This window comes from Halorubrum shenae (genome assembly GCF_051194165.1).
Taxonomy (GTDB): domain Archaea; phylum Halobacteriota; class Halobacteria; order Halobacteriales; family Haloferacaceae; genus Halorubrum.
Genome location: NZ_JBLZNI010000005.1, coordinates 1 through 110183, shown reverse-complemented (window position 1 = coordinate 110183; position 110183 = coordinate 1). Strand labels below are relative to the sequence as shown.

At 67.1% G+C, this 110183-nt stretch carries 113 protein-coding genes, 2 tRNA genes and 1 pseudogene (1 of these 116 running past the window's edge); 63 read left to right on the top strand and 53 right to left on the bottom strand.

Going from position 1 to position 110183, the window contains the following annotated elements:
* Positions 1-566: the 3' portion of a queuosine precursor transporter gene (locus ACNS88_RS08150; RefSeq protein ID WP_435095608.1), read on the top strand. 154 nt of this gene lie to the left of the window's left edge; 566 of the gene's 720 nt are visible here — the last part of the coding sequence; the start codon falls outside the window, past its left edge; its stop codon occupies positions 564-566.
* A gap of 110 nt (positions 567-676) precedes the next feature.
* On the top strand, positions 677-1408 hold the full coding sequence (locus ACNS88_RS08145; protein ID WP_435095605.1) for a DUF5781 family protein: 732 nt from the start codon (positions 677-679) through the stop codon (positions 1406-1408).
* A 130-nt stretch (positions 1409-1538) separates the two neighbouring features.
* Here the strand turns inward: ACNS88_RS08145 and ACNS88_RS08140 are convergent, their stop codons facing one another.
* Positions 1539-2936: a hemolysin family protein gene (locus ACNS88_RS08140; protein ID WP_435095602.1), complete on the bottom strand. Its 1398-nt coding sequence runs from the start codon at positions 2934-2936 to the stop codon at positions 1539-1541.
* 129 nt (positions 2937-3065) lie between these two features.
* Between ACNS88_RS08140 and ACNS88_RS08135 the strand changes: the two genes are divergently transcribed.
* From ACNS88_RS08135 to ACNS88_RS08125, 3 genes are all read left to right on the top strand, one after another.
* The gene (locus ACNS88_RS08135) at positions 3066-3326 is read left to right on the top strand and encodes a glutathione S-transferase N-terminal domain-containing protein (protein ID WP_435095599.1); all 261 of its coding nucleotides are present in this window, start codon (positions 3066-3068) and stop codon (positions 3324-3326) included.
* A gap of 1 nt (position 3327) precedes the next feature.
* Entirely contained in the window at positions 3328-3837 is a 510-nt protein-coding gene (locus ACNS88_RS08130; RefSeq protein ID WP_435095596.1) for a redoxin domain-containing protein, read from the top strand.
* Positions 3838-3902: 65 nt separating this feature from the next.
* Positions 3903-4502 (top strand): L-threonylcarbamoyladenylate synthase, encoded by a 600-nt coding sequence (locus tag ACNS88_RS08125; protein ID WP_435095593.1) that lies wholly within the window; start codon positions 3903-3905, stop codon positions 4500-4502.
* A gap of 34 nt (positions 4503-4536) precedes the next feature.
* Here the strand turns inward: ACNS88_RS08125 and ACNS88_RS08120 are convergent, their stop codons facing one another.
* Entirely contained in the window at positions 4537-4803 is a 267-nt protein-coding gene (locus tag ACNS88_RS08120; protein WP_435095590.1) for an HAH_0734 family protein, read from the bottom strand.
* Between the two features lie 190 nt (positions 4804-4993).
* On the opposite strand from ACNS88_RS08120, the gene ACNS88_RS08115 reads away from it, so the two are divergent.
* Positions 4994-5947, top strand: coding sequence for an AAA family ATPase (locus ACNS88_RS08115; RefSeq protein ID WP_435095587.1), 954 nt, complete (start codon positions 4994-4996; stop codon positions 5945-5947).
* Positions 5948-5970: 23 nt separating this feature from the next.
* On the opposite strand, the gene ACNS88_RS08110 is transcribed toward ACNS88_RS08115, so the two are convergent.
* From ACNS88_RS08110 to ACNS88_RS08085, 6 genes are all read right to left on the bottom strand, one after another.
* Positions 5971-6720, bottom strand: a complete 750-nt coding sequence (locus ACNS88_RS08110; protein WP_435095584.1) for a DUF7519 family protein — start codon at positions 6718-6720, stop codon at positions 5971-5973.
* Entirely contained in the window at positions 6717-8120 is a 1404-nt protein-coding gene (locus ACNS88_RS08105; protein ID WP_435095581.1) for a DUF58 domain-containing protein, read from the bottom strand. Before ACNS88_RS08105 ends, ACNS88_RS08110 begins: the two co-directional genes overlap by 4 nt.
* Positions 8121-8209: 89 nt before the next feature.
* A complete protein-coding gene (locus ACNS88_RS08100) occupies positions 8210-9001 on the bottom strand; it encodes a DUF7269 family protein (RefSeq protein ID WP_435095578.1) in 792 nt (263 codons plus the stop codon).
* On the bottom strand, positions 8998-9684 hold the full coding sequence (locus ACNS88_RS08095; protein ID WP_435095575.1) for a DUF4129 domain-containing protein: 687 nt from the start codon (positions 9682-9684) through the stop codon (positions 8998-9000). Before ACNS88_RS08095 ends, ACNS88_RS08100 begins: the two co-directional genes overlap by 4 nt.
* Before the next feature lie 535 nt (positions 9685-10219).
* The gene (locus ACNS88_RS08090) at positions 10220-12040 is read right to left on the bottom strand and encodes a ribosome biogenesis/translation initiation ATPase RLI (protein WP_435095572.1); all 1821 of its coding nucleotides are present in this window, start codon (positions 12038-12040) and stop codon (positions 10220-10222) included.
* Between the two features lies 1 nt (position 12041).
* Positions 12042-12350 carry an EMC6-like membrane protein gene (locus ACNS88_RS08085; RefSeq protein ID WP_435095569.1) on the bottom strand — a complete coding sequence of 103 codons (309 nt, stop codon included), beginning with the start codon at positions 12348-12350 and terminating at the stop codon, positions 12042-12044.
* A gap of 326 nt (positions 12351-12676) precedes the next feature.
* On the opposite strand from ACNS88_RS08085, the gene ACNS88_RS08080 reads away from it, so the two are divergent.
* The gene (locus ACNS88_RS08080; protein ID WP_435095566.1) at positions 12677-12958 is read left to right on the top strand and encodes an ArsR family transcriptional regulator; all 282 of its coding nucleotides are present in this window, start codon (positions 12677-12679) and stop codon (positions 12956-12958) included.
* Positions 12959-12979: 21 nt separating this feature from the next.
* On the opposite strand, the gene ACNS88_RS08075 is transcribed toward ACNS88_RS08080, so the two are convergent.
* Complete coding sequence (locus ACNS88_RS08075; RefSeq protein ID WP_435095933.1) at positions 12980-13258, bottom strand: DUF7536 family protein; 279 nt, start codon at positions 13256-13258, stop codon at positions 12980-12982.
* 196 nt (positions 13259-13454) lie between these two features.
* Here ACNS88_RS08075 and ACNS88_RS08070 point away from each other — a divergent pair, with 196 nt between their 5' ends.
* Entirely contained in the window at positions 13455-14429 is a 975-nt protein-coding gene (locus ACNS88_RS08070; protein ID WP_435095563.1) for a C-terminal binding protein, read from the top strand.
* A 21-nt stretch (positions 14430-14450) separates the two neighbouring features.
* On the opposite strand, the gene ACNS88_RS08065 is transcribed toward ACNS88_RS08070, so the two are convergent.
* Positions 14451-15245, bottom strand: coding sequence for a DUF6663 family protein (locus tag ACNS88_RS08065; protein WP_435095560.1), 795 nt, complete (start codon positions 15243-15245; stop codon positions 14451-14453).
* 123 nt (positions 15246-15368) lie between these two features.
* Here ACNS88_RS08065 and ACNS88_RS08060 point away from each other — a divergent pair, with 123 nt between their 5' ends.
* A complete protein-coding gene (locus ACNS88_RS08060) occupies positions 15369-15992 on the top strand; it encodes a methyltransferase domain-containing protein (protein WP_435095557.1) in 624 nt (207 codons plus the stop codon).
* Here ACNS88_RS08060 and ACNS88_RS08055 read toward each other — a convergent pair.
* Positions 15961-16593: a type IV pilin N-terminal domain-containing protein gene (locus tag ACNS88_RS08055; protein ID WP_435095554.1), complete on the bottom strand. Its 633-nt coding sequence runs from the start codon at positions 16591-16593 to the stop codon at positions 15961-15963. The genes ACNS88_RS08060 and ACNS88_RS08055 overlap by 32 nt on opposite strands.
* 50 nt (positions 16594-16643) lie before the next feature.
* The gene (locus tag ACNS88_RS08050) at positions 16644-17990 is read right to left on the bottom strand and encodes an Ig-like domain-containing protein (protein ID WP_435095551.1); all 1347 of its coding nucleotides are present in this window, start codon (positions 17988-17990) and stop codon (positions 16644-16646) included.
* Positions 17991-18159: 169 nt separating this feature from the next.
* Here ACNS88_RS08050 and ACNS88_RS08045 point away from each other — a divergent pair, with 169 nt between their 5' ends.
* The 9 genes from ACNS88_RS08045 to ACNS88_RS08005 all read left to right on the top strand — a co-directional run bounded on the left by ACNS88_RS08045 (position 18160) and on the right by ACNS88_RS08005 (position 28477).
* Positions 18160-19467 (top strand): helix-turn-helix transcriptional regulator, encoded by a 1308-nt coding sequence (locus ACNS88_RS08045; protein WP_435095548.1) that lies wholly within the window; start codon positions 18160-18162, stop codon positions 19465-19467.
* 96 nt (positions 19468-19563) lie between these two features.
* Positions 19564-20352 carry an electron transfer flavoprotein subunit beta/FixA family protein gene (locus tag ACNS88_RS08040; RefSeq protein ID WP_435095545.1) on the top strand — a complete coding sequence of 263 codons (789 nt, stop codon included), beginning with the start codon at positions 19564-19566 and terminating at the stop codon, positions 20350-20352.
* On the top strand, positions 20352-21299 hold the full coding sequence (locus ACNS88_RS08035) for an electron transfer flavoprotein subunit alpha/FixB family protein (RefSeq protein ID WP_435095542.1): 948 nt from the start codon (positions 20352-20354) through the stop codon (positions 21297-21299). Before ACNS88_RS08040 ends, ACNS88_RS08035 begins: the two co-directional genes overlap by 1 nt.
* 53 nt (positions 21300-21352) lie before the next feature.
* Positions 21353-21487 carry a hypothetical protein gene (locus ACNS88_RS08030; protein WP_435095539.1) on the top strand — a complete coding sequence of 45 codons (135 nt, stop codon included), beginning with the start codon at positions 21353-21355 and terminating at the stop codon, positions 21485-21487.
* 53 nt (positions 21488-21540) lie between these two features.
* Positions 21541-21795 carry a hypothetical protein gene (locus ACNS88_RS08025; RefSeq protein WP_435095536.1) on the top strand — a complete coding sequence of 85 codons (255 nt, stop codon included), beginning with the start codon at positions 21541-21543 and terminating at the stop codon, positions 21793-21795.
* A 105-nt stretch (positions 21796-21900) separates the two neighbouring features.
* Positions 21901-26142 carry an LAGLIDADG family homing endonuclease gene (locus ACNS88_RS08020; RefSeq protein WP_435095533.1) on the top strand — a complete coding sequence of 1414 codons (4242 nt, stop codon included), beginning with the start codon at positions 21901-21903 and terminating at the stop codon, positions 26140-26142.
* 183 nt (positions 26143-26325) lie between these two features.
* Positions 26326-26844, top strand: a complete 519-nt coding sequence (locus tag ACNS88_RS08015) for a metallophosphoesterase (protein ID WP_435095530.1) — start codon at positions 26326-26328, stop codon at positions 26842-26844.
* Between the two features lie 327 nt (positions 26845-27171).
* On the top strand, positions 27172-27300 hold the full coding sequence (locus ACNS88_RS08010; RefSeq protein WP_435095527.1) for a DUF7859 family protein: 129 nt from the start codon (positions 27172-27174) through the stop codon (positions 27298-27300).
* Between the two features lies 1 nt (position 27301).
* Positions 27302-28477: an inorganic phosphate transporter gene (locus tag ACNS88_RS08005; protein ID WP_435095524.1), complete on the top strand. Its 1176-nt coding sequence runs from the start codon at positions 27302-27304 to the stop codon at positions 28475-28477.
* Positions 28478-28867: 390 nt separating this feature from the next.
* Here ACNS88_RS08005 and ygfZ read toward each other — a convergent pair whose 3' ends face one another.
* The 3 genes from ygfZ to ACNS88_RS07990 all read right to left on the bottom strand — a co-directional run bounded on the left by ygfZ (position 28868) and on the right by ACNS88_RS07990 (position 31008).
* The gene (gene ygfZ, locus ACNS88_RS08000) at positions 28868-30028 is read right to left on the bottom strand and encodes a CAF17-like 4Fe-4S cluster assembly/insertion protein YgfZ (RefSeq protein ID WP_435095521.1); all 1161 of its coding nucleotides are present in this window, start codon (positions 30026-30028) and stop codon (positions 28868-28870) included.
* Between the two features lie 89 nt (positions 30029-30117).
* Complete coding sequence (locus ACNS88_RS07995; RefSeq protein ID WP_435095518.1) at positions 30118-30417, bottom strand: DUF6432 family protein; 300 nt, start codon at positions 30415-30417, stop codon at positions 30118-30120.
* Positions 30418-30486: 69 nt separating this feature from the next.
* Entirely contained in the window at positions 30487-31008 is a 522-nt protein-coding gene (locus ACNS88_RS07990; protein WP_435095515.1) for an archaemetzincin family Zn-dependent metalloprotease, read from the bottom strand.
* Between the two features lie 39 nt (positions 31009-31047).
* On the opposite strand from ACNS88_RS07990, the gene ACNS88_RS07985 reads away from it, so the two are divergent.
* Both ACNS88_RS07985 and ACNS88_RS07980 read left to right on the top strand, forming a co-directional pair.
* Positions 31048-31548, top strand: a complete 501-nt coding sequence (locus ACNS88_RS07985; RefSeq protein WP_435095512.1) for a UPF0146 family protein — start codon at positions 31048-31050, stop codon at positions 31546-31548.
* A gap of 72 nt (positions 31549-31620) precedes the next feature.
* Entirely contained in the window at positions 31621-32484 is an 864-nt protein-coding gene (locus ACNS88_RS07980) for a TIGR01548 family HAD-type hydrolase (protein WP_435095509.1), read from the top strand.
* A gap of 4 nt (positions 32485-32488) precedes the next feature.
* Here the strand turns inward: ACNS88_RS07980 and ACNS88_RS07975 are convergent.
* The 3 genes from ACNS88_RS07975 to ACNS88_RS07965 all read right to left on the bottom strand — a co-directional run bounded on the left by ACNS88_RS07975 (position 32489) and on the right by ACNS88_RS07965 (position 33204).
* A tRNA-Ile gene (locus tag ACNS88_RS07975) sits at positions 32489-32563 on the bottom strand.
* 33 nt (positions 32564-32596) lie between these two features.
* Entirely contained in the window at positions 32597-33073 is a 477-nt protein-coding gene (locus tag ACNS88_RS07970) for a group I intron-associated PD-(D/E)XK endonuclease (RefSeq protein ID WP_435095506.1), read from the bottom strand.
* A 58-nt stretch (positions 33074-33131) separates the two neighbouring features.
* Positions 33132-33204, bottom strand: a tRNA-Asn gene (locus tag ACNS88_RS07965).
* Positions 33205-33377: 173 nt separating this feature from the next.
* Between ACNS88_RS07965 and cca the strand changes: the two genes are divergently transcribed.
* A complete protein-coding gene (gene cca / locus ACNS88_RS07960; RefSeq protein ID WP_435095503.1) occupies positions 33378-34766 on the top strand; it encodes a CCA tRNA nucleotidyltransferase in 1389 nt (462 codons plus the stop codon).
* Between the two features lie 37 nt (positions 34767-34803).
* Here the strand turns inward: cca and ACNS88_RS07955 are convergent, their stop codons facing one another.
* From ACNS88_RS07955 to ACNS88_RS07940, 4 genes are read right to left on the bottom strand one after another with little or no spacing between them, the layout of a single operon-like run.
* Positions 34804-35139, bottom strand: a complete 336-nt coding sequence (locus ACNS88_RS07955; protein WP_435095500.1) for a hypothetical protein — start codon at positions 35137-35139, stop codon at positions 34804-34806.
* A 52-nt stretch (positions 35140-35191) separates the two neighbouring features.
* Positions 35192-35548 (bottom strand): fluoride efflux transporter FluC, encoded by a 357-nt coding sequence (locus ACNS88_RS07950; protein ID WP_435095497.1) that lies wholly within the window; start codon positions 35546-35548, stop codon positions 35192-35194.
* Positions 35545-35892: a fluoride efflux transporter FluC gene (locus ACNS88_RS07945; RefSeq protein ID WP_435095494.1), complete on the bottom strand. Its 348-nt coding sequence runs from the start codon at positions 35890-35892 to the stop codon at positions 35545-35547. Before ACNS88_RS07945 ends, ACNS88_RS07950 begins: the two co-directional genes overlap by 4 nt.
* 19 nt (positions 35893-35911) lie before the next feature.
* The gene (locus ACNS88_RS07940; protein ID WP_435095491.1) at positions 35912-37066 is read right to left on the bottom strand and encodes an ATP-binding protein; all 1155 of its coding nucleotides are present in this window, start codon (positions 37064-37066) and stop codon (positions 35912-35914) included.
* 106 nt (positions 37067-37172) lie between these two features.
* Between ACNS88_RS07940 and ACNS88_RS07935 the strand changes: the two genes are divergently transcribed.
* Entirely contained in the window at positions 37173-37649 is a 477-nt protein-coding gene (locus ACNS88_RS07935; RefSeq protein WP_435095488.1) for a DUF7382 domain-containing protein, read from the top strand.
* 45 nt (positions 37650-37694) lie between these two features.
* Here the strand turns inward: ACNS88_RS07935 and ACNS88_RS07930 are convergent, their stop codons facing one another.
* From ACNS88_RS07930 to ACNS88_RS07905, 6 genes are all read right to left on the bottom strand, one after another.
* Positions 37695-38498 carry a protein-L-isoaspartate O-methyltransferase family protein gene (locus ACNS88_RS07930; protein WP_435095485.1) on the bottom strand — a complete coding sequence of 268 codons (804 nt, stop codon included), beginning with the start codon at positions 38496-38498 and terminating at the stop codon, positions 37695-37697.
* A 70-nt stretch (positions 38499-38568) separates the two neighbouring features.
* Positions 38569-39219, bottom strand: coding sequence for a protein-L-isoaspartate(D-aspartate) O-methyltransferase (locus tag ACNS88_RS07925; RefSeq protein ID WP_435095482.1), 651 nt, complete (start codon positions 39217-39219; stop codon positions 38569-38571).
* A gap of 75 nt (positions 39220-39294) precedes the next feature.
* Positions 39295-39708 (bottom strand): archaeal heat shock protein Hsp14, encoded by a 414-nt coding sequence (hsp14, locus tag ACNS88_RS07920; RefSeq protein WP_435095479.1) that lies wholly within the window; start codon positions 39706-39708, stop codon positions 39295-39297.
* 84 nt (positions 39709-39792) lie between these two features.
* Positions 39793-40329, bottom strand: a complete 537-nt coding sequence (locus tag ACNS88_RS07915; RefSeq protein ID WP_435095476.1) for an Hsp20/alpha crystallin family protein — start codon at positions 40327-40329, stop codon at positions 39793-39795.
* A 96-nt stretch (positions 40330-40425) separates the two neighbouring features.
* Positions 40426-41934 carry a stage II sporulation protein M gene (locus ACNS88_RS07910; protein ID WP_435095473.1) on the bottom strand — a complete coding sequence of 503 codons (1509 nt, stop codon included), beginning with the start codon at positions 41932-41934 and terminating at the stop codon, positions 40426-40428.
* Positions 41935-41983: 49 nt separating this feature from the next.
* The gene (locus ACNS88_RS07905) at positions 41984-43411 is read right to left on the bottom strand and encodes an MATE family efflux transporter (RefSeq protein ID WP_435095470.1); all 1428 of its coding nucleotides are present in this window, start codon (positions 43409-43411) and stop codon (positions 41984-41986) included.
* Positions 43412-43555: 144 nt separating this feature from the next.
* On the opposite strand from ACNS88_RS07905, the gene ACNS88_RS07900 reads away from it, so the two are divergent.
* A complete protein-coding gene (locus tag ACNS88_RS07900) occupies positions 43556-43999 on the top strand; it encodes a gamma-glutamylcyclotransferase family protein (RefSeq protein ID WP_435095930.1) in 444 nt (147 codons plus the stop codon).
* 263 nt (positions 44000-44262) lie between these two features.
* Positions 44263-45474 carry a threonine ammonia-lyase gene (gene ilvA / locus ACNS88_RS07895; protein ID WP_435095467.1) on the top strand — a complete coding sequence of 404 codons (1212 nt, stop codon included), beginning with the start codon at positions 44263-44265 and terminating at the stop codon, positions 45472-45474.
* A 401-nt stretch (positions 45475-45875) separates the two neighbouring features.
* Here ilvA and ACNS88_RS07890 read toward each other — a convergent pair whose 3' ends face one another.
* From ACNS88_RS07890 to ACNS88_RS07880, 3 genes are all read right to left on the bottom strand, one after another.
* Positions 45876-46013, bottom strand: coding sequence for a DUF7560 family zinc ribbon protein (locus ACNS88_RS07890; RefSeq protein ID WP_435095464.1), 138 nt, complete (start codon positions 46011-46013; stop codon positions 45876-45878).
* A gap of 99 nt (positions 46014-46112) precedes the next feature.
* Positions 46113-46868 carry an ABC transporter permease gene (locus ACNS88_RS07885; protein ID WP_435095461.1) on the bottom strand — a complete coding sequence of 252 codons (756 nt, stop codon included), beginning with the start codon at positions 46866-46868 and terminating at the stop codon, positions 46113-46115.
* Positions 46865-47947, bottom strand: coding sequence for an ABC transporter ATP-binding protein (locus ACNS88_RS07880; protein ID WP_435095458.1), 1083 nt, complete (start codon positions 47945-47947; stop codon positions 46865-46867). The genes ACNS88_RS07885 and ACNS88_RS07880 overlap by 4 nt, the downstream gene beginning before the upstream one ends.
* 144 nt (positions 47948-48091) lie before the next feature.
* Between ACNS88_RS07880 and folP the strand changes: the two genes are divergently transcribed.
* The 9 genes and pseudogenes from folP to ACNS88_RS07835 all read left to right on the top strand — a co-directional run bounded on the left by folP (position 48092) and on the right by ACNS88_RS07835 (position 57070).
* The gene (gene folP / locus ACNS88_RS07875; protein WP_435095455.1) at positions 48092-50725 is read left to right on the top strand and encodes a dihydropteroate synthase; all 2634 of its coding nucleotides are present in this window, start codon (positions 48092-48094) and stop codon (positions 50723-50725) included.
* A gap of 36 nt (positions 50726-50761) precedes the next feature.
* Entirely contained in the window at positions 50762-52198 is a 1437-nt protein-coding gene (locus ACNS88_RS07870; protein ID WP_435095452.1) for a DHH family phosphoesterase, read from the top strand.
* Between the two features lie 141 nt (positions 52199-52339).
* A complete protein-coding gene (locus ACNS88_RS07865) occupies positions 52340-53410 on the top strand; it encodes an NAD(P)/FAD-dependent oxidoreductase (protein ID WP_435095449.1) in 1071 nt (356 codons plus the stop codon).
* A gap of 310 nt (positions 53411-53720) precedes the next feature.
* Positions 53721-55023, top strand: a pseudogene (locus ACNS88_RS07860) (RNA-guided endonuclease InsQ/TnpB family protein).
* A gap of 90 nt (positions 55024-55113) precedes the next feature.
* Positions 55114-55221, top strand: a complete 108-nt coding sequence (locus ACNS88_RS07855) for a multicopper oxidase domain-containing protein (RefSeq protein ID WP_435095446.1) — start codon at positions 55114-55116, stop codon at positions 55219-55221.
* A gap of 229 nt (positions 55222-55450) precedes the next feature.
* A complete protein-coding gene (locus ACNS88_RS07850) occupies positions 55451-55783 on the top strand; it encodes a hypothetical protein (protein ID WP_435095443.1) in 333 nt (110 codons plus the stop codon).
* Positions 55784-55841: 58 nt separating this feature from the next.
* Positions 55842-56192: an SHOCT domain-containing protein gene (locus tag ACNS88_RS07845; protein WP_435095440.1), complete on the top strand. Its 351-nt coding sequence runs from the start codon at positions 55842-55844 to the stop codon at positions 56190-56192.
* 89 nt (positions 56193-56281) lie between these two features.
* On the top strand, positions 56282-56698 hold the full coding sequence (locus tag ACNS88_RS07840; protein WP_435095437.1) for a DUF302 domain-containing protein: 417 nt from the start codon (positions 56282-56284) through the stop codon (positions 56696-56698).
* A gap of 6 nt (positions 56699-56704) precedes the next feature.
* The gene (locus tag ACNS88_RS07835) at positions 56705-57070 is read left to right on the top strand and encodes an SHOCT domain-containing protein (RefSeq protein WP_435095434.1); all 366 of its coding nucleotides are present in this window, start codon (positions 56705-56707) and stop codon (positions 57068-57070) included.
* 369 nt (positions 57071-57439) lie between these two features.
* Here the strand turns inward: ACNS88_RS07835 and ACNS88_RS07830 are convergent, their stop codons facing one another.
* The 3 genes from ACNS88_RS07830 to ACNS88_RS07820 form a co-directional block, all read right to left on the bottom strand.
* A complete protein-coding gene (locus tag ACNS88_RS07830) occupies positions 57440-57907 on the bottom strand; it encodes a pyridoxamine 5'-phosphate oxidase family protein (protein WP_435095431.1) in 468 nt (155 codons plus the stop codon).
* A gap of 162 nt (positions 57908-58069) precedes the next feature.
* Positions 58070-58225: a DUF7560 family zinc ribbon protein gene (locus tag ACNS88_RS07825; RefSeq protein ID WP_435095428.1), complete on the bottom strand. Its 156-nt coding sequence runs from the start codon at positions 58223-58225 to the stop codon at positions 58070-58072.
* A 114-nt stretch (positions 58226-58339) separates the two neighbouring features.
* Complete coding sequence (locus tag ACNS88_RS07820) at positions 58340-58975, bottom strand: helix-turn-helix domain-containing protein (RefSeq protein ID WP_435095425.1); 636 nt, start codon at positions 58973-58975, stop codon at positions 58340-58342.
* A gap of 150 nt (positions 58976-59125) precedes the next feature.
* Here ACNS88_RS07820 and ACNS88_RS07815 point away from each other — a divergent pair, with 150 nt between their 5' ends.
* The 5 genes from ACNS88_RS07815 to ACNS88_RS07795 all read left to right on the top strand — a co-directional run bounded on the left by ACNS88_RS07815 (position 59126) and on the right by ACNS88_RS07795 (position 65863).
* Positions 59126-59515 (top strand): winged helix-turn-helix domain-containing protein, encoded by a 390-nt coding sequence (locus ACNS88_RS07815; protein WP_435095422.1) that lies wholly within the window; start codon positions 59126-59128, stop codon positions 59513-59515.
* Between the two features lie 97 nt (positions 59516-59612).
* Entirely contained in the window at positions 59613-61376 is a 1764-nt protein-coding gene (locus ACNS88_RS07810) for a PAS domain-containing sensor histidine kinase (RefSeq protein WP_435095419.1), read from the top strand.
* Positions 61377-61598: 222 nt separating this feature from the next.
* Positions 61599-63713: an acetate--CoA ligase family protein gene (locus ACNS88_RS07805; protein WP_435095416.1), complete on the top strand. Its 2115-nt coding sequence runs from the start codon at positions 61599-61601 to the stop codon at positions 63711-63713.
* On the top strand, positions 63710-64771 hold the full coding sequence (locus ACNS88_RS07800) for a phosphotransacetylase family protein (RefSeq protein WP_435095413.1): 1062 nt from the start codon (positions 63710-63712) through the stop codon (positions 64769-64771). The genes ACNS88_RS07805 and ACNS88_RS07800 overlap by 4 nt, the downstream gene beginning before the upstream one ends.
* Positions 64772-64870: 99 nt before the next feature.
* Positions 64871-65863 (top strand): cell division protein CdpA domain-containing protein, encoded by a 993-nt coding sequence (locus tag ACNS88_RS07795; protein WP_435095410.1) that lies wholly within the window; start codon positions 64871-64873, stop codon positions 65861-65863.
* Positions 65864-65894: 31 nt separating this feature from the next.
* On the opposite strand, the gene ACNS88_RS07790 is transcribed toward ACNS88_RS07795, so the two are convergent.
* A complete protein-coding gene (locus ACNS88_RS07790; protein ID WP_435095407.1) occupies positions 65895-67004 on the bottom strand; it encodes a DUF373 family protein in 1110 nt (369 codons plus the stop codon).
* A gap of 93 nt (positions 67005-67097) precedes the next feature.
* The gene (locus tag ACNS88_RS07785; RefSeq protein WP_435095404.1) at positions 67098-67811 is read right to left on the bottom strand and encodes a DUF6517 family protein; all 714 of its coding nucleotides are present in this window, start codon (positions 67809-67811) and stop codon (positions 67098-67100) included.
* Positions 67812-67964: 153 nt separating this feature from the next.
* Here ACNS88_RS07785 and ACNS88_RS07780 point away from each other — a divergent pair, with 153 nt between their 5' ends.
* Entirely contained in the window at positions 67965-68963 is a 999-nt protein-coding gene (locus ACNS88_RS07780; RefSeq protein ID WP_435095401.1) for a radical SAM protein, read from the top strand.
* Between the two features lie 34 nt (positions 68964-68997).
* The gene (locus ACNS88_RS07775; RefSeq protein ID WP_435095398.1) at positions 68998-69294 is read left to right on the top strand and encodes a PRC-barrel domain-containing protein; all 297 of its coding nucleotides are present in this window, start codon (positions 68998-69000) and stop codon (positions 69292-69294) included.
* Between the two features lie 448 nt (positions 69295-69742).
* On the opposite strand, the gene ACNS88_RS07770 is transcribed toward ACNS88_RS07775, so the two are convergent.
* The 3 genes from ACNS88_RS07770 to ACNS88_RS07760 all read right to left on the bottom strand — a co-directional run bounded on the left by ACNS88_RS07770 (position 69743) and on the right by ACNS88_RS07760 (position 72484).
* Positions 69743-70003 (bottom strand): preprotein translocase subunit TatA, encoded by a 261-nt coding sequence (locus tag ACNS88_RS07770; protein ID WP_435095395.1) that lies wholly within the window; start codon positions 70001-70003, stop codon positions 69743-69745.
* Positions 70004-70072: 69 nt separating this feature from the next.
* Positions 70073-71398 carry an Nre C-terminal domain-containing protein gene (locus tag ACNS88_RS07765; RefSeq protein ID WP_435095392.1) on the bottom strand — a complete coding sequence of 442 codons (1326 nt, stop codon included), beginning with the start codon at positions 71396-71398 and terminating at the stop codon, positions 70073-70075.
* 84 nt (positions 71399-71482) lie between these two features.
* Positions 71483-72484, bottom strand: coding sequence for a transcription initiation factor IIB (locus ACNS88_RS07760; RefSeq protein WP_435095389.1), 1002 nt, complete (start codon positions 72482-72484; stop codon positions 71483-71485).
* Between the two features lie 210 nt (positions 72485-72694).
* Between ACNS88_RS07760 and rnhA the strand changes: the two genes are divergently transcribed.
* Together rnhA and ACNS88_RS07750 are read left to right on the top strand one after the other, a co-directional pair.
* Positions 72695-73291: a ribonuclease HI gene (gene rnhA, locus ACNS88_RS07755; protein WP_435095386.1), complete on the top strand. Its 597-nt coding sequence runs from the start codon at positions 72695-72697 to the stop codon at positions 73289-73291.
* Positions 73278-73970: a DUF7108 domain-containing protein gene (locus ACNS88_RS07750; protein WP_435095383.1), complete on the top strand. Its 693-nt coding sequence runs from the start codon at positions 73278-73280 to the stop codon at positions 73968-73970. The genes rnhA and ACNS88_RS07750 overlap by 14 nt, the downstream gene beginning before the upstream one ends.
* Before the next feature lie 107 nt (positions 73971-74077).
* Here the strand turns inward: ACNS88_RS07750 and ACNS88_RS07745 are convergent, their stop codons facing one another.
* Positions 74078-74437, bottom strand: a complete 360-nt coding sequence (locus tag ACNS88_RS07745; protein WP_435095380.1) for a PadR family transcriptional regulator — start codon at positions 74435-74437, stop codon at positions 74078-74080.
* A 438-nt stretch (positions 74438-74875) separates the two neighbouring features.
* Here ACNS88_RS07745 and ACNS88_RS07740 point away from each other — a divergent pair, with 438 nt between their 5' ends.
* The gene (locus ACNS88_RS07740; RefSeq protein ID WP_435095377.1) at positions 74876-75409 is read left to right on the top strand and encodes an inorganic diphosphatase; all 534 of its coding nucleotides are present in this window, start codon (positions 74876-74878) and stop codon (positions 75407-75409) included.
* A 133-nt stretch (positions 75410-75542) separates the two neighbouring features.
* On the top strand, positions 75543-75668 hold the full coding sequence (locus ACNS88_RS07735) for a hypothetical protein (RefSeq protein ID WP_435095374.1): 126 nt from the start codon (positions 75543-75545) through the stop codon (positions 75666-75668).
* A gap of 5 nt (positions 75669-75673) precedes the next feature.
* Here ACNS88_RS07735 and ACNS88_RS07730 read toward each other — a convergent pair whose 3' ends face one another.
* On the bottom strand, positions 75674-76471 hold the full coding sequence (locus ACNS88_RS07730; protein WP_435095371.1) for a helix-turn-helix transcriptional regulator: 798 nt from the start codon (positions 76469-76471) through the stop codon (positions 75674-75676).
* 94 nt (positions 76472-76565) lie between these two features.
* The gene (locus ACNS88_RS07725; RefSeq protein WP_435095368.1) at positions 76566-76814 is read right to left on the bottom strand and encodes a hypothetical protein; all 249 of its coding nucleotides are present in this window, start codon (positions 76812-76814) and stop codon (positions 76566-76568) included.
* A 208-nt stretch (positions 76815-77022) separates the two neighbouring features.
* Here ACNS88_RS07725 and ACNS88_RS07720 point away from each other — a divergent pair, with 208 nt between their 5' ends.
* Positions 77023-77154 (top strand): DUF7503 family protein, encoded by a 132-nt coding sequence (locus ACNS88_RS07720; RefSeq protein ID WP_435095365.1) that lies wholly within the window; start codon positions 77023-77025, stop codon positions 77152-77154.
* Here the strand turns inward: ACNS88_RS07720 and ACNS88_RS07715 are convergent.
* Positions 77151-79307, bottom strand: a complete 2157-nt coding sequence (locus ACNS88_RS07715; protein WP_435095362.1) for a caspase family protein — start codon at positions 79305-79307, stop codon at positions 77151-77153. The two genes, ACNS88_RS07720 and ACNS88_RS07715, sit on opposite strands and share 4 nt — an antisense overlap.
* Before the next feature lie 156 nt (positions 79308-79463).
* Between ACNS88_RS07715 and ACNS88_RS07710 the strand changes: the two genes are divergently transcribed.
* The 3 genes from ACNS88_RS07710 (at position 79464) to ACNS88_RS07700 (ending at position 82643) form a co-directional block, all read left to right on the top strand.
* Positions 79464-80420: a succinylglutamate desuccinylase/aspartoacylase family protein gene (locus ACNS88_RS07710; RefSeq protein ID WP_435095359.1), complete on the top strand. Its 957-nt coding sequence runs from the start codon at positions 79464-79466 to the stop codon at positions 80418-80420.
* Positions 80420-81649: a pyridoxal-phosphate dependent enzyme gene (locus ACNS88_RS07705; RefSeq protein ID WP_435095356.1), complete on the top strand. Its 1230-nt coding sequence runs from the start codon at positions 80420-80422 to the stop codon at positions 81647-81649. The genes ACNS88_RS07710 and ACNS88_RS07705 overlap by 1 nt, the downstream gene beginning before the upstream one ends.
* 64 nt (positions 81650-81713) lie before the next feature.
* Positions 81714-82643, top strand: coding sequence for a ketopantoate reductase family protein (locus tag ACNS88_RS07700; RefSeq protein WP_435095353.1), 930 nt, complete (start codon positions 81714-81716; stop codon positions 82641-82643).
* 48 nt (positions 82644-82691) lie between these two features.
* On the opposite strand, the gene ACNS88_RS07695 is transcribed toward ACNS88_RS07700, so the two are convergent.
* Positions 82692-82913 (bottom strand): DUF7556 family protein, encoded by a 222-nt coding sequence (locus ACNS88_RS07695; RefSeq protein WP_435095350.1) that lies wholly within the window; start codon positions 82911-82913, stop codon positions 82692-82694.
* Between the two features lie 281 nt (positions 82914-83194).
* Between ACNS88_RS07695 and ACNS88_RS07690 the strand changes: the two genes are divergently transcribed.
* From ACNS88_RS07690 to ACNS88_RS07680, 3 genes are read left to right on the top strand one after another with little or no spacing between them, the layout of a single operon-like run.
* Positions 83195-84043, top strand: a complete 849-nt coding sequence (locus ACNS88_RS07690) for a CBS domain-containing protein (protein WP_435095347.1) — start codon at positions 83195-83197, stop codon at positions 84041-84043.
* Positions 84044-85840, top strand: a complete 1797-nt coding sequence (gene glyS / locus ACNS88_RS07685; protein WP_435095344.1) for a glycine--tRNA ligase — start codon at positions 84044-84046, stop codon at positions 85838-85840. It abuts the gene before it with no gap.
* 3 nt (positions 85841-85843) lie between these two features.
* Positions 85844-86461, top strand: coding sequence for a dolichol kinase (locus ACNS88_RS07680; RefSeq protein WP_435095341.1), 618 nt, complete (start codon positions 85844-85846; stop codon positions 86459-86461).
* A gap of 550 nt (positions 86462-87011) precedes the next feature.
* On the opposite strand, the gene ACNS88_RS07675 is transcribed toward ACNS88_RS07680, so the two are convergent.
* From ACNS88_RS07675 to ACNS88_RS07660, 4 genes are all read right to left on the bottom strand, one after another.
* Positions 87012-89942: a DEAD/DEAH box helicase gene (locus ACNS88_RS07675; RefSeq protein WP_435095338.1), complete on the bottom strand. Its 2931-nt coding sequence runs from the start codon at positions 89940-89942 to the stop codon at positions 87012-87014.
* A gap of 106 nt (positions 89943-90048) precedes the next feature.
* On the bottom strand, positions 90049-92688 hold the full coding sequence (locus ACNS88_RS07670) for a PAS domain-containing protein (protein WP_435095335.1): 2640 nt from the start codon (positions 92686-92688) through the stop codon (positions 90049-90051).
* A gap of 170 nt (positions 92689-92858) precedes the next feature.
* A complete protein-coding gene (gene leuS, locus ACNS88_RS07665; RefSeq protein ID WP_435095332.1) occupies positions 92859-95531 on the bottom strand; it encodes a leucine--tRNA ligase in 2673 nt (890 codons plus the stop codon).
* 123 nt (positions 95532-95654) lie between these two features.
* Positions 95655-97886, bottom strand: coding sequence for a hypothetical protein (locus ACNS88_RS07660; protein ID WP_435095329.1), 2232 nt, complete (start codon positions 97884-97886; stop codon positions 95655-95657).
* Between the two features lie 162 nt (positions 97887-98048).
* On the opposite strand from ACNS88_RS07660, the gene ACNS88_RS07655 reads away from it, so the two are divergent.
* Positions 98049-98477, top strand: coding sequence for a hypothetical protein (locus ACNS88_RS07655; protein ID WP_435095327.1), 429 nt, complete (start codon positions 98049-98051; stop codon positions 98475-98477).
* Positions 98478-98481: 4 nt separating this feature from the next.
* Here the strand turns inward: ACNS88_RS07655 and hisE are convergent, their stop codons facing one another.
* From hisE to ACNS88_RS07640, 3 genes are all read right to left on the bottom strand, one after another.
* Positions 98482-98823 carry a phosphoribosyl-ATP diphosphatase gene (hisE, locus tag ACNS88_RS07650; RefSeq protein ID WP_435095324.1) on the bottom strand — a complete coding sequence of 114 codons (342 nt, stop codon included), beginning with the start codon at positions 98821-98823 and terminating at the stop codon, positions 98482-98484.
* On the bottom strand, positions 98820-99413 hold the full coding sequence (gene pdxT / locus ACNS88_RS07645; protein ID WP_435095321.1) for a pyridoxal 5'-phosphate synthase glutaminase subunit PdxT: 594 nt from the start codon (positions 99411-99413) through the stop codon (positions 98820-98822). The genes hisE and pdxT overlap by 4 nt, the downstream gene beginning before the upstream one ends.
* 105 nt (positions 99414-99518) lie before the next feature.
* Positions 99519-99683 carry a preprotein translocase subunit Sec61beta gene (locus ACNS88_RS07640; protein WP_435095318.1) on the bottom strand — a complete coding sequence of 55 codons (165 nt, stop codon included), beginning with the start codon at positions 99681-99683 and terminating at the stop codon, positions 99519-99521.
* Positions 99684-99846: 163 nt separating this feature from the next.
* Here ACNS88_RS07640 and ACNS88_RS07635 point away from each other — a divergent pair, with 163 nt between their 5' ends.
* Together ACNS88_RS07635 and ACNS88_RS07630 are read left to right on the top strand one after the other, a co-directional pair.
* A complete protein-coding gene (locus ACNS88_RS07635) occupies positions 99847-100116 on the top strand; it encodes a thioredoxin family protein (RefSeq protein ID WP_435095315.1) in 270 nt (89 codons plus the stop codon).
* Positions 100117-100223: 107 nt separating this feature from the next.
* A complete protein-coding gene (locus ACNS88_RS07630; RefSeq protein ID WP_008848891.1) occupies positions 100224-100373 on the top strand; it encodes a 50S ribosomal protein L40e in 150 nt (49 codons plus the stop codon).
* A gap of 328 nt (positions 100374-100701) precedes the next feature.
* Here the strand turns inward: ACNS88_RS07630 and ACNS88_RS07625 are convergent, their stop codons facing one another.
* A complete protein-coding gene (locus ACNS88_RS07625; RefSeq protein ID WP_435095310.1) occupies positions 100702-101343 on the bottom strand; it encodes an MBL fold metallo-hydrolase in 642 nt (213 codons plus the stop codon).
* 139 nt (positions 101344-101482) lie between these two features.
* Here ACNS88_RS07625 and ACNS88_RS07620 point away from each other — a divergent pair, with 139 nt between their 5' ends.
* The 3 genes from ACNS88_RS07620 (at position 101483) to ACNS88_RS07610 (ending at position 103847) form a co-directional block, all read left to right on the top strand.
* Positions 101483-101665, top strand: coding sequence for a DUF5786 family protein (locus ACNS88_RS07620; RefSeq protein WP_435095307.1), 183 nt, complete (start codon positions 101483-101485; stop codon positions 101663-101665).
* Positions 101666-101668: 3 nt separating this feature from the next.
* Positions 101669-102256 (top strand): endonuclease dU, encoded by a 588-nt coding sequence (locus ACNS88_RS07615; RefSeq protein WP_435095304.1) that lies wholly within the window; start codon positions 101669-101671, stop codon positions 102254-102256.
* Between the two features lie 64 nt (positions 102257-102320).
* Positions 102321-103847, top strand: coding sequence for a glycerate kinase type-2 family protein (locus tag ACNS88_RS07610; protein ID WP_435095301.1), 1527 nt, complete (start codon positions 102321-102323; stop codon positions 103845-103847).
* Here ACNS88_RS07610 and ACNS88_RS07605 read toward each other — a convergent pair.
* Positions 103833-105086, bottom strand: coding sequence for an MgtC/SapB family protein (locus ACNS88_RS07605; RefSeq protein WP_435095298.1), 1254 nt, complete (start codon positions 105084-105086; stop codon positions 103833-103835). The two genes, ACNS88_RS07610 and ACNS88_RS07605, sit on opposite strands and share 15 nt — an antisense overlap.
* Positions 105087-105227: 141 nt before the next feature.
* Here ACNS88_RS07605 and ACNS88_RS07600 point away from each other — a divergent pair, with 141 nt between their 5' ends.
* The 6 genes from ACNS88_RS07600 to ACNS88_RS07575 form a co-directional block, all read left to right on the top strand.
* A complete protein-coding gene (locus ACNS88_RS07600) occupies positions 105228-105842 on the top strand; it encodes a uracil-DNA glycosylase (RefSeq protein ID WP_435095295.1) in 615 nt (204 codons plus the stop codon).
* A gap of 102 nt (positions 105843-105944) precedes the next feature.
* Positions 105945-107114 carry a phosphate/phosphite/phosphonate ABC transporter substrate-binding protein gene (locus ACNS88_RS07595; protein ID WP_435095292.1) on the top strand — a complete coding sequence of 390 codons (1170 nt, stop codon included), beginning with the start codon at positions 105945-105947 and terminating at the stop codon, positions 107112-107114.
* 27 nt (positions 107115-107141) lie between these two features.
* On the top strand, positions 107142-107927 hold the full coding sequence (locus ACNS88_RS07590; RefSeq protein ID WP_435095289.1) for a phosphonate ABC transporter ATP-binding protein: 786 nt from the start codon (positions 107142-107144) through the stop codon (positions 107925-107927).
* A 22-nt stretch (positions 107928-107949) separates the two neighbouring features.
* Positions 107950-109047, top strand: coding sequence for a phosphonate ABC transporter, permease protein PhnE (gene phnE / locus ACNS88_RS07585; RefSeq protein ID WP_435095286.1), 1098 nt, complete (start codon positions 107950-107952; stop codon positions 109045-109047).
* Positions 109048-109150: 103 nt separating this feature from the next.
* Complete coding sequence (hisH, locus tag ACNS88_RS07580; protein WP_435095283.1) at positions 109151-109810, top strand: imidazole glycerol phosphate synthase subunit HisH; 660 nt, start codon at positions 109151-109153, stop codon at positions 109808-109810.
* A 169-nt stretch (positions 109811-109979) separates the two neighbouring features.
* A partial coding sequence (locus ACNS88_RS07575; RefSeq protein WP_496923271.1) for a transposase occupies positions 109980-110183 on the top strand: 204 nt, incomplete at its 3' end.

The following is a 110183-nucleotide window of genomic DNA, read 5'->3' as shown; positions in this document are numbered from 1 at the left end:
TCGCGCTCCCGGTGGTCGGCCCCGAGATCGTCCTGCCGGGCGCCGCGCTCGCCTACGCGCTCACGTTCCTCGCGTCCGACTGCTACGCCGAACTCTACGGCCGCCGCGCCACGCAGGTGGTCGTCAACGTCGCCTTCCTCGCGAACTTCCTCGTGCTCGCGCTCGTCTGGTCCACCCTCGCCGCGCCCGGGATCGACCCCGAGACCGCCGCTGCCTTCGACACGGCCCTCGGCCCCGCGGCCAACATTGTCGCCGGGAGCCTGCTCGCGTACGTCGTAAGCCAGAACTGGGACGTGTTCGTCTTCCACGCGATCCGCGACCGCACCGGCCGCGACAAGCTGTGGCTGCGCAACCTCGCGTCGACCGCCAGCAGTCAGGCCATCGACACCGCGATCTTCGTCGGCGTCGCCTTCTCCGTCGCACCGACTCTACTCGGCGTCGGGACCCCGCTTCCGGGGAGCGTCCTCCTCGCGCTCGGGCTCGGTCAGTACCTCCTCAAGCTCGCGATCGCCGTCCTCGACACCCCGATCGTCTACCTCGTCGTCGGCGCGGTCCGCAACGAGTGAAGGAGCCGGCCCGTTCCGGCTCCGCAACCCGTCGCAACGAAGCAATTCGTCCCCGCCGGTCCGCGACGGGCGCAAGAGACTTACCCGACGCGCCCGTGTGAACTGTACGCATGGATCTCCGCGTGCAGGGGGATGTCCCCCCCGACCCGTTTCTCGGTGCCGCCGACCTATTCGAGACCGAGTGTTCCCTCGCCGACCCCGTCCACGTAAAGGTGCGCGAGGACCCCGACGAGCGGACGTGGGCCGGCCACTACGACGGCTACCACGTCCTCAACGTCTCGAAGCGCGCCGCCACCAGCGCGATGGCCCGCGAGCTGGCCGTTCACGAGCTCTCGCACATGGCCCGCTACGAGGAGGGCCACGCCTCCCACGTCCAGTCCACCGAAGAGGCGCTGTACCTCGGACTCTCCGGCGAGCAGGTGGAACGGCGGAAGCTCGCGCACTGCTACCAGATCGCGAACCACATGAAGGACATCTACGCCGACGACATCACACTCTCCGTCGCGCCCGCGACCAAGCTCCTCGGGTTCCTCGAATCGACGCTCGCGGCCGCCGTCGCCGACCGTCCCGGGGTCTCGCGGGACGGCTCCCCACCGGTCACGGGCGGTGCCGACCCGGAGATCACCGCCGTCAACGCCGCGTTCGCACTCGCTCTGATCGAGCGCCACGACATCGCCGGCCCGGACCACCGCATCTACGACCTCGCGCGCGCGGCCGGCAGCGACACCGACGCCGTCGACATCGACGCGTTCAAGCAGCGGTTCCTCGCGCTCGGGCCCGACCCCTCCGAGAGCGACTACCGGAAGGCGCTCGTCGCGGCCGCTCGCGCGTACGCGATCTGAAAAAGCGAAACAGTGAGCGGATAGTCGATTCGGCGACGACGCCTGTAGAGAAGCGAGACGGCGGTCAGCGACGACTGCTCGACGGATTCTTCGGAAAAGCTCCCCGCACGCCCGCAGATCGCCACCGCTGTTACTCGGCGTCGTTCGGGGTGACACCTGTTTCGGAGCCCGACTCCGGCGCGTCGGCGACGTGGCCCGAGCCGTCCGACTCTTCTGTGCCGTCAAGCACGGTGACCCGCGCGGACATGATCCGGGTGTTGTCCACGCGCTCGATCCGGATCCGGATCTCGTCGAACTCGATCTCCTCGCCCTCCTCGACGAGGCGGCCGGCGCGGTTGAACACGAAGCCGGCGAGCGTCTCAAACTCCTCGCCCTCGGGGAGATCGATCCCGAGCATCTCGTTGACCTCGTCGATGTTCACCTCGCCCCTGACGACGGCGACGTTCTCCTCGAGGAACTCCACCGGGGCCTCCTCGTCGCCTTCCAGGATCTCGCCGACGATCTCCTCGACCATGTCCTCTAAGGTGATGATCCCCTCCGTGGTTCCGAACTCGTCGATGACGGTAACCATCTGGAGGCGGTTGTCCTGCATCTCCGCGAGCAGTTCGTCGGCGTTCTTCGACTCGGGGACGTGCAGCGTCGGCTTCACGACGCGCTCCAGTGAGGGCTCTCCCTCGGAATAGCGCAGCTCGCGCACCAGATCGCGAACGTTCACCACGCCGATGATGTTGTCGAGGTTCCCCTCGTAGACGGGGACGCGCTCGTGGTCGGCCTGGATGCACGTCTCGATCGCCTCCTCGACCGAGGACTCCTTCGCGACCGCGGTGACGTCGAGACGGGGCGTCATCACCTCCTTGGCGATGGTGTTGTTGAAGCGGAAGATGCGGTCGAGCATCTCTCGTTCCTCCTCTTCGATGACGCCCTCGCGCTCGCCCGTCTCGATGATGTCCTGAATCTCGTCGCGGGTGACGTACGTCGACTCGATGGCGGCCGAGCCGCCGATGATGCTGTTGACGCCCTTGACGATGTAGTCGAACAGGACCACGAGCGGGTACAGCGCGTATTCCGAGGCCTTCAGCGGGCGCGCGATCCGGAGCGCCCACGATTCGGTGTTCTCGACGGCGTACGACTTCGGCGCGCTCTCGCCGAAGATCAACACGAGCGTCGTGATACCGAACGTAGTCGCCAGCACGGACTGCCCCCGCGAGAGGTAGATCGCGAACAGCGCGGTCGCGATGGAGGTCATCGCCACGTTGGCGATGTTGTTGCCGACGAGGATCGTCACCAACAGGCGATGAGGGTTCTGTTTCATGTCGTGGATCGTCTCTGCCCCCGGTACGCCCTCGTCGACAAGGCTGTCGACGCGGTGTTGCGGTAGCGAGAACATCGCGATCTCCGACGACGAGAAGAACGCCGACAGCCCAACCAAAAAGAGGATCGCAGCGACGCCGAGAGCGGTCACGACGCCGTCGCCGGGGATCGGTATCTGGAGGAGATCGGCCACCGGCACGCTAGACGACAAGCCCATATTCATTTGTGTTCCGTCGCCCCGCGATTAAAGCGTTCCCTTCGGATACCCGGAGCGGAGTTCGCAGCGACGCGTGCTCGGAGTCCCGCCGTCGACACGATTACCCGTCTCGCCGGCGAACAGCGAGGTATGAGCGAATCACCGATCACCCTGTATCGACTGCAGGCGTGCCCCTTCTGTGAGCGGGTCGTCCGCACCCTGAACGAACTGGATCTGGAGTACCGATCGCGGTACGTCGAGCCGATGCACTCCGAGCGCAACGTCGTCAAGCGCGTCTCCGGCGCGCGCAGCGTCCCCGCCATCGTCGACCCCGAGACGGGCGTGACGATGTCCGAGAGCGCGAACATCGTGGAGTACCTGCAGGGAACCTACGACGAGGGAGGGGCCTGAGATGGTCGACTTCGACGTCGTCTCTCTGCCCGAGACGGACCACGTTGCCGAGGGCGACACGGCGCCCGACTTCACCCGGCCGCTCGTCGACGACGAGTACTGGGAGGACCGCGCGCTGAGCGAGGTCGTCGACGGGCCGACGCTCCTGTTGTTCCACCCGATGGACGGCGCCTTCCAGGGGACGTACCTATACAACACCGTCGACGACCACGGCTGGGCCGACGACCTCGACGTGCTCGGGCTCTCCATCTCCACGCCGTACGCCCACAAGCGCCTGCTCGCCGAGCGCGCGGACGGCGTCCGGATCTTCTCTGACCCCGGCGCGGGCGTGATCGAGGAGTACGGCCTCGCACACGACATCGACGGCATGGCCGGGATCACCGAGTCCCGACCGGCCGTCTTCCTCCTCGACGCCGACCGCACCGTCGAGTTCGCGTGGGTCGCGAGCGAACACCCCGAGTTCCCCGACACCGAAGCGATCGACGACGCGGTCGACCGGCTCGTCGACTGACCGCGGAAGGTTTCCTCGGCCCCCCACTCGGTATCCTTTTTCACGACCGCCACGAACACGTTCCTGTGACGAACGACAGCGACACCCTCCGACGAGCGGCCGAGGCGGTCGCGGACGGCGACGTGGTGGTCTACCCGACGGAGACGGTGTACGGGCTCGGCGGCGACGCGCTCGATCCCGTCGCCGTCGAACGGGTGTTCGATTTAAAAGGCAGAGAGCGCTCGAACCCGCTCTCGCTCGGCGTGTCGAGCGTCGACGCCGCGCTCCGGCACACCCAGCCGACCGAGTTCGCAGTCTCGTTCGCCCGAGCGTTCCTCCCCGGGCCCGTGACCGTCGTCGTCGAGCGCAGCGACACGGTCCCGGACGCGCTCACCGCCGGACGGGACCGGGTCGGGATCCGCGTACCCGACCATACGGTCGCCCGCGACCTGCTCCGGGAAACCGGGCCGCTCACCGCGACCAGCGCGAACGTCTCCGGGCGCGGAAGCGTCACGCGCCCCGACGATCTCGACGACCGGATCCGCGAGGGGGTCGCCGTCGTGATCGACGACGGCGAGACGCCGGGCACCGAGAGCACGGTTGTCGACCCAGAGACGAGGACGATCCATCGCCGCGGCGCGATGGCCGGTGCGATCGAGGCGTGGCTGGACGACCCGCCGGTGTAGAAACGGAGTCGAAAACGCAGAAAGTACGGCGCTGCTAGACCGACAGCTCGCCCTTCGCTTTGATCACGTCGAGGTCCTCGGCGTCGACCGTGTCGACGTCGAGCCAGTGCGGAACGTACTCGCGTCTGTCGTAGGCATCGCGCTCGTCTTCGGTGCCGACGGTACACCAGAGCTGGGGCTCGTCCGGGCCGTGCCAGCCGCCCTGTACGTTGATTCCGAAACACACCAGCTCTTCGCCCTCGTACTCGATCACCGCGTCCCGCCGGATCTCGGGGTCGCCGCGAATGATGAGGTGTTGCATATTCTCTCGTTTGCGGGTTCCGTGCTTAATCGCTTCGGTACGGCGGATCGACCGCCTCGAAAACCGATGAGACCGCTTGGGAGAATCCACGTGGGACGACACCACACGCTCGACCGAACCAGCGGGTTACGCTGACCAAACCCACGTTTATCGGGGCTATAACCAACGGGCCGATGCTCATCCGATCGGTATGGACCCTGCGACTGTGCAGCGACGAAGTGACGAAATCCTCGATGGGATCGCCGCGGCCGTGGTCACCGAGCGGTCGACGCTGAAGACGGTTCTCATCGGGTTGCTCTCCGACGGCCACGTCCTGCTCGAAGACGTTCCGGGAACCGGAAAGACGCTCACGGCTCGGTCGTTCGCGGACGCGGTCGACATCTCCTTTTCGCGCATTCAGTTCACCCCCGACCTGCTGCCGTCTGACGTCATTGGCTCGAACATCTTCGACGAGAAAACCCGGAACTTCGAGTTCCAGCCCGGGCCGGTGTTCGCGAACATCGTGCTCGCAGACGAGATCAACCGGGCCCCGCCGAAGACCCAGGCGGCGCTCCTGGAGGCGATGGAGGAAGGGCAGGTCACCGTCGACGGCGAGACGCATCCGCTTCCCGACCCGTTCGTCGTCATCGCCACGCAGAATCCCGTCGAGATGGACGGGACCTTCGAGCTCCCGGCTGCCCAGAAGGACCGATTCATCGTCAAGACCAGCCTCGGCTACCCCGACCGAGCCGGCGAGCTCGAACTGATCGACCGCCGCGCAGGTCGCACGGCCTCTTCGCCATCGGTCCGGACGGTCTGCTCACTCGACACGCTCACGCAGCTCCGACGCGTTCCGGAGTCGGTCCGCGTAGAGAACGACGTTCGGCAGTATCTCGTCGACGTCGCCCGCGCGACGCGAACGGACGAGCGCGTGAACACGGGCGTGTCGCCGCGGGGTATCCAGCGGTTCTTCGAGGTCGTGCGAACTCACGCCGCGCTTATGGGTCGGACCTACGCGACGCCGGACGACGTGAAGGCGATGGCACCGCCCGTGTTGTCCCACCGGATAGTGGTGACTCCCGACGCGCGCGTTTCTGGCGTCTCAACGACGGAGATCGTCGACGACATCCTCTCGAAGATGCCGGTGCCGCAGCTGCGCGCCTGAGTGCCACGACCGACGAACGTGGGCTACCGGTTGGATCCGAGGACCAGAATCACGCTGCCGACGACGAGCGCGACGAGCGCGCCGAACGGGAGGCCGTCGATGCCGAGACGGACCACTCCGAGCACGACCGCGATGGCACCCACGCCGACGCTCGCGGTGACCCCCACGTGAGCGAGTTCGGCCCGAACGGTCCTCGCGCCGCGCTGAACGCCGATCTGCCCGCCGACGGATACCGCGTTCTCGGCCGCGTCCCATGCGAGGATCGTCGCGAGCGTCGCGAGCAGGAGCGCGGTGGTTCCCACCCCCTGTGTCACCCCCGTCACGAGCACGCCGAGGAACACGAAGCCGGTACCGACGTCTATCAGGGCCCGGCTCCACTGGAACCGAACCGGCGTAAGCGCCGCTGAGAGCGTCCACAGACCCACGATCCCGGGGATAAACTCGATCCGGTGGGTGACCTGTGAGGGCTGCGTGGCCGCCTGTCCCACCGCGACGAGAACGACGAGACCCCCACCGATCGCGACCAGCGCACCCAGAGCCCCGAGGGCCGTCCCGCCGCGACGAACGAGTCGTCCGCCGATCCCGAAGGCGAGGACGCCGACGACGGCCAGCCGAAGGATCTCCCGCTGGAGGGTCGTGTCGGCGACGAGCGCCACGGCGACGCCGCCGGCAGCAAGGGCAACGACGCTGCTCGCGACCGCCGGTCGGCGAACGAACCGAGCGGTTGTCCCGTCAGGCACCGTCGTCGACCGCATCTTATCGGGCGCCGTCATCGGCCCCTCCCCTCGATGACCGTCATCGCTGCACCCAGCGGTTGGGTGGGTGTCCAGTCGACGACGGGAATACCCGCGTTCCGTAGCACGCTCAGCCGATGCGACCGCTCCATTCGGGCGAGCCGCCCGCCCGTGGTCTCCGTCGTGGTGACGTCCGGACTGACGACCGTAACGGCGGTTCCACCGCTCTCGAGCCGTTGGGCGATGCGGGAAGCCTCGTCGTCACACAGCGGCGTGATCAACACGACCTGTGTGTTCGCCCCGAACTCGGCCCGAATTCTGGACAGCTGGGTGTCGACCGGTACGGCCCCGTCGGCACCCGGGCCATCGCCGTTCGGGCCGTCACCAGTGGCAAGTCGGGACGGGGCTGCCCCGCCCTCACGGTCGGCCGTGCGCGCCGTTTCCGGGGGATCCAGCATGAAGGCCGGATCCGTCGCCAGCCGCCGGCGGAATCGGCTGACGTGATCACGGCCGCTCCGGGCCGGAAGCACGCAGACGCGCCGTCCGAACCCGGCTAGGCCGACCCGGTGGTTCGCGTCGAACAGGGCGTCGCCGATGCGGTCGGCGGCGTCGACGGCGAGCGCGACCGCGTGGGGGTCGTTCGTATCCGCGGCCCGATACGACGCCGGTCGTGCGTCCACGCACACCATCACCTCTGCGAGCCGTTCGGTGCGGAAGGTCAATGAGGTGAGTTCGCCCGTCCGCGCGTATCGCCGCCAGTCGATTCGGTTCGCGGGGTCCCCGCGCTGATACTTCTCGACAGAGTGGAACTCGATCCCCTCGCCCCCGTCGTCAGTGACCAGCGGACCCGGATGGTGACCGTTCTGTGCGCGCAGCGGGACGGTCGGGACCTCTCCTGCACAGTCGAAGGAACTCGCCGCGGTGAGTGAGCGTTCGACTTCAACCGACCCGCTTGCGTCGCGGCAGAGCACAGTCGTCGGCTGGAACACGTGGCGACCGGGGCGCGCCCGGAGCTCGTAGCGTATCGTCACCTCGCCACCCGGGAGCAACGCCGTCGCACACCGCGGCGATCCGTCCGAAACCGAGAGCATCGGTGGGGTTCCGTCGACGATCCGGACGTCTGCGAGCACCCCGTCCCCCTCGTTCGTGATCGTCGTCCGCACGGACACCTGCTCCTCGTCCGCCGGCGACGCCGGATCTATTTCCCGTCGGATGGACATATCGGGGTCGGGAATCGCGGTGAGACGCGGATAGGCGGCGTACGCGCCGGCGAGAGCGCCGACCAGCAACAGCGAGGGTCGTTTCGCGAGGACGCCGATCGCCACCGCGAGAAGCGCGACAGCGGCGATCCCCCGCCAGCGACCGGTCGACCGAACTGATGACGGCCGGTTCGTATCGGACGCTGGTTCGGCTGTGACCCCGCCGTCGGTTCTAGCCACAGAGCCCCGTTGGGGTCTCCCGTCGACCGCGGTCCGTTCGGGAGGCCCCGAACTATCGAGCCAGTGACGGAGCGTGGCGATACCGGGCGTCACTGGACCGCCTCCCGCGTTGTCGACCGCCCGTCCGAGTGGTGGTCCGAGGCTCGGTCGGTGTCCTCAGCTACGTCCTCGCCCCCGGCCCGATCACTATCCCGGGCCACCGATCTCTCACCGGTCGTCTTCGCCAGGATGGCGTCAACGGTTCGGTCGGCCGGATCGCCGCTGCGGGTACCGCCCAGGACGCCGCGTCCCGACGCGGAAAGGTAGGATGCGGCGACAGGGTCGCTCGTCCAAGTGCCATCGTCGACGCGACGTCCGGCGTCGGTCCGCGAACAACTCTCCGCGCGCATCGTCGCCCGGAGTGCCGCCTCCCGGAGCCGATGGCGACGGTCGGTTGCCGACTGAGTGGAGAGGAACCGACTCAGTCGCCCACCGCCGGTGCGGTCGAACGACGCACCGGGATACGTCGCCGTCAGGACGCCCTCGACGGCCGGCGGTGTCGCCTCACTGACGCCGCGGACACGCCGCGCCGCGACGAGGAGCAACGCGAGCCCGACCGCCAGAAGGCCGAGCACTGCCAGCACCACGTAGTCGCTCCCGAGGGCTTCGATCGCCGCGTCGATTCGGAGCACGCCCTCCGTCTCCGGATCGAAGGCGACGAGCAGTCCGACACCGAGCGTCGCGACCCCCACCAGGAGAAGGAGGGCGCGGGCCACCCGACCGAGGCGGGCGAGCAGCCCCCCGGCGCCGACTCGGTGTGTATCCGCATCGTTCGGGTCGGTCGAGTCGCTCGCGTCGGTCGCGACGGTCGCGGGATCGCGAGCAGCGGTTCGGTCGGTCATTTCACACCGCCCTCCAGCGCGCGGAGCCCTTCGCGAGCCCGGTCGACCTCCGTGTCGACCGAACATCCGCCGTAGTGCACATGCTCGAACGCGGAGACGATCGACTCGACGGCGTCGCGATCGACGCCTCGAACGCGAGCGAGCGCCCGGCACTCGTCCGGGGTCGTCGTCTCTGGCCGATCCGGATTCAGCCGGCGTACCACCTCCACCCAGGCCCGATCCACGTCGTGTTCGGGGCTCGCCCCGGGCCAGTGTCCAGCCGCCGATCGCGGTTTGGTGGCAGACGTCGTTCGGGAGTCGCGCCCGAAGAAGTCGGCCAGAACGTCCCGGTACCGATACGCCAGCGCAGCCGCCGTCAGAACCGCCACAATCGGGAGGAGGAGACGGAAAAGTTGACTCAACAACGCGATCAGGCGGTCGAAGAGCGAGGGTTCGTCGACCGCGGAGCCCGCGCCGTCGACGGAACCGCTAGCGGACCCACCGTCGCCCTCCCCGCCGCCGCTCTCGATGGACTCCTGAATCGCGGACGCGTCATCCTCACCTATCGGCAGGCTGTCCCAGTCCGGGTTTATCTCGTCGTCCGGATCGGTCGTCAGGCTTGTCTCCAGCGTTGTTGACGCGACGCTCAACGACGTGAGCGCCAACAGTGCTATCAGCGCCGACAGAAGTTGTGACCGATTCATAAAGCGAGAGACGACGTGACGGACTGACAGCTGCTACTCGGCGACGACTCGATGAGGACCAACTGCATTCACGGACGGGAGACGCTAGTGGGGCTTTAGTATACAGACCGTAACGACCGCGAGACACTTACGGAAGTTCGAGGAGAAAGCCTCGCGCTTCAGCGCGGGGATGAGTCCGACAAACTCCACGCCAACCACGTTTGACGTTCAGACGGGTATTTTACGTGAGTGGTCGTCGTACTAACAGGTAACCGAGGCGGCCCGTCCGCCCACCTAATTGGACAATATCGGGATTGCTCGATTCCACGCAGAAAGCATCCCTTTCTGCGTTTGGATTTCGGGATGCAAGCAGTAAAAGTATCTCTGAATCCCATGCCGGGATAGGAGTAACGGCTGGTTGGCACAGCCAGTAGCCGCCTTTCGAGGCCGCTACAAACCGTAACCATCCCAACCCAGCGGTACGGTGCCGTGGGAATCCTCGCGCTTCAGCGCGGGGAGGATGTCAACTAACGGCTGCGAGGCATTCGCCGAACGACTAGCCGGAGTAGTAGTACTCGCCGTCGCGCTTCTGTGAGCTGTCGAGCTGCGATCCCGGCTTGTTGATGCGGGGACGACCCGTCCGCTCGTCGCGTCGGAACGTGATGTCGAGGTCGGCGAGGAACTCGTTCATCCCGTCGCGCATCTCCTGGGCCGGCGTGGCATGCCCGCGCTCGGCCGGTTCGCCGTCGAACACCATCAGGCGGTCGGCCAGCAGATCGATCATGTAGATGTCGTGATCGATCACCATCACGGTCGCGTCGTGGTTCTCCGCGTACCGGCGGATGGCCGTCGTCGCGCGCACCCGCTGTTCCACGTCGAGGTGGGCAGAGGGCTCGTCGAGGAGGTACAGGTCCGCGTCCTCGGAGAGACACGCAGCGATGGCGACCCGCTGGCGCTCCCCGCCCGACAGGTCCGTGAGGTTCTGCTCCATCACGCGGTCGAGCTGGAGCGGCTGGGCGACCTCCGTGTTCCAGTAGGAGCTGCCGAACTCGTCGGTGATCGACGCGAGGAACGCGTCGACGCGCATCGGCTGGTCGATGTCGATGTACTGCGGCTTGTACGCGATGTCGAGCGCGAAGTCGAGCGTACCCTCGTCCGGCTCCAGCGAGCCCGCGAACAGCTTCGCGAGCGTCGACTTCCCGATCCCGTTCGGCCCGACGATGCCGAGCACCTCGGAGCGGTTGATCGCGCCGCCCTCGACGTGCAGCTCGAACTCGCCCTCGCCGTACGACTTCGAGAGGTCGGGGTACTCGATCAGCGTCTCGCTGCGCGAGGCGACCCGCGGAGCGTGCTCCTCGAAGGTGATCGCGGACGGCCGGATCCGCATGTTTTCGTTGTTGAGGTATCCCTTCAGGTACTCGTTGATCCCGTTGCGGACCGACTTGGGGTCGGTGATGACCCCGTACGCGCCCGGCTCCCCGTACGCGACGTGGAGCGTGTCGGCGAGGAGATCGAGGATGGCGAGGTCGTGCTCGACGACGAGCATCGACCGGTCCGCGGAATCGTCGTCCGCCAGCTCGCGGATGAGCCGGGCGACGACCATCCGCTGCCCGATGTCGAGGTACGGCGTGATCTCGTCGAGGAAGTAGAAGTCTGCGTCGCGGGCCAGACACGCCGCGATGGCGACGCGCTGGAGTTCGCCGCCGGAGATGGAGTCGATCGGCTGGTCCATCACCGGCGCGATGTTGAGCCGATCGATGAGGGAGTCAAGCGCACCTCGTTCGTCGGTGCGCTCCAACAGCTCGCGGGTGTTCCCGTCAAACTGGTTCGGGATCTGGTCGACGTACTGCGGCTTGCGCGCGACCGTCACGTCGCCCTCCTTCAGCGATTTGAGGTAGTTCTGGAGCCCCGTCCCGCGGAACCGGTCGAGGACGCGGTCCCAGTCGCCCTCCGACTCGTGGTCACCGAGGTTCGGGACCATCTCGCCGGCAAGCCCGTGGACCGCCGTCGACTTTCCGATCCCGTTCGGCCCGAGGATGCCGGTGACGTTGCCCGGCTCCGGGGTCGGGAGCCCGTACAGTGAGAAGGCGTTGTCACCGTAGCGGTGGACCGGCTCCTCCTCGAGTTCGGAGGGGAGGTTGATGATCTCGATCGCGTCGAACGGGCACTTCTCGACGCAGATCCCGCAGGTCTCGCCGAGACAGATCTCCTCGGAGATGTGGATCTGGTCCGGATCGCCCTCGACCGCGTCCTCGCCGCGCTTCGTGATACACTCTTTGCCCGTCCGGTTGGGCGGACAGTACTTCATGCACTCGTAGTTACACCGGTCCGGTTGGCACCGGTCGAGGTCGACGACGGCGATACTGTCGTCGGCCATCTCAGATCACCAGTTCGACGCCGGACGTCGCAAGCACGGTGTAGCTGATGAACCACAGCGTGAACGTCAGAAACGCCACGTAGAGGTTGTCCTTAGCGCCGAAGTCGCTCACGCCAATCACCTTGTACAGCGGGTACTGGGCGAGCACGAACGCGCCCATCACCAGCACGATGGTGGTGCTGGCGGCGTCAACCGGATCCGTCCCGACATACGCGGCCGAGGTAACGCCGGCGGCGATCCCCGCGAGACAGCAGATCGTCGTGACGACCACGCTTCGGGTATGGCCCGATATCCCCGAGTCGTCGCTCATACCAGTCGATCCGCGAGCGCACGTGAAAAGCCGTTCGTTCCGTCCGGCGAACCGCTCGGGGCTCCACCGACCGAGATTGACGGGTCTGACTCGCGTCGAACCGCCGAGACACCGCCCGAGGTCGATCCCCGCAGACGGCCGGTTCATCGAAGCGCGCGCGAGCGCCGCCGCTGACTGACTGGTCAGTCGATCGGAGCAGTACCAACGTTTTTTGCCGCAAATTGCGCCGGTAACCGGCAATAAACACTGGTATCTAGAACAAGATCCCCGATCGAACGCGGTTACGCATCAACATTTATGACGGTGTGTGGTTTCGATTCGTAACGATGGAAGGAACCCAAACGGAGGGGCTCGACGACCTCCCGCCGAGCGCCAAGCTCGTTTTCAAGGTGCTCGAGTACACGGGACCGTTAACCCAGAAGGGGATCGTCCAAGAGTCGATGCTGTCGGCTCGAACCGTCCGCTACGCGCTCGAACGCTTGGAGGGAATCGGCGTCGTCGACGAGGACGTGTACTTCGCTGACGCGCGACAGAACCTCTACACGCTCACCGAACCCGCACAGGAGTTCACCGACGACGAAAGCGAGGCCTCCTGTACCGCCGACTAACCGCCCCGATCCCTCGGTCTTCTACCGGTTGCTCTCGCCCGATACGTCTCGCGCTCCCCGAATTGCCTCGGCGACGGTGAGCGCGATAGCGACCAGCAGCGCGAACGTGGCCGCCAACACGAACGCCAACAGCAGGAACCACACGTCTGGACCGAACAGTGGATAGTCCCGGAGGTCGATCACCGGGCCGAGTAGCTCCAGCGTCCGGGTCGCGTACAGGAGTACCGCGAGGGCCGCACCGGCGACAAGCCCGACGCGGACGTTCCGGTAGAACGCCAGCGACTCCAAGAGAACGAGCATCGGCGGCTTGGTCGATCCGTCAGCCGGAGTATCGTCGCTCACGGGCGCCCTTGCGAGCGCGCGCGCATAGAGCCATCGAAAGTGGAGAATCGAAAGTCGAGAGCGAGACACACGGTTCATCACGATCGAAAATAGGTGTCTCAAGACCTGACAACGCAAGAAAGCCGTCAAGTGGGAGCAGGAGTAACAGCGGTGTATGACGAAAGTCGTGCTGTCGGCGTTCGCGATGATCGATCCGGAGACGTACCGCGAAGTCCTCGGCGAAGCGATCGACGAGCCCGTCGAGATTGAAGTCGCCGAACTCGGGTCGACCGAGAACCTGATCGAGGCCGCGGCGGGCGCCGACGCGGTCGTGACCGATATTAACACGCCAGTCACTGCGGAGGCGCTCGACGAGCTGGACCTCCGAGTCGTCGTCCGGTCGGCGGTCGGCGTGGACAACATCGACATCGATGCCGCCGCCGCCAACGGCGTCACCGTCACCCGCGTCCCCGACTACTGCACCGACGAGGTGGCGACCCACTCCGTCTCGCTGCTTCTCGCCTGCCTCCGCTCGCTGAAGGAGTACGACGACCACGTCGCCGCAGGCGGGTGGAACTGGGAGGCCGGTCGCCCGGTCCGGCGCGTGAGCGCGTCGACGATCGGGTTCGTCTCGTTCGGGCCGATCGCGCAGCGCGCGGCCGAGCAGATGGCCGGGTTCGATGCCGACCTGGTCGCCTACGACCCGTTCGTCGAGGCCGACGAGATGGCTGAGTACGGCGTAGAAAAGGCGGAGTTTGACGAGCTGTTCGACCGCGCCGACCACGTCGGCGTCTACGCCCCCCTGACGGACGCGACTCGGGGGATGGTGGACGCCGACGCGCTCAGTCGCCTCGACGAGGATTCGGTAGTCGTCAACGTGAGTCGCGGGGCGGTCGTCGACGCCGACGCGCTGCTCGACGCGCTGGAGTCGGGGGCGATCAAGGGCGCCGGCCTCGACGTGTTCGCCGACGAACCCCCCGAGGACGACCCCCTCGTTGGCCGCGACGACACGGTCGTCACGCCGCACGCGGCGTGGTACAGCGAGGAGGCCCGGGACGACTTAAACCGGAGCGGCGCCGCCGACGTGACCGCCGTGCTCAACGGCGAAACGCCCGACGGCCGAGTGGATCCGGACGCAGACTGGCTGTAAGCGGTGACACCGCGAGACAGGCTACAGCCGGTCGAGGGCGTCGAAGCCGTCCTCGTCGTCGTCACTGAGGCTGTCTCTCTCACCGTCCACGTCTGACCCCGCCTTGGCCGCGTCGAGCGCACCGTCGTCGAGCCCCGCGGCGAGCCCGGGACCGAGGTCGTATGTGTCGCGCACCGTCTGGGCTAGCACGCCCTCCCGGTCGAAGACGACGTAGACGGCGACGAAGTCGTGGGCGGCCGGACGGAGAACGAACACCTCGCGGGGAGCGTCGTCCTCGCGAGACTCGTTAACACGCGCGACCAGCGGTTCGATCGGAAGCCGGCCCGCTTGGAGGTCGGCAAACGCGTCGCTTCCCGGCGCGTCGGCGAATAGATACAGCGCGCCGTTCGGGTCGCCGTCGTTCGACCGGGTTGTGATCGAGCCGACCGCCTCGCCCGCGGCCCGGATCTGGTCCCACGCGTCGACCGCCGCCTCGAACATTCCCTCTACGTCGTCCGCGAATCGAAACCGGCTCTCACGGACGATTTCGACGTCATCGAAGCGGGCCGAGCCGTCGGTCCACGCCAAGGTTGCGTCGACGACGAACCCCGGCTCCAGCGACGCCACACGGTCAGCGAAGGTCCCCTCGTACCCCTCGGCGGCGGCGTACAGCGGATCGAACCGGTCCTCGGCGTCGGGAGCGGTCGGATCGATCGTCCCCTCCGGGTACTCGACGAGGACGAACTCCTCGGCGGGGTCAGACGGACCGGTCCCGTCGATATCGGGTCGCGGGCGGCGGTCGTGGACGCGGAAGCGGCCGCTCGTCGTCGGTTCCATAGTGGACTGTCGGGCGGCGAGCGGAAAAGCCGGTCGGAACGGGAGCGCGCGACGAGAGAACAGCGGATATCGACCGGCCGGGATCCGTATCGTTATGGGGCGGGCGACCCAACTAACCGGTAAATGGGTATCCTCGAGAACAAGTCGAACGCCCGCCTGTTCTACAAGTATCTCTCGAAGGTGTACGACAAGATCAACTGGGTCAACTGGAACGAGGAGATGCGCTCGGAGGCGCTCTCGTGGCTGGAGTTCGGCGACGATCCGAAAGTGCTCGACGTGGGCTGCGGGACCGGGTTCGGCACCGAGGGACTACTCGAACACGCCGACGACGTCCACGGACTCGACCAGAGCGTCCACCAAATGGAGAAGGCGTTCGAGAAGTTCGGCAAACACGACCTCGTGAACTTCTACCGCGGCGATGCCGAGCGGCTCCCCTTCCGCGACGACACCTTCGACATCGTCTGGTCCTCGGGGTCGATCGAGTACTGGCCGAACCCGATCGAGGGGCTCCGCGAGCTCCGCCGCGTCGCGAAGCCGGGCGGGCAGGTGCTCGTCGTCGGCCCTGACTACCCGCACAACCGCATCCTCCAGCGGGTCGCCGACGCGATCATGCTCTTCTACGACGAGGACGAGGCCGATCGGATGTTCGATGCGGCCGGCTACGAGACGTACGAACACCATATCCAGCGGTCGACCCCGCAGAGCCCGCGCGCGATCACGACGGTCGCTCAGGTTCCCGAGGAGTAGCCGCGCAGCGGTCAGCCCAGTTCGCCCGGTTCGCCCTGTTCTCCGACCCGGGTTCGACGACCGTCTCCAGCGTCGCAACGGGGAGCCCGTCGACCGAGATGTCGACGGTGACCGTCCGACCGGGTTCAAGGGTCGGCTCGTTCGTCCCCGCAACCCGGAACGACGCCGACCCACCGACGCGCAGGTCGCCGTCGGTCGCGGCGTTGAACGCGCCCGTGGGCCCGGGATGGAACCCCGCCGCCGAGAAGAACGGGACCGGGGGCTGCCGGTCGAGCGGCTCGCCGTCGACGCGTACTCGGACCTCCAGTTCGCTCGCGTCGAGCGCGTCGCCGCCGCGATGCGTGACCGTGATCCGGTCGTCGGTCGCCGACAGCGACAGCGAGGCCGTCGGTGCCGGCTCTGGCGGGGCGCCGAGCGTCGCGGTCACGACACCGCCCGCGAGCACGACCGTAATGGCGAGCAGCAGGACGCCGGCGATCGGTGTGAGCGCGCGAGCGGAGCGGTCGGCTGTCGATTTGGGGTCTGTCGATCGGTCCTCAGTCGGGGGGTCACAGTCGGCAGTCGGATCCTGGGGCGGATCGGTATCGGTGTCGATGGGCACGGAGGGGCTGCCGCGGGATCCGGGAAAAACCTCCGGGCGGGCGATGGATTCTACTCGTCGTCAACCGGGCGCGGCGTCGCGATGGGTTGGAGGTCGTCGACGAAGACCGCGCGCGGCTCGTCGACCACAGTGACCCGGTAGGACTCCGCCGGCGAGAGCGTCCGAACGACGCCGTCCGCGTCGGTGGTGCCGATCGATTGACTGTCGCCGCCACCGACGCTCTTCGTGACGGTGACATCGGAGACCGGCCGACCCGTCTCCTCGTCGCGAACGGTCACCGTCACCGGGGCGCCGGCGTAGCTGCGGTCGACGGTGATGTTAAATCCGTCACCGGTCTCGGAGACGGACTCGGCGTCGGGGAACGCGTCGAGCGCGATGCGCTGGTGCTCCACGAACACCTGTCTCGTGCCGCCGCTGACGAAGGTGCGGAGAAGGCCGAACTCGTGAGGGATGGTAATCCGCTGGACCGAGCCGGCCCCGAAGGCGTCGGGCTCGCGGAGCGACGCCGTCTCGGGGTAGGCGGCGGACGTGGCGTTGATCGCCTCGTCGTTGCTGATCGCTCCGCCCCCGCGGTCCCACCGGTCGATCCGGAAGACCTCGCGGACGTACTCCCCGTCGATAATCGTCGTCAGCACGACCGACCGATCGCTGGATTCGATGTACACTTCCGTGGCCGACACCTCACCGCGCGCGGCCGAAAGCGCGAACTCACGGACGGGGCCCTCATACACCTGCAGCGCGACCTGGAGCTCGTCGAGTCGGGTCGGAGAGCTGAACCCGTCCGTCTCTGCGGCGAGCGCGTCGATCTCATCGAGTCGCTCGTCGTACTCGCGGGCGGTCGCGGCGATGCGGACGAGCTCGTTGAGGAGCTCTCGGTCGGAAAGGTTGCCGGCCGCGTGGGCGCTGAACGCCTCCGCCTGTCGGCTGTTAAGCGTTACCTCGTCGCGCTCAACGCGGTTAATCGCGGTGAGGATCCGGCGCTGCCGTTCCGGGTTCGTCTCGGCGGTCTCGATCCGCTGGACGACGGCGGCGGTCTCCATGGCGGCGTCAGTCTCGTCGACGGCAAAGCCGATCGACGAGCCGAGGTTCGCACCGCGGGTCGGGGACCCAACGCGCGCGTCGATCTCGCCCGGCGTGGACAGCGTCCGGAAGGTGAGGTTCGCCGGATCGACCTGGGGCCGGTCCCTCCCGCCGGTGTCGATCTGGCCAAGGGTACTCTTCGAGGCCGGATCAGCGGCTTCGACGACCGAACCGGTGTTGTGAGAAACGGAGTCAGCGGCTGAATCAGCGGCCGTCGTCGGGTCGGCGACCGCCCCTGCGACGGCCGCCGACGACACCGCACCGGCGATCGGGGCGAGCAGCAGCAGCACCGCGAGGGTGATCGGGAGGGCTCTCATACAATCGCAGTTCACGTCGCGATATAAAAAAGCCACCTCAACGAGCCGGCACGGGTCCTCGGGCCGGCATTCCGAGCGATCGTCGGTAGCGAATGTCGGACAGCCGAAACGACCATCCAAAACGAACGATGGAAAGCGTTTTGCCCGGCGCCTGAGTGCGATGATCTGTATGCGGAACGCCCCGTCTCGCGCTCTCCTCGTCGGGTTGGTGGCCGTCGCGCTCGTTGCGAGCGGCACCGCCCCCGTGGCAGGAGACGCGCTCTCGCCCTCGGCTTCGCCCTCCCTCGACACCGAGCCCTCGGCCGTCGATTTATCGACTGTCGACCTGTCAGCCGTTGACTCGTCGGTCTTCGAACAGATCGATGAACCGTTCGAGCCGACCACGGCGACGCGGATACGGATCGAGCTGACACCGGACCGCGACGCTCAGTGGACCGTCTCGGTTCGATATGCGCTCGCCGACGAAACCGACCGGGCGGCGTTCAACGCCGCCGGCGACCAGTTCCTCGACGGCGAGGTCGGTCCCGACGCGGCGATGTTTGAGGGGTTCGCCCGCGAGGCGAGCCGAAATATCGACCGGACGATGCGGATCGAAGACGTCGACCGCGGGGTCGTCGTCCACGATGATCCCGCCTCGTTCGACGTAGCGAACGACGAGACGACGGCGGTGGGTGAACTCCGACTGACGTTCGTCTGGACCGACTTCCTCGACGAAGACGGTGAGAACCTGGTGTTGGGCGACGCGCTCACCACCCCGAACGAGGGAACGTGGCTGCGCTCGCTGGAGGCCGGACAGACAATCGAAGTAGCGACGCCGGAGGGGTACACCGTCACGGGGACACCGAGCACGGCCGTGGCGCAGCTGTCGGACGGCGATGTTATCATCGAGGGAGCGCAGCTGTTCGATGAGAGCGATCCCGTCGTAATCGTCTACGGGCCCGCGGGTACGATCGGTCCCCCGTGGACGATGCTCACGGCCGCGATCGTCGTCGCCGCGGTGCTCATCGCCGGGAGCGTTATCGGCTATCGGCGGATGGGCGACGGCGCCGCCTCTCGGGTCGACGAGAGCGCCACCGACGGGGACATCGACAGCAACGGAGGCGGAGCCGCCGAGCGCGGACAGCGCGCCGCCGCAGTAGGTGCCTCCGGCAATCCGGACCCGGTGAGTGACGGGTCGGAAGCCGACGACGCGGAAGCCGAGGGATCGGAAGGAGTTGACCCGTCGCTGCTGTCCGACGAGGAGCGCGTCGAGCGCCTCGTTGAGGACAACGGTGGACGGATGCGGCAGGCCGACATCGTCATAGAGACCGGTTGGTCGGACGCGAAGGTGTCACAGCTGCTCTCCGCGATGGCCGAGTCGGGTCGAGTGGAGAAGCTCCGACTCGGGCGCGAGAACCTCATTTCGATCCCGGACGACGAGGACGAAACCGAGGAGAAAAGAGACGATAGCGGCGACGAAGACGGCTCCGCAAGCTGAGGCCGACAGCGAGAGATCGGAAGCGAACTCGGAAACCGCGAGCCCGCGGTAAGCTGTTCCGAAAGCTCTTACAGGTCGAACGACGAAGCATCGATCATGAAAGTTCTGGTGACAGTCAAGGAGGTCGCGGAGCCGGACGACGACTTCGCAATCGAGGGCACCGACATCGCGACGTCCGACCTCGAGTACGACCTCAACGAGTGGGACGACTACGCGGTCGAGGCGGCGGTACAGCTGGCCGAGGCGGGGATCGCGGACGAGGTCGTCGCCGTCACCATCGGGCCGGAGCGCACCGAAGAGACGATCCGGATGGCGCTCGCGAAGGGCGCCGATCGCGCCGTGCGGGTGTGGGACGACGCCTTCGAGGCGGGCTTCGCCGACGTGGCCGCGAAGGTCACGACGTTCGAGGCGGTCGTCGAAGCGGAGGAGCCCGACCTCGTGCTCGGCGGCGTGCAGGCTGCAGACACCGGGTTCGGCGCGACGGGCGTCGCGCTCGCCGACCGAATCGGCTTCGAGCACGCCGCCGTGGTTAACAACCTCGACGTCGACGCGGACGCCGGCGTCGCCCACGTCCACCGAGAGCTGGAGGGCGGTATCGAAGAGCTGACCGACGTGGATCTCCCGGCCGTCCTGACAGTCCAGACCGGGATCAACGAGCCGCGGTACGCGAGCCTCCGAGGTATTCGGCAGGCGCAGCGCAAAGAGATCGACGCCAAGGATCTCGCGGACCTCGGGCTGTCGACAGACGACGTCGAGAGCGCGTTGGCGATCACGTCGATGTACGAGCCGGAGAGCGAGTCGGACGCCGAGATCATCGAGGGCGACGCGGGGGAGAGCGCATCGCGTCTCGCTGAAGTCCTCCGCGACAAGGGGGTGAGCGCGTGATGTCCGACGTGCTCGTCGTCTCGGAACACCGGCGCGGGGAGCTTCGAGACGTCTCCTACGAGGCGATCACGGCCGGGCGCGAGCTCGCCGACGCGCGCGGCGGTGACCTCCACGTCGCGGCGATCGGCGGCGACGTCGAGCAGTTCGCGGACGACCTGAACCGCGAAGGCGTAGACGCGGTCCACACGGTCGCGAACGGCGAGGAGTTCGATCACAACGTCTACCAGTCAGCCGTCGGCGCGCTGCTCGACAAGACCGACGCGGGGACCGTCCTGGTCCCGAACTCGGTCAACGGGCTGGACTACGCGCCCGCCGTCGCCGAGGCGCACGGCTTCCCGCTGGTGACGGACGCAATCGGCTTCGAGTACGACGACGGCCTGACCGTCACCCGCGAGATGTACGGCTCGAAGGTCGAGACGACCGTCGACGTGGCCGGTGACCGATTCGTGCTCACCGTCCGCGGCGGTGAGTGGGGGCCCGCAGAGGGCGTCGGCGACGCGCCGGTCGAGGCCGTCGAGGTCGACCATCCCGAGTCGGGCGCACGCGTCACGGGCTTCGAGGAGGTCGCCGGCGGTGACGTCGACATCTCGGAGGCGGACGTGCTCGTTTCGGTCGGTCGCGGCATCGAGGAGGAAGAGAACCTGGAGGTCGTCGAGGGCCTCGCCGACGCGCTCGGCGCGACCCTCTCTGCCTCTCGCCCGATCGTCGACAACGGATGGCTCCCGAAGAACCGCCAGGTCGGACAGAGCGGAAAGGTCGTCACGCCTGACGTGTACATCGCAATCGGGATCTCCGGCGCGGTCCAGCACGTCGCCGGCATGAAGGGGTCGGACACGATCGTCGCGGTCAACACCGACCCGAACGCGCCCATCTACGACATCGCCGACTACGGTATCGTCGGGGACCTCTTCGAGGTCGTACCCGAGCTCATCGACGAGTTCGCGTAGGCGGGGTCGGTCCCGTTCCGGCGGCAACTTCTGTAGCTCCGCCGGAGTACCAGATGGCCCGACTGCGGCCGCCGTCGACTCACGATGGCCCCGATGTCGACGCCGTCACGAGTGCGCCCCTGCGAGAATCGGAGGCAGGCGCCGACGCCGCGGGCGCGTTTCGGGAGGCGATCCGACAGCGGATGTAGGAGACATTAGGGAGGGAGAAACACCTATGAGGGTCGTCGCGGATATGACGATCATGCCACATATCCGAGGGGCGATCCACGGCGTCGCCGCGATGGTGACGCTCGTTGTCGGGTCGATGCTGACGGACACGGTCCGCGAGGAGTACGAACTGTTCGCGCAGGTCGCCGCAGCGACGACGCACCTGCTCGTTGACGTCGCAGAGCTGCCGATCTCACGGGAGATCGCCGAAATCGTCGTGCCCGTCGGCGTGTTGATGGGTATCTGGGTGTTCGCCTACGAGCTCCAACGGCTCTCGCGAAGCGACTGACACTGGGCGCGTCACCGTGAGCCGCCTACCTCCACCGCCTGCCGCCGCCGCCCAACGCGACCGAGTCTCGGGGCGTTTATCACCCCGCCGACCCTCCGATCCGGCATGAGCGAGGGCGACGAGCAGACGGCTGCGACCGCGACCGGCCGGGCGATCTGGATCGAAAAGTACCGGCCGCAGTCGCTCGACGACATCCACGGGCAGGAGGCGATCGTCGAACGGCTCCAGAGCTACATCGAGCAGGACGACATCCCGCATCTTCTTTTCAGTGGTCCTGCTGGCGTCGGAAAGTGTGTGACCGGAGACACTCCGGTCTTGACCGACGCCGGAGTCAGGCCAATAGATGATGTAGTCGGTGACGCGGACGGTTTCGACGAACCCGAAGGCGGGCTTCGAATCGCGACGATGACGGACCGAAACGGCTTCGAGTACGTCGAACCGTCGCACGTGTTCGGAAAGCGAGCCGAAGAACTGGTCGAAGTGACGACACGGGACGGTGCCGAGTTTCGAGTGACGCCGGAACACAAGCTCCGAGTTATCACCCACGGCGGGTTCGAGTGGGTTCCTGCCAGGGAGCTGTCGGACGGCGATCGGATCGCTCGACCCGGTCGCCTGCCGGCACCGACATCTGATTCGACGGTGGAACCGACGCTGCGATGGTACGACGAAATGCACCCAGAGCGGACAGAGGTGACGCTAGACGGAGAGACCGCGGAACGATTGAACCTCGATCGGACGGTCTCTCTCTCGACGCTCCACGCAACGACTGCCAATGTGGACACGTGGGTGAACGGCGTCGAAGCGATCGAATACGTCAGACAGGGCCGCCGGTCCCGATCGATTACTCCACCGACGAGCATGACGCCAGAACTCGCGCGTTTCGTCGGCCTCGCGATCAGCGAAGCCAGCATCGACGGGGGACGAATCAAGTTCTACAACACCGACCAAGACCTGCTCGACGCGTTCGAGTCGACTGCGCACCGAGTGCTCGACGTGGAAACGAGACGGGGAGTACAGAAGGATGTCCCCTACGTTGCGATCGGTTCCCGAACGTTGACGCATTATCTGGAGTCGGTGTTCGACGCGTTCGCGAGCGCAAGCGGTGATGAGGGAATCGGTTCATCCCTCGTCACGGCCGAAGACGACGCGCGCGCCGCGTTCCTGCGGGCGATGTTCGACGCCGAGGCGCACGTTGACGCCGGCGGACGGATCGAACTGACGCAGCGAAACGCCGATCACATCACGCTCCTTTCGTACCTTCTCACGACGTTCGGCATCTCCACCCGGCGGAAGGAACTCCGGAAGTCTGCGACCAACGGGTCAGATATTACGCGGACGTACCACGCGCTGTACATCTCGGGAGCACGGGACCTACGGCGGTTCAGAGACGCGATCGGTTTCTCTATCACACACAAGTCCGATCGGCTTGCCAAGCACGCAGAAAAGAAAGCGAACCCGAACTACGACACGATCCCGACACAGGCTGTTCTTCGAGACCTCTGTCGGAGCCTCGATATCCCGATTACCGAACACCTCCCCAAGAGCCTCGATCCGAAATCACCCGGACGAGAGCGCTACTGTTCCGTTCTCGACGACGTAGTTGACGCTGCGACGGAACAAATTGAAGACACGCAGCGGGCACTCGAACGACTCAAAGCGATCCAACCGGAACTCGAAGCGACGACGACGGTGCCGGCGAGATGGATCGAGAGCCGTGAGAAACTTGCCCCGATCGAAACGAGAAACGATATCTCTGAGGAGGTCGGTGCGCGCTCGGACCGACTCTTAGAATACAGCGACGGGCGTCGGACACCCCAAGCGAATCGGGTGATACGGATCCTCGGCGAGTTGGGTCGGCCTGTCGCGGATGCGCGAATCGATCACGTGAAAGTTGAGCTGAGTGAGTGTATCGACCTGCTCGGTGTTGAGTACGCCGAGATCGTGGACGAGCTACGGATCGAGACGCCCGATCTCACGAATCTCCTTCGCTCGGATGACTCGATGTTGGCCTCGCTTACCCGTCTCGAAGCGGTCGCAGATCGCCTCGGGGAGATCGCCGCGGATCGGCTATCGCTGGAGACAGTCGAACTCCTCGATACGGCGTCTCGGATCGCGAACGCCGATCTGCTGTACGACGAGGTAGAGACGGTCGAGCGCGTGGCGGCCAACGAGCGCGTCTACGACCTGACGGTGCCGGGGACGCGAAACTACGTCGCCGGGGAGGTTCCAACGGTGATGCACAACACCACCGCGGCCACCGCCATCGCCCGCCAGGTGTACGGCGACGACAACTGGCGCGGGAACTTCCTCGAACTGAACGCCTCCGACCAGCGCGGCATCGACGTGGTGCGCGATCGGATCAAGGGGTTCGCGCGCTCGTCGTTCGGCGGCGACTTCCGGATCGTGTTTCTTGATGAGGCCGACTCGTTGTGTGTGCCGCCGGGAACCGAGGTCGTTACGGGGTATCCGTCGAAGCCCGAAATAAAACCGATCGAGGAGGTGAGCACCGAGGGAGAACCGATCCCGTCCGTCGATTTCGAGACCAACAAGATACAGTCCGACAAGGGGAAACTCGTCGACTCTGGTACCGCGGACTTCCTCAAAGTGGAACTGGAAGACGGTCGAACCACGATCGCGAGTCCGACTCACCCGTTCTTCGTGGTCGGCGAAGACGGGAGACTCGTAGAGAAAGAGCTCAGAGAACTATCGTCGGGAGACGAAATCTCGGACTTCAAAAACGAAATTGGGGTGTCTCGGTGCGAGATTTGCGAGTCGTGGACGACGGGGCGATTCTGTTCCGTCGCGTGTGAAAATGAGGGTCACAGCCGGAAGATGCGCGGAGACGGGAACCCGATGCACGGGACCGAATGGTCCGACGAGCGACGAGAGAAGATCGTCGAAAAGCTCTCTGACGGTCGCTTCGCCGGGAGCAACAACCCGAATTACGGCGGGGATTTCCACGGGGTCCACGTCATGGAGATGGACGAAGAAACGGTCGAACAATTTCGTGAGACGATCAGCGAGATGCGGTCGGGAACGTCGTGGGAGGAGTGGGTCGTCGATGCGGACCCCGACGAGGTGAAAGCAGACATCGGTGCGGCCACGGTCGAGTGGTGGGAAAGCCTGGACGACGACGAGCGGCAGGCGGTAATCGACAAGAGCGTCGAAAACTGTGACTACCCCGTTTGCGACATCAGCGGCGACAATAACCCGATGCGTGATCCCGAAGTCGCACAGAAGGTGTCCGAAGCGCTGAAAGGACACGAACCGACCGGCGGCAACATCAGACACAGCGACGAACTCGGACACCTCGTTCGATCCGACTGGGAGTACGATGTCGCAAAGGCGCTGCAGGAGGCAGGCATCGAGTACGAGTACGAACCGGCGTTCGAGCTGTCCGACTCCGTGTACCATCCCGATTTCCTACTCGGAGACACGGTGATCGAGGTCAAGGGAGTCGCCGAGCTGTGGGGACAGACCGAGAAAGTCGAGGAATTCCTCGAAACGTACGGAGACGAGTACACCTACGTCGTCGTCGGTGACGGCGCCATGCCTCACCACGAGCACTACGAGAAAGAGGAGTTCGAACCGGCGGTCGTCACGGACGGCGGACTACAGAGCGTTCAGACGGTCGCTATCGACAGCATCGAGTACAGCCATCGCGGCAAGGCGTACAACATTACCATGGAGGACACTCCCAACTTCATGCTCGCGAACGGCGTGTTGACGCACAACACCGACGACGCCCAGTCAGCACTTCGCCGGACGATGGAGCAGTTCTCCGACAACACCCGCTTCATTCTCTCGTGTAACTACTCGTCGAAGATCATCGACCCGATCCAGTCGCGCTGTGCCGTCTTCCGCTTCTCGCCGCTCTCGGACGCGGCCGTCGCCGCGCAGACCCGCGAGATCGCTGCGGCGGAGGGGATCGAGGTAACCGACGCGGGCGTCGACGCCCTCGTGTACGCCGCCGACGGCGACATGCGCCGCGCGATCAACTCCCTCCAGGCAGCGGCGACGACCGGCGACGTGGTCGACGAGGAGGCGGTGTACGCGATCACGGCGACCGCGCGGCCCGAGGAGATCGAGTCGATGGTGACGGACGCCTTGGCGGGCGACTTCGCACGGGCGCGGGCGACGCTCGACACGCTCCTCACGGAGACCGGGATGGCCGGCGGCGACGTGATCGACCAGCTTCACCGCTCCGTCTGGGAGTTCGATCTGAGCGAGCGCGAGGCGGTCGCGCTGATGGAGCGGATCGGCGAGGCCGACTACCGGATCGCCGAGGGGGCCAACGAGCAGGTGCAGCTGGAGTCGCTGCTCGCGTCGCTCTCCTTGGAGGAATAGACGAACTCGGGCATCGAGATTGGTGTGAGGGGTGCCCGTCCCGCTGTGGTGCGGGTGAGAGATCACGTCTGGTTGCCCGCTACCCGTTTGGCGGGTGCGCGCGCCGAGTCTGTCGATCACTTATAAACGGGGATCGCCATTATCAGACGCGCTTTTTAAATCGGACGCGCACCGACAGCAAGTATGCTCGTCGTCGTTTCCGACAGCCACTCGCGCGAGGAGACGAAGTTACAGGGCCGGACCGCGGAGGCGGTCCGCGAGGCCGACCTCGTCGTCCACGCAGGCGACTTCTACCGCGAGCCGGTGCTCGACGCGTTCGAGTCGGCCGCCCGGAGACTGCGAGCCGTCTACGGGAACAACGCCGACAGGGCGATCCGCGACCGGCTCCCCGAAGTGCTGACCGTGGAGTACGCGGGCGTTCGAATCACGGTCACGCACCGACACCGAAGCGGGGACACCGGACTCGTGATGCTCGGTCGGGAGCGCGACGCCGACGCGCTGGTCTGCGGGCACAGCCACCGCCCCCGATTCGACGACTCGGGCGCGCTCCCGATACTGAATCCCGGGAGCCACGCGCAGCCGCGCGGGAACCGACCGGCACACGCGGAGCTCGAACCCGCGTCCGAAGGCGATGGCGCCCTGAACGGACGGCTCGTCACACCGGACGGCGAGGTCTTCGAGGAGTTCCGGATCGCGCCGTAGTCGGTGCGCTGACTGGACGCTGGGTCGATCGCCGGCGAAGTGACCCCCGCCGATCGAGGGAGCAGAAGGGGAGTGGGGAGGTGCGGAGAGACCCGAGCGGGCGGGTGCTGTGTGCCGTCGCGGCTCGCCGGTCGGTGACCGATCGCGGTGGAGTTGAGGGCCGAAGCGGGGGTCGCATTGACACCTTGCGTCGGTGATAGCTTATAGGTAGCTTAGACACAAAAGCGCGTTTTAGTTACCAGACAGCTGCGCCCGAAACCGGCGACCGGAACCGGCGGATCGCCGGCCTGCCGAAACGCATAACACCGTCCCGACGGATTCGAGTGTATGCCCCCGGTTGAACCGTTGTTTGTCGTGATCCTCATCGCCTTGCTCGGGTTCTTCTTCTTCGGGTTCCTCCTCGTCCGGCGCACCCTGACGGGGCTCCGCGAAGGGTACGAGGACGGGCAGCAGTAACATGGTCGTCGCAACTGTCGCTACCCTCGGTATCGCCGCCGCTGCAAGCCTCTTTATGGCGTGGTCGATCGGCGCCGGCTCTTCCGGGTCGACGCCGTTCGCTCCGGCGGTCGGCGCCAACGCCATCTCCGTGATGCGCGCGGGGCTCGTCGTCGGCGTGTTGGGTCTGATGGGCGCAATCTTGCAGGGCGCGAACGTAACAGAAGCGGTCGGGACCGAGCTGATCGGCGGCGTCACCCTCACCGCCGGCGCGGCCATCGTCGCGCTGCTCACCGCGGCCGCGCTCGTCGCGGTCGGCGTGTTCGCCGGCTACCCGATCGCGACCGCGTTCACCGTCACCGGCGCGGTCGTCGGCGTCGGACTCGCCATGGGCGGCGACCCGGCGTGGCCGAAGTACTCCGAGATCCTCACGCTGTGGGTCCTCACCCCGTTCGTCGGCGGCGGCGTCGCCTACGTCGTCGCGCGGGGGCTCATCGGTGAGAAGCTTCCCCAGCGGCCGCTCACCGCCGCGCTCGCCGGGGTTGTCGGTGCGATCGTCGCGAACGTCGGGTTCGCGCTGCTGGGCCCCCCCGGAGAGCAGGCGTCGCTGTCAGAGGCGCTCGGGCCCAGCCTCGGCGTCGGTGCGATCGGGACACCCCTGATCACGGTCGCGGTGGCGGCGGTCGTCGCGGTCGCGGTGTACGCCGACCTCGGTCGCGACCGCGAGGGCGCACAGCGGCGGTTCCTCCTCGCGATGGGCGGGCTCGTCGCCTTCTCGGCCGGCGGCTCGCAGGTCGGGCTCGCGATCGGCCCGCTCGTGCCGATCTTCAGCGATGTGGGGGTGCCCCTGTGGGCGCTGCTCGTGGGCGGCGGGACGGGGCTGCTCATCGGGTCGTGGACCGGCGCGCCGCGAATGATCAAAGCGATCTCGCAGGACTACGCGTCGATGGGACCGCGGCGGTCGATATCGGCGCTCATCCCGTCGTTCGCCATCGCGCAGATCGCCGTCGCGTTCGGGATTCCCGTCTCGTTCAACGAGATCATCGTCTCCGCGATCGTCGGCGCGGGCTACGCCGCGGGCGACGCGGGCGTGAGTCGGGCGAAGATGGGATACACCGTGTTCGCGTGGATCGCGTCGCTTGTGGGATCGTTGGCGCTCGGGTTCAGCGTGTACACCGCCGTGCAGTTCGTGCTGTAACGGGTAACTGGACCGTCGGGCGGCGGTGTTCATTTATAAATGACAGTTACTAGTGGATCGGCGGTGAACACCTCCAAAGCCCCAGTCGCGACGACTCGCGTGGTTCGCTGCGGTCCTCAGTCACTCGCTCCGCTCGTTCCTTGCGGTCCTCGTGTCACCGTGCTTCGTCCTCGCGACTGCCCCTTTGAGTCCCACCCGACCGCAACCGCACCGCTGCCTCACACCTCCCCAGCCTCGCGGTTCGCGCTCTTCGAGCGCTCACCGCGTCCAGCGAGGGACCTTCGGTCCCTCTGGCAGCCGGCGCTACGCGCCGGCGACCTCGCGCCTGCTGACTCGCGCCCGTAGGGCGCTCGCAGGCACGCGCCGACCGCGACGGCGACCGCGGTCCGCCTACTCGTCGCCCGGGTACGTCGGCAGCCGCGCGGACTGCGCGCTCCCCTTGACGGACGCGAAGGGAAGGTCGGATAGCGCCGCCGCGACCTCCTCGCCGTCGACGCGCACGGTGGGGTTGGCGAGGTCGGCGTCGAACTGCACGAGCGCCAACGCGATCGGGTCGCCGGCGGCGGGCCCGACCGCCGCGCGAGTCACCTCGCCGACCGCCTCGTCACCGTCGAACACGGCTGCGCCGGGAGACGGCAGAATCTCGTCGTAGCTCTCCGGGTCGACATCGCCGTCGATCTCGGCGGTCGCGTCGGCGAGCCCGTCGAGGTCGAGCCCGACGAGCCGGCGGCTCGGTCGTCCCTGATTCTCGACGCGGGAGACGACCTCTTGGCCGACGTAACAGCCCTTCTCGAAGTCCAGGGCGTTGCGGAGCCCGAGAACGTTCGGCACCGTCCCTTCGATTTCGTACTCGAAGAGTGGCGTACCGGCCTCCGCGGAGAGCGCGTCCCACGTCCGGTACCCGAACGGAGCCGCGTTGAGCCCGCGGTTGATCAGGGTGTCGAGTACCTCTTCGGCGTCTTCGGCGGCACAGACCACCTCATACCCTTCCTCGCCGAGGGGCGCGTCGCTCGCGATCACGGTGACGCCGGCGTCGACCATCGACCCGCGGACGAAGGAGAGCGGTCTCTCGGGCGCGCCCGGTCCGCCGAGCACCGAGGCGACTTTCTCCGTCGATTTGGGTCCGTGGACCCCGAAGACGGCGAGATCGGCGGAGATGTCGTCGATCGTCACGTCCTGGATGAACACCTTACTCGCCCAGTCCTCGGCGATCGACTCGGTCTGTTCGGGCGGGAGGAAGACGAGTAACCGCTCGTCGGCGTTGTACACGTACATATCCGTCTCGATACCCCCCTGCGGGTCGAGCAGGAGCGCGTACACGCCCTGCCCGTCCGCGTCTGGGATCCGGTTGGAAACGGCGTTGTCGACGAACTCGACGCGGTCATCGCCCGTGACAGCGAGCACGCCGTACCCCATCTCGATCGCGCCGACGACGTTGCGGACCGCCTTGCCGACGCGCTCCGGCTTGCCGTAGTGGTCGACCACCTGATGGTCGCCGCGGTCGCGGTACACCGCGCCGTGGGCGTCGTGGGTGTCGGAGACGAGAGTCATATCGGTAAACAGTCGAGGGAGCGGCAAAAGGTCGCTGGCTTCGGTGCGATGCGGACGGGTACTCCGCCTTTCGCGTATGCGCCGTGCCGCTACAGCCCGAGCCGGTCGCGGACGGCGTCGAGGAGGGTGTCCGGGCCGTTCTCGATCTCTTCATCGGGATCGGGAACGACGCGGTCGTGCGGGTACACGCGAACCTGTTCTTCGCTTTCGACGGTGATCAGCGAATCCGCTTTCAGCACCGATAGCGACTCCTCAATAGCGTCGATGTCGGCGTCGACGGCCGCGCGCAACTCCAGCACCGTCATCCCCTCGTCGCCGCGGTCGACCAGCGCGTCCAACAGCGCGACCTCGACGTCCGGCCGGTCGCGGTATTCCGGCTTTGCGGCCATACAAAGTAATTGGACAGGACACGGTTTACCTTTACCGGCGAAAAGCGAGTCGCCCCCGACCGACGGACGCTACCGAACGAGCCGCGAACAGGAGCCGCAGAGGTTCTCCTCTTTCACGTCGACCTCGCGGACGGTCGGCGAGAAAGACATGACGCACTTGCTGTTGTCGCAGTGCTCTAAGCCGAGCGTGTGACCGATCTCGTGGACGACCTCTTTGCGGACGCGGTCAGCGAACACGTCGACCGCGGGCTTGGTGGAGACGCCTCCGTCGGAGGAGGTTCGGAGCCGGTGAGTCGAGATGACGGACCCCTTACCGTTGAGGTACGCGAGCCCGAATACGTAGTTTCGCCGGCGGTAATAAAGGTCTCGCGGGGTGATCCCGATATTCTTCTCACCGCCGCCGACGCGGCCGACGGTCTCGATGAGGTCCTCGGCGCGGTACTGGTCGCGGCCCTCCTCGTAGGCCGTCTCGGGGATCGGCTGGTCGTCGTGGACGGTCACGTCGCAGTCGTATACCGAACGGAGCGCGGCGGAGGCCTCGCGTTTCACGCGGGGCGTGACCTCCCCGACTGGGACGATGTCCACTAGCATGGAATCGCTTATGACCGCCGCAATCATAAAGCCCGCGCCGTGGTCTCACCCACCCGTCGCGCGCTGGTCAACGAACTCGCGGAACACGAGCGCCTCGTCGAGATCGGCGTCGGCGACCGACCGGGAGTCGCGCGAGCACTCACTGAGCGGGGCTCTCGCGTCGTCGCCGTCGACGTCAAACCGGGAGACCGAACGCTGGCGGCTGCACGCGAGACCGAAAACGAGGCGATCGACGGCTCGCTCCGCGTCCGGCGGGAGGACGTGCTCGCGCTCGCAGCGGGAGAGACGGAACGCGACGCCGATTTCTTCGCCAACGCGGACGGCCGCATCGCGATCGACGCGGTGTACGCGTGTCACCTCCCGGCCGAGTTGCAGCGTCCGACCGTCAAATTCGCGGAGCGTCTCGACGCGGTCTGCGTGTTTACCACTCTCGGGTTCGAGGAGCCGGTCGTCCCGGTCAGCCGACGCTCCGTCGAGGGAGCCTCGCTGTATGTCGCCCGGGACGGAGGGCGCGGGGAGCGGTCGTCCGCCCCCGAGTGAAGCGGTGGGGCCGAAACCGGCTGATCCAGCGAGAACCCGAACGTTCTTTCCCGCTCCTGTCGGCGTACGGGTATGCAGGTCGACGCAGTCGTTCTCGACATCGACGGGGTGTTGGTCGACGTGGCAGACTCCTACCGACGAGCGATCATCGAGTCCATCGAACGGGTGTGCGGCAAGACGATCGACCGCGACGCGGTCCAGTCGTTCAAGGACGCCGGCGGGTTCAACAACGACTGGGAGCTGACGGACGCGGCCGCTCTCTATGTCATTGCCCGCCGTGAAGGGCTCGGTATGGACGTCGAGACCTTCACCGACCGGGTCGCCGAGGGCGGCGGCGGGCTCGACGCCGCGAAAGACGTCGTCGGCGACCTCCCCCGCGTCGCGCAGGCGCGGGTCCGCGACCAGTGGGACACCGAGCGGCTCCGCGAGACGTTTCAGGCGCTGTACCTCGGCGCGGAGCTGTATCGCGAACTGGAGGGCGGCGAGCCCCCGCTGTCGGCGCCGGGGTACATCCACGACGAGCCGACCGTGGTCGAGCCGGAGACGATCGCCGACCTGACCGACCGGTTCGACGTGGGCGTGTTGACGGGGCGGCCCGCCGCCGAGGCGGAGATCGCCTTGGAGCGCGTCGGCCTCGACGTGCCCGAGCGGCACCGGTTCACGATGGACGACTGGGAAGAGGGGAAGCCGCACCCGCGGGCGCTCGTCGAACTCGCGGAGCGGTTCGACGCCGAGCGGATCGCCTTCGCCGGCGACACCCTCGACGACGTGCGGACCGCGCGCAACGCCGACGACGCGGACGCGAGCCGCGTCTACTACGGAATCGGCGTCCTCACGGGCGGCCTGACCGGCGACGAGGGGCGTCGGAAGTACACCGAAGTGGGAGTCGACGCGGTCGTCGACGACGTGAACGAACTGGTCGGACTGTTGGTGTGAAAAATGGGCCTTGCCGGATTCGAACCGGCGATCAACTCGTTATGAGCGAGTCGCTTTAACCGGACTAAGCTAAAGGCCCTCTTCGTATCGATTCGTCTCTCTCGGTTCCTCTTTATATTGTCGGGTTGAAACCGAGGGAGGGTAATATCTCATGGAAGAGATAGTCTTCATGCCAATTAATATTTTTGACATTATTGTTTTTTGACTGTTCGTATCGAATTGTCATTTGTGTTTTACTAGCATCTTCGATGGGTATCAAATAGGTTTCATCACATACGGGAGCATAGACTGCAAAAAGATCGACAGATCCTTCGTACCCTTCTCGCTCATATCCTGAACTCTTTGTCCGGGTACTCCGCGTTCGGAACCGCACTGCTCCATCGGTCGTCGCTTCAAAAGCGGTTTTTATTTGAATACGGTGGAAATCTCCTTCAATCTCAACTACAAGATCATACGGCTCATTATCGTATTCCGGAGATAGAACAGAAATTCCATAGCTTACAAATTCTGATTTAACGATTGCTTCGGCCGCTTGGCCGCGTTTCTGTGGCTCCTCAAGTGAAGCAAATTGCTCGCTCCGATTCGTCATATCCGATGGAAAGGTAGATACACAAAAAAGTATAGCTGAGAATGAAGCGGAAAGGGGACGCCGAAGCCAGGACTCGAACCTGGGACCGCCTCGTTAACAGCGAGGCGCTCTACCAGCTGAGCTACTTCGGCTCGATTCAGGGTACTCGATTCGTTTTGATAGGGCTTTCGTTTCCGCCCGACTCGGGTGCGATCGGTTACCGCACCCCGATCTCGCCGACCCGCCGTCGACCGATCGCCTCCCGGATCACATCACTCGCCCGGTGACCGACACGTTTTCGGCCGGACCGCGAGAAGCCGACTCCATGGACGATCTCGAGGCGGTGCTGTCGCGCGTTCGCGACCGGGTGATCCCCGAGCCCGCGGAGCGCGACCACCTGCGGGCGGTCGCCGCCGAACTCGCCGACCGGACGAGCGAGGCGATCGCCGACCTCCCGGTCGACGCCGACGTGGTACAGGTGGGGTCGACCGCCCGCGGCACGTGGGTCTCCGGCGACCGCGACATCGATCTCTTCGTGCGGTTCGACGCCAACCTCGACCGCGAACAGCTCGAGGAGTACGGGCTCGCCGTCGGCCACGCCGTCCTCCCGAACGGTCACGAGGAGTACGCCGAACACCCCTACGTGAAGGGGTCACACGAGGGGTTCGACGTGGATCTGGTCCCCTGTCACGACGTGGCGACCGCCGGCGACCTCGTCTCGGCCGTCGACCGGACCCCGTTTCACGACGCGTACCTCTCGGCGCGGCTGGACGACGACCTCGCCGACGACGTGGTACTCGCGAAGGCCTTTTTAAAGGGGATCGGCGCGTACGGCAGCGATCTTCGCACCGAGGGGTTCTCGGGGTATCTGACCGAGCTGCTCGTCTTGGAGCTGGGTGGGTTCGTCCCCCTGGTGGAGTCCGCCCGGAGCTGGCATCCGCCCGTAGAGTTCGACCCGGAGGGCCACGCGGAGCGGACCTTCGACGACCCGCTCGTCGTGGTCGATCCGACCGACCCGACGCGGAACGTCGCCGCCGTCCTCTCGGCTGCAAACCTCGCTCGGTTCCAGCACTACGCCCGCGACCTGCTCGCGGCGCCGAGCGAGGGGCTGTTCGAACCGGAGAACCCAACCCCCGTCGACCCCGGCGACGTTCGCGACCACCTCGACCGACGGGAAACGACCCCGGTAGCGGTCGTGTTTGACGCGCCGGACCTTGTCGACGACCAACTGTGGCCGCAGCTCCGGCGGTCGCTCGACGGGATCGTCCGGGGACTGAACGACCGCGGCTTCGACGTGCTCCGCGCGCGGGCGATGACTGACGGAGATAGTCCGAAAGCCGACGAGGACGGTGCCAAGCGCGCCGCGCTGTACACCGAGTTGGAGGTCGCGGAGCGGCCGGCCGTCACGCGCCACGAGGGGCCGCCGGTCGCCGTGCGGAAACACGCCGCGAGCTTCTACGAATCGTACGCCGACGACGTGGATCCGGAGACGTACGGTCCGTTCATCGACGGCGAACGATACGTCGTCGAGCGCGAACGGGAGTTCACGACGGTCCGTGAGTACCTCGAGAGCGACGCCGCCGGCGACGTGGCGCTCGGCGCGCAGGTCGAGCGGGAGTTCACCGAGCGCGACGTGCTGGTCGGCGACGCGGTGGCGACGCTCGCGCCCGCGTTCGGGGTGCCGCTCAGGGAGTTCTACGAGCCGCACCCGTGAGGCGGGAACAAGAGCAATCGCCGAGAGGCGAGTTCCGCTATCGAGAGACGCGGTCAGAAACGAAGTACACGAGCGCGACGATCGCGGCCAGAACGGCGCCGACCACGGACAGAAACGCCGCGACTCGCGGGAAGACCAGCCAGAAGGCGATGTAAAACGAGAAGGCGAACGCGAGCAGGCCGGCGATCATGACACCGCGGGTCGGGTTCTGAACGGCCGCGACAAACGCGCGTTGCGGGAGCGTGAGCTTCCCGAAATCGACCGGCGCGTCGGACGCGTCGGGGCCGTCGCGGTCGTCGGACGGGATATCTTCGGGCGAGCCATCGACCGCGGACCCGTGGGCGTCACCCCGATTTTCGACGTCGTCAGTCACACGATTCAGTACGGCCCGGATCCGCCTGTACCTGTCGTTTCCCGAACTATGATCAGGTGATTCCACCGCCGATCGCCGCCCCGACGAGGAACGCGAGCAGCGCGACCACCAGGTTTGCGATCGCGAAGTCGGCTGCAGTTCGGCCTTCGCCGGCGGCCGCGGTCGAGACCGTCTCGACGGCGAACGAGGAGAACGTCGTGAAAGCACCGCAGAATCCCACGGCAGCCACGAGCGTCGCTTCGGAGCCGATCGGCGCGGCGAGGAGGGCACCCAGCGTGAGGCTCCCGAGCGCGTTGACGACCAGGACGGAGCGGCGACCGTCGATGCGGAGGCCGACCGCGTGGCGAGCCATGGCACCGATCGACCCACCGAGACCGACGAGAACGGCCGCGAGAAGCGGTTCGGTCACAGTTGCTCCCCGACGAACAGCCCGGCCGCGGCGGCCGCAAGGCCGGCGACATAGCTCGCGGCGATGTACGCTGCGCCGGCGGCCGTCCCGAGCGACACGGCGTCGGCGACGAAGGTGCTGTAGGTCGTGAACGACGAGAGCGCGCCGGCGCCGATGAACAGTCGCGTCCGGGGGCTCGCGGCGCGCGTGAGCAGCAGCCCGAGCGCGAAGGAGCCGAGGACGTTCACGAGGAGCGTTCCAGCCCCGACCGCGTCGCCGACGGCGACATCGATGCCGTGTCTAGCGACGGCACCGGTGAATCCGCCGAGCGCGACAAGGAGGAACCCGAACGGCGTCCGTTCCATATCGAGGCGTTGGGGGCGGTTATCTTGGGTCTTCGGACTCGCCGGCGGGAGTCTCGCTCGCTCGCGGGCTGCCGCCGCCGTGCGGGGTTCGACGTTCGCGGATCCGAACGGTTTGGGCCGTCTCCGTCGCGTCGTCGACGACGAGCGCCTCACCGGTCCCGGTCGGGAGCCGCGAGGTGAGGTCGCCGGCGAGGTAGGTCGCCTCCGCCTCGGCCAGTCGGTCGAGGTCGCGCTCGGCGGTGAGCCGGTGCGCGACGATGAGATCCGACTGCGAGACGGCGACGCTCGGCAGCGCACCGGGGCGCTGCGTTGCACAGACCACCGAGACGCCGGGTGCGCGACCGCGGGTCAGAAGCGTCCGAAGCGCGGGGTCGGCGACGCCGCCGAAGAAGGCGTGTGCCTCGTCGACGAGCAGCCACGGGAGCCGATCGAGGTCGCCGTCGATTCGGGCGTCGTAGAGCCCGCGGGCGACTGCCCTGACGACCGCGGCCGCGGCCGTCTCAGGTACTCCGGCGAGATCGAGAACGGTCGGATCCCCGTCACCGACGAGTCGCGTGATCGGCGGCGCGTTTGCGTCGAACACGCCCCACGACTCGGCAAGTCGAAGGTGGTTCGCGGCCGCGCGACGATCTGTAGTGGGCGCGTCCGCGGCGTCGACTCGGTCGCGGAGCGCCGCGAGCGACGGCGATCCGACAGCGTCCTCGGAACCATCGTCGGCGGGAGTGTCCAGCGCGTCGGCGACGACGCGCCACACCAAGCTCCCCGGCCCGCTCGCCGGGTCGAGACCCAGCAGATCGGGCCACGCTTCCGGGGGAATCGTCGCCGGGCGGATCCGCGGCTTGACAACGCTTCCGCCGGCCGCCTGGAGCCCGCCGAAGACGCCCATCGGGTCGACGACGAGCGGCGCGACACCACGGGCCGCTCCGAGTCCCTCCGCGAGGACGCCGAGTGTGTACGACTTCCCGGTCCCTCGCTTGCCGAAGACGACCCCGGCGTGCGGGCCGTCGGCGTCGACGCCGACCGAGGAACCAGCGCTCCCGTCGCGTGCGAGAAACGATCCGAGCCGGACGGTCGGATGCCGTTCGGTGTCGACCGCGCCACTCGCACCGGAGGGGGCAGCCCCGTCAGGGCCGGTCCCGTCGTCGCAACCGGAATCGCGCCCGAGTACGTGCATGGCGGCGATGGCCGCGGTATCGCAGAAAAAGGTCGGGAGCGGGCAGACCAAACGATCCGCCCGCTTCGTCCGATCCTTTATCAGTGATACCGCGGCCACCGACGGTATGCCGCACTCGAAACGGGACGGACGCACCGCGAACGACCGATCTTTTCGGGCGGACCGTCGGGCCATCGAGGGTCTGCCGGTCAGGCTGGTCATCGCCCTCGTCGTCGGCGTCGCGAGTCTCAGCGTGATGATGGGGATGATCGGCGACATCAACGGGCTGGCCGCGACGGAACTCGACGCGCAGCCGCAGCCGGAGGTGACGACTCCGGGCGAACAGTCGCTCGATGTCGCCGTCCTCGATCCCGACGGTTCGCGCGTCGCGGACGCAACGGTGATCGTGCGGAGCGGATCGGCACAGATCGACGGCGTCGCAACTGGAACAACAGATTCCGACGGAGTTGCGACGGTCGACGTCGATCCGGAACTCGGACCGAACCAGCCGGACGGGACCCTCACAGTGGAGGTGAAACCCCCGGCAGAAGGCGACTGCGTCGACAAGCGCGGGAACACCGAAGTACTGGTGGTCGCGGAGTGAGTACTGGTGATCGCGGAGTGAGTACTGTCGGCAGTCGCGGCGTGATCAGATCCGGTCGTCCCAGTCGATCCAGTCCTGCTCCCAGCCGTGACGCGCGAAGTGCCCTTGCTCGGCGCGCTCCGCGTCCTCGCGACGCGTGCGGTTCCGCTCGACGCCGCGCTGCTCGCCGTCGACGAGCATCGGCTGGAGCCGCGCCGGGCCGCCCGTCGCAACCGTCCGGAAGCCTGCCGGGGCGTCATCGTCGTCGGGAGCGCGATCTGACGCGACTCGCTCCGGATCGGGTTCGATCGCGGCGATCGTCTGGACCGCCGTCCCACGGGGGTAGACGATTCGACCCCCCTCAGACAGCTGCTCCCGGAGCGCTCGTGGCGGCTCGACGACCCCTGACTCGAGGAGAATTCGGTCGTACGGCGCGTACTCGGGGAGCCCGTTTACCCCGTCGCGGCAGTCGACGAGCACGGCGTCGTATCCGGCCGTCGAGAGGTTCGAGCGGGCAATCGCGACCGCCTCGCGGTCGATGTCGATCGCGTGGACGCGCCTCGCGCCGGCTATCTCGGCAAGCAGTGCGACGGAGTAGCCGACGCCCGCGCCCACGACGAGCACTTCGTCGTCTTCGTCGACGTCGAGCGCAGAGATCAGCCGCACGACCGTCGCGGGCGCGAGCGACCGGTCTCCAGTTCCGCCGCTCCCGCCCGTCCGGACTGTCTCGCCCCCGGCCGTCGAAGCATCGTCGACGAAGGGGTCTCGAGAGACGCGCTGGAGCGCCGTCAGCACGGGCTCGTCCAGCGTCTCGCCGATCTGGTGTTCGAGCCCTTCGATCATGTCGGCCCGAAGCGACGCCTCGTCCATAATCCGACTCGGTACTCGGTCCTCTAAAAGCGCTCGCTCGTCGTCGCATCGCTTGTCATTGTATCGCACGTCACCGCATCGGAACGAATCGGACGCCGCCGTAGTCCTCGCGGCCGATGCCCTCTTCGCCGACCGTCAGGCGGACGAGCCGCTGTTTGCCGGCGGGGCCGATCGGCGCGACGACACGACCACCCGTTCGCACGCGGTCAACGATCGAGTCAGGGACGCCGTCCGCCGGCGCGCAGGTCAGGTACGCGGCGTCGAAGGCTGCCTCGTCGGGGAACGCCGTCCGCCCGTCGCCCGCGTCGACGACCACGTCGTATCCGAGCCAGTGAAGCCGCTCGCGGGCCGCCTCAGCCAGTTCGGGAACGTACTCGACGCTGTAAACGTTCTCCGAACCGACGATTTCGGCGACGACCGCGGCGTGGTATCCGCAGCCTGTGCCGACCTCCAAGACTCTATCGCCGGGTTCGACGTCGAGCAGGTCGGTCATGAGCGCGACGATGTGCGGCGCGCTGATCGTCTGATCGTGGCCGATCGGGAGCGGTCGGTCGGCGTAGGCGCTCGACTGCCGGTCCTCCGGGACGAACGCGTGCCGCGGTACCGACTCGATCGCCGCGAGCGCCCGCTCGTCGACGTCGAGCCGACGCCGGAGGTCGGCAACGAGTTCGCGGCGGGCCGTGTCGTAGTTGCCTGCCGTGTCGCGATTGGCGTCGTCCATGAGATTGTGTAGCACCCGATGCGTGGAGAAGGTGTCGGGAGGGTGAAAAAAACCGGGCCAAAAGTCGAAGTCGGCCTACGCGATATCGATTCGGTGGCCGTCGTCCGTCTCGTCGGCGGCCTTGGGGAGCGTGACCGTGAGTACGCCGTGGTGGTACGTCGCGCTCGCGTCATCATCGACGATCGCTCCCGGGAGATCGACGGACCGGGTGATCGACTCGTGGCGTCGCTCGCGTCGGAGGTACCGCTGGTCGGCGTCCTCGTGTTCCGTGTCACGCTCGGCGGTGATCGTGAGCCGGTCCTTCGCTGCTCGCACGTCGATATCCTCGCGGTCGTATCCCGGGAGGTCGGCCATGACGACGAACTCGTCGTCGTACTCGGCCACGTCGATGTCGGTGGTCCGGAGGTCACGCCCCCACGCTCGGTCGCCGCCGAACGGGCCGCGGCCGAAGAACTGCTCGATCTCGTCGAAGGGGTTGGTTCTGTTCATGATACTCACCGATAGCTCGCAGCAGGGGCTTCGAGGGGACTCAGACCGACAAGGGCAGTAACGCCCGCTTTTCGGCCAACCACGTCACGACACGTCGATACTGTGGCCGGCGCCGCCCGAGGACGACCGCTTGGGTAGTGTGACGGTGAGCACGCCGTCGTCGTACGAGGCGGTCGTGCCGTCACGTTCGACGGGGTCCGGGAGCGGAATCCGCCGAGACACCGCGCGGTGACGCCGCTCGTGGCGGTGGTAGCGAACGTCCGCGTCGTCTTCGGTCTCGGAGCCGTCGTCCGCGTCGCTGCTCTCGGCATCCTCGTCTGCACTCGTATCGTCCTCGTCGACACCCACCTCTACGTCCCGCGTCTCCTCGTGGGTGGCCGCGATCGAGAGGGCGTCATCGTTGAGTTCCACCTCAATCTCGTCGGCGTCGAAACCCGGGAGGTCGGCGAGTACAGTGATCGTCTCGTCGTCCTCGAGAACGTCGACGTCGATATCGCGGGCGCCCGGGAATCCGGGAGCGCCGGACCCCGGCGTGTCGAGCGTGCCGCCGAGCTCTTCGAACTCCCGGCCCATCCGTTCGAGCAGGTCCTCTATCTCGGTGAAGGGATCGCGTCGTGTCATACAGGTCAGGATTCGGGACGCAGCGACTTGAACGTACGGGCGGGAGTCGGGAAGCGGGAGCAACACGACAGCGTCGACCGCGAGGAGTCGTAAGCCCTAGAGGAACGGTCGCCAGTAGTACGGGCTCACGAACCCCTCGATGACGGCGGCGACCGCGATCAGCACACCGACACCCATCAGCACCCAGAACGCGCGTTCGAGGGCGTCGGCGAACGCCTCACGGGATAGCCGACCACGGAACGTCCGCCACGAGGCGATCCCGAGGTGGATCCCCAGCGCACCGGAGACGAAGAGCGCGGGAATCTCGAGGATTCCGTGGGGGAGGACGAACGCGAGCAGTGCGGCGAGGTTCGTCTCTAACGCCGCGGTGGCGCCGAGCGCGAACCCGTTGAACGCGATCGACGAGAGCGCGGGGAGCACGAGCGCGACGCCGCCGAACGAGGTGGCCATCGCGACCGACCAGTTGTTGCCAAAGAAGTTGAGCGCGGCCGTCGGCGGGAGGTGGTCGACCAGCCGCGACTCGATCGACGTGGTGACCGCGCCGACGAAGGGGTCGACAGCGAACCAGCCGACCACGCCGAACCCGACGCCGACGAGGATCGCGATCGCGTGCAGCCCCGGCGTTCGCCGGACGAATCCGGTCATCTCGCGCCAGCCGCGGCGGACGCCCCCGACGAACTGGTCGCGGAGCCGGATGTCGACCGGCTCGACAGGGGCAGCGATACCGCGGTGATCACCGTACAGGACAGTTTTGAGCAAATCGAGCGCGGGGGCGGCGACGACCGCGCTGACGAGCGCGACGACGGCCCCGCCACCGAGGAACGCGAGCGCGGACGCGGCCGAGGAGATCGCCACCAGCACGCCGACGGCGACGACGAGGTACGCGAGGGCGTCGACTGGGTTCGACCGAACGAACCCGCCCGCGCCCTCGACGGCGCCGACCACGCCCGTCTCATCGACGACGACCGCGGCCGGCGCGAACGCGAACACAGCGCGGACGAGGAGCAGGACGACCAGTCCGACGAGCAGCGAGAGGAGCGCAACCGCGGCCCCGAGGAAGGGGTTGACGAGGAACGCGCCGCCGACCGCGAGCGCGGCGAGCAGCGACACCCCGATCCACAGCAAGAATTCGGCCACGTAGAGGCCGAGAAAGGTGAGCCAGCGTCCCCGAACACCGGCGATTCCGGCAGTGAGCCCGCGACCGCCGCGAACGCGGCCGGCGACCGCCGACATCTGTCCGGCGGAGACAGCGGCGTACGTCAGGACGGCTAAGAGGACCGTCGCGACCGTACCGACGGTCAAGAGCAGGACCGCGGTCGGCGACGCGAGGGGTGAAAGCGCCGGTCCCACACTCTCGGCCCACGCCTGGACGGCCTCGGGGTCTTGCGTATCGGGCGGCGTCAGGTCCAGCTCGGCGAGCGCTCGGCGCACGTCCGCGAGCCGACCGGTCAGCTCGAAGTGGAGGTATGTCCCGGCGAGCGCGACGTACAGGCCCATCCGAGCGATCACGGGGACGGCCGTGCCGAGGAGGTAAAACGGGAGCAGGTCGGCGGGGCGCCGCCGGAGGGTCGACGCGGTGGCGGAGAGCGCGGATGACAGGTCCATGCCGTCCGGTTCGATGCTCTGATACTTAAAAATCGAGTGGCTCGAACGGTCACTTCGAGATGCGGTCCGGCGGCTCGTTCGGTGTCGAGCCGGCGGCGGCGTCGCTCCCGCGCTCGGCCATCAGTCCCGCGGCGCGGTCGGCCCATCCCGAGTAGCGGAAGCCGGCGGTGACGACGAGCGCCATCCAGGCGTACGCGAGGAACACGCCGACGTACGCCCCCTGCGGACCGAATCCGGCCGTTCGCCCGAGAAGCCACGACACCCCGAGAAAGAGGCCGAACATCGCGGACACGCGAGCGACGAAGGGAATCCGGGTCTCACTGGCCCCTTGCAGTGCCCCGGAGAGCGCGGAGAAGCAGGCCAGCCCGGCAGCGGCGAGACCGTAGACGCGGGCGAAATCGACGGCGTACGCGATCGTGGGGGCGTCGTCGGTGAAGACCGGGACCAGCCGAGGCGCGAGCGCGACCAGAGCGAGTCCGATCACTCCGACGGTGAACACGCCCAGCCCGGCGACGGCCCACCCGTTGAATCGGGCCGCTTCCGGGTCGCCGGCGCCGAGCGCTTGGCCGACCAGCACCGAGGCGGCGACGTTGTATCCGCGCGAGAGCGGCCCCGTCACCTGCTGATACACCCGCCGACCGATCTGGAACCCGGCGTTGACGGACTCACCGAAGCCTAAGAGGAGCGCGTTAAAGGGGAACTCGGCGATCTCCGAGCCGAACCCCTCGAGCACGCGGGGGGTACTCACCCGGAGGAGCTGGCTAGCGATCGTGAGGTCGCGGGGGCGGGCGAACGACGCGTCGGTCCATGGGCCCCAGATGGCGAGACAGAGGAGTCCGGCCGTGAACACGTTGGCGCCGGCGGTCGCGAGGCCGACGCCGACGACCTCCAGCCGCGGGAGACCGAACAGGCCGAGCCCGAGGACGACCGACCCCGTGATGTTGACGGAGTTGGCGGCGACGTTGACGTACATCGGGGTGCGGGTGTCACCGGTCCCCTGGAGCGCACGGCCGGCGACCAAGGCGACGTGGCGCGCGGGGGCGGTCGCGAAGACGATCGCGAGGTACGTCGATCCGAGGGCGACGACCGCCGGCGAAGTACGCCCGCCGACGAGCCGTCCGAACACGTCGATCGCGTACTCGCCGAAGAAGAGGCCGAAGAGCACGAAGGGGATCCCCGCGAGCGCGCCGACGAGGATCGCCTGTGTCACCGCTTCGTCCCGGGTGTCGCTCGCGCCCGCGCCGGTGTCCTGCGAGGAGAGTGCGATCGCGCCACCGCCGAGCCCGAGCCCGAACCGGAGTGGAAACCGGGCGTAGAGGTCTGCGAGCCCGATCGCGACCACGGCCGCCGGCGAGAACAGCGCGGTGACGAGGATATCGGTCGTTCGCATCGCGGTGCGGGACGTCTGCTCGGCCATGACCGGCCACGCGAGCGAGAACACTCGCGTCCAGACGCGCCGCAGCCGCGAGAGGTCCATATGTCACCGTGGAGGAACGGACGGGCTTTCACCGTATCGGAGTCGGAGGACTCCGCCGGGTGCGATCCGGTCACCGATCCGGAGCGGAATCGCCCACCGCCCGAACGTTGAAGCATGCGAACGACACACATGCACACACAAAGTATGGACGTGTTCGTGTACGGAACGCTGACCGAACCGGAACGGGTCGCCGAGGTACTCGACTCGTACGTGTACGTCGGGCCGGCGACGTTGTTCGGGCTCCACCTCGTCGAGGGGCGGAGTCCGACGCTCGCGCCGGGCGGCGAGACCGGTGGACGGCTCCTCCGGATCGAGGAGCCGGACGCTCTCGACGAGTACGAGGGCGTCGCGACGGGGCTGTACCGGCGGGTGACGGTTCCGCTCGACGCGCCCGACGGTCACCCGGACGAGGCGGCGGTGTACGTCGGCGACCCCGACCGGCTCGACGCGGACGCGGTGTGGCTGGACGCGAGCGCCAACGACGAAGTGGGCGACGGCGACGACGGTTCCGCGTTCGCCGAGCAGGTCGATCGGTACCTCGAACAGACGGACGTTCGAGTGCGGTTAACTCCCCCCAAACCCGTCTGACGGAGCGATGACGGCGCCGCAGTCTTGCGTTTTTACTTTCACTCCGCTAGCCTCACCTTTTTGTATTCGGCCCGTTTCGATTCACTCGCACGTCACACGCGTGCATTCCCCCCTTGACTGATAGACGACGAGCCGGTGGCTCGGTTCGGGTTCGATTCGGGCCCGGTTTCGGTCCGGTTCGGGCCCGGTTTCGGCTCCGCTCGTTCGGCGGCGAAACGGAGCGGACCGGAACCGATTAGCGGTCGGCGCGGCGAACGTCGCGTATGATCAGCCTCTCCAACGTTCGTGACGCGCGCGAGCGCGTCAGCGACGTGGCCCGGCACACGCCCTTAGAGCGGTCGCGGACCTTCTCCGAGATGAGCGGCGCGGACGTGCACCTCAAGCTGGAGAACTTCCAGCGCACCGGGGCGTTCAAGATCCGCGGGGCGATGAACCGGATCGCCACGCTCTCAGAGACCGAGCGCGAGGCCGGCGTGGTCACCGCGAGCGCGGGCAACCACGCGCAGGGGGTCGCGCTCGCGGCCGAGCGCGCCGGCGTCGACGCCACCGTCGTGATGCCGAAGTTCGCGCCCGTCTCGAAGGTGAAGGCCACCCGCGGGTACGGCGCCAGCGTCCGGCTGGAGGGCGTCGACTACGACGAGGCGCAGGCGTACGCCCACGAACTCGAAGGGAAGGAGGATCGGACGTACGTCCACGCGTTCGACGACCCCGTCGTGATGGCCGGACAGGGGACGCTCGGCCTCGAAATCGTCGACGACTGCCCCGACCTCGACACGGTCGTCGTCCCGATCGGCGGCGGCGGGCTCATCTCGGGCGTCGCCGTCGCGATCAAAGAACAGCTCCCGGACGTGCGGGTCGTCGGCGTGCAGGCCGAAGGCGCGGCATCCGCCGCGAAATCGCTGGAAGCGGGCGAGGTCCGCGAGATCGACAGCGTCGACACGATCGCCGACGGGATCGCCACCCGGTCGATCGGCGAGCAGACGCTCGCGGTGATGTCGGCGTACGTCGACGAGGTCGTCACCGTTGACGACCGCGAGATTGCCTTGGCGCTCACGCTCCTCTTAGAGCGCTCGAAGACGCTCGTCGAGGGCGCCGGCGCGGTCGCGCTCGCGGCCGTCCTCTCGGAGGCGTTCGAGTACGACGACGGCGAGACGATCGTCGCGGCGCTCTGCGGCGGCAACATCGATCTCAACCGCCTCGGCACCGTGATCCGGCGCGGACTCGTCCAGATGGGCCGCTACCTCAAGATCACGATCGACCTGAAAGACCGCCCCGGCGAATTAGAGCGCGTCTCCAGTATCGTCGCTCGTACCGGCGCGAACGTGTACGCGGTCCACCACGACCGCACTTCGCGGGACGTGGCCGTCAACGCCGCCGAGCTCGAACTGGAACTGGAGACCGACGACGCCGAACACGCCGCCGACATCGTCGACGCCCTCGAAGCCGACGGCTACGTGGTCGAAATTCTCTCGTGATCGAGGACTCCTTATAAATAGATCTGCGGTGGCGCGTGCCTGCGAGCGCCCACCGGGCGCGAGCAGCACCGCGCGAGGTCGTCGGGCGAAGCCCGACTGCCAGAGGGACCTCCGGTCCCTCGCTGGAGTCAGTCGCCCGGAGCGACGCGGAGGGCGACTGACGAGGCTGGGGAGGTGTGAGGCTGCGTGCGGTTGCGGGTGGGCGGGACTCAAAGGGGCAGCAGCGAGGACGAAGCACGGCGCAGTAAGCACCGCAGTGAAGGAGCGTCAGCGACTGAGCGAGGAGCGCAACAAGCCGCGCGAGTCGTCGCTGCTGGGGCTTTGGAAGCGGTCACCGAACTGCCGTGTCTTGCTTATAAACAGCCGAACACAAACTCACCGACTTCGTGACCCTAACGGTGCTACTCGTCGTCGAAGTCGTCCTCGCTGGCCGCAGTAGTACAGACCGGACAGCCGGCGTCGAGGATCGTCTCCCGCATCTCGTCGTTGACTTCGATGGTCTGCGCACAGCCCGAGCAGGTGAATTGAACGGTGGCCAACGCTTTCCCTCTCGTTGTCGGGGACGGCGTCGGACGATATAAATGACCGGCTTCCGGAGCGCCCCCTGCCACCCTGCCCGCAATCTGCCACCCGACTCCCTAATCCGTCCGGGGCACCGCGTACGCGCCCAGCGCGAGGAATGCGAGCGCGAGGACCGACAGCACCGCCAGATCGCCGAGCCACGGCCCCGGCTCGTGGATGATCGCCCGCGTCCCCCGCGCGAAGTACGTCAGCGGCGAGGCCGCGACCGCCGGGAGGAACCACTCCGGCAGCAGTGCGGGCGAGACGAACGTCTCGGAGAGGAAGAGCAGGGGGAGCGCGACCGTGTTGCTCGCGGCGATCACGCCGTCCTGCGAGTCCGCGAGGGCGCCGAGCAGCGCCCCGAGCCCGCAGAAGAGCGCGACTGCGACGGCGACGAAGACGGGCAGCGCCGCGAGCGCGGGCGAGACGACCGGCTCCGCGTCGGTCACGGCCAGCACGAGTCCGAGGATGAGCAGGCTCGCCGCACCGATGATCGCGACGTTGACCAGCGTGTGCGCGAGCAGCCACTCGCCCCGCGAGAGCGGCGTCGTCGCCAGCTTCTCGAACCGGCCGCCGTCCCGGTGGCGAGCGATCTCGGAGCCGACCCGCGACAGCGGCGTGAACAGCACGACGACCGCGAGGTAGCCGGGGATGTAGTAGCCGGCGGGCTCCGCGAACAGCCCGCCCCCGGTCGGCTGCGTCTGGACCAGCGCACCGAAGATCATCACCAAGATGACGGGGAAAAAGAAGGTGAAGAACACCGCCGTCCGCCGCCGGAGGAACGACCGCGACGCCGCGCTCGCCTCGGTCGCGATCCGCCCGAAGCGGGTCATCGGTCGCCTCCGTCGGGTGCGACCTCCTCAAGCGCCTCCGACCGCGGCGAGTACTCCTCGCCCGTGAGCCGGAGGTACACGTCCTCCAGCGAGGGTTCGGACCACGCGAGCGACTCGAAGGCGATCCCGGCCGCGTCCAGCGCGTCAACGGCGTCACCGATCCCCTCGGGGCGGATCCCGCCGATCCGGAGTCCCTTGCGGGTGGACTCGACCGCGGATAAGGACGTATCTCCCGATTCGTCCGAGATCGCCTCCCGGAGCGCCGCTCGCACCGCCTCGAGAGCCGCCTCGTCGGCGGGATCGTCGAGCGCGACCTCCAAGCGCGGCTCGCCCCCGTGCTCGGCGATGAGTTCGTCGGGGGCGCCGACGGCGACGACCGTGCCGTCCCGGAGGAGCGCGACGCGGTCGGCCAGCCGCTCGACCTCGTCCATCGCGTGGCTCGTGAGGAAGACGGTCGTGCCGCCGTCAGCCAGCCGCTCGATCAGTCGATGGATCGATCGCCGACCGACCGGATCGATTCCCGTCGTCGGCTCGTCGAGGAAGAGGAGGTCGGGGTCGTTGACGATCGCGGTCGCGACGCAGGTCCGACGCTTCTGTCCGCCGGAGAGCGTCTCGTACCACACGTCGGCGTCGTCGGCCATCCCCACGTCTCGGAGGACGGACTCGGTGTCGCGGGCCGCGTCGTACAGCCCCCCGTAGTAGTCGACCAGCTCGGTCGCGGTGAGCCGCTCCGGCGGGTCGAACGACTGCGGGAGCAGCCCGATCCGCTGCGGGTCGACCGCTTGCGGCGGGACGCCGAACACCCGCAGGTCGCCCTCGGCCTCGGTCGTCCCCGTCAGCGCGCGGACGAGCGTCGTCTTCCCCGCGCCGTTGGGGCCGATCAGCCCGAACACCTCACCGGGGGCGACCCGGACGTCGACGCCGTCGAGCGCAACGACGTCGCCGTACGACTTGCGGACGCCCTCGCCGACGACGACCGGGTCGGAGTCGGTACCGCCGGCAGCGTCGGCACCGTCGGCGCCGCGGCCCTGCTCCCCGTCCTCGGCCGCGGACGCCGACGCGGCCGCAGTCTCGTTCATGCGATCGGTTCGGGGTGCCGAGCGCGTAAGGGTTGCTCTTCCGGCCGGGATGAGTGGCCGGGAGGCCGCAACGCAGTTCCCGTCGACCGTCGGCGTCGTTCCCGGTCCGTTACGCCTAAGCGACGCCGAGCCGACCCACGGCGTATGCACTACCACGAGGCGGCGGCGTTCCTCTTCGATCTCCGCCGTTTCTCGGTGAAGCCGGGGACCGAGCGCGTGGCCGCGCTGCTCGACCGGCTCGGGAACCCCGAGGACGACGTGTCGTTCGTGCAGGTCGCGGGCTCGAACGGAAAGGGAAGCACCGCGCGCATGACCGAGTCGATCCTGCGCGAGGCCGGCCTCTCTGTCGGTCTCTACACCTCCCCGCACCTCTCCGCGCTCGCGGAGCGGATCCGGGTCGACGGGCTCGCGATGACCGACGACGCGATCGCCGCCTTCGTCGAGGAGGTGAAACCGTGGCTCGTCGAGCGCGCCGCGGCCGGCAAGCCCCTCACCTTCTTCGAGGTCGTCACGGCGATGGCGATCCACGACTTCGCGCGCCGGGAGGTCGACGTGGCCGTCTTAGAGGTCGGGCTCGGCGGCGAGTACGACGCCACCAGCGCCGTCGACCCCGTCGCGACCGCGGTGACAAACGTCTCGCTCGAACACACCGCGGTCCTCGGCGACACGATCGAGGAGATCGCCCGCACCAAATCCCGGATCGCCGACGCGGGCGCCCCCATGGTCACCGCCTGCGGTGGCGAGGCGCTGTCGGTCGTTCGCGAGATCGCCGACGACGCGGGGGCCCCGGTCGCGACGGTCGCGGGGGCAGGGCGTGACGGGGATGCAGACGGGAACGGCGACCCCGCCCTCTCCGTCACCTACGAGGGACGCGTGAGCCCGACTGACGCGGGAGTGGCGCTGTCCGGCGAGGTGACCGGAAGCTACCGGATCCCCCTTGTCGGCGACCACCAGGCGACCAACGCGGGCGTCGCGGTCGCGCTCGCGCGTCGCACAGCGGGGACCCTCGGGGACGGAACCGGCGCTCCCCTCTCCGACGCCGCGGTCCGCGACGGCCTCGCGCGGGCGACGTGGCCTGGCCGGTTCGAGGTGATCGACACCGCCCCGCTGACGGTGCTCGACGGCGCGCACAACCCGGCGGCCTGCCGGACCCTCGCGGGGACGCTCGCCGAGTACGATTACGACGACCTCCACCTCGTGTACGGCGCGATGCACGACAAGGACCACGCGGGCGCCGCGAGCGCGCTCCCCGCGGCCGCCTCGGCGGTCACCTGTCGCCCGGACCTCGACCGCGCGGAGGACCCCGAGGTGTTGGCCGCCGCGCTCCGGACCGCGGGCGTCGCCGACGTGACCGTCGGCGACGACGTGGCAGCGGCCCTTGACGCCGCAGTCGAACGAGCCGGTCCCGACGATTGCGTACTCCTCGTCGGTTCGCTGTTCGCGGTCGCGGAAGCCCGCGCTGCGCACATGCGAACCGTGACGCCCCGAACGGTCGGCGGAAGCGATCCGGGCGCGAGCGCGGCCCGCGTGCTGGACGCGGGCGGGGTTCCGCCCGACGCGGTCGCGTCCGGCGCAGACGGGATCGACCACCGCGTTCTCTCGCTCCGGCTCCGCGGCGACCGCGCAGAGCAGATCACTTCTGTCCTCCGCGAGGTCGGTGGCGACGCCGCGGTCGGCGGCCTCGGCGCGGGCGAGGGGCGCGTCCCCGGCGGCGAGCGCGTGCCCGTCACGCTCGCGGGGACGGTGGCGGAGTACCGCGAACTGCTCGGTCGGCTCCGCGAGGGGGGAAGCGAGAGCGACGCGTTCGCCGGGATCGCGGCCGACATCGCGGACCGAGTCGGGATCGCCGATTTTGACGCTGCCGACCTCGATGCTTCCGACCTCGACGCTGCCGACCCCGACGCCAGCGAATCGAGCGACGGCGACTACCCCTGGACCGACAGCACCGCGGTCATGGGCGTGCTCAACGTCACGCCGGATTCGTTCCACGACGGGGGCCGACACGCCGCCCTCGACGACGCGGTCGCGGGCGTCGAGCGAATGGTCGAGGCGGGCGTCGACATCGTCGACGTGGGCGGCGAGTCGACCCGGCCTGGCGCCGAACCCGTACCGGTCGACGAGGAGATCGACCGGGTCGTCCCGACGATCGAGGCGATCCAGTCGGTCTCGGCGGTCGCCGACGGCGACGCGTTGGTCTCGATCGACACGCGGAAGCCCGCGGTCGCGGCGGCCGCTCTCGACGCCGGTGCCGACATCATCAACGACGTGACCGGGCTGACGGACCCGGAGATGCGCGAGGTCGTCGCCGACGCCGACTGTCCGGTCGTGGTGATGCACAGCCTCGAGGCCCCCGTCGACCCGACGAACGACCCCGAGTACGACGACGTGATCGACGACGTGATCGCGGCGCTCCGCGAGCGACTGGCGCTCGCCGACACGGCCGGGATCGGCCGCGACAAGGTGATCGTCGACCCGGGCCTCGGCTTCGGCAAGTCGGCATCCGAGGCGTTCGATCTGCTCGACCGTGTCGGGGAGTTCGACGCGCTCGACTGCCCGGTACTGATCGGCCACTCCCACAAATCGATGTTCGCGGCGGTCGACCGCGACCCGGACGACCGCGAACACGCGACCGTCGCCGCGACCGCGCTCGCCGCGGACCGCGGCGCCGACATTGTTCGAGTCCACGACGTCGCCGAGAACCGCGCCGCCGTCGACGTCGCCGCCGCGGTGAACGGGTCCCTGCGCGGGGGATCGCCGGGAGACGAACCCGACGAATGACGGCAGCGTTTTGCGTCCCGACTCCCTCGCATCGGTATGGCCCGGCGTCTGCTGCTCGGCTGTAGCGCGGTCGGGAACACGCTCGTCGAGCGCACCCGCGAGTCGCGCGGGGACCTGATCGCGATCACCGACGACACCGGGTGGGCCTCGACGCTTCGCGACCGCAACGTCGCCACCGTGGAGGCCGACCCGACGGATCCCGATGCGTACCCTGACAGCGCCGCGGTCGTGTTGGTTGCGAGCGACGACCCGGCGCGAAACGTCGCGGCCACGGAGGCCGCGCGGCGCCGCTACCCGGACGCGATGATCGTCGCCCACGTCGGCACGAACCCGACTGCGGCCCAACAGGACGCGGTGCGGGCGGTCGCCGACCACGTCGTCGATCCGGTCGAGGCGGTCGTCTCGCGGGTCCGCGAGGCGACCGGTATCGACGCCAACGAAGAGCCCGTCCGACTGTTGCGAGTCCTCCGGGGCCTCTCCGGACCGCTGCTCGTCGTCGCACACGACAACCCCGACCCCGATGCCATCGCGAGCGCGCTCGGATTGGTTCGAGTCGCAGAGTCAGTCGGCGTCTCCGCTGACGCCTGTTACGGCGGCGAGATCGCGCACCAGGAGAACCGTGCGATGATGAACTTGCTCGATATCTCGTTACGGAACTTCGACGGGACCGACCTCGACGACTACGGCGGCGTCGCCCTCGTTGACCACTCGCGCGCCGGGATCAACGACAGCCTCCCCGAGGGGCATCCGGTCGACATCGTCGTCGACCATCACCCGCCACGGGGGCCCGTCGCCGGTGAGTTCGTCGACATCCGGCCGGACGCGGGCGCGACGAGCACACTGGTCGAGGAGTACCTCTCGCGGCTCGGGATCGAGCCCGACCGTGACCTCGCGACCGCCCTTCTGTACGGGATCCGGATCGACACGAAGGACTTCACGCGGTCGACGTCGATCCCGGATTTCGAGGCGGCCGCGTCGCTGTCGACGTTCGCCGACGAGTCGACACTCGAACGCGTCGAGAGCCCGAGCGTGAGCGCGGAGACGCTCCGCGTGCTCGCGCGCGCCATCGAAGGGAGGGACGTGCGCGGCTCGACCGTCGCCTCCTGCGTCGGCGAGATCGGCGACCGCGACGCCCTCGCGCAGGCGGCCGAGCGCCTCCTCGACCTAGACGGGATCGCGGTGACGTTCGTGTTCGGCTACATGGACGGCGTGATCTACGGCTCCGCGCGGGCCCGCGGCGCGGACCTCGACGTGGGCGAACTGCTTCGGGACGCGCTCGATCCGGTCGGCTCCGCCGGCGGGCACGCGACCATGGCCGGCGCACAGGTCCCGCTCGGACTCTTAGAGGAAGTGTCCGACGACGAGTCGCTCGAAGACGTCGTCGACGCGTTCGTCGCCGGCCGCTTCTTCGAGGCGCTCGACGACGCCCCCTCACCGCCGACGGGCGGGGTGCCGGAGTTTCCGACGGACTGAGACCGAGGAGACGCGATTCCGGCCGCGCTCGATTGCCGGGTACCGGACCGCTCTGCTGCCCGGTACCGGACCGCCCAACGGTCGTGCAGAGACGACACAACAGTCGCAACCTACATACTTCGCGACGGCGAACCAATACGCATGACTGACACCACCGTCGACCACCGCCGACTGATCATCGCCGGCACCGGGATCGCCGGACTCTCCGCGGCCATCTACGCCGCGCGGTCGAACAACGACCCGCTGCTCATCGAGGGCGACGAGCCGGGCGGCCAGCTCACGCTCACCACCGACGTGGAGAACTACCCCGGCTTCCCCGAGGGGATCTCCGGGCCGGAGCTGATCAACGACATGAAAGCGCAGGCGACGAAGTTCGGCGCCGAGACCCGCAACGGGATCATCGAGACCCTCACGAAAGAGCCCGCAGGCCACTTCCGCGTCGAACTCACCGACGGCGACGTGTACACCGCCGACGCCGTCATCGCCGCTTCGGGCGCCAGCGCCCGGACGCTCGGCGTCCCCGGCGAGGACGAGCTGATGGGGTACGGGCTCTCGACGTGCGCGACCTGCGACGGCGCCTTTTTCCGCGGTGAGGATATGCTCGTCGTCGGCGGGGGCGACGCGGCCATGGAGGAGGCGAACTTCCTGACGAAGTTCGCGGACACCGTCTACATCGCCCACCGCCGCGAGGAGTTCCGCGCGGAGGACGTGTGGATCGACCGCACGATGGAGAAGGTGGAAGACGGCGAGATCGAGCTCCTCCTCAACACCGAGCTCACCGAGATCCACGGCACCCCCGAGGACGGTATCGACCACGTCACCCTCGTCGAGCACCCCGACGGCCACCCGACGGAGAAGCTCGATGACCCCGCCACCGCCGACGAGGTCGACGAGTACGACTTCGACGTGGGCGCCGTCTTCTTCGCCATCGGCCACACGCCGAACACGGACTTCCTCGAGGGCACCGGAATCGAGACCGACGACGAGGGATACCTCATCACCGAGGGCGGTCGCGGCGGGAACCAGACCGCGACCGGCGTCGAGGGGCTGTTCGGCGCCGGCGACGTGGTGGACTTCCACTACCAGCAGGCGGCCACGGCGAGCGGGATGGGCGTGAAAGCCTCGCTCGACGCCGACGAGTATCTCACCGAGCGCGAGCGCGCCGGCGAGCTGTACGAGCCGACCGCCGACGCTGCGACGGCGGACGACTGAAGCGGCCAATGAGACGAGCCAGCGGGCGGGGGGAGCCCACAGCGCTCGTCGTCGGCCAGTACCCAACTGCGGCACAGTGACTTGCGAGCGGTCTCCTCGCTCGACGGAGTGAGTGACGATCCGGATCGAACGTTCGACCTGACGCTCCCGCAGTCGAGATCAGCATTTTCGAGGTGGAGCCCCCGACCTCAAGGAGCGAACGGTGTGAGCGAGTAGGTCGGGGAGGAAACCGACATGGGACGACACAACCGCCACTCCGCGACCGACCGACTCCCAAGCGTATAAGTACCGTTGCGTACTCTCTGAAACTATGGGCGTGCGTCGAACCGCCGTCGTGAAACTCGCCGTTTCCGACGAGCAACGCGACGCACTCCACCGAACCGCCGAGCAATACCTGTCCTGCGCGAACCGAACCGCCGACTACTGTTGGTCCGACACCTCCTACACTGAGTGTAAGATCAACAAGCGAGAGGTTCGTGACGCGCTCTACGCCGAACTTCGAGAGGAGACAGACCTACAGGCCCAACTTGTCCAAGCCGCTATCAAACGCGCTGTCGAAGCCGTCAAAGCGTGTGTCGAACGGTGGAAAAAGGGACAGCGCGTCTCTCAACCGACGTTCACCGCTGAAACGATGGACTACGACACACGGAGCGCGACCTTCTACCGGAACAAGGTGTCGCTGGCAACTGTTGAGGGCCGAGTCGAACCGTCATTCGTTCTCCCGGCAGACAGTCCGACGCCCTACGAGCGGTACGTACTCTCCGAGAACTACGAGCTCCGCGAGAGTACGCTTCGGTACGACGCGGCCACTGACGAGTTCTACCTCAACATTTCGACGCGGCGGACAGACCGTGACGATGGGGTTTCGGAAGATACCGGGCACTCCGACCAAACGGTCCTCGGTATCGACCTCGGCGTCAACAGCCTTGCCGTCTCCTCAACCGGACGCTTCTGGCAGGGGGACGACTACGACCACTGGTGTCGTGAGTTCGAGAAGCGGCGTGGTGAGATGCAACAACGCGGCACGCAGGCCGCACACAACGCGCTTCTTCGCCTCGGGAAACGTGAAGAAGCCTGGCGCAAACAGTACATCCACACGATCGCCAACGAACTCGTCTCGGAAGCTGTCGAACACGACTGCGACGTAATCGCGTTCGAGGACTTGAGCGACATTCGAGATCGGCTTCCACACGCGAAGTGGCACCACGTCTGGGCGTTCCGACGCCTGTTTGAGTACGTCTCCTACAAAGCCCCTGAACGGGGAGTCTCCGTGGAGCAGGTCGAGCCGAACCACACATCCCAACGCTGTTCTCGGACGGACTGTGGCTTTACGCACGACGGCAACCGCCACGACGAACACTTCAAGTGCCAGAAGTGTGGGTATGAAGTGAACGCGGATTACAACGCCGCAAAGAATATCGGCGTGCGGTACGCTCGGAAGCGACAACACAAACTCCGTTCCTCGCCCAAGTCGGGGAGCGGAGACGCACAAGTAGACGTGCGTGTGAATGGTGGGACGTTCACAAGAGCAGAGCTCTTGTGAGCCAACCAGAACGCAGAGCGTTCTGGTGACGTTGAACGGTGAGAGTCACCAGCCTATTGCTGGCGACTGATTGCCGGGAGTCCACATCAAAGCCCTACCCTCAACGAGCGAACCCCGTATGGGGTGAGCGAAGTAGGGTAGGGTAGTTTACTTCTCCACCTTGACGATCGACTTCCACGCCGACAACCCCGGTCGGTGGGTGTTCCACGGTCACGATCTGTCCCATCTCGACGCAGGGGTGGCGCGTGTCGTGAGATACGTCGATTGAGCCGTCTAAACCTTTGATTTCGGATAGTACGCACCGTCGTTCGTGTGGTCTGGGCCCGATCCCGGAAACGGATTGCGTGTCAATCCGGCGAATTCGGGCCGGATGAACGGTCTGGCTCCCACGAAACGATTAGATCGCTCTATAAACGGTTTCGACCGTTCTCCTGGTTGGGTTCACACCCAGCAAGATAACTCCCGAACGCTCTTACGGGTAACCGAGGAGACACACAATGACCAACTTCAAACTCGGCCGCTGGCTGCTCGTGGCGCTCGCAATCGTCGGACTCGCGGTCGCCGCCCCCGCGGTCAGCGCACACGGAAACGCCACGACCGCTGACAACGCCCCGATCGCTGACAACGCACCTCCGTCTGACGCGACCGCCGACGACTGGGCGGTCTGGATGGAGGCGCAGATGATCGAACACATGGGCCCCAATAGCGTCGACTGGATGGAGTCGAACATGGGCGTGACCGTCGGCGAGATGGCCCAGGACATGGCTAACGACAACTCCCACAGTGGGACGTACGGGCACAGCGGGACGTACGCCCAAGGTCACTGCTGACCGCTCTGACCGTTCCGAACCGTTTCGATCGAACACTGCGACTTCCCAACACGAAACCATGACACGACTCACCACACACTTCGGACGTACCGCTCGTCGACTCGCGATACTCGCTGTCCCGTTGCTGGTCGCGACGACTGGAACGGCTGCTGCCCACAGCGGCGGGAGCTACGGTGGCGGTATGATGGGTGGCTGGGGACTCTTCGGTGGGGCGATGGGTCTCTGGGGACTCCTCTGGATGGGGCTCCTCATCGCGATTCCGATCTATCTCGCCAATGCGCTCCTCAACCGAGGGTCCGGCGGGAATGATGAACAGTCCCTGTCGGTTCTCCGCGAGCGGTATGCCCGCGGTGAAATTTCGGACGATGAGTTCGATCGGCAGCGAAACCGGCTCAAACGTTCCGAATGACGACACAGTCGCTGTTCCAGCCGATTCACACCCGACGCCCGCCGTTGAGGCACCCAACCGTTAACCCCGTTGATGGGGTATAGTATTTCATGGAGTACACAAAACAGACAGCCGTCACTGGTGAATTCGACGACGTCGTCGACGCGACGAACGCTGCACTCGAAGACGAGGGATTCGGTGTCCTCTGTGACATCGATATCCAGGCGACGCTCAAAGAGAAACTCGGCGAAGAGTTCCGTCAGTATCGGATCCTCGGTGCGTGTAATCCCCCGCTGGCATTCGACGGATTGACCGAGGAAATCGAACTCGGTGCGCTCTTGCCGTGTAACGTCATCGTTTACGAGAATGACGATGGCGATATCGTGGTGAGTGCGGTCGACCCGGATCAGTTGATTGATATCGCCGACAACGACGCGCTTGATTCCATCGCAACCGAGGTCACCGAGCGATTCGATCGCGTATTGGCAGCCGTTACAGACGAGTTCGAACCCGCGTCGGAGACCTGATTTCCAATGTCATCATCGGATCAACTGGACACGACGACGATACTACTCCTGATCCTCGGAGCGGTCATCCTCTTTCCCTTGCTCACGATGGGTCTGGGATTCGGCGGGATGATGGGATACGGGGGAATGATGGGCCAGTACGGCACGACAGGTGGGTGGTGGCCGTTGGTCGGGATGCTCATCCCGCTCATCTTTCTCCTCGCGCTCATCGGCGGTGGCTATCTACTCGTCCGGCGCATGAGCGGGACGCAGACACCTCACGATCCCGCGATGGAGGAACTCCGTCTGGCGTACGCTCGTGGTGATCTCACCGACGAAGAGTTCGAAGCCCGACGCGAGAAGCTAGAATCCGACGGGCAGAGAGACAGGTGACATCCTCCCCGCCGTAAACGGCGGGGCTTCCCACGAGCAAAGGCCCGCTGAGTTGGGAACTTACGTTTGCGACCCGACACGCCGATGGGAGTGCCATGCCACCGTTACTCCTATCCCGCGAAGGACTCGGAGTTATCTGATTATTTTACGTCGGTTTGGGTGTCCGAAGGCTTACTTTTTGATGAGGCAAACACCAACTCAACTGCCAGTTTTCGGACAGTCAATCACGATGGAAACCATCGCAACGACAAACACAGAAACGCGGTGTCGGCACTCAAATCTTCCGATTGCGGTGTTCGACACTCAAAGACGGCGCTGTATCCCTGCGCTAAAGCACTGGGTTTTAGCGCCTGTTCCGCAAGTTAATCCCTACGCCTCGTCGCGATCGACGACGACCGTGCGGCCGGTGAGTCGCTCGGGCTCGAACCGGTACAGCTCGATATCCAACTCATCTTTTCCGTCGGCCCAGATCTCGAATAAGGGCCGTTGCGTCTCGCCGTACTGCGCGATCGTCTCGGGCGTGAGATCGTCGAGGTCGACCCGGTAGAGGGTGCCGACGCCGACGACGCTCGCGTACTCCTCGCGGTCTCCGTCGCCGTCCTCCTCGTACACCACGATCCGAGCCTGCGGGTCGGACGCGAGGAACGTCCGCTTCTCGCTGTCGGGGGTCGACACGAGCCGGAGGAAGGCGGTCCGCGACTCCTCGTCGAACCCGTACGAGATCGGGATCGCATACGGGGTCTCATCGCGCGCGAGGGACAACACGCCGGTCTCGTGTCGAGACAGGAGCGCGTCGACCTCCGCGTCGGACATCTCGACCTCGCTTCTCGTCGCCATACGCTATCTCTCTGCGTACGAGGGGATAAAGGGCACGAGACCGGATGCGGAGACGGCGATGCTGCCGGTACGGAGGCTGTCGTGAGCAGCAACGGCCCGGAGCGACAGGCCGGGCCGGGAGGCGGTGGCGAGAGCGCGAACGGGCGGCGGAGTCGCGACCCGCTACGCGGTCTGTGTGTCGCCGATATCGCCCTCGGAAACGGGCGCGCCGCAGACGACACAGCCCGTCTCAAGCAGCGTCGTCCGCATCGCGCCGTCCACCTCGATCGATCGCTGACACTGCTGACAGACGAAGGTGTGCGTCTGTGGACTCGTCATAGCATTGGGTACGGCACCAAACCACATGAAGAATGGATCGGATTCCTGTGCGTTTGGAATCCGACAGGTCGGAACTCAGAGGGCAAACGGGACGAGCGAGGCGGAAGGCCCCGATCAGTCGAGGAGCGTCGAGAGCAGCTTCCGCTGGGCGGCTGCCACGTGTTCCGAGAACGTCGACCGATCGATACCGAGCGACGCGGCGATTTCGCCGGCGTTGGCCCCCTTCGGGTGGTCGAAGTACCCGGCGTCGTAGGCGGCGGTGAGCACCTCGCGCTGGCGCTCGGTCAGTTCGCTCCGGTCGACGGTGACCAGGTCCGACTCCTCCGGCGTCGAGGACGACTGCAGGAGCCGCAACACCTGCATGTCGGGACAGGACTCTCGGAACTCGTCGAGCACGGAGCGGAGCGTCGGCAGGTCGGTCGCGTGAAAGGTGACGACCAGTCGCCCGTCGCGGATCGTGGTCTCCGAAACGGGGACCCCGTGCCGATCGAGTACCGCGAACGGCGACGACTCGACGCACGGCGCCTCGAACCGATAGGCGGCCTTGGCGCCGTAGTCGAACACGACCTCGACCCCCTCGGGGACCGAGAGGTTCGCGTCGGCGATGAACTCGAGGACGACCGTGTTCGGATCGCCGTTCGACGCGCTCCGAGCGACGCTGTATATCGGCGTCGACCGGTCGATCACGCCGCCGAACGGTGACGGCGACGCCGCCGGGAGCGAGACTTCCGCCCTAATTCCGGATCCCATCTGCATCCGTTCGTGTTCGCGGTCGGGCAAAACGTTGACGCCGTCCGCCCGTCGGCGTCGGCTTCGCGCGCGGTCGACCAGCACGGGCTTATAAAACACCCCACATATGCAGGGCCGGGGTTGGGGTGATCGGAGCCACTACCTACATCCATGAAGCGAAATGTGTCGCAGGCGACCGGACCGACGACCGCGACGGAAGGCGACAAGACGCTCGACGACACGTTCGACGCACTCGCCGACCCCGACTGCCGGGCGATCCTCGGGGCAGCCGACACGGCGATGACGACGAGCGAGCTGGCCGACGCGTGCGACATCGCGCTCTCGACTGCGTACCGTAAGGTCGAACGACTCAGCGAGACCCCGCTGCTGATCGAGGGCGTCCGCTTCGACGCCGATGGCGACCACGCGGCCGAGTACACGCGAGGCGCGACTGACGCCACCATCGAACTCGGCGACAGCGGTGTGACGCTGACCATCGACGACTCGACGGCTGATCCGGCGAGCACCGTGTTCGACGCCACCGGCGTCTCGGCCGACTGACCGCACGGCTCCCCGGCGACCGAGTGCGAAGCCAAGAGATTTCTCACGTGATAATCGGGCGGCCAGTGTTATCAACTACCTGGAAAATCGGTACGGTATGGTCGAGTTGCCGGATCCTGAGGTTCTCTTGGACCTCACGGGAGACAAGATTACCGTCGTCGATGAAGATGGAATCTTCCGGCACCTCAACGCGGCCGTCACCGATATGCTCGGATTCCAATCGGAAGAGCTCGTCGGGAGGGACGCCTTCGCGCTCGTCCACCCCGAGGATACAGAGCGGATCCAAGAGAGCTTCTTGGAGATTATCTCCGGGGAGACGACGCTTGAGGAGCCGCTAGAGTACCGGTCCCAGACTGCAGACAGCGGATGGGTGTGGCTCCGGACGACGGTGCACCCGCCCGAAGAGACGGGCGTCGACGGATACGTGTTGATCTCGCGGGACGTCACGACAGAGGTTGAGTCTCGGCACCGATTGGAGACGATCGCGTCGGCCTCGTCCGACGTGTTTTGGATGTTCTCCGCCGGATGGGACGAGCTGCTGTTCATCAACGACACCGTCGAATCGATTTTCGATGTGCCACCGAGCGAGCTCGAACGGCGGCCAACGTTGTTCCTCGAGGCCGTCCACCCCGACGACCTCCCGTACGTCGAGCGCGCGATGGAGCGGCTCTCGAACGGAGAGTCAGTGCTGATCGACTACCGGCTGGGGTCCGCTGACGGGGTCACGAAGTGGGTCCGCGTCCCCGGCGAACCGGTTATCGAGAACGGCGAGGTCGTGGCCATCACGGGGTTCGCTCGCGATGTAACCGACGAGTATCGTCGCAAGCGACAGCTCGCCGTGATGGATAACCTCCTTCGACACACGATCCGCAACGATATGAATATCGTCGACGGGACTGCAGAACGGATCACCGACCGCGTCGCCGCCGCGGACGCGTTCGAACTGGAGGCACGAGGCGATAGCGTCGCCAAGACGGAGGGAGACGACTGGACCGACCCCGACGCGCTCGCCGAACTCGGTGCGGACATACAGGAACACGCGGAGACGATTCGGCGGGTTGCCTCCAACCTACTGACGACAGCGGAGAAGCAGCGTGGCGTGATCGATCTACTGCGACAGCGCGGGTCGCCTCGGGCGATCGAAGTCGCACCGATTGTTGAGGAGGCGCTTGGAATAGCCGTCGACAACTGCGACGAGGCGATCGACGTCAGCTATCGTGAGCCGGGGGACACCGGAGCCGCGACGGAGAGCGAACACCGTAGCGGAGCGGAGAACGCCGGCGGGTTCGCTGGCGACGAGACGGCAACCGAAGTGGCGAGAGACGCCGACTCGACGCGCCCGCAAGTCTCGGTCTCGTACCCGCCGAACGCCGAGGCGTTGACGCACCCGGAGCTCGATTACGCGATCGCCGAGTTGGTCGAGAACGCGCTCGGACACGCGCAGTCGACGCCGCGGGTCCGTATCGACGTGCGCACAACCGACGAGACGATCGAGGTGTCGATCCGCGACAACTGTCCGCCGATCCCGGTCGAGGAGCGACACGTCATCACCGACCGGTGGGAGATGGACGACCTCCGTCACACCGCAGGAATGGGGCTGTGGCTCGTGTACTGGGTCGCCAACAGATCGGGCGGCGATCTCACCTTCGACACACACACCGACGGGAACATCGTGACGCTCAGCGTTCCGAACGCGAAGTGCGACGCGACCGACAAGGCGATACAGAACGCAAGCGCATCGAGCCGTCCGAGTACCACCGCTGCCGCCGATAAATCGGGCATGCAGATACGGACAGACGGGTCCGCTCCATCGGAGCCGGAACCGCACGGCGAGGCGGATCCAACGGACGAGTCGGGCTAGCGACAGAACAGGCCACGGGGATCGTCGGCAATCGAGTGCTTGACAATCGAGTGCTTGACAATCGACTGTCCAGTCTGATACGGCAGAATACGGGACAGTGAAGCGATTGACTCGCTGATTCTCAAGCGAGCGCAGGTCGATCCGATCGGTTGTTCATTAATATTCAAGAGATGAGAACGCTCCCGTCGATGTTAAAGCGTCGGTGTGTATAGTGACGTACTGATGGGTACGCTCAACGAGATGTTCGACCCGGACCGGGTCGCCGTCGTCGGCGCGACATCCCGAGAGGGAGCAGTCGGTCGTGCCGTCACGTCGAATCTGCTCGACGACTTCGACGGCGACACCGTTCCCGTCAATCCGAACTACGACGAGGTGCTCGGGATGCCCTGCGTCGGGGAGGTGGCCGACGCGGACGCCGACGTCGCCGTGGTCGTCGTGCCGCCGTCGATCGTGCTGGACGCGATCGAGGCGTGCGGCGACGCGGGCGTTCGGAACGTCGTCGTGATCACCGCGGGGTTCGGCGAGACGGGAGAGGACGGGGCAGCGAGGGAGCGGCGCCTCGCAGAGATAGCCGACGAGTACGACCTCAACGTCGTCGGCCCCAACAGCCTGGGGATCATGTCGACACCCTCGGGCATGAACGCGACGTTCGGCCCGGAGAACGCGCTCCCGGGCGGACTCTCCTTTATGAGTCAGTCCGGCGCGTTCGTCACCGCGGTCCTCGACTGGGCCAACGACAACGGGATCGGCTTCAAGGACGTGGTCTCGCTGGGGAACAAGGCCGTCCTCGACGAGACCGACTTCGTCGACCACTGGGGGGACGACGACGAGACCGACGTGATTATCGGCTACCTCGAGGGGATCGAGGACGGTCGCGAGTTCATCGAGGCCGCACGCGAGACGACCCAAGACACCCCGATCGTCGCCGTGAAGTCGGGGCGGACGAGCGCCGGCGCGCAGGCCGCCTCCTCGCACACCGGGACGCTCGCCGGCTCGGATAAGGCGTACGAGGCCGGCCTCGATCAGGCCGGCGTCATCCGCGCGGAGTCGGTCGACGAGCTGTTCGACTCGGCGGGTATTCTCGGGAGCCAGCCGCTCCCCGACACCGACAGCGTCGCGATCGTCACCAACGCCGGCGGTCCCGGCGTGATGGCGACCGACGCCGTCGGCGACGCCGACCTCGACATGGCGTCGTTCACCAGAGAGACGAGCGACGCGCTCGCCGAGTCGATGCCCGACGAGGCGAACATTCACAACCCGGTCGACGTGATCGGCGACGCCGACGTGGAGCGGTTCCGCGAGGCGCTCGAGATCACCGTCGCCGACGACAACGTCGGGGCCGCGCTCGTGTTGGCCGCGCCGACAGCGACGATCGACTTCGACGACCTCGCGGACGCGATCAGCGAGGTCAGCGACGAGATGGACGCCCCCGTCGCCGCCTGCCTGATGGGCGGCGACCGAACCCGCGAGCCGAAACAGCAGCTGCAGGCGAAGGGGATCCCCTGCTACTTCGACCCCGCCCGCGGGATCGAGAGCCTCGCGACGCTCGGGCGATACCGCGACATCAAGGCGCGCGAGTACGCCGACCCGATGTCGTTCGATGTCGACCGCGAACGCGCCCGCGAGATCCTCGAAACGGTGCGCGACCGCGACGACAACCGACTGGGCGTCGAGGCGATGGAGCTGCTTGACGCGTACGGCATCCCCACGCCCGCCGGCGAGATCGTCGACAGCCCCGGCGACGCAAGCGAGGTGGCCGCCGAGATCGACGGCGACGTGGTGATGAAGATCGTCTCGCCGGACATCCTCCACAAGTCCGACATCGGCGGCGTCGCCGTCGGCGTCGAGGACGACGACGTGGTGGACACCTACGAAGACCTGATCACCCGCGCGCACAACTACCAGCCGGACGCGACGGTACTCGGCGTGCAGGTGCAGGAAATGGTCGACCTCGACAACGGGGTCGAGACGATCGTCGGCATGAACCGCGACCCGCAGTTCGGCCCCCTGCTGATGTTCGGGCTCGGCGGGATCTTCGTGGAAGTGATGGAGGACACCACGTTCCGCGTCGCGCCCGTCTCGGAGCCGGAGGCCCGCGAGATGACCGAGGAGATCCAATCAGCGCCGCTGCTTCGCGGCGCCCGCGGCCGCGATCCAGTCGATGTCGACGCCGTGATCGAGACGATCGGGCGGCTCTCACAGCTGGTCACGGACTTCCCGGCGATCCTCGAACTCGACATCAACCCGCTCGTCGCACTGCCCGACGCCGACGGCGGCACGAACGCCGCCGCCGTCGACGTGAGACTTACGGTTGACCCGGAGGAACTCGACCTATGACAGATACACCCACAACACTCATTACCGCGACCGGAGATGGCGCCGGAAAGACAGCGATCACCGTCGCGCTCGCGCGACTCGCCGCCGACCGCGACCGCAGCGTCGGCTACATGAAACCGAAGGGGACGCGGCTCCAGTCGAACGTCGGCAAGACGCTCGATCAGGACCCCATGCTCGCCCGCGAGGTGCTCGGTCTCGACGCCGAGATGCACCAGATGGAGCCCGTCGTCTACTCGCCGACGTTCGTCGAGGGCGCGATCCGCGGCACCGAGGACGCCGGCGCGCTCAGCGAACGGATCCGCGAGGAGTACGATGACCTCGCCGCCGACCGCGACCAGATGTTCATCGAGGGCGGCGGACGCTGGACCACCGGCGGCGTCGTCGACCTCACTGACGTCGACATCGCAGAGCTGCTCGACGCGCGGGTGGTGCTCGTCGCGGGGTACGAGTCACCGAACGACCTCGACGAGGTGCTGGCGGCCGCCGACTCGTTCGGCGACCGGCTCGCCGGTGTCATCTTCAACAAGGTCTCCGACGACGCGTTCGAGTCGCTCGATCAGGACGGGATCCCGTTCCTCGAGTCGAAGGGGATCACCGTGTTCGGCGCCATCCCGTCCGAGAAGGAGCTGGCCGGCGTCACCGTCGGCGAGCTCGCGGACGAGCTCGGCGCCGAGCTGCTGACCGACGCCCCGACCGACGGCTTCGTCGAGCGCTTCCTCGTCGGCGCGATGGGCGGCGACGAGGCGCTCCGGTACTTCCGACGCGCCCGCGACGCCGCCGTCATCACCGGTGGCGACCGCGCGGATGTCCAGACCGCGGCGCTCGAGGCGTCCGGCGTCGCCTGTCTCGTGCTCACCGGCGGCCACCGGCCCTCCGGCGCCGTACTCGGCAAGGCGGCCGACGCCGGCAAGCCCGTCCTCGCGGTGAACACCGACACGGTCACCGCGATCGATCGCGCCGAGGGCGTCGTCCGCGGCGGTCGGACCCGCGACGCGCGCACCGTCGATCTGATGGCGGAGCTCCTCGACGCCAACGTCGACGTGGACGCGCTCGTCTGAGACGGGGCCGGTCGTCGATCGGGGGTCGCCCCCTTTGGGTCCCCCGCCGGGGGCGAACGTCTGACATACTGTTTTCAGGGAGGACGACGTAGACCCCGTATGACCAGTCTCTCGGAGGCGTACGGCGGGCGGGGACGCTCCGAGGTCGACCCGCGTCGGCTGTACCTCGGCGTGGGCTCGTTCGTCGCCGGGACGCTGCTTCTCGTCGCCGGAATCCTCGTTGCCGCGGAGGTTATCCTCCCGAGCGGCTACAACTCCGGCGCGGCGCGGCAGCTCGGCGGCGTGCTCGGCGGCGTGGGCGTCCCACTCGTGTTACTCGGCGTGATGACGGTACTCCCGGCGGACCGCAACACCCGCGTCGCCGCGATTGTCGGGGCGGCCGTGATGTGTCTCGGCGTCGCGCTGTTCGCGTACGCGTACCCCAACCAGTGGATCGGCGGGCCGCGCCCGGATCTCACCGACCTCACGCTTCCGACCGCGGGGCTATACTTCGTCGGCGCCGCGACGATGCTGTGGAGCGTGTTCGTCGGCGTCGCCAACTTCAAGACCCGGAACGACCCCGGCGGCACCGTCACCATGGAGGTGACTCATAAGGGCGAGACGAAAGTGATTGAGGTCGATCGCGCCCAGCTCAACCACGGCGGTGGCGTCGGCCTCCTGGGCGGTACCCCCGACGGGGAAGTCGAGACGCAGACGAACCGACAGAAGGGGAGCGAATCGGGATCGTCGCTCCCGTCCGGCGCTCCCAAATCGTCCGGCGCTCCCAAATCGTCCGGCTCGTCCGGATCGCGAGGGGCTGTGAGCGGATCGAAACCCGCCGGCGTGAGCGACGGCGGCGCGACCGCAACCGACATCCGGTCCCCGCTCGACGGGGCAGGTGGCGAGAGTGGCTCCGGCACTCCGGCCGGGCCGAGCGGCCCGGCCACCCCCGGCGACTCGGCCGCCGCGCGCGACGGCCCGGGAGACACCTACTGCGGGAACTGCGCGCAGTTCGACTACGTCCGCACGGAACAGGGGATGCATCCGTACTGCGGCCACCACGACGCGCTGATGGACGACATGGACGCCTGCGAGGAGTGGACGCCGCGGTGAGCGGGTCGAGAACCGAACGCCGTGTTGTTTTTCAACTCGGGTCCGCCGACGGGAGCTGCGACTCCGCGACCGCGAACGCGAGCGTGCTCAACACCGCAGTGAGCGTTCCGGCCGCGAGCGCCATCGCGAGGTCGGAGAGCCCGAGCGATGTCACGCCCGGGACTGCTGGGAGGAAGAATCCCGAGACGGCGTACAGCACGACGGCGATCGAGAGCACGTAAAAGGGCGCGTTGAGGTACCGCCATCGGAACCGACCCGCGAGGTACTCGTCGGTGATCTGGCCGAGGCTGGATGTGACTCCGGCGACCGCGAGCCACTGGACGAACCCGTGGACGAACGCCGCGAGCGCGATGGCGACGGTGAGCTCCCCTCCGCGAACGCCGCGGACGGTCTCGACCGTCTCCATGCCCTGGACCCCGCCGACGACGATCAGCGCGAGCGCGACGACGTAGGTGACGAGCGTCACTCGCCCGGTGTAGAGCACGTTGCGGACGGAGGCGGCCGCGCCGTCGACCGTGTCTTCGAGCCCGAGCCCGCGAAACAGCGAGTAGAGCCCGACGATCCCGGAAAGGATCCCGAGGACGGCCGCGCCGGCGACGTCGAACAGGTTGGCGACGACGACGAGCGGGTAAATCAGGAGGAGCACGCCGAGCGGCACCAAGATCGTGCCGCGGGTCTCTGGGTCCGCCAGCACCTGCTTGATCGTGTAGTAGAGCGATTCGAGGTCCTGGGCCTGCCGGACGACTACCCGGCGCATCCCGTCGATGGGCATCCGCGAGCGGATCACGGGGAGGACCGACTCGTCTTGCGCGCCGTCGGTGATGACGACCGCCGAGATTTCCTCGCCGGTCGACAGCTCAGCGAGCACGCGGTCGACCTCTTGGCCCACCGCGCGGTTCGCGCGCACGTCAGATCCGTCGACGCCGGTGACGGCCGCGACCTCGACCGACTCGCCGCTGGCCGCCAGCTCGTCGTAGACGTTAACGCCCTGAAAGAGGACGTTCACGTCGGAGTCCTCCGGGTCGGCGGTCGCGAGTGCGACCGCGGCCTCGGTCACCTCGTCGGCGCCGATGACAGGGGTCGGGATCCCCGTCTTGCGACCGAGGTCGTCGTCGAGATCGACACAGAGGACGAGCAGCATTACGCGAGGCTATGCGAGGGGCCGACATATGTTTTCGGCTCGGACCGGCAGCACGCGAGGTGGTTTATCTAGCGGCTTCCTCGTCGCGTCTCCTCAGTTGTCTTCCGACGCGGGCTCGTGTTCGATCCCGTTCAACATGCGACGAACGTTCTCGCCGTCGCCGAACACCGTGGGGTACGCGGCCAGGGGGATGACGTAGTCGTCGCCGGCCTCAACCGCCTCGGCGACGTGGAACTCGAGCTCGACGCTCACGCCGGTCCCCTCGATTTCGCCGTTTCCTGAGTAGACGACAACATCGGCGTCCGTCCCGAGTATCTCCGTGGTGTACTCCGAGCTGCGTTCGAGATTGCTGACGCCCTCGTAGCGGTCCACGATCAGCTGGGCGCGCTCCTGGTCGCTGAGCTCGCCGACGGGGTTGAACGCCTGTCCGAGCACCTCGACGCGGGGGGTCGCCAACACCGCAAAGACGGCCGCCTGATACCGCTCACCGAAGAGTTCGACGGCCTTGTCGTACTCGGCGATTTTGCTCGTCACTCGCACTTCGCGGGTCGATCCGGCCACGTCGAACTCGCGAGTCTGCGTGTTCTCGGTGACCTCGTTGAGCCCGTAGCCCGTCTCGGAGAGAGTCGCGTCCGCGACCGTCGCGGTGCCCGCGGTGAACTCGGCCGGCTCCTCGCCGGTGGCGACGTCGAGCGCTGTGCAGCCGGCGAGCCCGGCGAGCGCGACTCCGCCGGCGGCGGCGAGCGCGCGGCGGCGGGTGAGCGCATCGGCGTCGGTCGTCTCGTCGGCGGTCGGCTCTCTGGTCATACCCGTTATCGCGCCGGCGGAGGTACATACTTTGTGTTTGTTTCGAGAAACAGAAACGATCCGAGGCTCTGCGAAACCCGTCCGTGACAACGAATCTCCCGGAACAGGTCGGTTCGGACGCTTTTTGAGGCCGCGGCCGGTAGAGAGAAGTAGATGATCTCCAAGGGCTGTGAACAGTGCGCCAAAGGCGGGAAGATGGTGCTGTTCGTCTACGGTTACTGCGACCAGCGGGATTGCTTCTACTGTCCCCTCGGAGAGAACCGGAAGAACGTGACCGACGTGTACGCCAACGAGCGGAAAGTCGAGTCCGACGAGGACGTGATCGCGGAGGCCAAGCGCATGAGCGCGCTCGGCACCTCGATCACCGGCGGCGAGCCGCAGGAGGCGATGGCGAAGACGTGCCGATACCTCGAGCTGCTGAAAGACGAGTTCGGCGAGGACCATCACACGCACCTCTACACCGGGATCACGGGCGGGCGCGAGAACATGCGCCGCCTCTCGGAGGCCGGCCTCGACGAGATCCGCTTCCACCCGCCACTCGAGATGTGGGGCGAGATGCACGGCACCGAGTGGGAGGATATCCTCCACATCGCCCGCGAGGAGGGGCTCACGCCCGCCTTTGAGATCCCCGGCATCCGCGCGGAGCCGGAGTTCTTAGAGTTCCTCGACGAAGGCGCCGCCGAGTTCTGTAACATCAACGAGTTCGAGATGTCCGACGGGAACTATCGGCGGATGCAAGAGGAGGGCTTCGAGCTGCAGGAGGGCCACATGTCCGCCGTCGAGGGCTCGAAGGACGCCGCGATCGTCTCCGAGATGGCGAGCCACGAGAAGGTGTACTTCTGTACCTCCGTGTTCAAAGACGCCGCCCAACACCGGAACCGGCTCAAGCGGATGGCGAAGAACATCCGGCGCGAGTTCGACGAGGTGACCGACGACGGTACCCTCGTCTACGGGAAAGCGTTCGCCGACGCCGACCGCTTCGAGGCACTCGGCGTCCCCGAGGAGTTCTACACCGTCAAATCGGACCACGTCGAGATCGCGTGGTGGCTCCTCGAAGAAATGATCGAGGACGGCGACCTATCGGAGGGCGAGATCGTCGAGCAGTACCCGACCGTGAACGGCACCGTGGTCGAGCGGACGCCGGTCGCCTGAGCGGTTTCTGAGGGATCGGCGCGTATCACCACGCATGGCCTCTGAGGAACCCGTATTCGCAGACATGAGCATCGGACAACCGGTGTACGACGAGGATGGAGAACAGCTCGGGACGGTGCGCGGCGTCGACGACGACGGCTTCTACGTCTCGTCGCCGTCCGGGTCGGAGCCACTCACCCTCACCGACGCCCGCGACGTGTTCGGCACCGCCTACGTGATGTGGCGCTGCTGGGAGTGCGGCGAGATGGGTGAGATCGGAACGGAGCTGCCGGCCAACTGCCCGAACTGCGACGCGCCCCGCGAGGACCTGTACTACTGGGCAGAGGACTGATAGGGAGTTTCAAGGGCAAGAGTGGGCGACTTAGACGACGGTGTAGTGTTGATATACGGTTGACTCCGCGGTGACCACCACCAAATTCCCAGCCGCTCGTTTATAAGTAGTTAGCTCCGGATCGACGGAGAACATCGCCAAAGCCCCAGCCGCGAGGACTCGCGCGACTCGTTGCGTTCCTCAGTCGCTCGCTCCGCTCGCTCCCTGCGGTACTTACGTCGTCGTGCTTCGTCCTCTCGACTGCCCCTTAGAGTCCCGCCCCGACCGCACCACAACCGCACCTCACGCCTCCCCAGCCTCGTCGGTTGTCCTCCGCTTCGCTCCGGACCACCGACTCCCTCGCACCGGCGTCGCCGGCGGCGAAGCCGCCGGCTGCCAGAGGGACCTTTGGTCCCTCGCGGCTCGCGGCCCTCCGGGCCGCTCACCGGGGCGCGCCACCGCCTCGTGTTTATAAGCGATCGTCGCCGTCAGCCTCGTCTCCCTCGTCCGATTCGTCGTCGACCTTCTCGCGGAGTCGTTCGACCTCCGCCTCTAGGTCCGCGATGCGGTCGGCCTCCGCCTCGTCACCGTCGGAGCGCTGTCTGAGGAACAGCACTGCGCCCGCGATGAGGACGAGGGGAACCCCGAACAACAGCACGGCGATCAGCAGGATGATCACGAGTTCGGGACCACCGGGGACGCCGCCGAACGCGGGGACCGTGGGAACCATGCGTCAGCCACTCGACGGCAGGCATAAAACGGATCGGGGTCAGGGGCGGCATCTCTCCCGTCGTCGCGCTTACCCGGCGTCGACGAAGTCGCCGAGATTCGCCTGTAGGCCGGCCGCCATCGTCGACTTCCGGCGGAGGCGACCCAGCGACACCGGGAGATGTTCGGCGACGCCGCGAACCGCCTCCCCGAACGTCTCCGCAGTCCCGAACTCACCCTCGAAGGCGTTCCGGACGGCCTCGCGCACCTGCCAGACGCCGACCGGCCCCCAGTAGTCGTCGGAGACGTGCCGGAGAACGAGCGCCTTCGCCTGCCGCCCGCGCTCGTCGAGGTGCTCCAAGACGCCGAGTCGGGCCGCGTAGTAGGCGCCCGCAGTCTCCTCGACGTAGCCGGTCCGCCCCTCGCGGCCCTCGCTGGCGGCCGAGAGGTACACGCCCGCCTCGGGATCGGGGTTCCAGATCGAGCCGGGCGACTTCATCTCGACGAGCTCGTACTCCCACCGTCCCGGCACGAGGATCACCCAGAAGGCGTTCCCCAAGTATTCGTTGCGATGGACCTCGGTCCGGTCGACTGTCGGGTTGTCGCGGATCGAACCGCGGAGGAACTGCCCGACCGTGTCGTCGACGGCCGTGATCGACCAGCGCGTGGGGACGAGCCGGCGGTTCTCGCCCTGTCCCAGCGCCCCCGCGGAGAGGATGGTGTTGATCTCGTACACGTCGAACCCGCGGCGGTAGAGGTACGTCATCGCGCCCTGGGCGCGCCAGTCGTCGTCTTCGAGCGTCTTCTGCACCGGGCGCGGGACGTGCGGGTTCTCCCCGAGGTCTGCGGTTCGGGCCGCGGCGCGCGGGCCGGTCGGCGTTTTGATGTCCGCCGTGCCGATATCGAAGTCGAGGTCGGGAGTCCCGTCAAGTCCGATCTCCACGTCGACCGGGCGGTCCGCGATCGCGACCTCCCGCTGAACGCCCAGCCAGCCGTCCCACGCGTCGTGGACGCTCTCGGCCGGGCCGTCTCCGGCCAGCGATTTGACGCCGCCGGTCGCGCCGGCGTCCGCCACGTCGACCCCGCGAGTCGAGTTCAGCAGACTCGTCCGTCGGTCGAACACGTCCGCGATCGAGACGCCCTCGTCGTACCACGCGGCGGAGGTCTCGAAGCTCGCGGCGCGCTCCTCGCGGCCGACCGGCGAGAGCAGCCCGGTCGAGACGTTCGGGTAGTTCGAGCGCCCGACGAAGATAGAGGGAGAGACGCTGCCGACCACGGCGTCGTCGGAGACGTGCTCCTCGAAGCGCCGCTCGAAGGAGTCGAGGTGATCTAAGATTCCGTAGTCCTTCTCGGCGGCGAGGCGCCGCCGCTCGGCGCGCTCGTTCGCCTCGAACTCGATGAACTCGTCGAGCCGCATTCGGATCGAAGTTGACGCCGTGCCGGCTTGAACGTTGCTAGCGAGAGAGAACGGAAGCGCGACCGGCCGGCCGCCCCGCGACGCCTAGCTGTGGATCCCCATCGCTTCGATCTGCTCTTGATACCGGTTGCGGATGGTGACCTCGGTGACCTGCGCGACGTCCGCGACCTCGCGCTGGGTCTTCTTCTCGTTACAGAGCAGCGACGCGGCGTAGATGGCGGCGGCGGCGTACCCGGTGGGAGATTTCCCGGAGAGCAATCCCTTCTCGGCGGTCGTCTCGATGATCTCGTTGGCCTTCGACTGGACCTCCTCGCTCAGTTCGAGTTCCGAGGAGAAGCGGGGGACGTACTTCTTCGGGTCGACCGGCCGCATCTCTAAGCCGAGCTCCTGTGAGATGTAGCGATACGTCCGACCGATCTCCTTCCGCTCGACCCGCGAGACGTCCGATATCTCCTCGAGTGAACGGGGGATCCCCTCCTTGCGACAGGCGGCGTAGAGGGCCGCAGTGGAGACGCCCTCGATCGAGCGCCCGCGGATCAGGTCCTCGTTGAGCGCGCGGCGGTAGATGACCGAGGCGACTTCCCTGACGGATCGCGGGACGCCGAGCGCGCTCGCCATGCGGTCGATCTCCGAGAGCGCGAACTGGAGGTTGCGCTCGCCGGCGTCCTTCGTCCGGATCCGTTCCTGCCACTTGCGCAACCGGTGCATCTGCGACCGCTTCTTCGAGGAGATAGAGCGGCCGTACGCGTCCTTGTCCTTCCAGTCGATCGTCGTCGTTAGCCCCTTGTCGTGCATCGTCTTCGTCGTCGGGGCGCCGACGCGAGACTTCGACTGCCGCTCCGAGTGGTTGAACGCCCGCCACTCCGGACCGGGATCGATCTGTTCCTCTTCGACGATGAGTCCGGTTTCCTCGTGTATCAGCTCCCCGTCGGCCGTCCGAGTGAGCTCCTCCGGGTCGAAGTCCTCAGGGTCCAACTCGCCGGCGTCGACCCCTTCGACCTCCTCGGTGTCGGTTTCAGTCTCGTCGGCGTCTTCGTCCCGCACACGCTGCCGGTCGTGATCCCGTTGCCGGGTTGGGCGTGTCATCGCATTTATATACTACCCAAACGGATTTACTTAAAAGTTTGTTAGAGTGTTAGTACGTGACATTGCAACACTCATAGCGTTTGCTCGGCGTCTAGCGTTTGCTCGACTCGAACGACGGGGGCGCTCGTCGTGCCGTGTGTTTCCATGGGTGCCACAGACCGGCGCGGCCGACGGACAGCCCTTTGTCCCGCGAGCGCGGAACCCGATCGAATGCCGACGATCGACTGCGATCCGGCGGCTGCGCGAGCCAATCTGGCGGACGCCGGCGTCCGGATCGATGAGGGGAACACCGCACACGAGCGGTGGCGCGCCGAGCGAGAGGGCGCCGTCGCCGTCGCGTACGACGACAAGGTCGTCGTGCAGGGCAGCGACCCGACCCGCCTGACCGCCCTTTTAAGTGAGGGCGGCGGACGCGCGCACGTCTACTTCGACGGCGCCTCGCGCGGGAATCCCGGGCCGGGCGCGGTCGGGTGGTGTCTGGTCACGTCCGACGGGATCGCCGCCGAGGGCGGCGAGCGGATCGGCCGCGTCACCAACAACCAGGCCGAGTACGCCGCACTGATCCGAGCGCTGGAGGCCGCCGACGAGTACGGCTTCGACGAGATCGACGTCCGCGGCGACTCCCAACTGATCGTCAAGCAGGTTCGCGGCGAGTGGAACGCCAACGACCCGGAGCTCCGCGAGCGACGGGTCAGCGTTCGAGAGCTGTTAGAGCGGTTCGACCGGTGGTCGATCGGGCACGTTCCGCGAGAGATAAACGAACGCGCCGACGATCTGGCGAACGAGGCACTCGATGACGCGAACTAACGACGAGCCCCCGGAATGGGCGAAAGAGCGAGCCCGTGAAGTGATGGCGGCGGAGACGTCGGAGGACGGAGAGACAGAGCCCGACGAGGACGACAGCGATGCCGACGCGGGCGACGACGACCGCGTCCCCGACGTACCGGCCGAGGTCGTCGACGAGGCGGAGCGACTCACCCGGCTTGCCCGACAGACCGAGGACGAGGCGGCCGCCGCGTTCTATCGCGATCGCCGCGACGAGCTGGTCGAGGGTTACGACTACGTTCCGCGGCTCCGCGACGAAGACGACACGCTCGTGTTGTACCCCGACGAGTGGATGGACGACGGAACGGTACAGCTCGACCAGATAGAGACCACCGACCGGGCCGTCGAGGTGTCGCTGTCGGGGCCGGGCGACGCCGACCGCTACCGTGAGATCGCCGCGTACAACGACGCGGTCGCCGACGCAGTCGCCGAGGCGCACGATTCGGTCCACGCTGACACCGCCCGGAGCTTCGCGGCGTTCATGAGCAACCACTACGTGCGCCCGGTCGACGACGCGACACCCGACGAGCGCGCGGAGTTCCGCGAGGAGTACTTCCCGCGGAACGGCTGGCCGAGCGACGAGCAGCTGGCGGTCGTCGACGAGTCGCTCGGCGTGATCGAGTCGGTCGCGGCGGACGTGGACGGCCCCGAGGAGTCATAGCGGAAAAACCGAGCTGTCGCTCGGCGGTCGAGCGTGCGCGGCTTTCACCGCGCGCGTGTGCCAAAACATGCTGGTTGCCTCCCGAGACAGCGACGACGGGGTCGTCGTTACTCGTCGAGTAGGGAACGGACTTCGTCTGCGCGTACCTCGTCGGTGACGAATCGGTCGAGGACCCACTCCAGCTGTTCGAGGACGGCGTCGTGGCCCGCCTCCGTGAGCTCGTACTGGTTGGTCCGCTTGTCGAGTTCGCTCTTCTCGACGAGGCCGTCTTCGACGAGGTCGTCGAGGTTCGGGTAGAGTCGCCCGTGGTTTACCTCGGAGTCGTAGTACGACTCGAGCTCACGTTTGATCGCGAGCCCGTACATTGGTTCTTCCGAGAGGATCGCGAGGATGTTCTGTTGGAACGCAGTCAGGTCTGCGGCCGTTCGCGTCGTTGAGCCATCGGTAACCGATTGTGCCTCTGACATAGAATAGTGTAGAGCACCCAAACTTATAACTTTTCTCAAGATTGACGAAGGTTTAAATACATCAGTAGGCTCCAAACCTGCCAATCGTACCAATACTGGTGAGCGGAGTGTCGAGCGGTCCGATTCGGTGATCTCTCGATATCGAATGATCGACAGCTATCTGTGCGGATACACGACAATTTATCGACGAAACGGGGAGATATAGACAAGATGTCTCATCCGAGATATCGGTGTTTATCGCCGGATTCGCGCGTCTCGTACGGAAACACACAGACTCATTGAAACTGCTATTGACTCGGTGAGAGAAATATATACTTCTGTATAGTAGTATTGTATCACACGTATCGGCGTCGGATCGAAGCCGAGAGTCGTCCGACAGCGGGAGCCACGACGGGAACCCGAAAGGACTTTGCAAGCGATGAACGGAATACACGTCACATGGTCAATCTCTGGGAGGATCTCGAGACGGGACCGAACGCGCCGGACGAGATCTACGCCGTCGTGGAGTGTCTCAAAGGCGAGCGGAACAAGTACGAGTACGACAAGGACGTTCCCGGCGTCGTTCTCGACCGCGTGCTCCACTCGAACGTTCACTACCCGTACGACTACGGCTTCATCCCGCAGTCGTACTACGACGACGAGGACCCGTTCGACGTGATGGTGCTCGTCGAGGACCAGACGTTCCCCGGCTGCGTCGTTGAAGCCCGTCCCGTCGCGCTGATGAAGATGGACGACGACGGCGAGCAGGACGACAAGGTGATCGCGGTGCCGACCGAGGATCCGCGGTTTGACCACATCGACGACCTCGAAGACATCCCTCAGCAGATCCGCGACGAGATTGACGAGTTCTTCTCGACGTACAAGAACCTCGAAGCGGGCAAGGAGGTCGAGACCCTCGGCTGGGAGGACAAGCAGGCCGCGAAGGACGCGATCGAACACGCGCAGGACCTGTACGACGAAGAGTTCCAGTAGTCCGAACCGGAAATCCGAGACGGCGCCGACCTCGGCGCGTAGAATAACTATCGGACATACCCACCTGGACCGCGGATGCGTTATGCCCATGGGTAATTTTTAGGGGACGTGCCGCCTACGTGTGAGCAGAACCATGAGCGCACACAGTCAGCCGTCCGTCGGCATCGATCATCCGACGGTCGTCCCCGCCAACTTCGAGCCAGAGGACGAGAGCGACGATTCCGGGGACGTGGCGGACGGTGAACAAGCGGAACGGTAACCGACTCAGGCGTTCTCGACGACCGCTGAGAGGCGCTGGGCCTCGTCGACGAACGACTCAAACCGGTCGTCGACCCACTCGATCACTTCCTGGTCCATCGATTCGAGCACGCACCGGGGGTTGTTTCTGCGGTCGTACGCGGTCACGCACGCGACGTCGTCGTACCGGAAGGCCCCGTATTCGATCGGCTCTGGGGAGACGTACACCGTCGCGCCCTCGTCCTGGAGCGCGCGGTCGGTCGCCGGAGCGAACTCCGCGATCGACTCCTCGACCACGTCGCGGTCGATGACGAGTTGGACCTCGGCGCCCTCGTCGAGCGCCTCCGCCGCCGCATCGTTGAACTGCCGGATAACGACGGGAGAAAATGCACGGATCTCCGAGCCGCACCCCTCGCGCAGGAGTTCGGTGAGCCGATCGACCGCGGCGAGGGGGTTCCGGTCGGCCGCGACGGTCAGCTCTCCGGCGCCGACCGCCGAGGGCGGGAAGTCGGCGCCGACGCGTTCGAGCTCCGCGGCGAACTGCCCGTACCGGTCCGCGAGGTCGACTTCGTCGAGCAACGTCTCGTACGCGTCATGGACCCGTTTTCCGGACGGCGTCACGTGGTAGGCCGCGCCGCGCTTGACGACCCAGTCCCGCTCGCGGAACCCGGAGAGGATGCGCTGGACCGTCGTCCGGGTCGCGTCAACCGCGGTCGTGAGTTCCGCCGGGCGACGCGGCTCCTCCCGGAGCGTTCGGAGCATCGCAACTCTGACGGGCGACCCGGCGAGGTACTGTGCGCCGTCGTGGCCGTTGTCGGCCCTCATCGCGTGACCCGTGTGTACGAACACCACGCTGTTAATCGTACCGCGTTCCGCCCTTTCGGGGCGGCGGACGACGTCAACCGACCTCGCACCCCGCTCACGGCTGGTACCGGAACGAGACGACGGTGCCGATGGTGTCCTCGCCGTCGATAGCCTCGGTGGTGACAGTCGCGGCGACGACCGCGTCCGCGCCGAGCGCCTCCTCGATCACCGCGGTGAGCGCGTCGGGGTCGGCGCCCTGTTGGAGCACCGGCACCCGGACCTGCTTCCGGTTGACGGCGACGTCGCCGAGGTCGTAGTCGGTGTGTTCGAACGCGTCACGGATCGTTGTCTCGACATCGGTCATGAAACTATCTCTGTCAGGGAGGCTGAAAAACGGTGGGGGCAGTATCTCGAAACCGGCTTCACAGCATCGATCGGAAGGGCGATAGCGCGGTCGATCAGGCGAGAGCCCCGTAGGAGACGTTAATTTACCGTTTTTAAGTAATTAAATATCTAAAAATAGTTACCGCAAAACGGTTTAGGTGTTAATATCACGCGAGATTCTGTGTAATATGCACGAAAGTGTTGCAGACTACGTGGCAGAGCACCCGAAGATGGCCGGCGTCCTGTTCACCGCGCTCCTCCTGCTGACGCAGGCGGCGCCCGCGGCGGCGAATATCGCAAAAGCGACTCCCGGTCCCTAAATACTCATAATTTCGTCACTCCAACAGAGTTCATCGTTGCGGAAAACCGGGACAGTTTCTAAATCAAGCGCATCCTGAATTTGCTTCTCAGACAGGCCAGAGAGGGTTGCGTTGGAGGGTACAACGTAGTTCTGTGAGATACCATTCACAGACGGCATATACATTGTTCCGAGACCGTATGGTCCATTCGGATACGCACGCATATCAAATTTCCAGCCGATATTGTTCTCAAGTATATCGATGACAACTGCGATCCCACTCCGACTTTGACAGATCGTCGTCCCCCCATCGCCGACGACGATGTACTGGTGACCGGTGATCAGCTCCCGCTTCGCGACGTGAAGCGCGGTCCGGAGGTTGAAGCCGCTGTTCATCAGGCGGGCGATGATCCGGCCGAGCTGGGTCGCCGGCGAGTTCGCCACGTCGGTGAGGGTGACGATGCCGCCGCGAGAGCCACGGTGGACGAGGGCCTCGCCCTGCTGGTACGACTGGCAGGCGTTGAGCAGGAAGGCGCTGACGCCGACGTCGAGGTCTTCCGCCGTGAGGTCGAGGTACTCGTCGGTACACTGCATCCCGCGGTCGTCGACGTGCCCGATGTAGTGGAGGAAGTCGACGTCCGACTGGAGGGTCTCACGCATCTCCTCGCGGGTGAGGTCGTGACGCACCTCGATGTCGAACTGGACCATGTCGCGGAGGCCGTATAAGTCGGCGACCTCCCCCTCCTCGCGCATCTGTTCGTCGTTGCAGACGACGAGCACGGAGATGCGCGACTGCTCGACTGCGCCGGCCTCCAACCGGCGGTGGTACGCGTCGAGGGTGGCCTTGTTGGCGTCGAGCGGGACGCCGGCGCCGACCCAGGCGTGCTCGACGGTGTCGACGGGCTCGGGCCGCACGAAGTCGGCGTCGGTCGGCACCGCGCCGCGCTCCGCCGAGGCGTCGGCGCCGCGGGTGGGCGGGGCATCAGCGGCAGCGCCCCGAACGAACTCGTCCGGACCGAGCGACGCGGGGTCGGCGCCAGGTGAAGTCGGGTCAGTCGGAGCGCCGCCGGCGCCGGCCCGCTGCCCGCGGAAGAACCCGATCCCGTCGCCCTCGCCCGCCGTCGCGGGAGTCGCGGTCGCCGGAGAGCGGACGACCGACAGCTCGCCGGCGACGAACGGAAGCAGTTCCACGTTCTCGGGGTCGGGACGCACGTCGGTCGTCAGCGTCCACTGGGGGAGCTCCGGCTCGACGCGCTCGAAGGGGACCGCGAGGTACTCGCCGAGTCGCTCCGCGAGCGGGAGGCCGTACAGCCGCCCCCAGTCGAGGTCGAGGTCGGTGACCTCTCGCTCGTGGAGATCGACCGGGTAGAACCCCTCCGTGCGCGCGAGACAGTCGAAGTGGAACGCCTGCCGGAGCACCTCCGCAGTCCGCCGCTCGAAGTCGGGCTCCAGTGGATGCGTCCAGCCGTCGCCCTCGATCCGGGGGACGTCGCCGGGGACCACGTCGGCGGCGAAGTAGTACGCCAGCGAAATCACCGGGTAGAGGTAGCGGTACTCCGGGGGGACGACGATCCGGATCCCGGAGTCGAGCGGTTCGACCCGGTCGGGGACGCGGAACTCCTCGCCCGGCTCGATCAGTGGCGGGTGCCCGCGGAGGGTCGGGAACGACCGCTCCGGGCTGGTCGTCTGGAGCGCGGAGCCGAGCAGGGAGACGGCGTCCATCAGCGACTCGGGATCGGTGGGCGTCTCGATCGTTCCGGCGGGAACCTGGTGGAGCGACCGGAACCCGAGCGTGACCTCCGCGGGCGCGTCGAGGTCGATCCGGGTCGTTCGCTCCGTCGTCGACACCGAAAACGGCGCCGCGAACGCGAGGTACAGCTTCGTCGGCGCGGGGTCGATCCCGACGTGATACGTCCCCGCCGGCATCGCGTATGAGTCGCCGCGGGTGAGCAGCGTCCCGTCGCCGGCGCGGGTCTCGACGACCGCGACGCGGGGGATCTCGATGGCACCGGTCTCGACCGTCACACTCGCGTCGACCGGAAAGTAGTGGGCGTCTTCGGGGCTCGCGACCGGCTCGACCGGCCGGTCGGTGTACACCTCGAACTGCGTGTTCTCGATGTGGTCCGTGACGGTGAGTCCGGACGCGTCAGACAACGGGTCGATGGCAATGCTCATGAGGGAGACCGCGTGGGATCGGCAACGAAGTCGTCACAGAGGTCGTGCGATGCGGCCGTGGTTACCGAATTCTGGGGCGATGCGATCATAAAGCTTGTGTCGGACGGATAGCCGCGGACCGAACGGATAAAGGGGCGGCCGACCCACGTTAGCGTAATGATTTCGCTTGGAACGGCTCGCGCCTCGCCGGGCGAGACGGACACGGGCCGTCTCGAAGTCGGCGAGACGCGAGATGGAAGTCCCGTCCGGCTGCCGGTGGCCGTCGTCAACGGCGCCGCCGACGGCAAGACGCTGTATCTGCAGGCGGTCAGCGACGGCGATGAGCTCAACGGACTCGGCGTCATCAATCGCGTCGTTCCCCGCCTCGATCCGGCGGAGCTGTCGGGGGCCGTCCTCGTCGTCGGCGTCGTCAACTACTTCGCGTTCCAGGTTGCGGAACACCGGAACCCGATCGACGACCGGAAGATGAACCGCGGATACCCCGGCGACGAGGACGGAACGACGAGCGAACGCATCGCTCATGCGACGTTTCAGGCCGCAAAGCGGGCGGACCTCATTCTGGATCTCCACCAGGGATCGACGAGCCGGATGATAAACGAGACGCGGGTCCGCTGCGGGATCCGCCACCGGCTCCACGGCGACTGCTTGGAGCTGGCAAAGGTCTTCGGCTGCGGCCACGTCCTCGATATCAAGGGCCCGGACGGACAGCTCGCGCGTGTCGCCCCGGAACACGGGATCCCGACCATCGATCCCGAGCTCGGCGGCTGCGTCGGCTGGGACGAGGAATCGATCCGGTACGGCGTCGAAGGCGTGTTCAACGTGCTTCAGCACTACGGCTTCCTCGACGGCGACGTCGATATCGAACGACAGGTGAGGGCGCGCGGCTTCGACCAGTACGGGTCGCCGGCGGGCGGGCTCGTCCGGTTCGAGCGCGAGCTCGGCGAGCGGGTTTCGACCGGCGACCTCCTCTACGAGGTGACCGACGTGTTCGGCGAGCGGAAGGGCCGCGTGACCGCCGACGACGACGGCATCTTCTGGCGCACCCGTCGGCTTCCGCAGGTCGCCGCCGGCGAGTACGTCTGCTCGGTCGGCACCAACGTCGACCAGTACTGATGGCCGCCGACCGCGGCCTGGTTCGTGGACTCGTGTGTCCCGAATGCGGCGCAACCGTGAGAGACCGGTGGCGCTGCGAGTGCGGCGCGCCGCTGGAGTTCGTCGACCCGCCGATTCCGGAGGGGTCACCTCCGGATGCGGAGGGCGAGCGACGCGGAGAGCGCGACGCGATAGACGCCCGAAACGGGCTCTGGGCGTTCGAGTCGTTTCTCGCCGTCGGCGACGACCCGACCGACCGGGTGACGCTGGGGGAGGGAATGACGCCCCTGGTCGACGCGGACGGTGACGCGAACGGCACCGAATCGCCCGACGCCGACGACTGGAACGCCGCGTTCAAGCTGGAGTACGTCTTCCCCACCGGCTCTTTTAAAGACCGGGGCGCGACGACGACGCTCACGCGGGCTCGCGAACTGGGCGTCGAGCGCGTCGTCGAGGACTCTTCGGGCAACGCCGGCGCCGCGATCGCGACGTACGCGGCCCGCGCCGGGATCGACGCCGCAGTGTACGTCCCGGCCGACGTCAAGGAGTCGAAGCTCCGCGCGATCCGACGAGCCGGCGCCGAGCCGATCCGGATCGAGGGGTCTCGCGCGGACGTGACCGAGGCGTGCGTGGCCGCGCTCGGTGAGGGAAGCGGAGATAGCGAGAACGAGGCCGAGAGCGAAGCCGACTCCGCCGATCCCGCGTGGTACGCCAGTCACGCGTGGAACCCGGCCTTCTTCGAGGGGACCGCGACCGTCGCCTACGAGATCGCGTTCCAGCGCGGCTGGGAGGCCCCAGACGCGGTCGTGACTCCGCTCGGACACGGCACCCTGTTTCTCGGCGCCTACCGGGGGTTCCGGCGGCTGGAGCGCGCGGGCTGGATCGACAAGGTCCCCCGGTTGTTCGGCGCGCAGGCGGCCGGGGTCGCACCGATCGTCCGCGAACTCCACGGCGTGGACGCGGCCGACCCAGCGGGGCGCGTCAACGCGGCCGCAGACGGGATCCAGATCGCCGAGCCGGTGCGGAAACGGGAGATCCTCGACGCGATCGCCGACACCGACGGCGACGCGCTCGCGGTCACGCAGGCGGCGGCCGAGCGCGAGCTCGACCGGCTCCATGCCGCGGGCTTTTATACCGAACCGACCTGCGCTGTCGCGCCGGCGGCGCTTCGCGAACTCCGCGAACGTGAGGTCCTCGCGCGCGACGCCGATGTCGTCGTCCCCCTCACCGGGAGCGGACTGAAGAGCTGATCGGGGCGTTCGATCGACCGCTCCCACCGCCATCCCTTTTCAGTCTCGTCTCGTGGGAGGACGTATGGAAGTCCTCGTCTACGGCGCCGGCGCGCTCGGGAGCCTCGTCGGGGGGTTGCTGGCGCGGACCCACGAGGTCACGCTCGTCGGGCGCGACCCGCACATGCGACGGATCCGAGAGAGCGGGCTCCGGATCGACGGCGAGATCGACGCGCACGTTCGCCCCAGTGCGCTCACCGACGGAACGCACCGCTCGGCCGACCTCGCGGTGGTCACAACGAAGGCGTACGACACGGACGCAGCCGCGCGAGCGCTCGCGACCGGCGAGTACGACGCGGTCTGCTCGCTCCAGAACGGTCTCACGGAGGAGCGGCTGGTCGCGGCGCTCGACCCCACCGTCCTCGCGGGCACCGCGAGCTACGGCGCTCGGTTCGTCGAGCCCGGCCGGGTCACCTGCACCGGCGTCGGCGAGGTCGTTATCGGAGCGCTCTCGGGCGGCGACGATCCGCTCGCGAAGCGGGTCGGACGCGCGTTCGACGAGGCCGGGATCGAGACGACCGTCGCCGCGGACATGCCTCGACGCCGGTACGAGAAGCTCGCGGTCAACGCGGGGATCAACGGTCCCTCGGCACTCGCACGGCTCTCGAACGGGGCCACCCTCGACGGACCGGGGGGCGAGGCGGCCCGCGAAGCGGCCCGCGAGGTCGGGCGGGTCGCGCGGGCAGACGAGGTAGCGCTCGGCGAGACAGCCGCGGTCGACGCCGTCGAGCGCGTCGCCACCGACACCGCCGCCAACCGGTCGTCGATGTGCGAGGACGTGGCCGCCGGTCGTCGCACGGAGGCCGACGCCATCTACGGTGCCGTGACCGAGCGCGCCGACCGGCTCGGCGTGTCAGCGCCGACCTGTCGGACGATCGCGTCGCTGATCAGAGCGTGGGAGGTCGGTGCGGGGGTTCGGCCCGGAGGGGACACTCAAAAGACGGCGGAGAAGTGAACGCCGACAAAAACGGTCGGACGGGAACGAGGGCCCGCTACAGCGGACTCAACACCACTCTTCGAGGACGGTGGCGTCGGTCTCGTCGACCGAGACCCACGCGTTCTCGCGAGAGACGTCAGCGATCACGAGCTCCGGTCGGGACGATGCGGAGTCGATAGACGCCATGACGTCTGGGGAGTCCGCGGCGTCGAGCGCCGGATCCGTCGGCAGCGCCGTCCGGCGGTGATCGGGGTCCGGGTCGTCCCATGGAGTGGAACTCCGTGACATGATTGTGAATTGTTCACAGTATGTATAAGCATTCCGGACCGAGATCGTTCGCGGTCGGTAGATCCGCGATCTGACGGAAAGATCGGGGGACGAGAAGCCGTGTCAGTCTTCGATCACGAGACAATTACCGTATTAGGGCGTTGATCTGACGAACAAAGTAGTTCGTTGTCAGAATCGCTGATTCGGGGCCGACGAACACCGGAGAGAACCCGCCGTCGACCGCCGACCGCTGGCGAATCACCTTCGCAGTATACAAGAGGTGGCACGGAGTAAGACGGTGCATGAACGTTTCAGACGCCATGACGCCGCGGTCAGATCTCGTCGTCGTCGAGATTCCGGGGAGCCGGAACGACGTGTTGGAGTACATACAGGAGTACGGCTTCTCGTCGGTGCCGGTCGTGAAGGACGTCGACGGCGACGAGGTGTATCGCGGGCTCGTCTCTCGGGACGACCTGATCGAGCAGCCGGACGAAGACCAGCTCGCGCTGCTGATGCGCGAGGTACCGACGGTCGACGCCGCCGACACGATCCGCGACGCCGCCGCCACGATCGTCGCCGAGAACTCGCGCCGGCTCCCGGTGGTCGACGGCGACGAACTCGTCGGCATCCTCACCGTCACCGACGTGGTGCGAGCCATCGCTCGCGGCGAGATCGACGGCGACACCGAGGTCGGCGGGCTCGCGACCCGCGCGGTCAACGCGACCCACACGGAGACCCCGCTGCCGGTCGCCGAGCGCGAGATCGGGCTGGCGAACGTCCCCTACGCCGTGGTGCTCGACGACGACGCCGCGCTCGCCGGGATGCTCACCGAGGTCGACGTGCTGGAAGTCGCCCGCGTCGTCGAGGGCGAGGCCAGCACGGGCGATTCCATCGCCGAACAGGACTCCGAGTGGTCTTGGGAGGGGATCAAGGCGACCGGTGCCCGCTACCTTCCGACCCGAAACGTAGAGCTGCCCGTGGAAGCGGTCCACCACTTCATGACCGGCGATCTCATCACCGTCAGCGGCACGCGAACCGCGAAGGAGGTCGCACAGGAGCTCATCAGTAACGACATCGAGCAGGTGCCGCTGGTCAACGGCACCGACCTCGACGGCATCGTCCGGGACGTCGACCTGCTGGAGGGCTTATAAATGGCGTCCGAGGCGATCGTCGAGCTGGCGAAGCGACGCGGCTTCTTCTTCGGCTCGAACGGCGCGTACGGCGGCACCGCCGGCTTCTACACCTTCGGCCCGCAGGGCGCGGCGCTGAAAAAGAACGTCGAGGACGCGTGGCGCGACCGGTTCACCATCCGGGAGGGGAACCGCGAGATCGAGGCGCCGACGATCATGCCGGAGGCCGTCTTCGAGGCGTCCGGCCACCTGGAGGGGTTCGACGACATGCTCGTCGAGTGCCCCGAGTGCGGCGAGTCCCACCGGGCCGACCACCTCGTCGAGGCGGTCACGGAGATCGAGGACGCCGAGGCGCTGCCCGGCGGGGAGGTCGAGGAACTCATCGCCGACAACGACATCGCCTGCCCGTCGTGTGGCACCGCGCTCGCGGGCGTGACGGTCGAGGCCTTCAACCTCATGTTCGCGACCGACATCGGCCCCGGCGACGCCCAGCCCGGCTATCTGCGGCCTGAGACGGCCCAGGGCATCTTCGTCGAGTTCCCGCGACTGAAGGAGTACGCCCGCGGGAACCTCCCCTTCGGAATCACCCAGATCGGCCCGGCCTACCGCAACGAGATCTCGCCGCGCGGCGGGCTCCTCCGGCTGCGGGAGTTCACGCAGGCCGAGCTCGAGCAGTTCATCGACCCCGAAGACGACGAGCCGCCGCTGGACCGCGTGCGCGACGTGTCGGTCCGGCTGTACCCCGCGGCGGAACAGCAGGCCGAGGACGGCGAGTACGTCGAGACCACCGTCGGCGAGGCGGTCGACGAGGGGATCATCGGCTCCCCGTGGGTCGGCTACTACCTCGGCGTCGCGAAGGAGTGGTACGACCGGATCGGCGTCGACCTCGACCGCTTCCGGTTCCGCCAGCACCTCGCGGGCGAGCGCGCCCACTACGCGTCCGACTGCTGGGACGCGGAGAGCGAGGTCGACGGCGACTGGATCGAGATCGCGGGCTTCTCGTACCGCGCCGACTACGACCTCTCGAAGCACGGCGAGTACGGCGACGACGCCTTCACCGTGTTCAAACGCTACGACGAGCCGAAGACGGTCGAGCGCGCGACCGTCGACCCGGACATGTCCGTGCTCGGCCCCGAGTTCGGCGGGGACGCCGCCGCGGTCGCCGACGCGCTCGACACGCTCGCCGAGCGCGATCCCGACGCGTTCGACGGCGAGACGGTGACGGTCGAGGTGGGCGAGGGCGACGACGCGGAGACCCACGCGGTCGACGCCGACGTGGCGGACTTCTCGGTTGAGACGGTGACCGAGAACGGCGAGCACCTCACCCCGCACGTCGTCGAGCCCTCCTTCGGCGTGGGGCGAACGGTCCAGACCTTGCTCGCGCACGCCTACAGCGAGGACGAGGTCGACGGCGAGGCGCGGACGTACCTCTCCTTGGAGCCCGAGGTCGCGCCCCAGGACGCCGCGGTCTTCCCGCTCGTGACCAACGACGAGCGACTGACCGACCTCGCCGACCGCGTCGCCGCCGACCTCCGCGAGGCGGGGCTGGCGGTCGCGTACGACGACTCCGGCTCGATCGGGCGGCGCTACCGCCGCCAGGACGAGGTCGGAACCCCGTTCTGCGTCACGATCGACCGCGACGGGATCGAGGGCGACGGCCCCGAGACGGTGACCGTCCGGGAGCGCGACTCCGCGGTCCAGGTCCGCGTTCCGGCCGACGCGCTGGCGGAGGAACTGGCCGCGCTCCGCGCGGGCGGCGAGTTCGACGCGCTAGTGGACCGGTACGAAACCGTCGCGACCGACGTCGAGACCAACTAATTCGTGCCCCTTCCGGCGGCGGAGTGGCGGGCCGAGGTGGAGTTCGAGCGGCGGCTGGTCCACTCCGGAGGGACCCTCTACCCGGTACCGTACCTGCTCGGCTGGTTCACGTGGACGGAGACGCGCTACTTCCTCGTGGCCGCGCTCGCCGTCGTCCTCACGCTGGAGTTCCTCCGGCTCGTCGTCGGGCTCGATCATCCCCTCTACGACCATCTGACTCGGGAGTACGAGACGGACTCGCTCGCCGGCTACGCGCTGTATCAGGTGAGCATGACCGGCGTGGTCCTCCTGTTGGAGCCGACGTTCGCGATCCCCGCGATGTGGATGCTGTCGGTGGGCGACCCCGTTAGCGGCGCGCTCGGGGACAACGACCCGACCGAGTCGAAGCGTCCCACTGCGTGGATCGCAATGTTTCTCGTCAGTTTCGCGTTAGCGCTCCTGTTCACCGTACCCGCGTTCGGGACCGGCGTCGGCGTCGCCGTCGCATTCACCGGCGCGGTCCTCGCCGCGGTCGCCGACGGGCTCCCGCCGATCATCCGCGGCGTCGCCGTCGACGACAACCTCACCATCCCGCCCGCCGCGGCCGGCGGGATGCTTCTCGCGGTCGCGGTGTTGGGGTAGGACGGGGAAAGCGTTCAGGCGACGAGCAGACGAAGCGGGTGCGAAATGCGTGAGCGCGAGTCTGATACTGGACGATTTATAAACAGATTGCGGTGGCGTCGCCGGCGGCGTTGCCGCCGGCTGCAAGCGAGAGCTCCGCTCTCGCCCTGCGCGCCTCGGAGCGGTCGCCAACGGCGACCGCGAGGAGCGCGTGCGAGGGATGCGGCGAACGCGAGCAGCGAAGCCGCGAGCCGTGAGCCGCGAGGCTGGGGAGGTATGAGGTTGCGGTTGCTGTGTGGGGTGGGATTCAAAGGGGCAGCCGCGAGGAGCGAAGAGGCGACGTAAGCACTGCAAGGAGCGAACGAAGTGAGCGACTGAAGCGCGCAGCGAGCGTCCTCGCTCCTCGCGGGTGGGGCTTTGGAGGTGTTCGCTGCCGATCCGGCGTCGATCACTCATAAACAACCGAACGATACCGTGACAGCACGTCTCACAAGATCACCGGCGACAGCCGTTTATAAATGGGCAACTGCGTCGTTACCCGATTAAGAATCGATCGATCCCCCGTCCCGGTCTAGTCCCAGAACGACTGCGTCCGCGCGTACTCGCGCTCCTGTCGGAGTACGTCGCGGTAGAACTCGTCTTCGTCCTCGCGCAGCTTGTTGATGATCCGCGCGGCGTTGTGCGGCCCGACGCCGCGCGCCGCCAGCGCGATCACCGCCCGCTTTCCGTGCGTCTGAACGAGGCTCGCGGCGCGGTGGGCGCGCTCGGTGCGCCGCTCCTGCTCCTCGTCCTTCTCCGACGACCGGACCGCCGTCACCGTCTCGTCGTCCCACGGGTTCAAGGCGGCGACGCGCGTCGAACCGCAGTCTGGACACTCGGGCTGGTCGGGGACGCGCCGGACCTTCGTCGTGCGCGTCCAGTCGGCACAGTGCAGACAGAAGAGGATGACGCGGTCGTTTTGAATCCGCTCGCGGATCGTCTCGATCACGTCGGCGTCGGCGTTTTCGGGGACGAGGAACTCCGTGCCGGACGAGCGGCCGGCGGTCCCCAACGGCGTGCGCTCGCGAGCGATCGCGAGGTCGAGCGACCCGTCCTGCACGCCCTCCAAAATCTCGGCGGTCTCGTCGACCGCGAGGTCGGCGTGGAACACCTCGCGGAGCGCCTCGTCGTAGACGGGCGTCCCTTCCAACGCCGCGAGCAGGCGGTCGCCCCCGAACCGGCCTCGGCCCTCGCGGTAGCGCTTGACCGACCCGAACTTCGCGGCGACCTGCGCGAGCGTGAACTTGAGCGCGTCGGAGTTTTTCAAGGCGAGTTCGAGATACGCCTCCAGCCGGTCGGGGTTGGTCGTCTCCAACACCTCGCGGAAGGTGCCGGGGCCGACGCCGCGGGGCACCTCGAACTCGATCCGGTACGGGTCCACGTCCATTCCGATCGACGAGCCCGCTCGCTGGCCGACGAGCGCCGCGAGCAGGCGCGCGAGCGTCTCGTTGACCTCGTGGCCGAAGGCGGCGTTGACCGCGACCGTGCGCGCGCTCCCCTCGATCACGATCCGGCGGTCCGTGGGGACCGGGTGGCCGGCGTCGACGTGGTCGACGACCGGTTTCAGGGCGGCTGCGATCGTCTCCTCGTCGGCGGGGTACCGGTCCGCGAGGTCGCTCGCGACCGCCTCGGGCGTCGACCCCGCCGTAAGCGCCTCGGCGACCTCACCGCGGATCCGCCCGACCTCTTCGGCGACGGGCTTCGGAACCGGGATCTCTTGGCCGATCCACGAGGGCACCTCGCCCGTCGGGTCCGGGATGGGCGTGACGTTCACCTGCTCCTCCTCCTCGTCGACCTCGGTGATGCGCCACAGCTCGCCGCGCTGGATGAAGGTCTCGCCCGGGCCGGCGAAGTTGACGACGAACCGCTCGTCGAGGGTGCCGATCTGCCGCCGCGAGGACATGTCGTACACCTCGTAGGTGGACTCGTCGGGGATCATCGAGAGGTTCGCGTAGAAGTACTGCCACGTCCCGCCCGACTTCTCTAAGGTGTCCGATCCCTCGTCGAGCCACAGCAGGTGGTTGCCGTCGAGCTCGCGGACGATCTCCTGGAACGTCTCCTCGGCGAGGTCCCGGAAGGGATACGCGCTCGTGACGACCTCGTACGCCTCGCGGGCGTGGACGTCGCCCTCGTCCATCACGACCCCGACGATCTGGTTCGCGACGGTGTCTAAGCTCCCGTGGTGGATCGCGGCCGGCTCGACGAGCTCGGCGCCAGCCCGGCGGGCGATCGCCAGCGCCTCGAGGGTGTCGTCGCCGCCTTGCGTCACGACCGTGCCCTCCGACACGAGGTCGCGACGATGGCCCGCGCGCCCGACGCGCTGGAGCAGCCGGGCGACCTCGCGCGGGCTCCCGTACTGGACCACGTGGTCGACGCGGCCCACGTCGATCCCGAGCTCCATTGAAGAGGTGCAGACGAGTCCGTCCAGATCCCCCGACTTGAACCGGTCCTCGACGTCGATCCGCACGTCCTTCGAGAGCGAGCCGTGGTGGACTTCGATCTCGGTGGGGGCGTCGGCCTCCCCGTCGTCACCCGCGTGCTCGCGCTCCCGCTCCGCGAGCGTCTTGAACCGCGAGCCGAGCGCCTCCGCGGTCTGTCGCGTGTTGACGAAGATCAGCGTCGACGCGTGGTCGGCGACGATCTCGCGGATCGTCCGGACGTGGCTCGCGGTCGTCTCGTCGACCGCCAGCTCGCCGGCGAGGGTCGTGTCGCGGTCGGTGATCGGCGGGTCGAGCACCCGTACATCGGTCCGAGTCCCGGCCGCGACCTCGACGATCTCGAACGCGCGGTCGCCGGGGCGGTCGGGATCGCGTCTCCCCGATCCGACGAGGAACTTCCCGACCTCTTCAGGGGTGCCCACGGTCGCGGAGAGCCCGACCCGCTGGAACGGCCTCGCTACGCGACGGAGGCGTTCGAGCCCGATCGTGAGCTGGGCGCCGCGCTTCGCCGAGGCAAGCTCGTGGACCTCGTCGATCACCACGTGCGCGACGTCTTCGAGCGCGAGGCGCATCTTCGAGCCCGTCAGGATCGCCTGCAGGCTCTCCGGCGTCGTGATCAACACGTCCGGCGGATCGTCGGCCTGTTTGCTCCGCTCGTACTGGGTGGTGTCGCCGTGGCGGACGTCGACCTCGACGTCGAGTCGATTGCCCCACCACTCCAGTCTGTCCATCATGTCGCGGTTGAGCGCGCGGAGCGGGGTGATGTAGAGGGCAGATATTCCGTCGCGTGGCTGGTCGCCCGGAGAATCCCGAGCCTCGACGATCGCGTCGAAGACGGGCAACATCGCGGTCTCGGTCTTTCCGGTCCCGGTCGGCGCGAGAACGAGCGCGTTCTTCCCGTCGGCCAGCGGGGGGATCGCTTCGCGTTGGGGCTCCGTCGGCGTCGAGAACCCCTGCTCGGAGAGCGCTTCGCGGACCTCGCTCCCGAGGTGCGCGAACGCGTCCATGCCAGACGGTTCCGCCATTCTCTGATCGTCGAATGTTGGGCGCTCAGCCGATTAAGGTCGTCGCTGTGTGAGATCCGTGCGAGCGATCGGCCCCACCCACGTCCGCGATCGGCCCCCGATCCGTTCAATCGGCGATCGGCAGTTCGACGGCGAACACGCTGCCCGTCGGTTCGTTGTCCTCGACCCGGATCTCGCCCTCGTACCTGTCGACAAGCGTCTTGACGAGGTACAGTCCGACCCCCGTGCCGCCGCTCTCAAGGCCCTTCTCACCTTCTTTGAAGATCTGCTTTTTGTGCTCGTCCGCGATTCCGGGGCCGTTGTCGGCTATCGACACGCAGACGGTGTCGTCCGACACTCGCGCCGACACCGCAATTTCGGCCACGTCCTTGTCGTTGTGGGTGACCGCGTTCGTCAGCAGGTTCCGGAACACCGCCTCCAGCAACTCGTCGGCCAGCACCGTCACGTCGGGAATCTCCCCGTCGACGGAGACCGTCGCGCGGTCCTGATCCGACCGGATCTGTGCTATCTGCTCGACGAGCTCGGCGCGGAGGTCCATCGGGCACCGATCGATACCGACCTGTAGCAGCACGTCGGTGACGTCTTTGGCCGTCTTCGTGATCTCGGACGCCTGCTTCGCCGCCTCGATGACCGTCCGCGCGTACGTTCGACTCTGATCGTCGGAGAGCGAGTCCTCGAGCAGTTCGGTGTACGACTCCACGACCATCAGCTGGTTCCGGATGTCGTGGCGAACCACCTGATTGAGCAGGGTGAGGCTGTCCCGTTGCCCTTCGAGCGTCCGCTCGTACTCCTTGAGCTCGGTCACGTCACGGGCGTACCCCAGAACGGCGTCTTCCCCCGTTTCCGGTACTTCGTAGGGGATCTTTGTCGTTTGGAACACCCGGGTCTCGCCGGCGGCGGTCGTCAGCGTCTCTTCGCCGATCGTCTTCGGCTCGCCGGACTCGATCACCGCCAGGTCGTCTTGGCGGAACGCCGCGGAATCGTCGGCTTCCGGGATAATCTCTCCCTCCGATTTCCCTTCCACTTCCTCGGGCGTCTTCCCGTACGCGTCCGCGGTCGCCTCGTTGGCCAGAAGGTACTCGCCGTCGCGGTTCTTTACGAACACGAGGTCCGGGACGAGATCGATGATCTTGCGCAGCTCCTTGCGGGTCGCCTCGAGGGCGAGTTCGTACTCCTTCCGCGACGTGACCTCCGAGATGATCCCGACCATCCGACGCGACCCGTCGTCGTCTTCGACGAGTTCGGCGCGCGATTCTCCCCACAGCTGTCTGTCGTCGGGGGTTTGAATCCGATACTCCGATCGAAGCGGCCTGCCCGTCGCTATCGTCTCTTCGAGCGCCCGCTCCAGTTCCGGGAGGTCGTCGGGGTGGACGTACTCGATGAAAGCGTCGTACGTCCCCTCGAAGCTGCCCGGTTCGACGCCGAACAGCCGTTCTATCGACTCGGTCCAAACGACCTCGTCAGTCGCGAGGTCCCACTCCCAGACGCCGGTGTTCGTGCCTTCGAGCGCGACGGTGAGCCGCTGTTTCGTCTCCTCCAGCTCCTCTTCGCGTCGCTTCTGATCGTCGATGTCGAGGTGGATGCCGACCGCCCGAACCGGCTCCCCGTCGTCGTCGCGCTCGACGATCTTCCCGATATCGCGGATCCACTTCCACTCGCCCCTCGCGGTGCGCATCCGGTGTTCCGTGTCGTAGTACGTCGTCTCGCCCGCGATGTGGCCGGACAGGGACGCTTCGACAGCGCCGAGATCGTCGGGGTGGACGCGCCGCTCCCACGCGTCGAGGTGCGGCTCGATCTCGTCGAGCGAGTGGCCGAGCATCTGCGCCCACTGTTCGTTGAACTCGACCTCGTCGGTGGTCATGTCCCAGTCCCAGACACCGAGTTGGGCACCTTCGACCGCGAGTTCGAGGCGGTCTTTGAGCTGCTGAAGCGCTCGTTCTCGTTCTTTCTGTTCGGTGATGTCTGTCGAGACGCCACAGACGGCCACAATCTCTCCATCGTCGTCGTACACGGGGGATTTTCGGGTCAGACGGACGCTCTCGCCCGTGACCGTCGGGATCGTCTCCTCCAGTTCGATCTGCGCTCCGTTCTCGAGGACTCGGCGGTCATCCGACCGAGCCTGTTCCGCAACCTCCCGCGGGAAGAGGTCCTCGTCGGTCATCCCGGCGGGGTCCTCATCGACATCGAGCAGGTCGCGGCACGCCTGATTCATCAGCAGATACCGCCCGTCGGCGTCTTTCAGAAACACCGCCGCCGACATTGTTTCCAACACGGTCTGGAACTCGCGGTACGTGCGCTGATACTCCCGCTCCTGTTCCTTTTGCGCGGTGACGTCCCGAGCGACGCCGACGATCCGCGTTATCGTTCCGTCCTCGGTGATCGGCGTCAGTTTCGTGTGCCAGTGGCTCGTTGCGCGCGGGAACGTGATTCGCTCTTCGTACTCGATCGTCTCTCCCTGTTCGAGGCACCGGCGGTAGTTGGCGGCGACGGCCGAACCCTGCTCCTCGCCGAGGAGTTCTCTCGGCGTCTGACCGCGTATCGTGTCGACGGAGAGCCCCGTCAGTTCCTGGTGTGCGGTGTTGTTCTCTTGATACGTGAACTCATACCCGTCCTCGGTCCGCGCAACCGCAATGAGAAAAACGGCATCGTCGACCTCGTGGAAAATCGACTCGTACACGGTGTCGACCCCCTCGCCGGCTACGCCAAACGCGTCAGCGGTTTTGTTCGAATGTGAATTCTCGTCCATTTTTCGCTTAGTAGTCAGTAGGTTCAGGCAAAGGATAACAGTGTGGGTGCTGACGTGTCAGGCGACGTGGTAATGATGTCGAGGACGACGACGCGGGCGGTGAACACGTCCGCGGCGGCGACGAAGCCGGTCGGGACCACCGGCCACACTTAAAAAGGAGCCGCGGATCGCTACTCGACGATGTCGATCGCGGGCCGACCGGGCTCCGCCTTCCTGACCACCGCGTCGTCGGCGTCTTCGGCGCGCTCGACGCGGACCGGGGCGTCGAACTCGCGCTCGATCAGCCACGAGGCCGCGCGCAGCGCGTCGTACTCGTCGTCGCCCGACAGCGTTTCTTGGAGCGCCTCGCGGTTCGCCTGCAGGTCCTGTCCGTAGGAGGCCGCGTCGTCGCCCCGCTCGCGGATGTGCGGCTCCCCCATCAGCTCCGAGATGAGGTTGTCGGCGTCGCTGTCGATCGCGATCTCCAGCGCGTCGTACTTCCAGTCGGGCGCGACGACCACGTCGATCCGTTCGGGATCGTCGATCCCCGCGACGTCGACGATGTCGCGCACGTCTTCGCGGGTGTTCGCGACCAGCCGGCGGCGGCGTTCGACCGTCTCGCGGTCGGCCGTCGCCGTCGGCCAGTCGGCCTCGACGACGAACCCGTCGCGGTCCAGCGTCTCCCACAGCTCCTCGGCGAGGTGCGGCACGACCGGTGCGAGCAGGCGGACGGCCACGTCCAGCCCGCGCTCGTAGGTCTCCGGATGCGGGTCGGCGTGACCCCGGTAGCTCCGGAGCGTCCCCACGAGGTCCTGCGCCTCGCGGAGCGCGACGTTGAACGTCAGGTCGTCGTACTCCGTGCCCGCGATGGCGACAGCGGCGTCGATCTCGCCGGCGACGTAGTCGTCGATTTCATCGCGGTCGGCGTCGGCAGGGGCGGTCGGCGCGTCGCCCGCCGCGTACGCCTCGACCAGGTCCGTCAGCCGCGCCAGGAAGCGATGCGTCGATTTGACGCCCTCCTCGGCCCAGTCGAAGTCGCGCTCGGGCTGGGCGGCCTGCATCATGAACAGGCGGGCCGTGTCGGCGCCATATTCGTCGACAATGCGCTGCGGGGAGACCGTGTTCCCCTTCGATTTGGACATCTTCTCGCCCTCCAGCTGGACCATCCCCTGCGCCAGCAGGTTCGTGAACGGCTCGCGGTGGTCCAGCTCCTCCTCGTCGGCCAACACCTTGGTGACGAACCGCGAGTACAGCAGGTGCATCACGGCGTGTTCGATACCGCCGACGTACTGGTCGACCGGCATCCAGTCGTTCGCGCGGTCCAGATCGAAGGGCACGTCCTCGTTCCCGGGCGAGACGTAGCGCAGGAAGTACCACGAGGAGTCGACGAACGTGTCCATCGTGTCGGTCTCGCGGGTGGCCGGCTCGCCGCACTCCGGACAGGTCGTCTGCTTCCACTCCTCGGCGGCGTCGAGCGGGTTCCCGGTCGTGTTGATGAACTCCGGCAGCTCGACCGGCAGGTCCTCCTCGGGCACCAGCACCGAGCCACAGTCGTCGCAGTGGACGACCGGGATCGGGGTCCCCCAGTAGCGCTGCCGGGAGATCCCCCAGTCGCGGAGGCGGTACTGGGTGGTCGCCTCGGCGCTCTCGATGTCCTCGGTGAGCCGCTCGCGGGCCGTCCCGCTGTCGAGGCCGCTGTACTCGCTAGAGTTGATCACGACGCCGTCGTCAGTGAACGCCGCCTCACTCACGTCGGGCGCGTCCGGGATCATCTCGCCGTCCCAGCCGTCGGGCTCCGGCGCGATCACCGGCTCGATGTCGACGCCCATCTTCTCGGCGAAGGCGTGGTCGCGCTCGTCGTGGCCGGGCACTGCCATCAGCGCGCCCGTCCCCACGTCAGAGAGGACGAAGTCGGCGACGAAGACGGGGATCTCCTCGCCCGTGGCGGGGTTGGTGGCGGTCAGATCGGTCGCGACGCCGTTGGGTTCGTCGCCCTCTGGGTCGGCCTCCTCCTCGATGAAGTGACGCACGTCTTCGTCCTCGGCGGCCAGCTCCTCGCTGATCGGGTGGTCCGGCGCGAGCGCGAAGAACGTCGCGCCGTGGATCGTGTCGACGCGGGTGGTGAACGCCTCGACGGGGCCGTGGTCCGCTATGTCAAAATCCAGCGTCGTCCCGTACTGCCGGCCGATCCAGTTGCGCTGCATCTGGCGCACGGAGTCGGGCCAGCCCTCCAGCCCGTCGATCGCATCGATCAGTTCGTCGGCGTACTCCGTGATTTCCAGGAACCACTGGTCCAGATCGCGGGTCTCGACGGGGGTGTCACACCGCCAGCACAGCTCGTCGTCGCCCTCTACCTGCTCGTCGGCGAGGACGGTGTCACAGGAGGGACACCAGTTCACCTCGGCGTCGCGGCGCTCGACGAGCCCCGCTTCGTGGAACCGCCGGAACAGCCACTGGTTCCACTGGTAGTACTCAGGGGTACAGGTGGTGACCTCGCGGTCCCAGTCGTAGCCGAACCCCATCGACTGCATCTGGCCTTTCATCGTGTCGATGCAGTCGAACGTCCAGTCGCGGGGGTTGGTGTCGCGTTCCTTGGCCGCGTTCTCGGCGGGGAGCCCGAACGCGTCCCACCCCATCGGATGGAGCACGTCGTCGCCGCGCATCCGGCGATACCGGGCGTACGCGTCCGTGATCGTGTAGTTTCGGACGTGGCCCATGTGGAGTTTCCCGGACGGGTACGGGTACATTCCCAGCACGTAGGTGGGATCGTCCACCTCGTCCGGCGTGCGATACACGGAGGCGTCGTTCCACGCCTCCTGCCACCGTTTCTCGACCGCAGTGTGGTCGTAACCCTCCTGAGACATCTGCTTATATACTCGTGGTCGGGTCGGCGTCGTATAGCTTTCCATCCAGTGGTGCGGTGTGGCACACTGGCGCGTGGGCGCTGGTCGCGCCGGCCGAAGTGTCGCCGTCGACGAACCCGCCGCCTACAGCTTCTCCGATTCCTGCGCCTGCTTGACTCGTCGCGTCGCCTGCTCGATCCGCCTGTCGGTCGCGTTCGCGAGCCCGGGCGGGAGCCCCTCACGCGCCGCCACGAGCCGTTCCTGAATCCGGGCGATCCGCTCGAGCACGTTCTCCAGTTGGCGCTTGGTGCCCTCTTTGTCGCCCTCGCGGGCGCGTTCCTCGGCGCGCTCGGCGTTGTCGACCGCGGCGGCGAGGGCCTGCTCGAGCCCGTGTATGGCGTTCGACGGGCCGACCTCGGAGCCGCCCGAATCGCCGCCGGAACTCTCGTCGTCGCCGTCGCCGTCGCTTTCGGCCGCAACCGCCGCCACCGCCACCCGCGTCTCCTCGGCCACGTCGGCGACGAACCCGGCGAGCGAGCCCGCGCCGGTTTCGGGCCGGTCGATCCGGATCGACTCCCCCGACCCCGCGGTCTCCGGAGCCGGGTTGACGCGATACGCGCCGACCTCGTCGGCGGCGTCCCGCACCTCGGTCGTGTACGCGCCGCCGGCGTGGACGTACACCGCGTCGCTCCCGTCGACCGCCGAGTCGTAGATCCGGCCGGCGAAGTCGTCCTCGATCGCGGCCCGGGTCACGTCGGTGTCGCTTTCGGCGTCCGAGAGCTCCACCTTCGTCGCGTTCTCGCGAGCGACGAGCGGGACCTCGCCCTCGACGCCCGCGGTCGTCACGGGTTCGTCGGCGGAGACCGTCACCGTCTCGCTGTGGGGGGTCTGCCCCGCGCCGTTGACCGTCAGCCGGTGGTCGCCCTCCGGGACCCCGTTCGCGACAGCGACCCCGCCGCCGAAGGTGGGGATCGCCTCCGGATCGCTCTCGATCAGGACGAACGACTCGGTGATCGCGTCGGTCGTCGTCAGCCCCTCGCCGTCCGGCGCCTCGTCGGTCTCGGTCGCCCGAGTGACCCGAGCGACGACCGCGTCGAGTTCGCCTGTGGCGCCGTCACCGAACGACTCCTCGCCCGCAATGGCGTCGTACCGGCCGGCGAGCTCCGCGCGGTGGTTCCCGGCGGTCACGTCGAGCGCGGGGTTCTCGTAGCGCGGCTGATCCCACGGGACGCCCGTGGTCGTGATGTGGCTGGCGACGGCGTCCTCGACGATTTCCGGGACCGCGAACTCGTAGCTGAGCTGCGGGCCGGTGAACGCGGTGATGTCCTCGAGCTCGGCGCTCTCGACGAGGTCGTAGCCGACCACCTCGTCGGCGGTCCGGTCCGCGATCGTGTCCTCGCGGTCCGCGTGGCGGAAGGCGACTCCCGTCTCCCGGAACGGAAGGTCGGTCGGGGGCGATCCCAGTGCGTCGAGCGATCGGATCGTGAGCGCGCCGTCGACCAGCGACTCGACCGAGACCGACGGGAGGTCCGGGTGGTCGTAGAGCGGTTCGCCCTCGTACTCGGGAACGACGAACGGGAGCCGCATCCCCTCGTCGCGGGGGAGCCCGTAGGCGATCGGGATCCCGAGGAGGTCCTCGAGCGTGTCGATCGTCGTGTTCGTGATGTCCGCGAGCAGCCCCTCCTCGCCGACGCGCTGGAACTGGTCGGGGTTCCCGTTGACCGAGAGGGTGCTGGAGTGCGAGCCGAGCTCAGAGAGGATCCGCGGGATGGCGTCGGGTTCCGGATCGAGGAACTCGTTGTTCGGCACGCTGCGGGAGTGCGAGCTGGCGACGTACAGCTGCGGGTCGCCCGTGTCGAGGTCGACGAAGACGTGGAGCACTTCCCAGTCGTGCCAGTGGAAGTTGGCCGTGAACTGGTCGAACGCGGAGTAGAGCCAGAACTGGACGACCGCGAGCGGCGAGTCCTCGTACTGGACCCCGTTGTAGAAGACGGTCGGGTTCGGCGGCTCGCCCGTCTCGTCGTATCGCTCGTGGTAGCCGTCGAACGCCGCGAACCCGTCGACGACCGTCTCGCCGTCCTCCTCGCTCGTGTACGGTCGCGGATCGGTCGGGAACCACGGCTCCGCGGAATCGAAGAACAGCGTCGGCGCGAACCGGGCGGCAAGCTCGTCGAGGCGTTCTGGGTCAAGGGAATCTGTGGCGGCGTCGTCCGGCCCCGAGCCGGAACACCCCGCGAGCGCGGCGCTTCCGGCTCCCGCGAGCGCGCCGAGGACGGTCCGACGGGCGACGCCGGATTCGGGGCGGGTATCGCTGGGGTCGGGCCGGACATCGCTTGGGCTGGAACGACCGTCGTTGATGTCGGCGCGATCGGTCACTGGCGCACCTCCGGATCGTCCGTGGGTAGGGTATCCATCGAAGATCGTGGCTCCAGATGCATTTCACTAGGTCACGACCATAGCAGCGAATAAGTCTTCTGACGGACAGACGGAGCGCTCCCCGGGAGAAGGTATTTGCGCCCGGACGCGCGATGTCCGACGATGGCTCTCAAAAGGACCCTCTACTACGGTGCGATCGCGCTCGCGGCCCTGATCGGCGTCAGCGTCGTCGTCTCCGTGGTCACGACGATCCTGAGTCTCGCGTGGGCGATCGTCTCCGGGATCGTCTCGCTCGCCGTACTCGTCGGCATTACGTACGTCCTTTATAAAACCGGCGCGTGGCTATTCGGCGGCGACGACGCGAGCGACTCCGTCAGCGACTCGCTCGGCGGGTCGCTGTCGTCTTCGGCGTCGACGGCCGGTACCAACTCAGAAAGCCGGCAGGACCGGCTCCGCCGCCAGTACGTCGAGGGGCAGATCAGCGAAGACGAGTTCGAACGTCGGATCGCGAGCGAGCTGGAGACCGAGGAGTTCGACGACGTCGACCGGAAGGTCGCCGATATCGAACAGGAACTCGAACGCGAGCGGTAGCCCCTTAAAAACGGTCCCGCAGCTCCTCGCGGAGGTCGTCGAGGTCGAGGTCCTTCATCGCGAGCAACACCAGCAGGTGGTAGACGAGGTCGGCGCTCTCGTAGGTGAGTTCGTCGAGGTCGTCGTCCTTCGCCGCGAGGATGGCCTCGGTGGACTCCTCGCCGATCTTCTCTAAGACGGCGTTCTCGCCTTTCTCGTGGGTGAACAGCGAGGCAGTGTACGAGCCTTCGGGCAGCTCCGCCTTCCGCGATTCGATGGTGGCGAACAGCTCGTCGAGGACGGCCTCGGGGGGGACCTCGGCTTCCGGACTCTCTGCGTCTTCGGGATCCGCGTCCGGATCGCTCACGCGACAACCTCCTGTTCGGGGAAAAACGCGAGGTCGTGGATCCGCGGGTCGTCGGTGAGTTCCGGGTGGAACGCGGTGGCGACCACGGGGCCGTCTCGAACCGCGACCGGGCGACCGTCGACGGTCGCGAGCGTCTCGACGCCCGCGCCGATCTCGTCGATGAGCGGCGCGCGGATGAACACGGCGTGGAACGGGTCGTCGAGCCCGGTCACCGGTACTTTCGCCTCGAAGGAGTCCTTCTGTCTGCCGAACGCGTTGCGGTCGACGGAGACGTCGACGAGTCCGAGCGGGTCGACCCGGTCGTCCTTCGCGTCCCGCGAGCAGACGATGAGCCCGGCGCAGGTGGCTAAGACGGGTTTCCCGCTCGCGACGTGGTCGCGGATCTCCGCGGCGATCCCCTCTCGGTGGATCAGCCGCGAGATGGTCGTCGACTCCCCGCCCGGCATGAGGAGCACGTCGCAGTCGGGGACGATCCCCGCGTCGCGGATCTCGACTACCTCCGCCGGCTCGTCGTGGGCGGCCGCCGCGTTCTCGACGGCGGCAGCGTGTTCGGCCACGTCCCCCTGGACGGCGATGACGCCTGCTTGCATGGAAACTGGTCGGTGGGGGACGGGCAAAAAGGGCGCGTTACTGGACAGAGAAAGCGGGACGCTACGGAACGGGGTCGAAAGCGAGAACACACCGGACCGGCCGGGCTACGCGACCGTCAGCGAGAGGATCTGTACGAACACGCCGAAGAGGACGGAGAACGCGAGGACGGTCTTCGGGTCCATCGTGATCGCGTCCCGGTCTTCTGTGTCGAAATAGCGGACGAGGCCCGCACTGGACATCAGCCCGCCGGAGTTGGAACCGCTGCTCATGGCTGCCTCTGGGCATCGCGGCGTTCTAAACGTTTCGTTCGGTCGTCGGAGCGACGCGGAGCCCTCTCGGAGCATCGAATCCGACGCGACGGGCGAGTGAGCGCCGAGGCGTGCGCGAGTGGGAAACCCTTATGCGCCGTCCGGCGGTAGGTTGCGCCGGATAATGACTGTTCGACTGCTGGATTTCCACGCTGACTGGTGCGGCCCGTGTAAGACGCAGGACCCAATTCTGGAGGAGGTCCAGGAGGACCTCGGCGACGCCTTCGAGCTGCAGAAGGTGGACGTCGACGAGGAACAGGACATCGCCAACCAGTACCAGGTGCGCTCGCTCCCGACCCTCATCGTCGAAAACGACGACGGCGTCGTCGACCGATTCGTCGGCGTCACCCAGCGCGAGGACATCGAGGCCGCGCTCTCCGAAGCGGGCGCCTGACGGCGTCCACCACGGTCACTCAAGGGCGCGTACGGTCGCTCGGTGACGACCGACTCGAACCCGCCACGTCTCGCAACCTTTTACAGCGTCGGCCCGACAGTACCCGTATGGCCAGCTTCGACGCCGCGGAACGCCGCAACCTCGACCGACACATCTGCATGCGCTGTAACGCCCGCAACTCCCCGGACGCCGACCGCTGCCGCAAGTGCGGCTACACGAACCTCCGCCCGAAGGCGAAGGAACGCCGCGCGGCATAGATCGGTCGCCCGACCGGCCCCTCGTTGCTCCTGCAGATCGTTCTTTCAGAGCGATCGGTCTGTGCGGTCGATTCGGGGACGGTGCGTGGCTTGGCTCCGATCGGTGTGTGCGAATCGATCGGTGTGTACGAGTAGGAACGGCGTTTTTCCGGCGGTCATTTATAAGTGGTTACTGACAGATCGACGGTAAACACCTCCCCAGCCTCGTCGCTCACTTCGTTCGCGACTCCCTCGCACGCGCTCCTCGTGGCCTGTCGGCCACTCGGAGGCGCGCGCCACCGCACATTCTTTATAAGTAGTCGCCGTCGTCGTCCGCGCGAGTCGTTGGCTACTCGTCCGGGTACTTCGGCTCGCGGCGCTCCGCGCGCTCGGTCGCGCGCTCGATGACCTCGCGGATCGTGTCTGGGCCATCGGTCGCGCGGTAGACGTCGCCGTGACCGGAGTACATCGCCGCCACCGTGTCGGGGAGTCGGTCGAGGAGCGCGTGGAGGCTCTCGATCAGCACCTCGCGGGACTGACCCGCCATGTCGGTGCGTCCGAACGAGCCGTCGTCGAACGCGCCGTCGTTGTAGACGACCACGTCGCCGGAGTAGAGCCGCTCGTCGCCCACGAGCGAGACGTGGTCGTCGGCGTGGCCGGGCGTGTCGACGACCTCGCAGGGCTCGTCGCCGACGAGTATCTCGTCGCCGTCGCCGATCGCCACGTCGCGTCGCGGGTGGGCAGCCTTGGCGTAAAGGGTGGCGTCGAAGCGGTCGAGCACCGCGTCGAGCTCGCCGACGTGGTCGTGGTGCTGGTGAGTCAACACGACCCGGTCCAGCTCGTCGACGCCCGCCTCGTCGAGCGCGTCGGCGATGACGTCGTCGACGCCCGGCATCGTCCCGGCGTCCACGAGGGTCGGCGCCTCGCCGGACACGAGGTACGCGTTGCAGGTGAACTCCTCCGCGTCAGCAGTGACAGTGATCGGCTCCATACGGGCACGAAGGGCACCGAATGGGTAAAAGCGTGCAGTCCTCGCGGAGTCCTCGCGGAGACGAGGTCGGTTTCCCGTCCCCCGCTCCCCCGATTCGCCCGGGGATTTATCAGTAGTGCTGTGTTAGTTATACTCACATATGGGCTTCGGAAGCTACGATGAATCCGAACAGGAGAATCAAGACCTGGACGCGGATTTCGACGACGACGACGGAGTCCGAGCCGCAGAAGAGGTACACGAGGGGTCAGTGGACTACGAGCCCGGCGCGTCGAACGACGAGCTGCTCGATCGGCTCCAGGAGATCAAGTCCGAGGAGCCCTGATCGGTGACGCCGCCGAGCCGAACGCTCGGAATCGCCTTTTCAGACGGAGCCCGAACGAGCCGCCTAGCCGGGACTGTCGTCAGGGCCGACGGGACGCTCGACGGGCTCGGGTTCGAGAGTTGCACCGTCGGCGGGGTCGACGCGACCGACGCCGTGATCGCCCTGTTCGACGGACTCGACCGCGAGGACGTGCGCCACGTCGCTATCGCGGGAATCGCGCCGGCGTGGTTCAACCTCCTCGATTTATCGCGACTTCGCGATGCCTTTGACCGACCGGTGTACGCCGTGAGCTACGAGGAGAGCCCCGGGCTCGAGCCGGCGCTCCGCGAGGCCTTCGACGGCGAGGCGCTCGCGCGACGGCTCGATATTTATCGGTCCCTCCCACCGCGGGTTCGAGTGGAACGCGGCGAGGCCGGTTCGGCCGCGAGCGACCGCGCCGAACCCTTGTTCGTCCGCGCGGTCGGGATCGACGCCGACGAGGCGGCCGCCGCGGTCCGGGGGCTGGTCCGCGAGGGGTTCCGTCGGCCGGAGCCGCTCCGGATCGCCGCGATCGCGGCGGGCGCGCATCGAGAGGCGACGACGGAGGGGTAGTCGTTGCTCGGGAATCCCGGCTCGCCCGCGTCGGAATTATGCCCCTCCGGCAAGATCCCCCGCTATGACCGACGAAGCCGATGCGATCGATGACCCCGTGACGTTTCGCGACCGCGAGCGGCTCGCTCGGACGCCGGCACACGAGACGGCCCTCGACTGCCTCGCGGCCGGGATCGAGGCCGCGCTCCCGGGGCGGCTGATCCGGGACACCGTTTCGGTCCGAGACGGGACCCTCCGGATCGCGGGCGTCGACGGCACGATCGGGACGTACGACCTCGACGCGTACGACCGGGTCGTCCTCCTCGGCGCGGGGAAGGCGACCGCGGGCGCCGCGGAGGGGGTCGCAGGCGTTCTCCGTGAGGGCGACGAGGCGATCGACGAGGCGCTCGTCGTCACGGACGACCCGGCGGAGGAGTCGGAGAGCGATTCGACCGAGCCCTCGTCGACAGCCGCGATCGACGTGCTCCCGGGCGATCACCCGCTACCGAGCGAGCCGGGCGTCGAAAGCACTCGGCGAGTCTTGGACGCGGCCGAACTCGCCGGCCCCGACGACCTCGTTCTCGCGGTCATCACCGGCGGCGGAAGCGCGCTGCTGGCCGCGCCCGCAGACCCCATCTCGGTCGACGACCTCCGCGCGCTCACGTCCGACCTGCTCGCGTCGGGCGCGTCGATCGACGAGATCAACGCGGTCCGGAAGCACTGCTCGGCGGTGAAGGGCGGGCAGTTGGCGCGCGCGGTCGCCCCCGCGACGACGGTCACGCTCGCGGTCAGCGACGTGATCGGCGACCCGCTCGACACGATCGCGAGCGGCCCGACCGTCCCCGACCCCTCGACGTACGCGGATGCGCTGGCGGTCCTCGACCGGTACGACCTCGATGTCGCCGCCAGCGTACGAGATCGCCTCTCGGCGGGCGCTGAGGGGGAGTTGTCCGAGACGCCGACCGCGGACGACCCGGCGTTCGACCGGAGCGCGGCGTACGTCGTCGGCAACGGGCGGACCGCGCTGGACGCGGCCGCGAGCGCCGCGGAAGAGCGAGGGTACGAGCCGCTGGTACTCTCCGCGAGCGTCCGGGGCGAGGCGCGCGAGACGGGGACGACCCACGCCGCGATCGCCGAGGAGTGCGCCGCCCGCGGGTCGCCGGTCGAGCCGCCGGCCGTGCTGCTCTCCGGCGGCGAGACGACCGTGACGCTCGGAGACGCGACGGATCCGGGGACGGGTGGCCCGAACGCGGAGTTCGTCGCAAGCGCGGGGCTGGCGCTCGCGGAGGGGCTGCTGAGTGGCGAGAGCCAGGGCGACAGCGGAGACGGCGACGGCCACAGCGACGACGAGGGCGCTCCCCGAGTCGTCGTCGCGAGCGTCGACACCGACGGGCTCGACGGCCCGACCGACGCCGCCGGAGCCGTCGCGGACGCGACGACGCTCGACCCTGAGGCCGCCCGCGACGCGCTCGATCGACATGACGTGTACCCGCTCCTCGACGACGCGGGAGCGCTCCTGCGAACCGGTCCGACCGGGACGAACGTTAACGACCTGCGGGCGATCGTCGTGGAGAAGCGAGACGGAGATAGAGCGCACCTAGATCAGGAGTAGAACGAGACCGCTCACGATAACGACGCCGAGGACGATAGAGACGAGCCGTCCGAGGCGATACGTGCCCAAGAGCCACGCCAACGCGGCCTTGACGAGCGTGTTGGCGATGGCCGCGATGACGATACCGGTGGTTGCGACCTCCGGCGAAACGGTCCCGTCGGCGGCGAGTTTGCTCAGCGTGATCGTCATCGCATCGACGTCTGCCAGCCCGGAGAGGAACGCCGTGGCGTAGATGCCTGACGTGCCGAGCCACTCTTGTGCGTGTTCGGAGACGAGGAGCACGACCGCGAAGACCACGCCGAAGAGGAGTGCCGGTCGGAGCCGGAACGGGTTTTTCAGCTCGCCGGATTCGACCGTCTCGTCGGACGTCGTCCGCCAGTACAGCGTTCCGGCGGCGACGATCCCGACGACCGTCATAACCCCCAGCGGGACGGCGACGCTCGGGAGTAGCTCCGGGTTGACGACCGCGACTTCGATGAGCGCTCGCGGGAACATCACGATGGACGCGGTGACGACCGCGAACGCGCAGACGTGATACAGCGTCTCGTTTTGGACCGTCTTCTCCGCCATCGAAACCGTCGTCGCCGTCGAGGAGACAAACCCGCCGATGATTCCGGTTAACGCGATGCTCTGTTCCGGCTCGAGGAACTGCGCGAGCACGTACGCCACGAATCCGAGGCCGGTGACGAACACGACCATCAACCAGATGAACCGCGGATTGAGCCCGTAGAGACTGTCGAGCGGGCGGTTCGGAAGCGCCGGGAGAACGACGAGGACGACGAGGATGAACTTCGCCGAAGCGATGCGTTCGGTCTCTTCGATCTGGTCGGCGAATTCGTGGATCGGATCCTTGATCGAGAGGAGTATCGTAACGGTACCGCCGACGACAATTGCGGCGACCGCGCCGGTCTCAGAATGCATCGTCATCGCTCCCAGTACTGTGGTGAGAAGTGCGGCCATCAACGTCGTCAGACCGAGATCCCGTTCGTACCAGATTTTCCCGGCGTAGGCGACGGTGAGCGGGACGACGAGCACACCGATCGCAATCGGAAGGAGTCCCGGGAAGAACGCCGAGACGAGCGCCCCGTAGAGCGCAAACAGGGGGAAGGTACGGCTCCCAGCAAACGTTCCACCCGACTCGCTTTGCTCTCGTTCCAACCCGATAAGTGCGCCGAGCCCCGCACTGAGGAAGAGATATAAAAGTACCTCGACGAGTGGATCGGCTACGGGATCAGTCATCGATCTGAAATTCGAGTAGGGACAACGTTAAACTACGGGACAGAACGCATCCGCGTATTCACACGCAATTGCAAATCGGTCCGACCGACCCGTCGTCTCGAGGCGGACGGACTTATGTCGACCCCGCTCGCACCTCGATCCATGACCGAGAACGGGGACGCGCTCGACGAGAACCTCCGAGTGCCGTCCTGCGAGCGCTGTCCGGCGCTCGTCGAGTCGCGGAGCCGAATCGTCGACGGCGTCGGCCCGACGGACGCGGACCTGCTGTTCGTCGGCGAGGGACCGGGCGCACAGGAGGACGAGCAGGGCGAGCCCTTCGTGGGGCGGTCGGGAGACGTGCTCGACGACGCGCTCCGCGACGCCGGGCTCGCGCGGGCGGACGTGCGGATCACGAACTGCGTGCGGTGCCGCCCGCCGGACAACCGCGACCCGACGACCGACGAGCTCGCGAACTGCCGCGGCCACCTCGACGCCGAGATCGACCGACTCGACCCAGAGCTGATCGTCACGCTCGGGAAGGTACCGAGCGAGCATCTCCTCGACCGGTCGGTGGCGATCACCTCGGAGTCCGGCGGCGTCGTCGACGCGCGGATCGGAGGGGCCTCGCGGCGCGTGCTGCTCTCCGTCCACCCGGCGGCAACGCTGTACGACCGGAGCCAGCGCGACGGGTTCTTCGAGACCATCGCGCGGGCGGGCGAGCTGAGCGGGACCGCCGACGCCGAGTCGGACGGTCAGTCGCGACTCGGGGAGTTCTGAAACGAACGGATCGGCGGGAAAAGACGTGAGAACGTTCGTCATAGTACCGCTAGGTATAAAAAATAGAAAATAATATCCCGTGTGAGTCATACGCACAACCACATGTCCGACAACAGGTGGTCAGCGGATCGGCGAACGTTTGTCAAAACGGCCGGCGCGGCAGGAGTGGTCGGGCTCGCTGGCTGTTCCGGCGGTGGCGGCGACGGCTCAGACGGATCGGACGGTTCTGACGGCTCAGACGGCTCAGATGGCTCAGACGGCTCAGACGGCGAGACGATGGGGGATTCGGACAGCTCCACCACCGAGGTCACGTGGGTGATGAACCCCGCACAAGAAGAGATCGACATCCAGGTGCAGTACCAGCCGCTGTTCGAGTACATCCAGTCCGAGGTGGACGTGGAGATCATCGAACAGCCGACCGCGAGCTACTCCGGCACGGCACAGGAGCTCCGGCGCGCGGCTGAAGGCGATCGGGTCTTCGCGGACACGTCTCCCGGCGCGGTCGCGCAGATCCCCGAGGAGATCGACGTGACGGGAATGCGCGTTGCCTACGGCGCCGAGAAGTACTTCTCGCTCATCACGACCACGGCCGACAGCGGCATCGAAGAGCTCGCCGACCTCGAAGGCGAGGTGGTCGCCTCCGCCGCGCCGACGTCGGTCTCCGGGACGTTGTTCCCGCTGCTGATGCTCCGAAACGCCGGTCTCGACATCGGCAACGCGCCCGCGGGTTCGCCGGAGGACTTCGATCTCCGGACCTCCGACCACACGACGGCACGGGAACAGCTCATTCAGGACGACCGGATCGCCGCGGCGGGCACCGGCGCGTTCTCCACGGCATCGCACGTTCCGCAGGAGCAGTTCGACGAGATGTCACAGGACTTCGTCGACATCTCGGCCGAGTACGGTGGCGCGGGAGAGCGCGACCCCGAACTCCGGCTGCTCGCCGTCTCAGACCCGATCCCGCGCGCACCGATCGTGAGCAACGCCGCGTGGGAAGAGTCGATCAAAGACGACATCCGGGAGGTAATGATCGACGCGCCACAGGAGGCGTTCCAGCACGACTCGCTGGCCGACATCGCCGAGGCGCTCAATATCGATCCCGCCCTGCTCGATATGGAGGAATCGGAGCTCTCCGAGGCCGAGCTGGACGACGTCGAGCTGGTCGAGGACCACGAGCTGTGGTTCAGCGGCGTCGTCGAGGCCACTGTCGAAGACTTCGACCCGGTCGCCGAGCTCGGTCAGGAGCTCGGGCTCGACTGGGGCGACCTCTAGATCCCCGGTTATCACGGGTTTGATCTCATGAGCTACATCGAAGTAGACGGGCTTACGAAACGATTCGGCGACACCGTCGCGCTCGACGACGTGTCCTTCGAGGTCCCCGCCGGCGAGTTCGTCATCGTCCTCGGCGTCTCCGGCTCCGGGAAGTCGACGCTGTTGCGGACGCTGAGCGGACTGCTCTCCCCGACGAACGGCGATATCCTGATCGACGGGGAGCCGATGGTCGAGCCGCGTCCCGAGGTCGCGATGATCTTCCAGCAGCACAACATCATCGGCGATATGACGGCGTACTCAAACTCGCTCTCGGGCGGCGTCCACCGCTCGGGATTCCTCTCCAGCGTCCTCCAGCTACAGGACCCCGAGGAGAAACACCGCGCCCTCGACGCGCTCGACACGGTCGGCCTCCTCGACGAGGCCGAGCAGAAGGCGCGGAGCATGAGCGGCGGCCAACAGCAGCGCGTCGGGATCGCCCGCGCGCTCGTCCAACAGCCGGAGGTCCTCCTCGCCGACGAACCGGTCGCGAGTCTCGACCCCGGCAGCGCACAGAGCGTGATGGGTTACCTCCGAGCCGCCTCCGAGGACCGGGATCTGACGACGTTCTGTAGCCTCCACCAGGTGAACATCGCTCGGAAGTTCGGGCACCGCTTCATCGGTCTCAGAAAGGGCAAGAAGGTGTTCGACGGCTACCGCGACGAGCTGACGATCGACGCAATCGACGAGATCTACGGCGACATCGACACCGAGGGGATGTTCGTTCGTGGCGACGGCGACAGCGACGCCGAGACCGACGAGATCGCGACGCCGTGACGAGAACGGAGTTGATTCACGAGTGACAACAGACACGACGGACACCGACGGAACGGGCGGCCAGCCGGCGGTCGGCGTCGACGGCGACGCCGACGCCGACGTTCCGGGTCGCATCGCCGAACAGTTCGAGAACATAAAGCGCACGCGCCGTCGCCGAGCGCTCGGGTGGGTCGGGCTCGCGGCGTTCCTCGCGTTCACGACGCTGCAGGCGTTCGCCGCGACGGAGCTCCTCGACCCCGACGCGCGGCTCGAAACGTTCACCGACTCGCTGACCGGCTTCTTCCCGATCACGAACTACCTGGGAGTGATCCCGTTCCTCGACGTCGGCCGGTACGTCCGGTTTATCAGACAACAGAACCTGCTGTACGATCCCGAGATCGGCGGGCTGTTGTTCCAGTTCCCGCCGAATCCGACTGACGTCTACGTGTTCTTCTTCCAAGAGCTGGGTATCTTCCAGATCTTCGGAGAGGCCGGCATCACCCTCGCGATGGGGTTCGTCGGGACGGTTCTCGGCTTCCCGTTCGCGCTCATCTTCGGAACGCTCGGCTCCGAGCGCGTCACCCCGTTCCCCTTTAACTTCATCTTCCGCGGGACGATGTCCTTTATCCGAGCGATCCCGGCGATCATCTGGACGCTCATCTTCATCCCCTTCCTCGGGCTCGGTCCCTCTTCGGCCGCGATCGCGATCGCGTTCGACACCATCGGCAACCTGGGCCGGCTGTTCGTCGACGAGCTCGAAGAGATCGAGGACGGACCGATCGAGGCGATGCGCACGACCGGCGCGAGCAAGCCGCAAATCGTCTTCTTCGGAATGTTGAGCCAAGTCCGGACCGCGTTCATCGCGTGGACGCTGTACATCTTCGAGATCAACGTCAGAATCGGCGTGACCGTCGGCGTCATTGGTGCGGGCGGGCTCGGGTACGTCCTCACCGCACAGCAGAACCTGCTGCGGTTCACCAACATGATGGCGACGTTGCTCGCCATCTTCCTGCTCATCATCTCCGTCGAGCTGTTCAGCCAGCGGCTCCGGTCGCGGCTGCGCTCCGACGACGTGGAGATGAGCATCTGGGAGCTCATCACCGGCTTCCCGCGCCGGATGGCCGATTCGATGCTGAAGTGACGGAGGCCCGGACCGACGCCGACCTCGGCGCGGTCGCCCTTCCACCTCGCCCGCCGACTGCCACAAGGGAAACCGACTTTTCCGTCCCCCTCCGAGAAAGCGTATGAGCACCTTCGAACCGCCCGCGGAGACGCTGGCGGACGTGGTTCTGGTCGACTACGGCCTCGGAAATCTCCGGTCGGCGACCCGCGGACTCCAACGCGCGGGCGCGTCGGTCGAGATCACCGACGATCCCGACGCGTTCGCGACTGCCGACGGCGTCGTCCTCCCGGGCGTGGGCGCGTTCCGCGAGGGGATGGAGAACGCCGGCCCCCTGCGCGAGGCGCTGACGGACCACGCCGACGCCGGGCGTCCCCTCTTCGGGATCTGCCTCGGGATGCAGATGCTCCTCACCTCCAGCGAGGAGGCCGACCACGAGGGGGAAGGCGAGGTGACCGGCCTCGATCTCGTCCCCGGGACCAACGTCCGGTTCGACGTGGACCGCAAGGTGCCACACATGGGCTGGAACGAACTCGAGGTCGAGCGCGATCACCCCATCGTCGAGGGAGTCGAGGGGGAGTACGCCTACTTCGTCCACTCCTACTACGCGGAGCCCGACGACCCGGACGCGGTCGTCGCCACCGCGGACTACGGCGTCGACTTCCCCGCCGTCGTCACCAACGAGGCAGGGAACGTGTTCGGCACGCAGTTCCACCCCGAGAAGAGCGGGGAGACGGGGCTCCGAATCTTACGGAACTTCGTCGAGTACTGCGCGGAGCGATAGGCAGGAAAGGACCGAAAGGCGAGTTGCGGCCGTCTTACGGGAAATACGAGGCGAAAGCCTCGCCCTTCAGGGCGGGGATGAAGCCGACCAACAGTATTCAACCGCCAACGATGGCACGGACGGGGTTCTAACGCAATTTTTAAGGGTCCAACCACGATAGTATGCATAGATGGTAAAGAGTACCCGTCATGCGAAATACGAACTCTACTACCACATAGTGTTCGTGCCGAAATCGGGCGGGACCGAAGGTCCCGCTGACCTCGCGGAACAGGGTTCCGCTCAGTACCGGCGTTCGAACCTGACGGGGAAGACGAAGGAACGTCTCAAAACCATCTTTGCGGAAATCTGTGAGGACAAAGACCTCGAACTGGCG

What these genes read in the sequence shown, in the direction of transcription:
- ACNS88_RS08145 (WP_435095605.1), top strand. Translation starts at nt 677, where the DNA reads ATGGATCTCCGCGTGCAGGGGGATGTCCCCCCCGACCCGTTTCTCGGT.
- ACNS88_RS08140 (WP_435095602.1), bottom strand. Translation starts at nt 2,936, where the DNA reads ATGGGCTTGTCGTCTAGCGTGCCGGTGGCCGATCTCCTCCAGATACCG.
- ACNS88_RS08135 (WP_435095599.1), top strand. Translation starts at nt 3,066, where the DNA reads ATGAGCGAATCACCGATCACCCTGTATCGACTGCAGGCGTGCCCCTTC.
- ACNS88_RS08130 (WP_435095596.1), top strand. Translation starts at nt 3,328, where the DNA reads ATGGTCGACTTCGACGTCGTCTCTCTGCCCGAGACGGACCACGTTGCC.
- ACNS88_RS08120 (WP_435095590.1), bottom strand. Translation starts at nt 4,803, where the DNA reads ATGCAACACCTCATCATTCGCGGCGACCCCGAGATCCGGCGGGACGCG.
- ACNS88_RS08115 (WP_435095587.1), top strand. Translation starts at nt 4,994, where the DNA reads ATGGACCCTGCGACTGTGCAGCGACGAAGTGACGAAATCCTCGATGGG.
- ACNS88_RS08110 (WP_435095584.1), bottom strand. Translation starts at nt 6,720, where the DNA reads ATGACGGCGCCCGATAAGATGCGGTCGACGACGGTGCCTGACGGGACA.
- ACNS88_RS08100 (WP_435095578.1), bottom strand. Translation starts at nt 9,001, where the DNA reads ATGACCGACCGAACCGCTGCTCGCGATCCCGCGACCGTCGCGACCGAC.
- ACNS88_RS08095 (WP_435095575.1), bottom strand. Translation starts at nt 9,684, where the DNA reads ATGAATCGGTCACAACTTCTGTCGGCGCTGATAGCACTGTTGGCGCTC.
- ACNS88_RS08090 (WP_435095572.1), bottom strand. Translation starts at nt 12,040, where the DNA reads ATGGCCGACGACAGTATCGCCGTCGTCGACCTCGACCGGTGCCAACCG.
- ACNS88_RS08085 (WP_435095569.1), bottom strand. Translation starts at nt 12,350, where the DNA reads ATGAGCGACGACTCGGGGATATCGGGCCATACCCGAAGCGTGGTCGTC.
- ACNS88_RS08080 (WP_435095566.1), top strand. Translation starts at nt 12,677, where the DNA reads ATGGAAGGAACCCAAACGGAGGGGCTCGACGACCTCCCGCCGAGCGCC.
- ACNS88_RS08075 (WP_435095933.1), bottom strand. Translation starts at nt 13,258, where the DNA reads ATGCTCGTTCTCTTGGAGTCGCTGGCGTTCTACCGGAACGTCCGCGTC.
- ACNS88_RS08070 (WP_435095563.1), top strand. Translation starts at nt 13,455, where the DNA reads ATGACGAAAGTCGTGCTGTCGGCGTTCGCGATGATCGATCCGGAGACG.
- ACNS88_RS08065 (WP_435095560.1), bottom strand. Translation starts at nt 15,245, where the DNA reads ATGGAACCGACGACGAGCGGCCGCTTCCGCGTCCACGACCGCCGCCCG.
- ACNS88_RS08060 (WP_435095557.1), top strand. Translation starts at nt 15,369, where the DNA reads ATGGGTATCCTCGAGAACAAGTCGAACGCCCGCCTGTTCTACAAGTAT.
- ACNS88_RS08050 (WP_435095551.1), bottom strand. Translation starts at nt 17,990, where the DNA reads ATGAGAGCCCTCCCGATCACCCTCGCGGTGCTGCTGCTGCTCGCCCCG.
- ACNS88_RS08045 (WP_435095548.1), top strand. Translation starts at nt 18,160, where the DNA reads ATGCGGAACGCCCCGTCTCGCGCTCTCCTCGTCGGGTTGGTGGCCGTC.
- ACNS88_RS08040 (WP_435095545.1), top strand. Translation starts at nt 19,564, where the DNA reads ATGAAAGTTCTGGTGACAGTCAAGGAGGTCGCGGAGCCGGACGACGAC.
- ACNS88_RS08035 (WP_435095542.1), top strand. Translation starts at nt 20,352, where the DNA reads ATGTCCGACGTGCTCGTCGTCTCGGAACACCGGCGCGGGGAGCTTCGA.
- ACNS88_RS08030 (WP_435095539.1), top strand. Translation starts at nt 21,353, where the DNA reads ATGGCCCGACTGCGGCCGCCGTCGACTCACGATGGCCCCGATGTCGAC.
- ACNS88_RS08025 (WP_435095536.1), top strand. Translation starts at nt 21,541, where the DNA reads ATGCCACATATCCGAGGGGCGATCCACGGCGTCGCCGCGATGGTGACG.
- ACNS88_RS08020 (WP_435095533.1), top strand. Translation starts at nt 21,901, where the DNA reads ATGAGCGAGGGCGACGAGCAGACGGCTGCGACCGCGACCGGCCGGGCG.
- ACNS88_RS08015 (WP_435095530.1), top strand. Translation starts at nt 26,326, where the DNA reads ATGCTCGTCGTCGTTTCCGACAGCCACTCGCGCGAGGAGACGAAGTTA.
- ACNS88_RS08010 (WP_435095527.1), top strand. Translation starts at nt 27,172, where the DNA reads ATGCCCCCGGTTGAACCGTTGTTTGTCGTGATCCTCATCGCCTTGCTC.
- ACNS88_RS08005 (WP_435095524.1), top strand. Translation starts at nt 27,302, where the DNA reads ATGGTCGTCGCAACTGTCGCTACCCTCGGTATCGCCGCCGCTGCAAGC.
- ygfZ (WP_435095521.1), bottom strand. Translation starts at nt 30,028, where the DNA reads ATGACTCTCGTCTCCGACACCCACGACGCCCACGGCGCGGTGTACCGC.
- ACNS88_RS07995 (WP_435095518.1), bottom strand. Translation starts at nt 30,417, where the DNA reads ATGGCCGCAAAGCCGGAATACCGCGACCGGCCGGACGTCGAGGTCGCG.
- ACNS88_RS07990 (WP_435095515.1), bottom strand. Translation starts at nt 31,008, where the DNA reads ATGCTAGTGGACATCGTCCCAGTCGGGGAGGTCACGCCCCGCGTGAAA.
- ACNS88_RS07980 (WP_435095509.1), top strand. Translation starts at nt 31,621, where the DNA reads ATGCAGGTCGACGCAGTCGTTCTCGACATCGACGGGGTGTTGGTCGAC.
- ACNS88_RS07970 (WP_435095506.1), bottom strand. Translation starts at nt 33,073, where the DNA reads ATGACGAATCGGAGCGAGCAATTTGCTTCACTTGAGGAGCCACAGAAA.
- cca (WP_435095503.1), top strand. Translation starts at nt 33,378, where the DNA reads ATGGACGATCTCGAGGCGGTGCTGTCGCGCGTTCGCGACCGGGTGATC.
- ACNS88_RS07945 (WP_435095494.1), bottom strand. Translation starts at nt 35,892, where the DNA reads ATGGAACGGACGCCGTTCGGGTTCCTCCTTGTCGCGCTCGGCGGATTC.
- ACNS88_RS07940 (WP_435095491.1), bottom strand. Translation starts at nt 37,066, where the DNA reads ATGCACGTACTCGGGCGCGATTCCGGTTGCGACGACGGGACCGGCCCT.
- ACNS88_RS07935 (WP_435095488.1), top strand. Translation starts at nt 37,173, where the DNA reads ATGCCGCACTCGAAACGGGACGGACGCACCGCGAACGACCGATCTTTT.
- ACNS88_RS07930 (WP_435095485.1), bottom strand. Translation starts at nt 38,498, where the DNA reads ATGGACGAGGCGTCGCTTCGGGCCGACATGATCGAAGGGCTCGAACAC.
- ACNS88_RS07925 (WP_435095482.1), bottom strand. Translation starts at nt 39,219, where the DNA reads ATGGACGACGCCAATCGCGACACGGCAGGCAACTACGACACGGCCCGC.
- hsp14 (WP_435095479.1), bottom strand. Translation starts at nt 39,708, where the DNA reads ATGAACAGAACCAACCCCTTCGACGAGATCGAGCAGTTCTTCGGCCGC.
- ACNS88_RS07915 (WP_435095476.1), bottom strand. Translation starts at nt 40,329, where the DNA reads ATGACACGACGCGATCCCTTCACCGAGATAGAGGACCTGCTCGAACGG.
- ACNS88_RS07910 (WP_435095473.1), bottom strand. Translation starts at nt 41,934, where the DNA reads ATGGACCTGTCATCCGCGCTCTCCGCCACCGCGTCGACCCTCCGGCGG.
- ACNS88_RS07905 (WP_435095470.1), bottom strand. Translation starts at nt 43,411, where the DNA reads ATGGACCTCTCGCGGCTGCGGCGCGTCTGGACGCGAGTGTTCTCGCTC.
- ACNS88_RS07900 (WP_435095930.1), top strand. Translation starts at nt 43,556, where the DNA reads ATGGACGTGTTCGTGTACGGAACGCTGACCGAACCGGAACGGGTCGCC.
- ilvA (WP_435095467.1), top strand. Translation starts at nt 44,263, where the DNA reads ATGATCAGCCTCTCCAACGTTCGTGACGCGCGCGAGCGCGTCAGCGAC.
- ACNS88_RS07885 (WP_435095461.1), bottom strand. Translation starts at nt 46,868, where the DNA reads ATGACCCGCTTCGGGCGGATCGCGACCGAGGCGAGCGCGGCGTCGCGG.
- ACNS88_RS07880 (WP_435095458.1), bottom strand. Translation starts at nt 47,947, where the DNA reads ATGAACGAGACTGCGGCCGCGTCGGCGTCCGCGGCCGAGGACGGGGAG.
- folP (WP_435095455.1), top strand. Translation starts at nt 48,092, where the DNA reads ATGCACTACCACGAGGCGGCGGCGTTCCTCTTCGATCTCCGCCGTTTC.
- ACNS88_RS07870 (WP_435095452.1), top strand. Translation starts at nt 50,762, where the DNA reads ATGGCCCGGCGTCTGCTGCTCGGCTGTAGCGCGGTCGGGAACACGCTC.
- ACNS88_RS07865 (WP_435095449.1), top strand. Translation starts at nt 52,340, where the DNA reads ATGACTGACACCACCGTCGACCACCGCCGACTGATCATCGCCGGCACC.
- ACNS88_RS07850 (WP_435095443.1), top strand. Translation starts at nt 55,451, where the DNA reads ATGACCAACTTCAAACTCGGCCGCTGGCTGCTCGTGGCGCTCGCAATC.
- ACNS88_RS07845 (WP_435095440.1), top strand. Translation starts at nt 55,842, where the DNA reads ATGACACGACTCACCACACACTTCGGACGTACCGCTCGTCGACTCGCG.
- ACNS88_RS07840 (WP_435095437.1), top strand. Translation starts at nt 56,282, where the DNA reads ATGGAGTACACAAAACAGACAGCCGTCACTGGTGAATTCGACGACGTC.
- ACNS88_RS07835 (WP_435095434.1), top strand. Translation starts at nt 56,705, where the DNA reads ATGTCATCATCGGATCAACTGGACACGACGACGATACTACTCCTGATC.
- ACNS88_RS07830 (WP_435095431.1), bottom strand. Translation starts at nt 57,907, where the DNA reads ATGGCGACGAGAAGCGAGGTCGAGATGTCCGACGCGGAGGTCGACGCG.
- ACNS88_RS07825 (WP_435095428.1), bottom strand. Translation starts at nt 58,225, where the DNA reads ATGACGAGTCCACAGACGCACACCTTCGTCTGTCAGCAGTGTCAGCGA.
- ACNS88_RS07820 (WP_435095425.1), bottom strand. Translation starts at nt 58,975, where the DNA reads ATGGGATCCGGAATTAGGGCGGAAGTCTCGCTCCCGGCGGCGTCGCCG.
- ACNS88_RS07815 (WP_435095422.1), top strand. Translation starts at nt 59,126, where the DNA reads ATGAAGCGAAATGTGTCGCAGGCGACCGGACCGACGACCGCGACGGAA.
- ACNS88_RS07810 (WP_435095419.1), top strand. Translation starts at nt 59,613, where the DNA reads ATGGTCGAGTTGCCGGATCCTGAGGTTCTCTTGGACCTCACGGGAGAC.
- ACNS88_RS07805 (WP_435095416.1), top strand. Translation starts at nt 61,599, where the DNA reads ATGGGTACGCTCAACGAGATGTTCGACCCGGACCGGGTCGCCGTCGTC.
- ACNS88_RS07800 (WP_435095413.1), top strand. Translation starts at nt 63,710, where the DNA reads ATGACAGATACACCCACAACACTCATTACCGCGACCGGAGATGGCGCC.
- ACNS88_RS07795 (WP_435095410.1), top strand. Translation starts at nt 64,871, where the DNA reads ATGACCAGTCTCTCGGAGGCGTACGGCGGGCGGGGACGCTCCGAGGTC.
- ACNS88_RS07790 (WP_435095407.1), bottom strand. Translation starts at nt 67,004, where the DNA reads ATGCTGCTCGTCCTCTGTGTCGATCTCGACGACGACCTCGGTCGCAAG.
- ACNS88_RS07785 (WP_435095404.1), bottom strand. Translation starts at nt 67,811, where the DNA reads ATGACCAGAGAGCCGACCGCCGACGAGACGACCGACGCCGATGCGCTC.
- ACNS88_RS07780 (WP_435095401.1), top strand. Translation starts at nt 67,965, where the DNA reads ATGATCTCCAAGGGCTGTGAACAGTGCGCCAAAGGCGGGAAGATGGTG.
- ACNS88_RS07775 (WP_435095398.1), top strand. Translation starts at nt 68,998, where the DNA reads ATGGCCTCTGAGGAACCCGTATTCGCAGACATGAGCATCGGACAACCG.
- ACNS88_RS07770 (WP_435095395.1), bottom strand. Translation starts at nt 70,003, where the DNA reads ATGGTTCCCACGGTCCCCGCGTTCGGCGGCGTCCCCGGTGGTCCCGAA.
- ACNS88_RS07765 (WP_435095392.1), bottom strand. Translation starts at nt 71,398, where the DNA reads ATGCGGCTCGACGAGTTCATCGAGTTCGAGGCGAACGAGCGCGCCGAG.
- ACNS88_RS07760 (WP_435095389.1), bottom strand. Translation starts at nt 72,484, where the DNA reads ATGACACGCCCAACCCGGCAACGGGATCACGACCGGCAGCGTGTGCGG.
- rnhA (WP_435095386.1), top strand. Translation starts at nt 72,695, where the DNA reads ATGCCGACGATCGACTGCGATCCGGCGGCTGCGCGAGCCAATCTGGCG.
- ACNS88_RS07750 (WP_435095383.1), top strand. Translation starts at nt 73,278, where the DNA reads ATGACGCGAACTAACGACGAGCCCCCGGAATGGGCGAAAGAGCGAGCC.
- ACNS88_RS07745 (WP_435095380.1), bottom strand. Translation starts at nt 74,437, where the DNA reads ATGTCAGAGGCACAATCGGTTACCGATGGCTCAACGACGCGAACGGCC.
- ACNS88_RS07740 (WP_435095377.1), top strand. Translation starts at nt 74,876, where the DNA reads ATGGTCAATCTCTGGGAGGATCTCGAGACGGGACCGAACGCGCCGGAC.
- ACNS88_RS07735 (WP_435095374.1), top strand. Translation starts at nt 75,543, where the DNA reads ATGAGCGCACACAGTCAGCCGTCCGTCGGCATCGATCATCCGACGGTC.
- ACNS88_RS07730 (WP_435095371.1), bottom strand. Translation starts at nt 76,471, where the DNA reads ATGAGGGCCGACAACGGCCACGACGGCGCACAGTACCTCGCCGGGTCG.
- ACNS88_RS07725 (WP_435095368.1), bottom strand. Translation starts at nt 76,814, where the DNA reads ATGACCGATGTCGAGACAACGATCCGTGACGCGTTCGAACACACCGAC.
- ACNS88_RS07720 (WP_435095365.1), top strand. Translation starts at nt 77,023, where the DNA reads ATGCACGAAAGTGTTGCAGACTACGTGGCAGAGCACCCGAAGATGGCC.
- ACNS88_RS07715 (WP_435095362.1), bottom strand. Translation starts at nt 79,307, where the DNA reads ATGAGCATTGCCATCGACCCGTTGTCTGACGCGTCCGGACTCACCGTC.
- ACNS88_RS07710 (WP_435095359.1), top strand. Translation starts at nt 79,464, where the DNA reads ATGATTTCGCTTGGAACGGCTCGCGCCTCGCCGGGCGAGACGGACACG.
- ACNS88_RS07705 (WP_435095356.1), top strand. Translation starts at nt 80,420, where the DNA reads ATGGCCGCCGACCGCGGCCTGGTTCGTGGACTCGTGTGTCCCGAATGC.
- ACNS88_RS07700 (WP_435095353.1), top strand. Translation starts at nt 81,714, where the DNA reads ATGGAAGTCCTCGTCTACGGCGCCGGCGCGCTCGGGAGCCTCGTCGGG.
- ACNS88_RS07695 (WP_435095350.1), bottom strand. Translation starts at nt 82,913, where the DNA reads ATGTCACGGAGTTCCACTCCATGGGACGACCCGGACCCCGATCACCGC.
- ACNS88_RS07690 (WP_435095347.1), top strand. Translation starts at nt 83,195, where the DNA reads ATGAACGTTTCAGACGCCATGACGCCGCGGTCAGATCTCGTCGTCGTC.
- glyS (WP_435095344.1), top strand. Translation starts at nt 84,044, where the DNA reads ATGGCGTCCGAGGCGATCGTCGAGCTGGCGAAGCGACGCGGCTTCTTC.
- ACNS88_RS07675 (WP_435095338.1), bottom strand. Translation starts at nt 89,942, where the DNA reads ATGGCGGAACCGTCTGGCATGGACGCGTTCGCGCACCTCGGGAGCGAG.
- ACNS88_RS07670 (WP_435095335.1), bottom strand. Translation starts at nt 92,688, where the DNA reads ATGGACGAGAATTCACATTCGAACAAAACCGCTGACGCGTTTGGCGTA.
- leuS (WP_435095332.1), bottom strand. Translation starts at nt 95,531, where the DNA reads ATGTCTCAGGAGGGTTACGACCACACTGCGGTCGAGAAACGGTGGCAG.
- ACNS88_RS07655 (WP_435095327.1), top strand. Translation starts at nt 98,049, where the DNA reads ATGGCTCTCAAAAGGACCCTCTACTACGGTGCGATCGCGCTCGCGGCC.
- pdxT (WP_435095321.1), bottom strand. Translation starts at nt 99,413, where the DNA reads ATGCAAGCAGGCGTCATCGCCGTCCAGGGGGACGTGGCCGAACACGCT.
- ACNS88_RS07640 (WP_435095318.1), bottom strand. Translation starts at nt 99,683, where the DNA reads ATGAGCAGCGGTTCCAACTCCGGCGGGCTGATGTCCAGTGCGGGCCTC.
- ACNS88_RS07635 (WP_435095315.1), top strand. Translation starts at nt 99,847, where the DNA reads ATGACTGTTCGACTGCTGGATTTCCACGCTGACTGGTGCGGCCCGTGT.
- ACNS88_RS07630 (WP_008848891.1), top strand. Translation starts at nt 100,224, where the DNA reads ATGGCCAGCTTCGACGCCGCGGAACGCCGCAACCTCGACCGACACATC.
- ACNS88_RS07625 (WP_435095310.1), bottom strand. Translation starts at nt 101,343, where the DNA reads ATGGAGCCGATCACTGTCACTGCTGACGCGGAGGAGTTCACCTGCAAC.
- ACNS88_RS07620 (WP_435095307.1), top strand. Translation starts at nt 101,483, where the DNA reads ATGGGCTTCGGAAGCTACGATGAATCCGAACAGGAGAATCAAGACCTG.
- ACNS88_RS07610 (WP_435095301.1), top strand. Translation starts at nt 102,321, where the DNA reads ATGACCGACGAAGCCGATGCGATCGATGACCCCGTGACGTTTCGCGAC.
- ACNS88_RS07605 (WP_435095298.1), bottom strand. Translation starts at nt 105,086, where the DNA reads ATGACTGATCCCGTAGCCGATCCACTCGTCGAGGTACTTTTATATCTC.
- ACNS88_RS07600 (WP_435095295.1), top strand. Translation starts at nt 105,228, where the DNA reads ATGACCGAGAACGGGGACGCGCTCGACGAGAACCTCCGAGTGCCGTCC.
- ACNS88_RS07595 (WP_435095292.1), top strand. Translation starts at nt 105,945, where the DNA reads ATGTCCGACAACAGGTGGTCAGCGGATCGGCGAACGTTTGTCAAAACG.
- ACNS88_RS07590 (WP_435095289.1), top strand. Translation starts at nt 107,142, where the DNA reads ATGAGCTACATCGAAGTAGACGGGCTTACGAAACGATTCGGCGACACC.
- hisH (WP_435095283.1), top strand. Translation starts at nt 109,151, where the DNA reads ATGAGCACCTTCGAACCGCCCGCGGAGACGCTGGCGGACGTGGTTCTG.